This window comes from Rhizobium sp. SG_E_25_P2, assembly GCF_029892285.1.
Classification (GTDB): domain Bacteria; phylum Pseudomonadota; class Alphaproteobacteria; order Rhizobiales; family Rhizobiaceae; genus Rhizobium_E.
This window is the reverse complement of record NZ_JARXVM010000012.1, coordinates 1-114,156: the sequence shown is the minus strand read 5'-3', so window position 1 is coordinate 114,156 and position 114,156 is coordinate 1. Positions and strand designations below refer to the sequence as shown.

Genomic DNA, 114,156 nt, shown 5'->3' with positions numbered 1-114,156 from the left:
TTGCCGCTGATGTCGCTGCCGCGGCTTGCGCGGCTTGAGCCTGGCAATGTGCCGATCGGCGTCAGCCGTTTTCGCGTCGAGGCCGAACGGGCCGAAAAATGGCGCCGTTTTGGCCTGCGCGGCGAATCCAAGACCACCTGGCGCATTGGGCTCTGCTGGCAGGGCAATCCCAAAACGTCGGTCGATATCGGTCGCTCCATCCCGCTTTCGGCTATGGCGCCGCTCGCAGTTCTATCGGATCGCGCCAATTTCATCTCCCTACAGCGGCATTTCGGCCTCGACCAGCCGGCGCCTGCGGGCCTGCAGGTTTTGTCTCCGGGCGGTGACTTTGATGCCGGTGACGAGGCTTTCGTCGACACCGCAGCGATGATTATGTCTCTCGACCTCGTGATCACCTCGGACACGGTGGTGGCCCATCTCGCCGGATTGCTGGGCCGGCCGGTCTGGCTGTTCCTCAAGAAAGCGCCGGATTGGCGCTGGGGCGGCGAGGGGAGCCTGACGCCCTGGTATCCCAGCATGCGCTTGTTCCGCCAGAAGCAGGCGGGCGATTGGCGCTCCACATTCGAGGAAGCCAGCGCCGACCTCGTCGATCTGTTCGGCGCGCTCGGCCAGGATTACGGCGAGCAGCCGGTCAAGGATGGCGTCAAATTGCACGGCATCGGCCAGTTCCAAAACGCGATCGCGCTGTATGGCAAGGCTATCGCGTATCGTCGCGATGACGCACATCTGATGAATCTCCAAGCTATGGCGCTGTTGGAAGGTGGTCGACGCAGCCCGGAAGCGGCGCGCAAGGGACTGGCCTTCGCCATGCAATCGGTGGCGATGGCGCCCGGAACCGCCGACTACTGGAGCAATCTCGCGGTGCTCTTCGATAGCCTGGGCCAGCGCGCCGACGCTCGCCGCGCGCTGAATTTCGCCCTGGCGGTCAATCCGTCTCATTCTCCCTCGCTGGTGTCGCTCGCCAAGCGCGAATCGGCCGAAGGCAAGCATGCCGAGGCGCTGGCGCGGCTGGAAAGCGTCGCCAAGCGCGATCCGAAAACCACGACCGTGCTCACCGCGCTGTCTTCGGTCTATTCCGACATGGGCAACCATATTGAAGCGGAACGCGCCATGCGCAGGGCCGTTGACCTGGAGCCGGAAAACGCCAAGCTCTGGGTGCAACTGGGAGCCACGCTGAATACGGCGGAAAAATTCCGGGAGGCGGCGGAAGCCTGGGAGCAGGCCTCTTTCCTCGATCCCAAGAACACCGACGCGCTGTCCAATCTCGGCGTCTACGAGCGCAATCACGGCGATCTCGGCCTGTCGCTGTTTTACCAGCGCCGCGCCGTCGCCATCGATCCCAAACATGCGGAAGGCTGGAACAATCTCGGCATCGCCGAAATGGAGGGCGATGACGACGAGGCGGCCAAGCGCGCTTTTTCGACGGCCATTTCCGTCCGTCCGGGTTACGCCGACGCCCATCTGGCGCTCGGCATGGCCCTGCTCAACGAAGGCGAATACGAACGCGGCCTGCAGCACTACGAATGGCGGCTGAAATCTGACAAGCTTGGCCTGATGGCCAATCGCCCGCGCGTACCGCTCTGGGCCGGCGAAGATCCCAAAGGCCTGAAGATTCTGCTGATGGCCGAACAAGGTTTCGGCGACGCTTTCCAGTTCTGCCGTTACGCGACCTGGTTCAAGGAACGCGGCGCCGACAAAGTCTATATCGCCTGCCGGACGGTGATCGGTCACCTGCTGAAAACGGTGCCGGGCGTCGACGGCGTGTTTGGCGATGGCGACAAGCTGCCCAAGACCGACGCCATGGCCTATATGATGAGCATGCCCGGGCTCACCGGCATGCGGCTTGAAACGATCCCATCGCGGGTGAGTTACTTCACCGCCAATGCCGAACGAGTGACGAAATGGGCGGAGTGGCTGGCTGAAAAGCCGGGCTTCCGTGTCGGCGTCGTCTGGCAGGGCAATCCCGATCCCAAGGTCGACAAGGGCCGTTCCTATCCGCTGACAGCGCTTGAGCCGCTGTCAAAAATCCCAGGCGTCCGGCTGATCGCCCTGCAGAAGGGCAAGGGAGAGGAACAGATCGACGCGCTCGGCGGGCTGTTCGAGGTCGAGCGCCCTGGCGCAGATTACGATGCCGGCAAGGAAGCTTTTGCCGACACCGCCGCGATGATGATGAATCTCGACCTGATCGTCACCTCCGACACGGCGGTGGCGCATCTCGCAGGCGCGCTCGGTCGTCCCTGCTGGGTGATCTTGAAGGCCCATCCGGAATGGCGTTGGCTGCGCGATCGGTCCGACAGCCCCTGGTATCCAGAAACGCGGCTGTTCCGCCGATATGCGGGCGAAGTGGAGCCAAAGCCTTTCGCCGCGGTCATGGGACGCGTGGCCGCCGCGCTGGAGAAGCTCGCCAACGGTGATCTCTCGCAACGTCGTGTTTCGGCGCCGGCCGCGCCCGGCGAGATCAAGCCCTTCGATCCCCTGGCGACCTACAACGCCGCCCATGAGGCGCAGCGCAAGAATGACTTCGCCGGCGCCCAGAAGGGTTTCGCCAGCGTGCTCGGCTATAAGAAGCTGCGCCCGAGCGCGCTGCATATGCTCGGCGTCAGCGCGCTGCATCAGGATCGCAACGCGCAAGCCGCCGTGCTTTTCCGCGAGGCGGAGCGGGAAGGCGAGAATTCGCCGGAATTCCTGACCAATTACTCGATCAGCCTGAGACGTTTGAACCGGCAGAAACAGGCGATGTCCCTGTTGTCGCGCGCCATCGCCATCAAGCCGACGGCGGAAGCGCATTTGTCCTACGGCAATATTCTCCGCGACGAGACCCGCTTTGAAGAGGCGGTGGAGCAGTATCGCGCCGCCATCCGTCTGAAGCCGAAATTGTCCAAGGCCCATCGCGGCATTGGCAACGCCATGCGCGACCTGCATCGCCCGGAAGAATCGCTGGCGGCTTTCGAGATCGCTCGCTCGCTGGAAGGCGAGGATCTCGACATGATTCTCGACCACGCGCACGCCAAACTGTTCGCGGGTGATTTCATCGGCGGCTTCCGCGACTACGAGGCGCGCTGGGGCAGCAAGGAAATGCGCAAGCGCGATTTCAGCGTGCCGCGCTGGGACGGCGCGCCGGCGCCCGACAAGGTGTTGCTGGTGCATGGCGAACAGGGTTTTGGCGACAATATCCAGTTCATCCGCTTCGTGGCGGAGGCGGCGCGGCGCGTCGGCAAGCTGGTGCTGGAAATGCGCGGCCCGCTGCTCAACCTGTTCCGCACCATCGATTTCGGTCCCAATGTGGTCCTGATAGAACAGGGGCGCAATCGTCCGCAGATGGATCTCGAAGTGCCGATTCTCAGCCTGCCGCTGGTCTTCGGCGTGACGGTTGACACGGTGCCGCCGCCGTCGGTTTTCAACATTGATCCAGCCCGCGTCGCGGCCTGGAAAAACCGCTTTGCCGGCGAGGACCTGAATGTCGGTCTGATCTGGCAAGGCAATCCCAAGGCTCGCGCCGACGCCGGCCGTTCGCCGCCGCTTTCGGCGCTTGAGCCCTTGTTTGCGGTTGCCGGCGTACGTTTCGTCAGCCTGCAGAAGACCGATGGGATCGAGCAGATCGCCTCCTGCGCCTTTGCCCGCTCGATGCTGGTCCCGGGGCAGGATCTTGGCGATTTCGCTGAAACGGCCGCGGCTATTCTGGGGCTGGATCTCGTCGTGTCGTCCTGCACCGCGACGCTGCATCTGGCGGCGAGCCTGGGCGTGCCGACATTTGGTCTGTTGAAGTATCACGCCGACTGGCGCTGGCTGAACGAGCGTTCGGACAGCCCCTGGTATCCGTCGCTGACACTGTTCCGTCAGACGTCAGTGGGTGACTGGGCAAGCGCCGTCGCGCCGGCCGCCGAACGGCTGGCGGCCCTGGCGGCGGCGCGCTGAGGAGAATTGCAATGACGGCGCAGCCCCGACAGACCATGAGCGATGAGGATGTGCAGGCCCGGCTCACGCGCGCGGTGGATCTCCACAAGCAGCGGGATTATGCCGGCGCCATCGCTGTTTATCGCGAGGTTCTCGCCTGGAATCGCGGCCATTTCGACGCGCAATCGCTGATGGCCTCCGCGTTGCGGCAATCCGGTCGTCTCGATCAGGCGCTGCAGATCTTCGATGATCTCGCGGACATGCAACCGATTCGCGCGGATTTCTGGTTCAACCGCGGCAATGCGCTCACCGACGCGGCGCGATTTGACGACGCGGTCTTCTCCTATCGCAAGGCGATTGAACTGGGACCGCAATCGGCGCAAACGATGTGCAATCTCGCGATCGCGCTGGCGAAAAGCGGCAATCTCGACGAGGCGGAACAGGCCTATCGTCAGACGCTCGTTCTGGAGCCGGCTCACAAGATCGCAATGCATAATCTCGGCAATCTGCTTGTCGACACCAGCAGGTCGCATGAAGGGATTGCGCTGCTTCGCCAGGCGACCGCGCTATGGCCCGACGCCGCCGAAGGCCACTACAATCTCGGTCTGGCGCTCATGCGGCTTGGCGATTTCGCCAATGGCTTCCGCGAATATGAGTGGCGCTGGCAGACCCCCGATTTCAAGGAGCGGCCGAGCTACCGCAATATTCCGGAATGGCAGGGCGAACCGCTTGCTGGCAAGCGCATCATCGTGCATGGCGAACAGGGGCTTGGCGATACGATCCAGTTCGCGCGCCTCCTCGGCTTGCTTGCGTCACTGGGTGGTGACGTGGTGTTCCATGTGCCGGAAAAGCTCGCCGCGCTGATGCAGTCGCTGCCATTTCCCATCAAGGTTACGGGAACGCATGGTGCTTCCGATGGCGATTTTCACACGGCCTTGTTGAGCCTGCCGCATCGGCTGAAGCTGACGCTTGGCGCGGTTCCGGTCATGGCCGCGCATCTGACCGCGCCGGCCGAGGCGGCAGCCGTCTGGAAAGCGCGTCTCCGGGACGATGGTCGTCGCAAGATCGGTCTGGTCTGGAAGGGCAATCCCAATTCCCCGGCGGAAAGGGGCAGGAGCCTGTCGTCGCCCGAAGATCTGGCGCCCTTCGCCGCCATGGCCGACGCCAGGCTGATCGCGTTGCAGAAGCTCGATCGCGAAGACCTCGAGCCCACCGATTTCGGAACCGGTTGGCGCGTGAAAGGCGTGAGCTATCTGCTCGAACACCCAGGGCCCGATGCGGACTCCGGCCCCGACGCCTTCATCGACACCGCCGCGATCATGGCCAATCTCGATCTGGTGGTTTCGGTCTGCACCGCGCCTTTGCATCTCGCCGGCGCGCTCGGCCGTCGCACGATCGCCATGTTGCGCGCGGTGCCGGATTGGCGCTGGCAGACGGCGGGCGACACGACGCCCTGGTATCCGTCCATGCGGCTGGAGCGACAAAACGCTGGAGAAAGCTATGCGCCGGTGATCGACCGCGCCGCTGCTCGCGCGGCCGTCATGCTCACGCCCAGTTGAGGGCGATGGCCGCTACGGCGAGATAGCGGCCGAGCTTGGCGATCGACACCAGGATCAGGAAGGGCAGGAGAGGTTCGCGCAGCACGCCGGCGATCAGCGTGATGGGATCGCCAATGATCGGGACCCAGCTCAGCAGCAGGCTGTAGCGGCCATATTTGTTGTACCAGAGCGCGGCGCGGTCAAGCTGCGCCTGGCTCGCCGGAAACCAGCGACGGCCGCCGAAGCGCTCGATACCCCGGCCCAGCGCCCAATTGACGACAGATCCGAGAATATTGCCGAGGCTCGCCGCCGCGATCAGCAGCATGGTCTGATGACCGCCGGAAATCAGCAGCCCCGCGAGCAGGGCCTCCGATTGCATGGGCAGAAGGGTCGCAGCCCCGAAGGCGGCGAGAAACAGGCCGCCATAGACCGCGATGTCCATCCGCGATGTCCGCCTCAGGCCCGGTTTGCGAGCACGATCTTGCGCATCTGCTCGGCCGTGCGCGACCAGGAATAACCGCCAAGTTTGGCCGCGCCGCGCTCGCCGCGACGGCGGGCGTCGTTGCGGTCGCGCCAGGCGCGCTCCAGCGCATCCTCGATTTCGTCGACGCTGCTTTCGCCCCAGCCGGAGACCGAGCCGACGCCGGCGCCTTCGCCGCTAACGCTGGCCTGCGTTTCCAGCGCATAGCAGTTCTTGCCGTCGATCAGGTCGAGATGACCTGTGTTGGCCGACAGGATGGTCGGCACGCCGCAGGCCATAGCTTCCATGGCCACCAGATTGGTGCCGCCTTCGGAGCGGTTCGGAAACAGCGCCACGTCCATTTCACGCAGGATCGGCGGCATCAGCGCATTCGGCACGGCGCCCAGATCGAGAAACTGCGTGTCGGCCAGACCATTGGCGCGGGCCCAGGCGGCGAGATCCGGCTTGTTGTCGGCGCCGAAGGGCAGGGGCGCGGCTTTGCCGGAACGGTCGAGCGTGCGGGCGAATTGCGGCCAGGGGCTATGCCAGGCCGACACGAGCAGCGCCTCTGGATGGCGTTTCGCGAAACGGGCGAAGCCGGCCATCACCAGGTCTTGGCCCTTGCGCAGCTCCAGTTTGCCGCCTGAGAACACCATGAAGCGATCAGACAACACGCCCTGCCGCTGAGCGGGATGGAAGAGGGTGGGGTCGATGCCCTGGATGACCGTGGTGACATTGCTCAGACCATAGGCGCGCAGGATCTCTTCGTTCCAGGTCGAGCCGCAGACGATCAGCGGAAAGCGTTTGGCGCGGGCCAGCGTCTCGGCGGAGAGCTGCGGGATTTCAAAAAACACCACGCCGATGGTCGGTTTGCCATGGATCTCAGTGTTGTGCGGTCCCTTGCTCATCGAGAAATCATTGCCGAGCGCCGATAGCAACGTCGCCTCGACATTGGCAGCCTTGCCCTCGAACGGCTTGAGCTGGGACACGAACTGGCGGGAATTGTATTCGAAGCCGCGCAGCGCCAGCCGCCTCAGCGGATCCACCACCACCTGGTCGGGATTATAGGCGAAGGACGTGCGGGCCTCGATGCCGGAATCCCCCGCCCAGTTGAGCGCGAGGTTGAGGCCATAGACGCCCCAGCCGAAAAAGCTCGAAATTCCCCAATGAATGATGACCTGTTGATTCATGCCCGTCCGCCCCAGCGATTCTGTCTGGCGACTGTAGTGGAGGAGCAAGCTGGATAGAACCTTGACCGGTGGTTTTATCCGGCGTCTTTTTCCGTCGTGGCAGGGTTGCGGAAATCGATCGCGCGGTCGTCAGGCAGGAAAGATGTGCCGATGACGCGGATCTTCGGGTCGGGCGTATAGGGGCGCTCCTTGCGCGTCAGGTCTTGCGAGGGCTCCTGAGCTAATCCCCCACGCAATGTCGGCTTGACCCAGACGATCGAGCCTGCCGGCTTCTTTGGCTGCTCCTTGCCGGAGACAACAGCCTCGCGCCGCAGCATTTCCTTGTAATAGAGCGAAAAATTACAGCCGCATTGGGCGCTTTTGGGCTGGGTGCGGAAGCGCCAGGCATAGGACTGCGCCGCATAGTCTTCGCCCGACATCGCCGAGCGCATCTCGGTGCTTTCGCTGGCGATGCTGCGGTAGAAGAGCTCGGTCTCGTTGCCTGGGCACATCATCGAGCAGACCTGGGCGTCGCGACGGAAATTGAAGCTCGAAGCGCGGGACGAAATCGGGAAATAGCCGCCGTCGCAGGTGCGCACGCACAGCGTCACCAGTCCGCCGCTGGCGCCGGCGCCGCCGAGATCGACGAAACCGTGGCTGGCGGGACCAACCTCGCTATCGGGGGCGCGAATGATCTCCATGCCGCCGGGCGCGTCCTGCACCAACGGCGTTAACGCCTCCTCTGGCGCGCTGACGAGAGGGCGCGCGCGGTTGCAGTCATTGGCGTTGAGTTCCTGTTGTAGACGGCGTCGATTCCGCGCCTGATCGTCCGCCGTGGACAACAGCGAAATGCGCTTGCTTTCCAACATGGATAGATTGCGCCGCATCCGCGCCTGCTTGTCCTCAAGATCCGAGCATGCGGCGTCCGAGGCGGCGCCGACGGTCAGGATGCTGCCGGATGAGCAGCCTTTTTCGCGCAATGAGACCGCCAGCTCGCGCAGCGACTTTTTCTGGTCATTTATGGCGCGGGCATATTTGCGGCTTTGCGCGGTCGGGTTTTCTCGGCTGGACAGCGTGGCGAGATCAAAACTCAGCCTTTCGCAGATGTCCGAGCCAAGCGCCGCGCCTGGAAACACAAGGCCGGCCAGCACGACAGGCAGGATCAGGCGATTTATCATGACCGCGCGGCGCACCTTGTTTGTGGATTTCATGTCCCGGAACCGAGATCATTCTCCGAAAAACATGAATGCGCGCTTAACGATCCTGTTTCAAAACCACCCTGTCATAATGGTGAAACAGGAGTCTGCTTTTCCAAGGGCGAAAATAATCGTGAGGCGATGTCATGTCAGAAGATGCAGACTCTCAATCCACCCGCCGCGTGCGCACCCTGTTTCTCTCCGACATTCATCTGGGATCAAAGGCCGCCAAAGCGGACTTTCTTCTCGATTTCCTGCGCGTCCACGAGGCCGAAACCATCGTTTTGGTCGGCGACATCGTCGATGGCTGGCGGCTGAAACGCAACTGGCACTGGCCGCAAAACTGCAACGACGTTGTCCAGAAACTGTTGCGCAAGGCTCGCAAGGGCGCCCGCATCGTCTATATCCCCGGCAATCACGACGCCTTCATGCGCGATTATCCCGGCATCCATTTCGGCGGCATCGAAGTCGAGAAGAACATCATCCACGAGGCCGCCGACGGCAAGCGCTATCTCGTGCTGCATGGCGATGAATTCGACGTGGTCGTGCGCAACGCCAAGTTTATCGCCCATCTCGGCGATTGGGCTTATGACATGGCGATCGCGCTGAACGTGATCATCGCCAAGGTCCGCCGCCGTCTCGGCCTGCCTTACTGGTCGTTTTCGGCCTGGGCCAAGCTGCAGGTCAAGCGCGCTGTCAATTTCATCGGCGAATTCCAGAATGTCGTCGCCGAAGAGGCTCGCCGTCATCAGGTCGATGGCGTCATCTGCGGCCATATCCATCACGCGGTGATCGAGGATATCGGCGGCGTCAAATATATCAACACTGGCGACTGGGTCGAAAGCTGCACCGCCATCATCGAGAATTTCGACGGCTCGATGGAGCTGGTGCGCTGGAATAAGGTGGAGAAGGCCAAGTCCGAGCCGAGCCCGCTCGTGCCGATCAAGCTTCTGACCGCGCCCAAACCCGAAATGGAAGTCGCCGCCCGCGCGGCGGTGTGATCACGAAAGCCGGATATGAATAAGGCCGCGACGGGTAACCGCTGCGGCCTTTCGCATGCGATAGCATGGCTGTCAGGGAAACAGGCCGCGCGTCTCTTTGGCCTGGGCCACCTTGTCGACGCCGATCGCCATGGCCGCGACGCGATGGGAGATATTGTCCTTTTCCACACGCGCGATGACCCGCTGGAAAGCGTCGTCGAGCAGGCCGCGCAGGCGGTCGAGCACTTCATGCCGCTTCCAGAACAGTTGCTGCAGGTCCTGCACCCATTCGAAATAGCTGACGATGACGCCGCCGGAATTGCACAGAATATCCGGGATCACGAAAATCTCGTCACGGCGCTGGTCGAGCACGGCGTCGGCTTCCGGCGTGGTCGGGCCGTTGGCGGCTTCGGCGAGAATGCGGCAATTCAACTTGGCCGCGACGTCTGCGTCGATCACCCGTTCGATGGCCGCCGGCACGAGGATGTCGCAGGACTGTACGAGCAACTGGTTCGGGTCGAACAGGGCTTCGGTCGAAAAGCCCTTCAGCGATCCGTGCCGCGCGGTATGCGCGATCAGCGCGTCGACGTCGAGGCCCTTGCGGTCGAGATAGCAGGCGGTGTGGTCGGAGACGCCGATGATCTTCACGCCCTGGCGCGAAAGTTCGATCGCGGCGTAGGAGCCGACATTGCCAAACCCCTGGATGATCGCGGTGGTTTCCGACGGCGTCATCTTGAGCCTCTCCATCGACCGGCCGATCAGATGCGCGACGCCGAGGCCTGTCGCTTCGCGCCGGCCTTCGGTGCCGCCTGAGGAGACCGGCTTGCCGGTGACGATTTCGTTGACGGTCCGGCCCTGATACATGGAATAGGTGTCCATGAACCAGGCCATGACCTGTTCATTGGTGCCCATATCCGGCGCCATGACGTCGATATGCGGGCCGACAAAGGGGATCATTTCCTGCATGTAGCGGCGCGACAGGCTTTCGAGTTCGCGCTTGGACAGCGAATAGGCGTCGACGGTGACGCCGCCCTTGGCGCCGCCATAGGGCAGGCCGGCCAGCGCGCATTTCCAGCTCATCCAGATCGCCAGCGCCGAGACTTCGCCGATATCGACGCTGGGCGCGAAACGGGTGCCGCCTTTGGTGGGGCCGAGCGTCAGGTGATGCTGGACGCGATAGCCTTGAAACACCGCGACCTCGCCATTGTCCATATGGATCGGGCAGGAAATGGTGATCGCGCGCTTGGGATAAAGCAGCCGGTCGCGGCGGCCTTCCGGAATTTCGAGATAGTCGGCGACGCTGCGAAACTGGTTGCGGGCCATTTCGAACACTGGCCCGGTGTAAATGCTGGACATGTCACTCCCCTTGCCGCCTCTGAATCGGCTAATTCATGGTCGGCGGCTACCATGAGTAGAAAATAGGGTCATTTCCATTCCTTTCGGATCGATCCGAAATCAGCCTGAATCGTGACGAAGTTAAGCCGAAAGTCCAGAAAAATCCGAAAACCGAGATAATATTTGATCAATATCGGCGACAATTCCTGTGAAATCCTACAAATCGCAGGAAAAACACCTTTGATCCTGGAAATAAGGTAGCAACTTTCGGTAAGGCGGTCATCGTAAAATATACGGATAAACCCGCAAAGATTACGGAGTGTTGCGGCTTTGCAATCAGTATGACGAATTGACGCCGCGTCGGATTTTTGCATGGCGAAGCGACGGCGCGAGTGATAGCCGATGGTTGTCTCGGCCATTCATTGCTTCGTCGGGGCGCCGGAGGAGGCCGTCATCCCCGACGGCCGGCGACAGGAATACCACAATGCATCAGCCGCTTTCCGTCAGCCAACGCGCCGGCGCGCCGCATTTGTTCGGCTTGCGCGTTGCACTGTTGTTCTGCGCGCCGCTGATGGTCAACGGTATTGGTCTACCCTACTTTCCGGTCTTTCTCGATTATCTCGGCATGAGCGACGCCGAAATTGGCATCATCCTGGCGATGCCGCATCTGCTCCGGATGATCGGAACGCCGCTCGGGTCCTGGGCTGCGGATCGCGCCTCGGATCGCGTGCATGTGCTTGTCTGGTCTTCGGTCGTATCGCTGATCACGGCGCTGGCCCTCTGCTTCAGCCAGTCCTTCTGGGCGGTGCTGATCATCTATGGCCTGCAGGGCATCGCTTACGCGCCTTATGTGCCGGTCGCCGAGGCAATCCTGGTCACCGGCGTGCGACGCTGGGGCTTTGATTACGGCGTCATCAGGCTCTGGGGCTCTGCCGCCTTCATCCTCACAAATCTGATCGGCGGCTGGCTGTTCGCCATTGCCGGCGGCGGCATGGTCGCGCCGGCCATGGCCGCCTTCTTCGTGTTGACCATCGTCACGGCCCTGACCGCGCCGAGACTCGGCCGCGCCGGTTTTCGCGCGAGCGCTGCGGGCGATGTCGCGCCGGCCGCGGGTCCGTCGCCTTTCCTGAAGCCGTTTTTCATCCTGGCGATCGGCGGCGCCGCGCTCTCGCAGGGCAGTCATGCGATGCTGTTCACCTTCGCCTCGATCTACTGGGCCAAGCAGGGCTACAGCGGCGAGGCGATCAGCCTGTTCTGGGCGGCGGGCGTCGTGGCGGAAATCCTGATGTTCTGGCTGTCGGCCCGTTTCCTGTCGCGCATTTCGCTCTGGGGGCTCATCCTGTTCGGCTGCGGCGTCGCCGTGCTGCGCTGGATCATCTTTCCGATGGAACTCGGCTTCTGGGGCCATCTCGGCCTGCAATGCGCCCACGCCTTCACCTTCGCCACCGCCCATATCGGCATTCAGCGTTTTCTGATCGCCCATGTCGATGAGAGCCGGGAAGCGTCCGGGCAGGGCTATTACACCACCATGATCGCGCTGTTCATGGCCTTGGGCACCTGGGTCTCGGGCTATCTCTACAATGCTTTCGGCGTGCACGGCTTCTACGCCATGTCCATTGCCGCCGGCCTCGGTTTCGTGATGGTGCTCTGGGCGCGGCTCATTCAGCCCCAGAGCGCCGGCGCGGGCGGCGCCACCGTCGATCCCTCATAGACCAGCCCCGGCTCGCAATCGCGCGCAAGTAGCAAGGGACCGTCGAGATCGACGAAATCGGCGCCTTGCGCCAGCAGCGTCGCCGGCGCCATGGCGAGCGACGAGCCCACCATACAGCCGACCATGATCTTGAAGCCGAGCCGTTCGGCCTCGCGCTTCATCGCCAGCGCTTCCGTCAGCCCACCGGTCTTGTCGAGCTTGATATTGACCGCGTCATAGCGGTCGCGGAGACCGGCGAGATCTGCCGTCGCATGCACGCTCTCATCGGCGCAAACGGGCACCGGCCGATCAATGGTCGCAAGCAACTGGTCGCGGCCGGCGGGCAGGGGCTGCTCGATCAGGCTCACTTTGCATTCCGCCGCCACCGCCAGAAGCGAAACAAGCGTCTCCTCGCTCCAGCCTTCATTGGCGTCGAGGATCAGGGCGCTTTCGGGCGCGCCGGCGCGGATGGCGCGAATACGCGCCTCGTCGCCTTCGGCGCCGAGCTTGATCTTCAGGAGCGTGCGATGGGCGTACTCAGCCGCCTGCCGCCCCATGGCCTCAGCGTCGCCGAGCGACAGGGTGTAGGCGGTGATCAGCGGCGCAGGCGCTATGACCCCGATACGGTCCGCCACCCGTCCCAGGCCGAGCTTGGCCTCGAGATCCCACAGCGCGCAATCGACTGCATTGCGCGCTGCGCCAGGCCGCATCCGCGCGAGCAGGTCGTCGCGACCCACGCCCTTTGCTATTGCATCGCCGATTGCCGCGATTTCGGCTTCGACGCTTTCCATCGTCTCGCCATAACGGCGATAGGGTACGCATTCGCCGCGTCCGACCGCCCCGCCATCGGTGATTGCGCAGACGATCACCTCGGCCTCCGTCTTGGCGCCGCGCGAAATGCGGAACTCGCCGGCGATCGGGTAGCGATGAAATGTGATTTCCAGGGCACGCGTCATGATAGAATCCTCAATCGCGTCATGCTGATCAAAACAGCGCCTTGCTCCACTGGTTAAACTATTGTCAATAGTGCCCTTACGTGACTCGCCCTATGGCGACGACTTTTCAGTGCGAGGCGGCCATGAGGGCCGTCCTATCGAAGGATGACCCTATGCAGGATTCGGCGGACGCGGCCGTCCTGAATGCTGACGAAAGCGGCGGCGCGCTCACTTTGCGCCTGCAGGGCGCGTGGCTGAACAGCACCATCGCCGCCGTCGAGGCCGAACTTCGCAGCGCCGCCGAAAGAACCGTCAGCCGCGTGTCGCTCGATCTCACTGGCGTCAGACAGATGGATACCGGCGGCGCCTGGATCGTCAGGCGGGCGATGTCCTCTTTCGAAGCCAGGAATATCACCGTCGATCTCGATGGTGCAGGTCAGGACGTGGCCGAGCTGATCGCCGCCCTTCCGGCGCAGCTGCCGGAACCGAATTTCGAGGCATCCCCGAGGAAACCGCTGTTTGATCGGCTGTTTGAGCCGCTCGGCAGGCTGGTGATGAGCTTTGTCGCCGATTTTCTGCAGGCCATGTCGATCATCGGCGCGGCGGTGCGCGGCGCGCAACTCAAGCTGGGCCGCGGCAGCGGTCTGTCGCCGGCGGCCGTCTTCAACCAGCTCCAACAGATGGGCGTCAACGCCACGCCGATCATCGCGCTGATGTCCTTTCTGATCGGCGCGATTATCGCTCAGCAGGGCGCGTTCCAGCTGCGCTATTTCGGCGCCGAGGTTTTCGTGGTCGATCTCGTTGGCATTCTGCAATTGCGCGAGATCGGCGTGCTCTTGACCGCGATCATGGTCGCGGGCCGTTCCGGCAGCGCCATCACGGCGGAAATCGGCTCGATGAAGATGCGCGAGGAAATCGACGCGCTTCAGGTCATGGGTCTCAATCCGGTCGGCGTTCTCGTGTTTCCACGCCTTCTGGCGCTGACGGTCGCGCTGCCGCTCCTGACGGTGATTTCCAATTTCGCGGCGCTGATCGGCGCGGCGCTGGTCGCCAATGTCTATTCGGGCGTCACCTATGAAGTCTTCCTCGCCCGGCTTCAGGGCGCGATCGATCTGTCGACCATCATTTCCGGCATGCTGAAGGCGCCGTTCATGGCGATCATTATCGGCGTTGTGGCCTCGATCGAAGGACTGAAAGTGGGGGGCAGCGCGGAGTCGCTCGGCAAGCATGTGACCGCCTCGGTGGTCAAGGCCATCTTTGTGGTGATCCTGGTCGATGGCCTTTTCGCGATGTTCTATGCAGCGATCGATTTCTGAGGCGGGCATGGATAGTGTGACGAACCACCAGACTGAGGCCAAGACAGACGACAGGGACGCCATTCTGTCGGCGCGTGGCGTCACCGTGGGCTTTGGCGATCATCTCGTGCTCGATAATCTGGATCTCGACGTCTATCGCGGCGAAATCCTCGGCTTCGTCGGCGCCTCCGGTACGGGAAAATCGGTGCTGATGCGCACCATTCTCAGGCTGATCCCGCGCCGGGCCGGAGAGATCCGCCTGCTGGGCGCCGATTACAGCAAGATGCCGGACAAGGAGCGGTTTCAGCTCGATATGCGCCTGGGCGTGCTGTTCCAGCACGGGGCGCTGTTTTCAGCTCTGACCGTCAAGGAGAACATCCAGTTTCCGATGCGGGAATATCTAGACCTGCCAAAGCAACTGATGGACGAGCTCGCGCGTTTGAAGATCGAACTGGTGGGGCTGGCGCCGGAAGCTGGAGACAAATATCCATCCGAACTGTCTGGCGGCATGATCAAGCGCGCAGCACTCGCCCGGGCGCTCGCGCTCGATCCGGCGCTGGTGTTTCTCGACGAGCCGACATCCGGCCTCGATCCGATCGGGGCGGCGGAATTCGACCAGCTGATCGCCAAATTGCGCGATACGCTGGGGCTGACGGTCTATATGGTGACCCATGACCTGGACAGCCTGTTTTCCGTCTGCGATCGGATTGCCGTGCTCGGCAATAAACGTGTAATGGTGGAGGGGACGATAAAGGACATGCTCGATTGCGATGATCCTTGGGTTCAGTCTTATTTCCGCGGCAAACGCGCGCGTACAATTCCAGGACTGGTCACCTAACGTCAATCCATAGGGATTTCAGTGAACCCTTTTACGAGTGAAATGGCTTGAGGCATGGAAACGAAAGCAAATTACGCAATCGTCGGCTTGTTTACCCTTGTGGTGCTGCTGCTTGCCTTCGGCTTTGTCTACTGGATGTCCGCCTATGGGCGCGAGGGCAAGATGGAGCGTCTGGTGGTGCGTATCCCCGGCTCGGCCAACGGCCTGAGCGTCGGCTCGGCGGTCCGCTTCAACGGCATTCCCGTCGGCACGGTGCGCGCGCTCGACTTCGATCGCAAGGACCCGCGTTTTTCGCTGGCCGTCACAGAAGTGCGCGCGGATGCGCCGATCTATCCTACCACCCGCGCCGTGCTTGAAATTCAGGGCCTGACCGGCGCCGCCTATATCGAATTGTCCGGCGGCAATCCGCAGCAGGAGCGGCTGATCGACAAGGCGCTGAAAGCCGGCGAGGTGCCGACCTTGCTCGCGGAGCAATCCGGCGTCACCAATATCGTCGCCACCGCCTCCGAGATCATGAACCGAACCGAGACGACGCTGATCCAGCTGCAGGGTTTCGTGAACGACAATCGCAAGCCGCTGACCAGCACCATTTCCAATGTCGAGGTGTTCTCTCAGGCATTGAAGAACAATTCCCAGGGCATCGACGAATTCCTGCAGGCGGTGACCTCGCTGTCGGGCACCATCAAGGGGTTGTCGGGCCGGCTTGATTCCACGCTGGCCTCGGTCGACAGCCTGGTGAAAGCGGTGGACCCCAAGAAGATCGACGCCATTCTCGCCAATGCCGAAAAGGTCAGCAAGGATCTCGCCAACGCCTCTGGCGGCGTAGGCCAGGCTGTCGACACCTTCAACAAGACTGCGGAAGCCTATCGCGTTGTCGGCGAAAAGGCGGCCAAGACGCTGGATAAGGTCGATCAGCTGATGGCGGCCGTCAATCCCGCCGACGTCAAGAGCTCGGTCGCCGATATCCGCGCGGCGGTGGCGGATGCGCGTCAGGCGATCCAGACCTTCCGCGGCGTCGCTTCCGATATCGAAAACCGCCGTCCTGACATCGACCAGACGATCAAGAACATTTCCGAAATGTCGGAAAAGCTCAACAAGGCGTCCACCCGCGTCGACGGCATTCTCGCCAAAGCCGACAGTTTCCTCGGTACCGGGGATTCCTCTTCGCTGTTTGCCGATGCGCGCGAGACGTTGAAATCCTTCAAGCAGGTGGCTGACACTCTGAACTCGCGGATCGGCCCGATCGCCGACAATCTCGCCCGCTTCTCAGGCTCCGGCCTCAAGAATATCGACGCGCTGATCTCCGACACCCGCCGCACCGTGCAGACGCTGGATTCGGCGATCACCAGACTTGATCAGGACCCGCAGCGGCTGCTGTTCGGCGGCGACGAAGTGAAGACGTATAACGGCAGGGTGCGGCATTGATGCTGGACGGGGCGAGTATGATTAGGGAGCGTAGCGTGATCCGATTGGCGCGGGCATTTTTCATGGGCGCATGCCTGCTGGCTCTGGGCGGTTGCCTGGGCGGTTCGCCGGATGACACCTTTTCGCTGACGGCGGTGCGGGGCGTCGAAGGACCGAAGCTCACCCAGCGCCAGATCCTCATTCCCGAACCGACTGCGGTCAAGGCGCTCGATTCCGAACAGGTGGTGATCCGCGTCAGCCAGGCCGAAATCCAGTATCTCGCCAAATCGCGCTGGAGCGACCGTCTGCCGCGTCTCGTGCAGGCGCGTCTCGTGCAGGCGTTTGAGAATACCGGTCGCCTGGGCGGCGTCGGCATGCCGGGGCAGGGCCTCGCCATCGACTATCAGGTGATCACCGAGATCCGCGCCTTCGAAATCCAGGCCTATGGCGGCAGCCGCGCCCAGGTGGAAATGTCGGCCAAGTTGCTCAACGACCGCAATGGCGAAGTGCGCGCCAGCCGCGTCTTCACCGCCAGCGCGCCGGTGTCCGGTTCCGGCAATGACGCCTTCATCACCGCGCTGGATGCGGCGTTCGGCAAGGTGACCACAGATCTCGTGGGTTGGACGCTGAAGGCGATGTGACCGTGGGCCTTGACGGTCTAAGGCGCTGCGTTTGAGACGACATGAGAGGTTGCAGCATGTCTCCCCTAATTTTGCGCGTCGCCCTGGCGCAAGTGATGAATGGCGTGGATCCCGACGGAGTCTCCGCTGCAGCTGCGGCAAATGACGCCGAGATCATCGTTTTTCCAGAAATGTTCTCCAACGGCTATAGTCGGTTCGATCCCGACAGCGAGACGTCTCGCAATGCGTGGCTCGACGCTGCTCAGCCTGTGAATGGCCTATACATCGAGCAGCTTCGCAAGGCTGCGCGCGACCATAATATCGCCGTCGTTGCCACGTTCCTTGAGCAGGGTGAGCCGAAACCATTTAACACCGCCTTGCTGATCGATGCCGCCGGCGAGGTGGCGCTGCATCAACGCAAACGCCACATTTGCTTCTTCGACAATCCCGAAGAGGCCTGCGCGCCGGGCGATCGTTCGACCGTGGCGCGGATCAAGACACGGGCGGGCGATATTACTGTCGGGCTGATGATCTGTATGGACCGCGAATTCCCCGACGTCGTCTCGGACCTTGTCATCCAAGGCGCTGAACTGATCCTCATTCCCAACAGCAGTCCGCTCATGGATGACAATGTTGTCGGAGATGTCCGCGTCGCCGGCGTTCGGGCCATGGCCTTTCAATCGGTCGCCGGCATAGCCGTGGCGAACTATCCCACGCCGAAGGATGACGGCCATTCTTTCGCAGTCGACGCGTTGGGCCGGATCATCGCCATGGGCGGCAGCGAGCCCGCCGTGGTGATGGCGGATTTCGATCTTGAGGCGCTGAGGGCGGTCCAGAAACAGGAATGGTTCAGGCGGACGCCTTGACGGGTCTATAGCACCGCTGAGACAGCGGCGTGTTGCGCGTCAAGACAGCGCTGAGAAGCGGACTGCGGGATGCGCTTGAGGATTGTGTATCCGGGCGCGGGCTCGCGGATTTTGCCTCATTTTGTCCAAAATGTGACCTAAAACTATTCACCGACAAACAGGCGCGGAGAGAGGGTGATTGATGTCGAAACGTCCCCCGCCGCGCAGGCAGAGGCGATCGCCGCCTCCGCTCTGGCCGTTGCCGTGATCCCTGCGTCCCGCCGACTGAACGTCAGCCTTGCTGCCTCCTCATGCGTCCATGTCGTCATCGCCGTGCTGCTTTGGCGCGTTGCGGTTCCTCTGCCTCCGGCGCTTCAATCGCCCATCGCTGTCGCGTTGATCGTGGAGACCCGGCGTCCCGCATCGTCCTCGTCCTGGGCCGATCGGATGGGGCAGCCCGCGACCGCCGCGCCGCATGCGACCCCGCAACAACGGGACGTCCTGAAAGCTATCCCCAAACCCGAAGCGACGCCCGCCAGACCGGCGCCCGCCGCCGCATTGCATCCGGCGACACGGTTGTTCACGGCCAGTGTGTTGGCGGATCCGAAAAACTTGCCTGCCCGACAGGCGCTACAGACGCTCGCGACGGACGACCGCCGGATACAATTGTGCAACATCGAGGCGATGGAGCAGGTGCGCCGCGCAAACCAATTCGCGGCGGACACCGTCGCGCCCTACGCCATGCGCGACATCGCGATGCAGGGGACCGTCATCGTCGCCGAGGGCGCGGCCATCAGGGGCGGCGGTCACTGGCGGCGGCTTCGCTATCGCTGCTCGATAGACCAAGACGCCGAAACGCCGTCCGACTTCTCTTTCTCGCTGGGTGAGGAAATTCCTCAGCAGCAATGGGCGGAACACTTTCTCGCCGCCGCTGCCGCGCCATCAGACGAATGACCGCCGCCGGAATGAAAAAAGGCCGTCTGGTCGCCCAGACGGCCTGATTTTCCTGGCCCGATCCGTGTCCCTTACGAGAACCGGCCCGCCGCATGCGCCAGCATGGTGTAGACCTTGCCGGTGTCGGAGGTGAGGTAGCTCTGGGTCAGCGTCTTGTCGCGGTCGTTGCGGGCCACGTCGTTCAAGAGCTTTTCGAAATCGCCGATATAGCGGTCGACGGCGGCGCGGAATTCCGGCTCGCGGTCATATTTGCGTTGGATTTCATCAAAGGTCTGCTGGCCCTTGAGCGTATAGAGGCGACGGGTAAAGACGTCGCGCTCGCCGCGATGGTAGCGCCGCCAGAGATCCACCGACGCCTCGTGATCGATGGCGCGGGCGATGTCGACCGACAGCGAATTCAGCGATTCCACCACCTGGCGCGGATTGCGGTTTTCCACTCGCGAGGCTGCCGGAGCCGCCGCACGGGTGTCTGCTTCCGCTTCTTCGCGAGAGGCGTTGCGCAGCAGATCGCTGATCCAGCCCTGGCCTTCCTCGCGGCGCGCGGTGGGCTGCGCGGGGGCGGGGCGCTCTTCGCGCGGCGTGGAAGGACGGTTCAACGGATCGACGCCGAGGCTGCCGCGCAGTCCGAGCGGCTCCCGGGCGGGATTGCGTGCTTCCTGTCGCGGCGCGGACGCCAGCGGGATGGTCGGACGCTCGACGGGCTTTGCTTCGGCGCGGCGAGGCTCGACCGGCGGCTGGACACGCGCCGCCGGCGCGGCGATGGTCTGACGCGGCTCAGGCGCCCGCTGCTGCGGCTGCGGCTGCGGCGGGGCGACGCGCTGCGGCTCCGTGCGAACGGGCTCGATCGCCACGGGGGCGGGGGCCTGGGCGCGCGGCGCTTCATAGACCGGCTGCGGCGCGGCGCGCGGGGCAGGCTCCGGGCGGGCCGCCTGACGCGGCGCTTCGAAATGCGAGGCGGACACGCCGATAATGCCTGTGAGTTCCTGCAGCGCGCGGACCTGCTCGGCCACGGCGCGGCGCATCTGGGCGGCGTTTTCCTTGGCTTCCTCCGGCAGGTCGAAGGCGCCGCGCTTGATCTCCGCGCGGGTGTCGGTCAGCTCGCGGCGGATTTCGCCTGCGGTCCGGCGGATCTCGTCGGTCGCGCCGGCGAAGCGGTTGATCGAATCCTCGATCGCGTCCTTGAGCGCCTGGCGCATGTCGGCGGCGGTTGCGGTGGAGCGCGCTCCGGTTTCGTCCAGCATCCGGTCGACATCGGCGAGCGAACCGGACACGGCGCCGCGCAGCTTTCCGGCCACCTGATCAGCCTGTTCGCTGGCCTTGCCGAGCGCCGATTCCACGGCGCGGGCTGCGTCCTGCGCCGCAGCGCCCACATTGCCGCGCAGCGCATTGGCCATCTGGTCGGCGCGCTGTTCGGCTTCGCTCAGCACCCGGCCGATATCGGCGAACGAGGTCTGAATGCCCGAGCGCACGCTGGAGGTCACTTGGCCGGCGCGGCTTTCGGCGCGGTCGAAAGCGGCTTCCACCAACCCGCTGACCGAACGCATGGTGTTCTCGATATCTTCGGAACGGCGGACAAGGCCGACGGCCAGCGCTTGCAGCGCATCCTCGCGTTCGGAAAGCGTCGACGCCAGGTTGGACTGGGCCGCGCCGAGCAGCGTCGAGGCCTGGCCGAGCACCTTGGAGTGATCGTCGATGCGGCCGACCAGCGCGCCGATCTGGCCGAGCGTATCGGTGGAGACCGAGGACAGGCGTTCGACTTTGCCTTCGAGCAGGCGGGCGGCGGCGTTGACCGAATCCGAAGCCCGCGTAGCGCTGTCGGAGAAGCGGCCTGCGGTGCTGTTGAGCGTTTCATCGATCGCGCCGAGATTGGCGGCGGCTTCCGCCACCAGCTGACGGAGCCCGGCATTGCTCTGGCCGAGCGCGTCGATGAGGCCAAGCGCGGTTGCGCGTAGCGACTGTTCGCTGTCGCCGAGCGCGCGGGTCGCCTCCTGTGTGCGGCTGGAGATGGCGTCCACCAGCGCGGCGTTCTCGCCGCGCAGCAGCGCTGCGCCCTGTTCTGCGGCGTTGCGGATATCTTCCGCCGCCGTCTGGCCGAGGCTTTGCAGGCTCTCGGCCGCCGGCCGCGCCTTTTCCTCGATCAAACGGTTAAGTTCGGCCGAGCGCGCCGCCAGCATCGAATTGAGTTCGCGCGTGCGATCGTCGAGCGTTGTCCGGATCGCATCGTTGCGCGCCGCCAGCGCCTTTTCGGCCGCCGTAAGGCTCTGGCTGATCGCCGCCCCGTCGCTCATCACCTTCTGCTGCGCCGCGCCGACCTGTTCGGCGAAATGGCTGGCGTTGCGGGCGAAGTTGTTGGTCAGCGAATCCGTCTGGTCGGCGAGCTTGCCCGTGAAGGTCTCGGCCTCGCCGGCAATGCGGCCGGTAAAGGCCTCCGCGTTCTGCGCCAGCTTGCTGGCGAAGCTTTCCGTCTCGGTTGCCAGCTTGCCGGTAAAGGCGTCGGCGCCGGAGGCCAGCTTGCCCGCATAGGCGTCCGCTTCCGACGACATGCGGTCGGAGAAGCGGTCCGCCTCGGTCGACAGCCGCGCGCTGATGATCTGCGCGTCGCCGGTCAGGCGTGTGGCGAACTGGTCGGCATTCGCCTGGACCGTGTTGGTGAAGCTCTCGGCTTCCTCGGTGAGGCGGCTGGAGAAGCCGGCGCTGCGCGCCGCCATCTCGTCGGCATATTCGAAGGTCTTGCCGGAGATATGGTCGATCGCGCGCTGCGCTTCCTCGTCCATCGATTGCGCGGCGTCGATCACGGCGGAGCGCAGGGTGGTGGCGAGGCTTGACGCCTTGCCGTCGATGGTGCGCGAAACGTTTTCAAGGCCGATCGTCAAGGCGCGGTCCATCGTCTCCAGACGTTCGTCGAGATGGGCGGTGTGGCTTTCGAGCGTGCCTGAAATGCGGCTGGCGCCGGTTTCCGTTGCGCGATCGAAGGACTGGATCTGCGTTTCGATCAGCGCGCCGAGTTTGACGCCCGCCTCGTCGATGGTCTCGGCAAAGCGGCCCGCATCATCGCGAATGCCGGTTTCCAGACGGTCGAAGCTGGTGAGGATGCGGCCGCCCGTCTCGTCGAAGCGGTTCGACACCGTCTCCAGGGCGCCGTCGATTCTCTGACTGAAAACTTCGGCCACCGAGGCGATTTCAGCAGCTTTTTCGCCGAAGCGCTCGCTCAGCGTCTGGCTGGAGCGGCTCATCGACTGGTCGAGTTCACTGGAGGCCGCGGTGATCGCTCGCTTCAGCGCCTCTTCACGCTCTTCGAGTTTCATGTCCAGCATCATAATGTTGGACAGCATCGAGGCGGCGCCGCTTTCGAGACGTTCGTCGATAGATACCGTCGAGGCTTCGATCGTTTCCTGCAGCGCCTGCCGATGGGCGGAGATCTGAGCCGACAGGCGCTCCGCCATCTGATTCAGCGACAGCGTGCTGTCATTGAGCGTATCGCGGATCGCCCCATGGCTGAGTTCGACGCCGGCGTTGAGGTTCGACAGCGCCGACAGCAACTGGTCGTCGAGCGACTGCGCCACGCCTTCGACGGCGCGCAGCATGGTTTCCTGGCGCTGGGCGAGCCCGGTTTCCAGTCGTTCCGTCGCCCCCGCGAGCGCCTGGGAAATCGACGCTTCGCCCTGGCTGAGGGTGGAGTCCAGTCTTTCAATATTGCCGAGCACGGCGTTGGAGCCGCGCTGGAACCGCGCGTCCAGCGTCTGGCCCGACGATTCCAGAGCCTGAATCAGGATCTCCTGACGCAGCGACAATTGGCCGTCAATCCGGCTCGCAGACGCTTCGATCGCCTCGCGTATGGCCTGTTCGCGGGCCTCCAGCGTCATGTCGAGCGACATGATGTTGGAGAGCAGATCGGTGGCGCCGTTGTCGAGTTTCTCGCCGATGGTCCGCGATGTCGCCTCAAGCGCTTGCACCAGGCTTTCCTGCCGCTGTGCAAGGTCGCCGTCGAGGCGTTCCACGGAGCCGGAGATCGTCCGGCTGAGCGCGGTCTCCCGCTCGCCGAGCCTGACGTCGAAATGTTCAACGGCTGAGGCAATGGCGGCGGAGCCTGCGTCCAGCCTGTCGCCGATTGCTCGCGTTGTGGCGTCCAAGGTCTGGGCGAGGCCGTCCTGCCGGCGGGCGAGATCGCCATCGAGCCGGGCAGCGGAGGCCTCGATCGTGTCGCGCAGCGAGGCTTCGCGGGCCTCGAGCGTCATGTCCACCGACATGATGTTGGACAGGAGATCGGCGGCGCCGGCGTCCAGCCTTTCGCCGATGGTCCGCGACGTTGCGTCGAGCGACTGCACCAGACTGTCCTGGCGCTGTCCGAGTTCTGTCTCGAAGCGGTTGCTGGCGGCGGCGACGGCGTCACGCAACGCCGCTTCCCGCTCTTCAAGTTTTGTGTCCAGCGACGTGATGTTCGACAGGAAGTTGGCGGCGCCTGCGTCCAGCCTATCGCTGATGGTCCGCGACGTCGCGTCGAGCGACTGCACCAGACTGTCCTGGCGCTGTCCGAGTTCTGTCTCGAAGCGGTTGCTGGCGGCGGCGACGGCGTCACGCAGCGCTGCTTCCCGCTCTTCGAGCTTCATGTCCAGCATCATGATGTTGGACAACATGTTGGCGGCGCCTGTTTCGAGCCGCTCATCGAGCGATTGGGTTGAGGCCTCGACGGTGTCGCGCAGCGCGTCGCGATGGGCGGAGATCTGCGCGATCAACCGTTGCGCAGTTTCCTCCAGAGTCATGCCGCTGTCGCCGAGCGTCTGGCGCAAGGCGTCATGGCTGCGCTCGACATCTGCGTTCAGCCCGCCCACGGTGGCGATCAGGCGTTCGTCGAGCGATTGCGCGAGGTTTTCGATGGCGGTGGCCAGGCTCGCTTCGCGAAGGGCCAGCGTTTCCTCGACCTTGCGGGCATTGGCGTTCAGCGCCATGGCGCTCGCCTGCATGCGGCTGTCGAGCGAATCCGCCGTCGCGTCGAGCACCTGCCGCAGGCTGCGTTCGCGCTCGGCGATCTTTTCGGAGAAACTGCCGGCGCTGGCCTCGAAATCCACAGTGCTGCGGGAGAGGGCGTCCTTCAACTGTCCAGTGGTTTGCTCGACAGACGAGGTCAGCGAATCCGTCGCGCCGTCCACTGCGGACGTCAGCCTCTGGGTCGATTGCTCCACGAGATTGCGCAGACGGCTCTCGCCGTCTTCGAACGACATTTCGACCATGCTCGCCCCCATGGCGATGCTGGCGCCGATGCCGGTCGCCTGTTCGTTGATCGTGTCGTCGAGCTGCTTGCGGCCTTCTTCGAGCGCGATGGTGATGGCGTTGGAGCGATCCTCCAGCGTCTGGCGGATCAGATCATGGGTGGTGGCGAGTTGGATGCCGAGATCGGCGCCGCCATTCTCCAGCGCTTCGGAAATGTCGCGGACGCCCTGTTCGATCGCGCCCGTTACATAGCGGGCAGTGTCCTGCGAGGCTTCGGCGATGCGGCTTGCGCCGTCGCCGAGCGTCTTCTCGATCTCGCCTGCGCGCTCGCGCAGCGTCTCGTCGATCCGCTTTTGATGTTCGCCATAGACGGCGGCGATGGTGATGGCGTTTTCGCCGAGTGTCTTGGCCAGCCGCGAACGGGCGTCTTCGGAGGCGCCGGTGATCAGTTCGGAGCCGCGCGCCATGGCGGTGTCGAGGCGCTGCTGGTTGTCGGTGAGCGTTTTCTCGATCGACTGGCTCTTTTCGTCGAGCATGCGGGCGAGATTTTCAGGCGTCGAGCCGATGGCGTTCTCGATGCGCGCGCCGCCCTCGGCGAGCGATTTCTCAAGGCGCTCTCCACCCGAGGCGACAGCATTTTCGATCCTCCCGGCGCTGTCGGCCAGCGAACGTTCCAGGCCCGCGCCGCGTCCGTCGATGAGATCGGACAGCCGGCGCTCGCCATCGCCGATCGTTTCGGACAGCGTCCGTTCGGTCTTGTCGAAGGCCGAGATCAGCGCGCCGGACCGCTCCGACAACAGGGCGCCCAGGCGCTGTTCGCCGCCAGAGAGAGTCTGGTCGAGTTTGCGGTTGGTTTCGTCGAAAGCTGCGGCGATGCCCGAGGAGCGATCGTCGAGCAGGCTCGACATGCGCTCGTGGCCAGTGGTGACGGCGGTCTCGATCGCCTGGGTGCGTTCGGCGATTTTCTGCGCCAGCGCATCGGCGCGCATGCCGAAGCCGCTGTCCAGTTCCTGGTTGGCGCGTCCGATCACCTTGGTGATGTCGCCGACCTTGGCGTCGAGCGCGGCTTCGATGACTTCCTGGCCGGCGCCGAGCGCGCTTTCGATGGCCACGGCCTGACCCCTGAAGGATTGCGCGATCCGTTCGAGCGAGGATTCGAGCGTGCTGCCCAGGGCGTCCTGACCCTGGCCGAGCGCCTTGTTGATGCGGGTGAGGCTATCGTTGAGCTTGGCGTCGAGCGAGCCGGCGCGCTTGTCGAAGGCGTCGGCGAATTCGCCCAGTCGGCCGTCAAAGGCCGAGGACACCTGATCAACCGAGGATTTCAGCCGCTCGTCGAGGAAGGCGGTGCGGACATCGAGGTCCATGATCGCATCGTCGGCGGTGGCCTTCAACGCCTGGCGGAAGCCCTGATTCTTCTGGTCGAGCGTCGCGTTCAGCGATTTCAGCATCGATTCCAGCGAATTGCTGATGACGCCGCCGCTGTTGGTCAGCGTCTCGTTGATCTGCCGCGTGCGGGCGATCAGGGTCTCGTTGAGCTGGCGGGTGCGGTCGGCAAGCGCCGCGTTCAGCTTTTCCGTCGTGGCGTCCACCATCGAGGCGCGTGTCTCGAATTCGGACAGCAGCTTGTTGCCGCGCTCGCTGATCGTCACGCCGAGCGTCTCGATGCGGGTGTCGAATTCCTCGGTCAGCGCCATTCCCGAGCTTTCGAGCGCCCCGACCAGCTCTTCGGTCTTCTTGGACAGCACCGAGCCGATGGTGTTGGCGACATTGCCGCTCTTCTGCATGATGATCGCGGCCTGCGTATCGATCATCTGGGCGACGGCTTCGCCTGAGGTGGCTATGTTCTTGGCGATGGTCAGGCTGGCGCTGGCGAGTTCGTCGCGCAACAGATCCTGGGCCCCGGTGATCGAGGACCGCACGCGTTCGGCGTGACCGACGATCGCTTCGCGTTCGCTGCCCAGTTCCTGCACAAGGCTGCGCACGCGCAACTCATTGTCGCTATAGCTGCGTTCCAGCGCGTTGACCTCGGAATGAACGAGCGTTTCCAGCTCGGAGGCCCGGGCGATGGTGCGCTCGATGCCTTCGTTCATGGCGGAAACTTCGCGGCGAACCGCCTGGCCCACGGTCATGATGCGTTCGGCGGCGATGCTTTCGGGTTCGGCAAGGCGAAGAGCGACTTCCGCCATCGATCGGGCGGCGTTCTTGAGTTCCTGCGCTCGGGCGATCATCGAGGCGAAAGCGAAGAAGATCATGATCGGGAAGAGAATGCCGATCAGGGTGGGCAACGCGCCTGGAATGGCGCCGAGATCGCGCAGCGAGGAAATTTGCCAGATTTCCGGCGCGTAAAGAAAATGCGCCGCCACAAGGCCGAGAAGCACCCAGAGCGCGGCCATGGCGGCGGCGATCCGCATGGGAGATTTCGAGCGTGGCGTGTCGAAGCCGCGGGTCAGCGCGGCGGCCGCAGTGGGCAAGGGGTCATTGGCGGGACGATGCGACGGCGCGCGCGGACCTGGTTCGGGACCAAGTGAACGGGCGTTGTCCGCTATGCGCTGCTGCGCGTTCTTGCCGGGCTGGTTTGCGACGTCGGACACACGGGTCTCCCGCTTTTGCGGCTGCGTTCCGGAATGGTCGTCCTGAAAGTCGATCGCCAAGGCCTCTTCCAACGCCCGGTAGGCGTTTTCCGACACGGCGTCGTTTTCGCTCTTTATCGTCATTCCGAACTGCCTCGTTTTCCTACCTCGTCGTCGCTGTCCCGATTGGAAACGAAACGTCGAGGCCCTGCATTCGCTCCGGCGATTGTCGCACGCCCCGCCACAAGCGGCGATGGATGCGTTTCGCGGAACCGTCACTTTCGCGGCCGCTGGTTAAACACGGCCTTATTTCCCACGTTACGTAGTGGCACAGAAGCCGTTTTGGTACAATCACTTGTGGGTAAGCTCTGCGCAAGGTTGAGAGGATATTAACGACAATTTGTCCGCCCCGGCTGGAAAAACCTTGCGATTAAGCCTGTTTAGGCATCGTTAACCATCTTTGCAAAATGCCTTCCCTGAAAACGCCTCAATTAAGCGTTCTTGCGTCCATCGCTGCGACACTGTGGTCATAAGAAAACTCGCATGTGTCACAACTAAACAAGAACAGGGAAATGAACATGGCAGCCGCATCCGTCGCATTCGAAGCTCCCGACAATTACGCCGCCGCGCCCTCGCGAGCTCGCCCCATCGACCTCGTCCATCTTGCGCGACAGACATCAGGCGACAAGAACCTCGAACTGGAAGTTCTCAACATTTTCGCGCGCCAGGCGCGCAATTGCATGGCGGAATTGTCCACCGCGGCCAACGACAATCGCGCCGCCATCGCGCATCGTCTCAGGGGCGCGGCTCTGGCCATCGGCGCTTTCAGCGTCTCTTCGGTCGCCGAGAAGGTGGAAAACGACGCCAATGACGCCGCCGCACTCGCGATGCTGGGGGCCGCCGTCATCGAAGCCGAGAATTTCATTCTCAAGCTTTCGCGTTGATCGCGAGCGGCTGTCGCCGCTGTTGTTGACGCATTTCTGATTATGTTGGAAAAGGCTGGCCAGTCTTTTCCAACTCGTCAGGACAATCATGCCGAAACTCACCTTCGTCGCCTTCGACGGCGCCCGCTTCGAAGTGGACGCCGCCTCGGGATCCACGGTCATGGAAGCCGCGATCCGAAATTCCGTTCCGGGCATTCTCGCCGAATGCGGCGGCGCCTGCGCCTGCGCAACCTGTCATGTCTATGTGGATGACGCCTTCGCGGAGACGGCGGGTCGTCCCGATCCGATGGAAGAGGACATGCTGGACTTCGCCTATGACACGCGCCCCACGTCGCGTCTCTCCTGTCAGATCAAGATGGCCGACGCTTTGGATGGCCTGGTCGTTCATATTCCCGAAAAGCAAAGCTGACGATTGCCGTTGGTCCGGACAAAAAAAGCCTCGCTCGGCATCTAGTGACGAGCGAGGCAAGGAAGACGCATCGTCAAACAGGCGAGGGAGGAGACACCTGTTGCCACTCCAATGCGTCAGGGAAACCACAAGGCAGACCGAAAGAAAGCTGCTTTACGCCGCGACCGCTTCAACTCGTCCGGTAATTGAGACCCTATTTTAGATGGTCTTCAAGTTCAACTAAGACAAATAGCGAGCTAATTAACAGGAAAGACGCAAGCCCCGCGCAAGCTCGATGCTGCATTCGAGCAGATTCTGGCGAAAATCCGGGAAATGAGGGCGAAATGCGCTACTCTGCGCGTCCCGTCGCCCGGTAGCGCAGCAGGCGCGTCATCCGAGCGCCGAAATTTGCGGCTTCGATTCGGTCGAATCGCTTCTGGTCCGCGTCATGCGCTTCCAACGCCTCCGCCGTGGCGACCGCAACCTTGGCTTTCAGCGCGTCGCAGCTTTTCTCCGCTCTCAGCGACCGCAAAGTGCGTTCCAGCGTGCGCGCATGGTTGCGGGCGATCTCCGCATGCCGCTCCTCGTGTCGTTTGATGTCGGCCGACAACGTGTCCCAGAGCAACGCCATCCGGGCGTCGGCTTTGGAGCGATTTTTCCACCGCGGCAGCATCATCTTGGTGGTGAGCATGATGCGCGCTTCGCCGATTCGGCATCGGCCGCCTTCGGCGATATAGGACGCCTTTCCGGAAAACGTCACCCGGGTCGCGCCGGGATGCCGGCGCCCGGTCGCCAGCAACGGTCCGCGTTCGGACATTTCGCGATCGAGATCGGCTGCGGTCTTTCCGCCGATACTGAAATAGGTGACCGTCTTGCGCGCGATCATGTCAGCCTGGGCGGACGAGCATGCGGCGAGAAATCCAACGAGGAGAGCGAAACAGGTCATTCTCTTCATCGGCTCACTCCTCGCATCCTCTGCGGGTCCTCTATGCTGGCGTCCATTTTCAGTCATTGTCTGCTGGCGCGCAATATGCAATCAGCAGCCGACGACATCCCGAGCGGAGATCTCTGATGACCTCGCCCTTCGCGCCCTTCGACTGGACCCTCGCGCATGGACGCAGCCTGAGGCTGGGTCCGGAGGCCGTGATCATGGCCGTCATCAACGTCACCCCTGATTCCTTCTCCGATGGCGGGCGGAATCTGGCGGTCGAAAGTGCGGTCGCAAACGCCCGGCAGGCCGTGGAAGATGGAGCCGGCATCATCGATATCGGCGGCGAATCCACCCGTCCTGGCGCAGCGCCCGTGTCAGCGCTGGAAGAACAGGCCCGGATACTGCCGGTGATCGCCGAACTTGCCCGCTCTACCGACGCCATTCTCTCTGTCGACACCTATCGCGCCGACACCGCGCGGCTGGCGATCATGGCCGGCGCGCATATCATCAACGATATCGAGGGTTTACAGAAAGATCCGGACATGGCTGCGGCGGCTGTGGACACTGGAGCGGGCGTCGTGGCCATGCATACGGGCAGGGGCCGCGAAAAACTGGCCGATCCCATTGAGGATCAACGGCTGTTCTTCGACGCGACGCTTGAGATCGCCCAGGCGGCGGGTCTTGATCGGGAACGGCTCGTGCTCGATCCAGGTTTCGGTTTCAACAAGGAAACGCCGGCTGACAATCTCGCGCTGATGAGCCGGTTTGACGAGTTGATCGCACTCGGCTATCCGCTTCTGGCGGGAACGTCGCGCAAACGGTTTCTCGGCGCGCTGACGGATCGCGCGCCGGCCGAGCGCGACGTGGCGACGGCGGCGACGAGCGCGCTTCTCAGAATCTCGGGGGCGGCCATTTTCCGCGTCCACAATGTCGCATTCAACCGCGACGCCTTGCGCGTCGCTGATGCTATGCTCAAGGCCCGCGAAACGGATGGGCGAGGAACACTTGCATGACTGGCACTTACACGATCACACTCGCCAACTGCGCTTTCTTCGCGCGCCACGGCGTCATGGACGAAGAAGAAGTGCTGGGACAGCGCTTCTTCGTCGACGCGGAACTGGAGGTCATGCCGGCCGGTCCGCTCGAACATGACGCACTGGAAACGACCGTCGACTACGGCGTCGCCTTCAAACTGATCGAGGGAATCGTCACCGGTCGCCGCTATTATCTGATCGAGGCGCTGGCCACCGAGATCGCCCGCGCACTGGCCCAGCAGTTTCCGCAGATCGTGCGCGCCAAAATCACCCTGCGCAAGCCGAATGCGCCGATCACCGGCGTTCTCGATTATGTCCAGGTGTCCGTCGAGCATCATGCCCAACGTTGAAGCCGGCGCCGTCGCCTATCTCGGGCTCGGCGGAAATATCGGCGATCCCGTCGCCCATATGGCCGAGGCATTGAACCGGGTCGACGATCGCGCGGACTGTCGCGTGATCGCCGTGTCACGGCTCTATCGGACGCCGCCCTGGGGCAAGACCGATCAGGACTGGTTCTTTAACAGCGCGGCGGAAATCCGCACCACGCTCGATCCGCTGTCGCTTCTCAGGCTCTGTCTGGAGATCGAGCGGTCGATGAAACGCGTCCGCATTGAGCGCTGGGGACCACGCACCATCGATCTCGATCTGCTAGCCTATGGCGATCTGCGTATGGCGAGCGACGAGCTGACCGTACCGCATCCGCGCATGACCGAGCGCGCCTTCGTGCTTCTGCCGCTCGCGGATCTCACTCCCGATCTCGTCATCGCCGAACGGTCCATTTCCGCCTGGCTCGCCGATGTCGACGCCGCCGGCATCGAGGTGGCGGACGCAGATCGGGGTTGGTGGCGTCGGGTGTGACTTCTTGGCGGCATTTAAGTCATGCCGTCAGCCATACATTGACAAAATACGGAATTTCCGTAAATCTGCCCGAAACAGGAGCAGATCATGGGATATCCAACCCAGGTGTCAGCCACCACCTTCGCCAAGGAATTCGGCAAGTATCGCGATGAAGCAATGGTGTCCGGCGGCGTGGAGGTCACGTCGCATGGCCGCCCGATCGGCGCGTATATCAGCTTGAAAGAACTTGAAAACTACGAGCGGCTCAAGAAGCGGGAGCGTCGGGTTATTCACGCGCGGGACATGGATGACGAGACGCTGTCCGCCATTATGAACGCCGAATATGGCAAGGCTTCCGAGTGAACTATCCGGATCCAGTTCCCGGTCTGGTGATCCGTTTCGATTATCTGTGGGACAGCGACCATCAAAGAGGCTTCGCCACCAGCGGCAAGGATAGACCATGCGCCATCGTTCTCTATGTCAAGGCGTCTGGGCGAACTCTGGTCGTGCCGATCACGCACGCATATCCCGAGCCGGGTGAAGAGAAGAACTCGCTCGAAATTCCGGCCGAGATTTGCGCAGCCATCGGTCTTGATCGGGAAAGAAACTGGGTGCGCGTATCGGAAGTCAACGAATTCGAATGGCCCGGTCCGAATGTCCGACCCCGCCCCGATGACCCGGATCGAATCGATTACGGAATGATCCCAGAGGCCTTCTTCAACGAGATCCGCAAGCAGCTTGCCAAGGCGGTTGCCGAGCATCGCCTGGCGCGCCCAAAACGTTGAGCCAAATAAAAAAGGGAAGCGCGGCGGCCTCCCATTCTTCACTCTTATGTTGGCCAATCAGCCCCACGGATCGCAACGTCTCACTCAACCGAGCCGACCGCGATCTCATCCGTCTGACGGTTCAGCGACATGCCGATCACCGGGATCATCGTTTCGTCGACCTTCACCGAAATGGTCACGGTCATGGAATTCTTGCCCTGCAGGCGGGCGATCATCGCGCCGTTGAGGCGGGCGCGGGTGATGCCGACCACCATCTTCTGGCCGGTGACATTGCCCGAGACGATGTCGAGGCCCTTGCCGGCTGCGCCGTCGAGGAACTTGCCCTTGTAGCTGCGGCCTTCCGACATGATCGTCGCCTTCATCGGCTGCTTGAAGAAGCCGACGCGGCAATAACCGTCAAGCGTCATGCCGGTGGACTTGCCCTCGGTGACGCCGGTGAGCGTGCAGTTGAACTTGGTGCCCTTGTATTTGCCGGCGACGATTTCGCCCGGGCCGCTCCACTCGCCGGCGACGCCTTCGAAAAACACCTTGTCGCGATTGCCGGCTTCCGCCGGCGCAACCATCGCCGGCCCGAAGGCGACGAGGCTCGCAAAGCCAAGGACGAATGGGGTTACGCGCGAAAACATTGAGCTTCCTTCCGGGGCAGCCGCTACTGGAACAATCTTCGCAGTTTTGGCCGAGAATGGTTAATTGAAAGTTTCGTTATCGCCATTTAGCCGTCCGCTGCGGCGATTGAAAAGCGTTTCGCGCCGCAGCCGACTCTCCGTTGGCTCCGGGCGAAGCCAGCTGTTGCCGAGCTGCAACGGCGGGGCTGCAGATGTCGGTTATCCACCGGAATATCCGGTCAGGTCCCCGACGAAATCGCTGACGCCGGGTCGCCGCTGGGCGCGAAACGGCAGCGGGCGCAGAAGATCCATGGCGGCAATGCCGATTCGCGCCGTCATCAGTCCATTGATGACGCCTTCGCCGAGACGGGCCGATATCTTCGAGGCGACGCCATGGCCGAGCACCTGCTGGGCGATTCCGTCTCCCACCGCGATGGATCCGGTGACCGCGAGATGGGCGATGACATCGCCGAACAGCCTGAGCATGCCGAGACGTCCCGGGCGCGTGCCATAGGTCTCCGCCACCGTCCGCACCAGTCGGGCCGATTCGAACAGGACGTAGCCGAGATCGACGATGGCGCGCGGACTGACGGCGGTGACGATCGACACGCGCTTGCTGGCGTCGAGGATCAATCGACGCGCGCGGCGGTCGGCAGGGGCCAGAAGTTCGAGTTCCGCCAGCCGGATCAGGCCTTCGGGATCGATGACATCCTGTTCCGTCGCCGCCAGCGCCTTACGACCAGCTTCCGTCTCCGGGATCTTGGCAGAAAGCGCCACCAGCCGGGCGACCACCGCGCGGGCATGGGCGGGCTTGCGATCGGAGAGCGCGATCTCCGCCTCGCGCTTGAGATCCTGCACCGATGACAGCCGGCGCAGAGCCCAGATTTCGCGGCCGACCATGCCGAGCGCCGCAGCGACCGCGACGCCGGTCAGCGTCAGCGCTGTATAACCCAGCCAGTCGGCCCGCGCGGAGAGATCGCGGATCAATCCATCGAGCCACAACGCAAAGGCGGCGGAGAACAACAGGCCGAGCGCGCCCGAGAGGATCGAGAACAGCGGGAAACCCTTGCGGCGCGGCTGCGCGACCGCTGGATCGGCCATCTGTTCGGCCAGAAACGGATCGTCTTCCACTGCCGTCAGCGTCACGTCGGCGTCGAAGGCGGCCGGCGGCCGCTCTGCTTTCAAGGGCGGCGGCGGCGGCTCGCCAAGCGAAAAGGCCTGGGGAGCGCGCGGTCGCGTGTCATCATTCATGTCAGCCGGTCTCCGATGAGAAACTGCAGGGCGCGATCGAGACGAATATGCGGAAGCGACAGCGTGATGCCGCCGCCCGTATCTTCCATGTCGGGCGGCCTGAACCTGATGATGTTGACCTGCGGCGGCGTCTTGCAGGAAGCGCCGTCCCGGTCGAAATAGACGTCGGGATTGGAGGGCAGGTCGCCGGGAAACACCGCCGTTTTCTTCTCTCCATCGAAATGCTCTCCGGCGATCTTTTCGCCCGCGATTGGCGTGCCGACGATCACCGGCAGCCTGTCGCCGTCGCGGGATACGGTCGCCTCGCGGGTGGCGCGCACCGAGGCTAGCGCGATGACGTCGATACCGGCTCCTGAGCGGCCGATGCGCTTGACTGCGCGATCGACCATGCGGCGGGTGATGGCTTCCAGCCGGTCATGGCTTTCGTGATGCAGGTGATCGGCCTTGGTGGCGGCGATCAGCACCTTGTCGATTCGCCGCGTGAGCAGCGAGCCGAGAAAGGAGTTCGCGCCGGGCCGGAAGGAGGCCAGCACGTCGCCGAGCGCGGTTTCGAGATCCTCAATCGCCTCAGGTCCGCCATTGATCGCCTGCAGCGCGTCCACCAGCACGATCTGTCGGTCAAGCCGGGTGAAATGGTCGCGGAAGAACGGCTTCACCACATGCGCCTTATAGGCTTCGAAACGCCGCTCCATCATCGCCTGCAGGCTGCCTTTCGCAGGCCTGCCGGCAACAAGCTTGACGAGCGGCGAGAAGGTGAGGGCGGGCGAGCCGTCGAGATCGCCGGGCATCAGGAAGCGACCTGGGGCGAGCGAGGAGAAGGCCTGCTCATCATCCTTGCAGGCGCGGAGATAGGCGGTGAAATCCTGCGCCAGGTCACGGGCGGTCATTTCGTCGGCAGGCGCATCCGGCGCGGTCTGTTCGGCGCGGGCCAGCCAGTCGCGGGCGAAGCCGGCGCGGCGCGGCTGTCGGGCGAGCTTTTGCGCCTGTTCGGAAAAAGCGGCGAAATCCTGCGTCAGCAGCGGCAGGTCCATCAGCCATTCGCCGGGATAGTCGACGATGTCGATCGACAGCTTTCCCGGCGACAGCAGGCGGCCCCAGCCGGACGCGCTCTGATAATGAAGGGTGATGCGCAGTTCCGAGATCGCCCGGGTGGAATCGGGCCAGATCCGTTTGCCCACCAGCGCCTTGACGTGATCCTCATATTGAAAGCGCGGCACGGCGTCGTCGGGCTGTTCCTCCAGCGCCACCGACCGGATGCGGCCCGAACGTTGCGCCTCAAACAACGGCAGCCGTCCGCCATTGAGAAGGTTGTGGATCAGCGCGGTGATGAACACGGTCTTGCCTGCGCGAGACAGGCCTGTCACCCCCAGGCGAATGGACGGGTTGAACAGTCCCGAGGCTTTGTCGCCGAGATTTTCGAGCGCGATCCAGGCTTCATCGGTGAACGAGGTGGGGGAAGGAGACAAGGCGACATCCGCATGCGTTGTTGTGTCGCCAATATAGGGCGCGCAATGGCAAGATCAAAGCGGCGCGATCATGTCGACGGCGGTGGCCGCGCCGCGTTCGAGACGCACGGGACGTTGGAAATCGACAATCAGCAATCCCGCCGTCGGGTAGCCGAAAGCCAGTTCGCCCGGTTGCTCGGCTACAAACTGCGCGGCCAAGGCTTCGATCATCGGGTTATGGCCGACGATCAACACATTCGAGTCCGCGGAATGGCGGTCGATCAAACGGCAATAGGCTTCCGGCCCCTGGTCATACAGCGTGTCGTCAAATTCCGCCGCCATGGGGCCGAATACGTCGAGTATCGCCTGCGCGGTCTCCTTGCAGCGGCGCGCGGGCGAGGCGACGATTCGTTCCGGCTGGTAGCCAGCGGCATAGGCGCGGATGGCGACGTCGCGGATATCGGCCTGTCCCTTGCGGTCCAGCGCCCTGTCGAAATCACGGCCGCCCGGCTCCGGCCAGGCCGCATTGGCGTGCCTGAGCAGAAAAAGACGAAAAAATTGGCTTTGGGGTGGCGTCATCTCGTCCCATCGTGCTCCCAACGGCATGATGGCTGGTTAGACCAGCCGTGCCGCGAAAGGTCAATCCTGTCCCGGATGGAGACAATGTGTCACGCTGTGGTGATTTACGCTGCTTTTGGCGATCCTGACAGGGGCGCGCATTTGAAGCTCTGATCAGTAAGAAGGCAATTCATGCACGAAAAATAACCACTTAGCACGAGAATATGACAGATTTAAAATACGTTAAATCCACGCTTTCCGCTTGAATCGAAAAGGCTGCGGAGCTATAGAGCCGCCTTGTACGGGTTGTTCTTCAGGAGAATCGCGTTGAGTGAGAGTATCGATCTTACGAACTATGTTCCCTCGGAAAACGAAGAATTCATGAACCCGAGACAGCGAGCATATTTCCGTACCAAACTGATAGCCTGGAAAACCGAGATCCTGCGTGAAGCGCGCGAAACTCTCGGCCATCTCGCCGAGGAAAGCGCCAATCACCCCGATCTCGCCGATCGCGCGTCATCTGAAACCGACCGCGCCATCGAACTTCGGGCCCGCGACCGGCAGCGTAAACTGATCTCCAAGATCGACGCCGCCGTGCAGCGCATTGACGACGGCACATATGGCTACTGCGAAGAAACCGGCGAGCCGATCAGCCTGAAACGCCTCGACGCCCGGCCGATCGCCACGTTGTCGATCGAAGCGCAGGAGCGCCACGAGCGGCGCGAAAAAGTCTACCGCGACGAGTAATGATCAAAGGCCGCCCGAAAGCGGCCTTTTTGTTGTTCAGCGGCATGATCCGGATTTTGCGACGAGCGGCTGTCCCTCGCGTGATTACGCTGACAGGCGCTCGCCATGTCTGGTGGTGGCGGGATTGTTCGGAAACAATTTTTCAGGATGGCGCTTATTCATGCGCAAATTTTGCGCGCGCTTCTCTCTCCAGTCGCTATAGTCGCCAACGCAATTCAACATGGCGTTTCGGGACGATCCGTCCGGGCGATGCGCCGATAATGGGAGGACTTCATGAGCAAAGACAATCCGGGCTTTTCCACGCTCGCCGTGCACGCCGGCGCGCAGCCTGATCCGACGACCAAGGCGCGCATCACGCCGATCTACCAGACGACCAGCTTCGTGTTCGACAATGCCGATCACGCCGCCGCTCTTTTTGGCCTGCAGCAGTTCGGCAATATCTATACGCGCATCATGAATCCGACCCAGGCGGTGCTCGAAGAGCGCGTCGCAGCGCTCGAAGGCGGCACTGCGGCCTTGGCGACCTCGTCCGGCCACGCCGCTCAGTTGCTGATCTTCCACACCATCATGAGCCCGGGCGACAATTTCATCGCCGCCAAGCGCCTATATGGCGGTTCGATCAACCAGTTCGGCCATGCCTTCAAGAGTTTCGACTGGAACGTGCGCTGGTCCGACATGTCCGATCCTTCGGCCATGGAAGCGCTGATTGACGAGAACACCAAGGCCGTGTTCATCGAGAGCCTCGCCAATCCAGGCGGCACTTTTGTGGATATCTCGGCCATCGCCGAGATCGCCCACAAGCATGGCCTGCCGCTGATCGTCGACAACACCATGGCCTCGCCTTATCTGGTGCGCCCGTTCGAGCATGGCGCAGATATCGTCGTCCACTCGCTGACCAAGTTCATGGGCGGCCACGGCAATTCCATGGGCGGCATCATCGTCGACGGCGGCACGTTCGATTGGTCGGTTTCGGGCAAATATCCGATGCTGTCTGAGCCGCGTCCGGAATATGGCGGCGTGATCCTGCACCAGACTTTTGGCAATATCGCCTTCGCCATCGCCGCCCGCGTGCTCGGCCTGCGCGATTTCGGCCCGACGATTGCCCCGATGAACGCCTTCCTGCTGATCACCGGCATCGAAACGCTGCCGCTGCGCATGCAGCGCCATTGCGAAAACGCGCTCGCGGTCGCCAAATGGCTGAAGACCCATCCGAAGGTCGCCTGGGTCAGCTATGCCGGCCTGGAGGATGATCCGAACAACGCGCTGCAGAAGAAATATTCGCCCAAGGGCGCCGGCGCCGTCTTCACCTTTGGCCTCAAGGGCGGCTACGAATCGGGCAAGACCTTTGTCGAAAGCCTGAAGCTGTTCTCGCATCTCGCCAATATCGGCGACACGCGGTCGCTGGTCATCCATCCGGCTTCGACCACGCATCGCCAGTTGACGCCCGAGCAGCAGATCGCCGCCGGCGCCGGCCCCGACGTCGTCCGCCTGTCGGTCGGCATCGAAGACGCTTCCGACATCATCGCCGATCTCGAACAGGCTCTGGAACAGGCATGACAAACCACGCCCTCGGTTTCGATCTCTCCTCCGTGACACCCGAAACCGGCGCGCCTGCGCCGGACCGGCTGATCGCCGGAGAGCCTGTCTTCACGACTTGGAACCTGGAAGAGGCCGAGGGCGGCCTCTATGCCGGCGTGTGGCGCGCCACACCCGGCAAATGGAAGATCACCTATGAGGAATGGGAATATTTCCACATCCTCGAAGGCTATTCGATCGTCACGGAGGAGGGCGGCGAGCCGATCCAACTCCGCGCCGGCGACCGGCTGATCCTGCGGCCCGGCTTTGTCGGCACATGGGAAGTGGTCGAGACGACGACCAAGGATTACGTGATCCGGGTGTGATTACGGTCCCGAATTAAGTCCCAAGCTACTTGCTGCCGCGCCAGACGCGGCGGCCCGACGAAAATGGGCCGCGCCAATAGGATTGGCTTCGTCCGGCAGCAGCCACAATGCGACAACGGACGCACCCGTCACCAGCGCGCTCAATAGCGATGCCCTTCTTGCGCCGCCGAAAGGATATCGTCGATGCTCAGTCCTGAAAACGTGCGGTGGAGCTTTTCCAGCGCGAGTGGGTCAACCTCCAGGCGTTGGACAGTCTGCAACGATTTCATTTCCATGAAATCGCGCGCCTCATCCGTCACAACCACCGTTTCGCCCGTTTTCACCAGCGTGATCAAATCATCGAAGTTGGCTTTCGCTTCCGCTGTCGACACTCTTTTCATGAGGGCATCTCCGATCGGTGACATCGTAGTCCGTAAAGATGAATTCCGAAATCTATAGCATGTCCCGCCAGTGGACTTCGCAGATCAATACAGCGGGGCACGAGTCTTGGCCGGACACTGGATATTGATCCGTCACCACACCAGATCCAGCCGCTCCAACCCGTGGAAGTGATAGACGTCCTTCACCACCGGCTCCTCGGCGATGCGCATCTTCGGCAGCCGCTCAAACAGGATCGGCAGGGCGATGTTCATTTCCAGCCGCGCCAGCGGCGCGCCGATGCAGAAATGGATGCCGGCGCCGAAGGAGAGGCTGAGGCCTTCGTTGCGATCGGGCTTGAAGGCGAGGGGGTCGGTGAATTTCCTTGGATCGAGATTGGCGGCGGCGAGGATCAGGCCGATCTCGTCGCCCTTTCGCAACTGCACGCCGTCGACCTCGACATCCTCGAGCGCCCAGCGCTTGAAAATATGCACGGGGGCGGAAATGCGGAAGCTTTCCTCGACCGTCAGTTCTGTGGCCTTGGCGTCGGCGAACAGCGCCTTGGGATCGTGTTCCGAAGCGAGGATGATGTTGACCGCATTGCCGATCTGATGAACCGTGGCTTCATGGCCGGCATTGAGCAGCACGATGGCGGTGGAGACGAGTTCATCCTCGGTCAGGAACTGGCCGTCGCGGGCCGGCGACAGCATCAGCGTCAGCAGATCGTCCTGCGGATTGGCGCGCTTCTCCTTGGCGAGCGTCTTCACATAGTCGGCGAAGTCTCGGGCGGCCTTGTTGGCGAGCGCCTCGTCCTCGGCGGTGCGGCCGAACATGTACATCCGCACATAGTCATGGCTCCAGTCGAGCAATTGCCGCCGCATGTCCATCGGCACGCCCATCATGGCGGCGATGATGGTGACGGGGATGACCTCGGCGAAGGAGGACAGAAGTTCCGTGCCGCGATCGGGCGCGAAACCGTCGATCAACTCGTGACAGAGCGATGTGATCTCCGGCCTGAGCTTTTCGATCTGCCGCGAGACGAAGGCCCGGTTTACCAGCGTACGCAACCGCGTGTGCTCTGGCGCTTCGAGCGACAGCAGCGACTTGGACTCGGCCCGGTCGAAATCGGCGAGCTCGGCGCGCGGCTCAGCCCAGCCAAGCTCTTCGCGGCTCATCACATGGGTGATCTGGCGGCCGAAGCGGCGGTCGCGCAAAAAGGCGTTCACGGTGTCGTAGCCGGTGAAATACCATTGCTTTTCCTCTTCCCACCAGAAGGTGGGCGAGGCGGCGTGCATGGCCGCATAGGCGATGTTCGGATTGCGGTAAAAATTCGGATTGCGGGCGTCGAGCGATATGCGGCGGCTGGCGGCGTCGAATTTGAAATAGGCGGGGAACTGGGACATGCGGGCTACTCGTGTGATTTTGCCGGGACTTTATGGCGAGGCCCATGAAAATTGCAATGGCGCCGCTCCTGTCCTATATTCAGTACTGTTGAGCGGGAGAACGGCCATGCGTCATGTGAGCCTGCAGGAAGCGGAAGACAATTTCAGCGACTTGATGTCGGCCGCCGAGGGCGGAGAGACGATTATTGTCGAACGAGGCGGCAAGCCGGTCGTGGAGATCACGCCTTCAAACGCGCTGGCTACGAAATCCGATAGCCCCCGCGAAGTGGGGTTTTTCGCAGGGCGCTTGAGAGTGCCCGATGATTTCGACACGATGTGTAGTGAAGAAATCATCGCGCTGTTCGAAGGACGCGCTGATTGAGATATTTGGCTGACACCAATATCCTGTTGTGGATGATGAGCAGCCATCCTCGGCTGTCTCAAAACCATCTGAATGTTCTCCGTTCTCCTGCGAACGAAATCTATTTTAGCGCCACGTCCATATTTGAAATCGCTGTGAAACAACAGATCGGCAAATTCGACTTTAATGTTGATGCAGCAGAGATACGTGCAGCTCTCATCGAGCGCGGCTACCGAGAACTCCCCGTCACAGGCGCCCACGCTGTGCGCGTCCTGGATCTGCCGCTGATCCACCGCGATCCCTTCGACCGGCTGCTGATTGCCCAGGCGCTGTCTGAAGATCTCGTGCTGATGACGGCGGATCATGTCGTGGCCGACTATCCGGTCCAGCATCTCCGCGTCTGATTTTGGCGCGCCGCTTCACACATTGTTCACCCTGACGGCCAATTCCGGTGCAGCCATGCTCCGCCGTAATCCGCCTTTAAGTGCGAATCGTACAGGGATAGCGCAATTTCCGCGCATGGCTTGAAGTCCGGGGGACGGACACTCTATGTATGGGAAAAGAGAAAAGGTTGATTCCCGAGAAAATAACCGATCTCCGGGGAGTTTATGTGAAGGATGGACATGAGAGATCCGATTGAAACCACCATGGCGATTATTCCCCAGGTGATCGAGCAGACCAATCGCGGCGAACGCGGCTGGGATATCTTCTCGCGGCTGCTTCGGGAGCGGATCATCTTTTTGATCGGCCCTGTGGACGACACCATGGCGGCGCTTGCCTGCGCTCAGCTTCTTTTCCTGGAATCGGAAAATCCGAAAAAGGAAATCTCGCTCTACATCAATTCCCCCGGCGGCTACGTCACCGCCGGCATGGCGATCTATGACACCATGCAGTTCATCCGTCCGCCGGTGTCGACGCTTTGCGTCGGACAGGCTGCTTCGATGGGGTCGCTGCTGCTGACCGCCGGCACCAAGGGCCTGCGTTTCGCCACCCCCAACGCCCGCATCATGGTCCACCAGCCGTCGGGCGGCTTCCAGGGCCAGGCCGTCGACATCGAACGTCACGCCCGCGACATCCTCAAGATGAAGCGTCGCCTGAACGAGATCTATGAGAAGCATACCGGCCGCACCTATGAAGAAGTCGAACGCGCGCTCGACCGCGACAACTTCATGACCGCCGAAGAGGCCAAGACCTGGGGTCTGGTCGACGATGTGATCACCACCCGCGCCGAGCGCGAGGGCGGAGACGAGGCCTGAGGCTTTAAGACGCGTCGAACGCAAGGAATGGAAGAGCGGCGCGCTCGCTCTTCGCTTGACAAGCCCTGTTCTTGACAAGATTGTGTCCGATAGCGTTTTGCGTGGAAGCCTCTGGCGTTTAGGATTAGCATTAAGCCTATGTTGAAGAATTATGACATAGGCTTCCCATTGAGCAATGGGGACATGTTGCCGGCATCTGGCGAATGTGCTGCGTTCCGCCGAACCATGTGTCCCCCAGGCCTCGTGTAAAAGCGGAAACGCCGCTTCATGCCGGGGTGTCATGATCGACCCCGCGTTCCTTTCTGGTCGCGGCGTGCTGGAAGGAAGTGAAAATGAGCAAAGTCAGCGGAAGCAATAGCGGCGACTCGAAGAACACGCTTTATTGTTCTTTCTGCGGCAAGAGCCAGCATGAAGTGCGCAAGCTGATCGCGGGTCCGACCGTGTTCATCTGCGACGAATGCGTCGAACTCTGCATGGACATCATCCGCGAGGAAAACAAATCCTCCATGGTGAAATCCCGCGAGGGCGTGCCGACCCCGCAGGACATCATGAAGGTTCTCGATGAGTATGTGATCGGTCAGAAGACGGCCAAGCGCATTCTCGCCGTCGCCGTACACAATCACTACAAGCGGCTGGCGCACGCCTCCAAGAGCCAGGACATCGAACTGGCGAAGTCGAACATCCTTCTGGTCGGCCCGACCGGCTGCGGCAAGACCTATCTCGCCCAGACGCTCGCCCGCATCATCGACGTTCCCTTCACCATGGCGGACGCAACGACGCTCACCGAAGCCGGTTATGTCGGCGAGGACGTCGAGAACATCATCCTCAAGCTCCTGCAGTCTGCCGATTACAATGTCGAGCGCGCCCAGCGCGGCATCGTCTATATCGACGAAGTCGACAAGATCAGCCGCAAGTCGGACAATCCCTCGATCACCCGCGACGTGTCGGGCGAGGGCGTCCAGCAGGCGCTGCTGAAGATCATGGAAGGCACGGTGGCTTCCGTTCCGCCGCAAGGCGGTCGCAAGCATCCGCAGCAGGAATTCCTGCAGGTGGACACGACCAACATCCTGTTCATTTGCGGCGGCGCGTTTGCCGGTCTCGAAAAAGTCATCTCGGCCCGTTCGGAAAAGACTTCGATCGGTTTCGCGGCCAAGGTTGCGGCTCCGGATGAGCGTCGCGTCGGCCATGTGCTGCGCGATCTCGAGCCGGAAGACTTGGTCAGATTCGGCCTCATCCCGGAATTCATCGGTCGTCTGCCCGTCGTGGCGACGCTGGAGGACCTTGATGAAGACGCGCTGATCCAGATCCTCAGCGAGCCGAAAAACGCGCTGGTGAAGCAGTATCAACGTCTGTTCGAGATGGAAGACGTCGAACTGACCTTCCACGAGGACGCGCTTCGCGAGATCGCCCGCAAGGCGATCATCCGCAAGACCGGCGCTCGCGGTCTGCGTTCGATCATGGAAAAGATCCTCCTCGACACCATGTTCGAGCTGCCGGCCTTGGATGGCGTGCAGGAAGTTGTGATCTCCGAGGAAGTGGCCAAGGGCAGCGCCCGTCCGCTCTACATCTACGCCGAACGCCGCGACGAGAAGGCTCCGGCCTCGGCCTGAGCCGCGCGGTCACCCCAAATTTTGAAAGCCCGGCTCCGGCCGGGCTTTTGCGTCAATAGCGGGTTATGGGCCGATCGAGCGAAAAACGCGTTGCCTTGGCGGCCATATCGGCGCAAAACAAGCTTGAGATTCCGGCGATGCTAATACGTGACGATCGCGTAAGCTTCGGACCATCCGGATAGGATTGAATGTTCGCGGGATATGACGGATTTTTGACAGCCTGTATTTTCGGCGCTCGTTCCAGCCTTGAATTGCATGCTTAGGATCTCCACCTCTATCCCGAACAGGCCGGCGGCGTGGACCACTCTCCGCAAGCCGTAAGGGTCTGGACTGAAAGGGAAACAAATGACCAAAAAAACATTCCCGACGGAAGAAAGCCAGCAGAACTATCCTGTCCTGCCGTTGCGCGACATCGTGGTGTTCCCGCATATGATCGTGCCGCTGTTCGTCGGTCGCGAAAAGTCGATCCGCGCGCTGGAGGAGGTTATTGGCACCGATCGCCAGATCCTCCTGGTCACGCAGAAAAACGCCACCGACGACGATCCGTCGCCGGCCGCGATTTTCGAGGTCGGCACCGCCGCAAATGTGCTGCAATTGCTGAAATTGCCCGACGGCACCGTCAAGGTGCTGGTCGAAGGCCGTGGCCGCGCCAAGATCGACAGCTATACCGATCGCGAAGAATTCTATGAGGCGATGGCCAGCGTTCTGGTCGAGCCCGAGGAAGACGCCGTCGAGATCGAGGCTTTGTCTCGCTCCGTCGTGTCCGAGTTCGAGAACTATGTGAAGCTCAACAAGAAGATCTCGCCAGAGGTGGTCAATGCCGCCGGCCAGATCGAGGATTATTCCAAGCTCGCCGACACGGTCGGCTCGCATCTGTCGATCAAGCTGACCGACAAGCAGGGCATGCTTGAAACTGTCAGCGTCAAGGAACGTCTGGAAAAAGCGCTCGGCTTCATGGAAGGCGAGATCTCCGTCCTGCAGGTCGAAAAGCGCATCCGCTCGCGCGTCAAGCGCCAGATGGAAAAGACACAGCGCGAATATTACCTCAACGAGCAGATGAAGGCGATCCAGAAGGAACTGGGCGACGAGGACGGCCGAGACGAAATGGCCGAAATCGAAAGCCGGATCGCCAAGACCAAGCTTTCCAAGGAAGCGCGCGAAAAGGCCGACGCCGAATTCCGCAAGCTCAAGCAGATGAGCCCGATGTCGGCGGAAGCCACCGTCGTGCGCAACTATCTCGACTGGTTGCTGGGCCTGCCCTGGGGCAAGTTCTCGCGCGTCAAGACCGACCTTGCCAATGCCGAGAAGATCCTCGACACCGATCACTTCGGCCTCGACAAGGTCAAGGAGCGCATTGTCGAATATCTCGCCGTGCAGGCGCGTTCGACCAAGATCCGCGGACCTATCCTGTGCCTCGTCGGCCCTCCGGGCGTCGGCAAGACTTCGCTGGCGCGCTCGATCGCCAAGGCCACCGGGCGCGAATATGTCCGCATGGCGCTGGGCGGCGTGCGTGACGAAGCCGAAATTCGCGGTCACCGCCGCACCTATATCGGCTCCATGCCCGGCAAGGTCGTGCAGTCGATGAAAAAGGCCAAGAAAGCCAATCCGCTCTTCCTGCTCGACGAAATCGACAAGATGGGCATGGACTTCCGCGGCGATCCGTCTTCCGCTCTGCTCGAGGTGCTGGATCCGGAACAGAACTCCACCTTCATGGATCACTACCTGGAAGTGGAATACGATCTGTCCAACGTGATGTTCATCACCACGGCGAACACGCTGAATATTCCGGCGCCGCTGATGGACCGTATGGAGATCATCCGCATCGCCGGCTATACCGAGGACGAAAAGCTCGAAATCGCCAAGCGGCATCTGATTTCCAAGGCCATGCGCGACCATGCCGTGCAGCCCAAGGAACTGTCGATCACCGATGCGGCGCTGCTCGAAGTCATCCGCTCCTATACGCGGGAAGCTGGCGTTCGTAATCTGGAGCGCGAGCTCAACAAGCTCTCGCGTAAGGCGGTCACCGAGATCCTGCGCAGCAAGGTTCTGTCTGTCGCCGTTACCGTCGACAACCTGTCGGACTATCTCGGCGTGCCGCGCTTCCGTCATGACGAAGCCGACAAGGAAGATCAGGTCGGTGTCGTCAACGGTCTCGCCTGGACGGAAGTCGGCGGCGAGTTGCTGATGATTGAAGGCCTGATGATGCCCGGCAAGGGCCGCATGACGGTCACCGGCAATCTGAAGGACGTGATGAAGGAATCGATTTCGGCGGCGGCGTCTTACGTCCGCTCGCGCGCCATCGATTTTGGCATCAAGCCGCCGCTGTTTGAGCGCCGTGACATCCACGTGCACGTGCCGGATGGCGCGACGCCCAAGGACGGTCCGTCCGCGGGTATCGGCATGGTCACCGCCATCGTCTCTGTGATGACCGGCATTCCGGTGCGCCACGACGTCGCCATGACGGGTGAAATCACCCTGCGCGGCCGCGTCTCGCCGATTGGCGGGCTCAAGGAAAAGCTGCTCGCGGCTCTGCGCGGCGGCATCAAGAAGGTGCTCATTCCGGCCGACAACGCTAAGGATCTGGCGGAAATTCCTGACAATGTGAAGAACAATATGGAGATTATTCCGGTCTCCAGAATGGGCGAAGTGCTGGAGCATGCTCTGGTGCGTCAGCCGGTTCCGATCGAATGGGAAGAATCCTTCGAAAGCACGCCCGGCAAGCCCGACGCTGAGGGCGACGCATCGGTGTCGATCGCCCACTAAAGGGCTTTCGCGCCAAAATGGTCCGAAAAATACGATGGCCGGTCGAAAGACCGGCCATTTCGTTATGGAAAAAGCGTTGAACAGGCTGGATTTGCCGGGTTTTTCGTATAACAGAGTTGCCGTCGGGCAGCCGATGTCTATTCTGCCCATCACATTACGAATCGTTTCAAACCAACTATGAAAGGGGTGGAAACATGAACAAGAGTGAACTCGTGGCGGCTGTCGCCGAACGCTCTGGCCTCAGCAAGGCCGATGCAGCGACCGCTGTGGATGCGGTGTTCGACACCGTGCAGGACGAGCTCAAGAAGGGCGGCGAGATTCGCCTCGTGGGTTTCGGCAACTTCTCAGTTAGCCGCCGCGAAGCTTCCGTCGGCCGCAATGTTTCGACCGGCGAAAAAGTGGACATTCCGGCGCGCAACGTGCCGAAGTTCACGGCAGGCAAGGGCCTGAAGGACGCGGTCAACAGCTGATCGCTTCCGCCTAGATTTGGCGCAAGGCCCGGCCCTTCACATGGCCGGGTTTTGTTTTTTCTAGGCGAGGCAGTCCTATCGCAGTTGCGAGATTGGTGTTGCTGTCATCGGCCGCATCGACTAGATTTTACCGGCCGGGCGACCGGCGACGTTCTCAGGGCGGGGCGAAATTCCCCACCGGCGGTAAAGGAGAAATCCAAGCCCGCGAGCGGCCTCCTGTAAAAGCAGGAGGCGTCAGCAGATCTGGCGCAATTCCAGAGCCGACGGTCACAGTCCGGATGAAAGAGAGCGGGTTTGACAATGGCTGCCCGGAGCCGTGCGTGAGCGCGTCCGTGGTGAAATTGCGCATCCTCGTGCGCCCTGATTTGTGTTGACCCCGATGGGATACGAACATGAATCAGTCTGGTTTGAATGGAATTTCTTCGCCCGCCTTCCGGGGCGCGGCGTTCATGGTGCTGGCGGGCCTCGGCTTTACGCTGGTGAATGTGGTGACGCAGCATGTCACCATGAATCTCGGACTTTCCCCCACCGCAGACGCTTTCTGGCAATATGGCTTCGCGCTGTTATTTTCACTGCCTGTCGTGGTGAAAGCCGGCTTTCGCGCGCTGGCGACGCGGCGGCCGCTGACACATCTGGCGCGCGTGGCGCTGTCGGTCTTCGGCGTGCAGGCCTGGGTGATGGGGCTGGCCAATGGCGTGCCGATCTGGCAAGCCATCGCGCTGGTGATGACTTCGCCCTTTTTCGTCACATCAGGCGCGGCGCTGTTCTTAGGTGAAAAGGTGACGGTGGAGCGCTGGGGAGCGATCTCGCTCGGCTTTGCCGGCGCCATGGTCATCCTCAGCCCCTGGTCGGACGCCTTCTCGCTCTACTCGCTGCTGCCGGTGCTGGCGGCCGCACTCTGGGGCGGCGCCTCTCTCCTGACCAAGAGCCTGCTGCCCAAGGAAAGTTCGGCGACGGTGACCGTCTGGCTGCTGCTGTTGCTCACCCCGGTCAACGCCGCCTTCTCGGTTGCCGCGGGCTTTCAATGGCCTGACGGAGAGGTTCTCGGCTGGGTGGCGTTGTCGGGTCTGGTCATGGCGCTTGCGCAATATTGGCTCGCCAAGGCCTATGAAAGCGCCGACGCCGCTTATGTTCAGCCCTTCGACGATCTCAAGCTGCCGCTCAATGTCGCCGCCGGCTGGATCGTGTTCGGCTATGCGCCTGAAGGCTATCTCTGGCTCGGCGCGGCGATGATTCTCATCGCCTCCATGGCCAATATAGCCGTCGAACAACGGCGGCTTCGCGCAGCGTAAGCCGGCGCGTTCACCATGGCGCGTCGCGCACCTTGATTGCGACACAAGCCCATTCTATATCGCCTGGGCGGCCCCGTCAGGGGCTGCCTTTTCTTGGCGAAAACGGGTGATTTCTTGGCCAACAGCGCGGCTTCCTCCTCCGACATTCACGTTCTCGAACAGCTTGCCGGCGTCCTGCGTCGCCGCTGGAAGGGATTGGCTGTGTTCACGCTTCTCGGTCTGGCCGCCGGCGGCCTCTACGCCGCCAGCCAGCCGCCGCGCTACAGCGCCGCCGCCACCGTCATGGTCCGCTCCGGCTTCGCCGTCGATCCCTTGCGTCAGGGCGCCGTGACCACAACGCCGGAAGAAGAAGGCCAGTTCCTCAGCCAGATGGAGCTTGCGAAGTCCATGCTGGTGATCCGCAAGGTCGCCGCCGCGTTGAAAGAGGACGATCGCGTCGCCCTGAAGAGTGGCGGTGAACCGTCCTTGCTCGACACGCTCATGTTTAGTGTCGACGGCAAGAAGCTCACGCCTGTTGCTCCGACCGCTGAGGCTATCGACGGAATTCTCAAATCCGGCGTCAGCGTCACCCGCCAGGGCCGCACCTATGTCGCCGCCATCGGCTTTTCACATGGTAATCCCACGGTTGCCCGCACGATGGCGCAATCCTTCGCCGAAGCCTTCCGCGAAACGCTGACGGAAACCTCCGACGCCGCCAATGCCCGCATCCGCTCGACGATCGAGGCCGAACTCGCCAAGGCCGCCGGCCCGGCCCGTGACGCGCTTGCCGCCAGATTGCAGGACGTGACGATCACCCGCGCTTTGCCCGGCGTCGACGCCGTGATCATTTCTGACGCCCGGACGCCTGGCGCGCCGATTGCGCCGCGCAAGGGCTTCCTGCTCGCGGTCGGGGCCATTCTCGGCGCCGCGCTCGGTTGCCTGTTTGCCGCCTGGCGGGAAATGCGTGATCGCGGCCTGCGCGACGGCGATGCGCTCGCGCGCAGCCTGGGCGCCCGCTTCTTCGGCTATATGCCGGTAGTTCCAAAGGAACGCCGCCGCGCCGGCTCGACCACCGTCTCGGAATTCAGCCTGCCCGCCGGCGCCCGCCGTTCGGTCGATCAGCCCTATAACCGCTTTGCCGAAACGCTGCGCGCCGCAAGCGTCGCCGCACTGCCTGCGCCTGAGGACAAGGCCCGGATCATCGGCGTCACCTCAGTGCTTCCCGGCGAGGGCAAGACCGTCGTCGCCGCCAATCTCGCCGCGCAATTGGCCAATCAGGGCCGCCGCGTGCTCCTGGTCGACGGACATCTCCGCGATCCCGACCTCACCAACTGGCTGGCCGGCCGCCCCGCAGGCGGCATCGTCGACGCTGTGATGGTGGATGCGCCGCTCGATCAGGCCGCCCTTTATGACCGCAAGAGCAATCTGACCCTGCTGCCGGTGGGCGAGGGGCGCAAGGCCGATCCCGCAGCGCTGTGGACCGGCGAAAAATTTCGCGAATTCCTCGCCAAGCAGGCAATCGAGCATGACGTCGTCATCATCGACCTGCCGGCCATCGCCGCCGCTGCCGACGCTTCGGCCATCGCGCCTGTCGTGGATGGTTTCGTGCTGGTCGCCGAATGGGGCGGCGCGCCGGCCGAAATGATCGCCTCGGTACTGGCGAGCGAGCCTGAAATCAGCGCCAAGCTGCTCGGCGTGGCCGTCTCGAAGACCCGCCTCGGCAAATTGTCGCGCTATGTGTCGAGCTCAGCGCGCGGCGCCTATCAGCATCGGATTGGATAAGCAGCGAGGGGCGTACTTCGCCGGCTGCCGCCACCTTCTCCCCGAAAAAACGGGGAGAAGGATGATGTGGCAACGTCAGCGCTCCATCGCCCTTCGCCCCGCAAGCGCGGGGAGAAGGTCCCGGCAGGGGGATGAGGGGCTATGCACGCCGGTCAGATTACCAAGTGACGCCCAGGCCTAAAACCTCTTCCGCTCCCGGATCTTCTTCGCCGGATTGCCGGCATAGATCCCCCAGGGTTCCAGATTCCTCGCCGCCACGCCGCGCGCGCCGAGAATCGCGCCTTCGCCGACGGTGACGCCCGGTCCCACGAAAGCTTCCGCCGCCACCCAGGCCTTCGGCTCGATGGTCACGGGCTTGGGCTGGATCTGGAAATGCGGATCATCCGGATCATGCGTGCCGCCGCAGAGATGGGCGCGCTGGGAGATGATCGCGTAAGAGCCGATTGTCATCACTCCCATATTGTAGAGAATCACGCCCGGGCCAACCAAGGCATGGTCATCCATGGTCAGATTGGGGGGATACCAGATCACCGTCTTGGGATAGATCCGCGCCTTGGGCGACAGTTTCGCGCCGAAAGCGTTGAGCAGAAAACGCCGCCAGCCATAAAGCGGCACCGGCGTCCAGCTGCCGGCGACAGCCCATGTGAGGTTCCAGGCGGCGCGAAACAGCCGGTGTTTCAGCGAAAAGCTCGGTCCGCCCTCGCGCGGATTGGCGGCTTTGGCGTCGAGAACGCTCATCGTGTCTTCCTCTTCCAATCGACGGCGGCCTGATAGAGATCGAGCAGCCCGTTGCGGACACTTTCTTCGGAGAACTCCTCCGCCGCGAGCGCTTTGGAACGCTGGGACGCGTCATTCCACTCCGCATCCGACAGCGCATGCGCAGCCTTGAGAGCGGGATAGATCGTCTCCGGCGTAAAGCCGGTGAGGAAGGCCGCGCCGCGTTCGAAGCTGATGGCGAGATTGCATTCCGGCGTGAGAATGCCCGGCACGCCGGCCGCCCAGGCCTCGAGCACCGCCATCGGCAGACCCTCGCTCTTCGACGGCAGCAGGAAATAGCGGGCCGACGCCATGGAGCGCGCCTTGTCCGGGCCATATTGCGGGCCGGCGAACAGCACATTGCCGAAGCGGCGGTTGAGTTCCTCGGCGCGCCGCTCGAAACCCTCGATGCCGTCGTTCCAGCCGCAGAACACCAGCAGCGACGCCCGGGCGAAATCGGCATCGTCCTGCGACAGTTTCTCCCAGGCCTGCATCAGCTCCATGCAGCCTTTCTTCTCGTGAATGCGACCGAGAAACAAATAGACCTTGCGTCCCTCATACTCGGGCTTCATCCACGAGGGAGGTTGTCCGTCGCTTGCGAAGGCCTGGGCGAAATTGCGGATGATGCGGCTCGGCTGTCCGGTCACGAATTCGGCGACATCGCCGCCTTCCTTGTCGGTCAGCAGATGAAAGCCCGCCGCCTTGCGCAGGAACCGGTTCTGGTAGAGCTTGGACACCGCGCCCTTGAGTTGCGGGGAGCGCGCCCGGATCCACGGCTCCAGCATGCCATGCGGGCTCACCACATAGGGTTTTCCCGTCAGCATCGACCAGGCATAGGCGGCGGCGCATTGAAACTGCCAGACGCCATGCACATGAACGAGGTCGGGATTGGCCTTGAGCAGCGAGATGAGCGCGCCGGGCGCGAAACTGTAGCTCTTCGGCCCGAAGAAGCGATGCAGATGCAGTTCCGCCGCCCGCCATTGCGCGGGATCGACCTTCTCGGTCGAAGCGTCCACGGCATGCACGCTGATTCTCTCGAAACTCGCCGGCGCGAGCGCTGACAGATGCAGCCGCACCGCTTCCGACACGCCGCCGCCGAGCGGCGATATGGTGGGCAGCGTCAGCGCCAGCCGCTTGATCATTTGCTGCTCCCGATCTTGGCGAGAATGTCCTGTAGCCGGGTGAAATTGGTCTGATAGACCTTCACGGCATTCTGGATTTCTGCTTCGGAGGCGGCGAGATCAGCGTAATCCGTCGACACCCGCTCGGTCAGATAGGCGTAGTCGATCTTGTCGATCGGCGTATGCCGATGGCTGAGCTTGAGATCGTTCATGATATATTCTGTCTTCGGCAGATAGGCGATGGCGAAGGTCGGCCGGCCCGCCATCATCGCGAAGATGCAGGAATGAAAGCGCGTGCCCAGGAACACGCTGGAGCGGCGGATCAGCGCGCGGAGAATATCCGGCTCGCGGCTCACCGCGTCAATCACCACAGGATGTTTCGCCTTCTTCTGCACGTCATAGGCCGTCGGCAGATCTTCGGACACCTGGTTGAAGATCACCGGCGTCAGACCATGCGTCTCGCTCATATGGTCGGCGGCCCGCGCCACGGCGTCGGTGTAGCGCTCGTAATCGGCGCGCGGTTCCTTCGATTTCGGGAAGGACCAGTTCACCACCGTCATGCCGAAGATCGGCTTGGCGGGATCGACGCCGATCTGGCGATAGATGCCGTCGACGAGTTCCGCGTCATCCTCGACGCGGTCGTTCCAGAAGGCGCTGTCGCCGGTGCGGAAGATCTGCTTTTCCGGCAGTTTCAGTTCATGGGCGAGGAAGTCGTAGGAATAGCTTTCCCGCGCGCAGAGGAAGGGAACCTTGCCGAGCACATGGCGGGCGACGGCGCGCGACAGCGGCCGCTCGATCGGCCCCACGCTTTGCGGCGCGAGAATGACCGTCTTCTTGTAGAGCGTGCCCAGATGCACATGCAGAAGCGCGATGAAATAGGCGAAATTGGTGTCGTGGATATAGCCGCCCGGCGCCGAGATCACCACATCGGCGTCGCGGATGGCGGCGAGCGTCTCGCGCTGCGCCGGCGGCAGCAACTTCTCGAGACCGAGAAAGGGCAGATAGGGCGACAGCCAGGCCGCCAGCAGATAGATGATCGACTTCAGCCGGTTGACCACGCCGCCGCCGCCGGTATTGCCGATGCGTTCGGACCAGGCCACTTTCGGATGCACGGCCGCAGCGTCGGCGATGCCTTCGAACACTGCGCCGGCGATCTTCGCGTCCGGATAGCGCGCCCGGATTTCGTGAATGCATTCATCGAGCAGGACGGAGTCGCCGCGGTTCGAACGCCCGAACGCATTGACGATCATGAACTTCATCGGTTTAGGTTCTCCGAAATGAGGGCAGGGCGGCGTCAAACGATCATAATGCGGTGAGATTAAGTCGGTTCCGGCTGTTTTTCCCGCCAGACCGTTTCAGGCCTGGCAAAACCGCTGGCGGCCAGGCTCTTTCGCCGCCGCGACAGCGTCAACAGGCCGAAAAACGCCGGCCAGAGCGGATTGGCGATCAGAAAATTCGAGGCCGGAAAGGCAAACACGATCGTGTAGATGAGATAGAAATAGAAGAACAGCGCGATATCGTCGAGCCGGCCGCGGAACAGATCGGCAAAGAACATGCCGAACACCGCCAGGATCAACCCGCCCACCAGCACAAGTCCCGCAAAGCCGAATTTGTGGAAGATGGCGTAATGCAGGAAGTGGATGTTGTGCACTTCCGTCGCGCCGAGCAGCGCATGCTGGCCGGGCGTCTTGTCGGCGGCGCCGGTCATGTCCACGGTGCGGCCCAGCCCCATGCCGAACAGCCATTCGGCGTCTGTGGCGTCGCGATAATCCTCCATCACCATCTGGCCCTCATAGACCCGCTGATAGGAAGAGACGTGGTTATAGACGTTGTCTCCCTTCATCAGCATGATGGCTTCCTTGATGTTGCGCGGCAGCGTCTCCACCGTCTCGTCGTCGAGCGACAGCGCATAGAAGATCGTGCCAAGCGCGGCGAAAATCAGGAAGAACAACACCACCAGATGCCGGCGCGACAGCAGATAGAGCACGCCGATCGCACCGACCGCCAGGATCGAGGCGCGGTTGATCTCTACCTGCACGAAACCGTCATTCGAACCGAGATGGATGAGCAGATAGATGATCGCGCCGAAGGCCTTGTCGACGATCCTCGGCCGGACCAGCATGCCGTAAAGGGCGATCACCTCAAACAGCATATACTGGTAGTGATTGTCCTTGTTGAACACTGAGAGGAAGGCGAAGACCAGCGCAATGGCCAGGAAGGGCGGTGAATAAAGCAGCTTCACCACGGTGTCTGCCCCGCTCTCCGTCCGCGGATTGCGGAAGAACTGGAACACCAGAACAGCGGTGACGAAATAGAGGCTCCAGGCGACGATATATTGCTGGGCGTTGCCATTCAGCATGCCTGTGACGGCGGCGATGAAGCCGGTGAGCAGAAACAGGATCGCAGTGGGATGCGGCAGGAAAAAGCGGATCGTCACTTTGTTGAGCGCGAGTCCTGCGGCCACATAGCCCAGAGCGTAGAGATAGGAGGCGGCATTGAGATAGGGCGCCTTGGCAAAGCCGATAATGCCCGCCCCATGTTCGAGCAGCAGCGATACCGCGCCATAGAGCAGAATGAAGCCGGATAGGAACAGCGTGAACGGCTCCATCCGCGCAAGCCGCGCCATCAGGCCCGTGCGCTCCGCTGTTTTGGGGATCGAAGCCGCCGCCATCAGGTCCTGTCACCCCTCTTCAGCCAGTAGAATGTCAGCGATATCACCAGCATATGCGACAGAAGATCGGACAGGATGAACACCTGCGGTCCGAGGCTGCGCGCCAGAGCATAACCGAAGATCGTGGCGGCGACCACCGCCGTCAGCCGCGCCAGGCCCGCGCCATGGATGCGGCCGCGCGCGAACAGGCATTGCACCAGCCCTTGTCCGATGGATTCGCTGAGGATCGTCACCGAAAACAGCGCCAGGAAGGTCCAGGCTTCCACACTGAAGCCCGAGGCGAAAGCCTTGACGACAAAGCTCGCCGCGACAACGCCTGCAAACAGCACGCCGGCGATGGCGAAGGAGCCTTTCTGCATCCGCATCAGCGGCCCGACGCCGAGCGACGGGTTGCGCTCCAGCGCCTGCACCATGCGAGGGAATTCGATGCGGCGGGCAAACGCCGCCACCTGGCTCGCCGCGCCGATGATCTGCTTTGCGTAGACCAGCATGGCCGTAGGGGTCGCGCCGAGAAAAAGCGAGGAAATCGCGAGCTGAGCGCGGAAATAGAGCTGGCCGGGCAACAGCCCCATCAGCATCGAGCTTTCCTCGATGAAAGCCTTGCGGATACTGACTGCGCTCGGTCGCGCCCAGGTCGGACGCCAGCCGAAGGCCGAGAGCGCAATAAACTGGGAGAGAACGGTGACAATGTAACCCAGGCTCAGCGCGCCGCCGGTCACATAGCCGGCGGTCTCGGAATCGAGATCGAGAGAAAGCACAAGCGCGATGGCTGAGGCGACATAGGCGATTGCGCCGGTGAGGCCGCTGACGCCGCTTTTCTGCAAGCCGTCGAGAAATCCGGCGCCATTGAAGGCCCAGACCGCGAAGGCTGGCAGGATCGACATCACATAGGCGCGGGAAAAAACGGGCAGGGGCAGGAAGGCGACCGTGAGCAGCGATCCGACGATGAGCAAAGTCGCCATGGTGACGCGAAAGGCCGTGGTTTCCCAGTAGAGCCGCCACACGTCGAGCTTTTCTCCGCCGGAATGCAACTGCCTTGTGATCTGCGCCGCCAGAATCGTCAGCGATCCCGCCTCCACCGCGATGATGCCGAGCATCGCGAAAGAGAAATGCGTGCCGAACAGCGCCAGCAATTCCGTGCGGCCGGTGGCGACGAGATAGGACTGGCCGAGGAAAATGGAGCCCTGACCGGCGCCGAAGCCGCCGATCAACAGGCCCAAATTGACAAGGCGCCGAAAGGCGCCTTGCTCGGTCGAACCGGATTGCGGCATCGGGCTCAGCCCGTGACGGCGTTGATGAACAGGATGCAGCCGTCCTGCTTGGACAGTTTGCGCGACAGGTCGGCGCGACGGTCCTTGTAATCCTCGCGGTCGCCCTTCGACGCGTTCTGGATGGCGCGGGTCAGAGCCTCGACATCGCCGGGCGGAGTGATCAGCGCGCTGTCGCCGAGGAAATTGGCGAGTTCGGTGCCCATATCGGCCGTCACCACCACCGGCGCGCCGGAGGCGAGCATGCCGCCGAGCTTGGACGGCAGCACGAGGTCGGCGGCGCCGCGCTCCTGCGGCAACGCATGCAGGCTGGCCAGATTCATGAATTCGTTGAAGCGCTCATAGGGCTGGAAAGGCAGGAACTGCACATTGCTCATGCCCGAATATTTCGCCATCAACGACTTTTTCGCCGGGCCTTCGCCGGCCACCACGAATTTGATCTTGCGATGGCTGTCTTCCAGCTTGCGGGCGGCGTCGAGCAGCGTATCCAAGCCCTGCTTGGCGCCGATATTGCCGGAATAGAGCACTATGAAATCGTCATCGGCATAGCCGAGTTCCTGGCGATAGGCGGAGGTGCGACCCAGCGGATAGATATGTTCGAGATCGACCCAGTTGCGGACGATCACCACCTGTTCGGGGTTGCCGGTCTTCTCGGCCAGCTTGCCGGCCATGCGCTCGGAAATGGTGATGATGCGGTCGAACGCTTTCAGCGTGGTCTTCTCAAACAGGAAGGCGGCCTTTTGCAGCCACTTGTTCGCCTTGAGATGGCCCACCGCGAAGGCGGCGTCGACTTCGAGATCTTGCGAATGCAGCACGGTGCGCGCGCCCACCGCCTTGGCGGCGAGGATGGCGAGCGGGGCGGCAAACAGCGTCGGCTCGATGCAGATCACGATATCGGGCCGATGGCGAAGGATACGCCACAAGGCGACCGGCGCAGACGTCAGCGCGAAGGACAGGGGCGCAATGAGCCGCCAGACGCCGCCCATGTTTTCCTTGAGGAACAACGGCACCCGGAAGACCTTCATGCCTTTGCGGCTTTCCACCGAATAAGCGTTCTTATAGCCCTCGCGAACCGCCCAGCCGGGATAATGCGGCGGCGTCGTCACCACGGTGACATCGGCTTTCTGTCGGCTCAGATATTCCGCGATTTCGCCGGTATATTTGCCAACGCCCGCGATCTCGGGAGAGAAGTTCATCCCGTAGATCAGGACTTTCTTTCCTTCGATATCGGTCGTCTCCGCCGTTGCGGCGCGAGAGGAGTTGGTCGGCGAGGCATTCATCGTCATGTTCTGGAACCCGTAAGACGCAAGCTGCTAGGGACGAATCTGTTGTTGTCGATTGATAAAGAAACTTTCAGGCGCGAGTCTGTCGAATTTGCGTTCTAAACGCGCCATTATCGGCACAGGTTCCAGAACTCTCCATCAAAGCCCCCTTCCATGCGGGAGGCTCATACCGGGTCCGGCCAGCAAATTGAATGATGCGCCCTTTGCATTCCCTATCGTTTCATTGCCGTCATCGCGCTTCAGGCGAAACAGACGCAGTTATCCGACGGCCCAAGTCTGTCACCGGTCGGCGCCCTGTCGAACGCGACAGGCGACAACCGCCGGTGTGGCGGCAGTGGATATGCGCGAGCTTAGCGTGAGGCGCATGAGGCGACCTTTCCAAGTCGGCCTCTTTCAACTCCAAGCGGTTGAAATACGGTCGATTTATGACATGGGAAAGTCGTGGCTCACAATTACGTGAAATCCGTTTTTTCCGCAACGCGGCGCCGAAAAAAAACTGTTCGAAAACGCAGAGAATTCGGACTTTTGAGCCGCCTTCGGCCCAATTGATCTCAGTCATTGAAATGTCCGTTTCTTCACCCATATCTCCTCCCGCCTGCAGCGACCCGGTCGCTGCGGTTCGCCACCCAGATCAGGGAGACAAGGGAATGGAAATACGCAATCGTTCCGCTTCTTCTTGGGGCCGCTCCATGACGGCCGACTGTTCCGGAAGCAGTCGCGCGCGCGGTCTCGCCGCGCTCTAGCGATGTCAATCCTCAGCAGAACATCAGAGCGACCTGCAACACAGGCGCAATGGAAAGGAATGCCATGGAAAAACAAGTGATCGAACATGCGGGCCAGCCGGTTGGCGTCGCCCTCCATCAGAACGGCAAGGTCAAGTTCATGGCCGTCAAATATCATGTCATGGATCTCGACGACGCCGTCTTCAATTCCGTCGCCGAACTTCGCGGTGCGCTCGCACGGCTCCAGTCGATGCAGCCGCGCGCCGCCGCTTGAGGCATGGCGCAAATCCGGCGGGCCGCCACCCAGGCGACCCGCATAAATCCGCCCTTCAGGCGACTTTCCGGCACCGTCGCTTCGCTGATTCGATGGTATTGGCCGAACAGATTCCGGCTTTCCTGTTGCGGAATTAGTGTTAAAAGCGCAACAGTCTCAGGTGAAAATTAAGCTTGACCTTTCCGGCGACCGTGATCGCGGATCAGGATCGACTTCGATTAAATTTCTAAGCATGAATAGTAAACGCCGTGGTTTTCCAGCATGGCTGATGACGCCGTTCGCAGCGCAGTTTCTCGAATGCGTGCGAATCACCCGTTCGGTCCCGAAATGACGCAAGGAACGGCGTGTGGACAAATCTTAAATTTTTGTTGAATTCCTGTCATCCGCGCTGAATAAAAGAGTATGGTTCCGGAACTCGGCGCGGGGGGAAGTCGCGCTGTTCGTATTGCGTCATGTGACGGGCGCGGCGTTTGCGCCGGCTGGCTCGCCAGCATCTAGTTAGGTTCGCGTTTTTCCGCAGGAGCGGAAGAAGCGCATTTCACAATGCCTCGGGGAATGATTCCTGGGGATCAGGAGTTCGTCTGATCCATGTCGAAAAATCTTGTCGTGCTGGCCGCTTTCGCAGCCCTGATGTCGTCCTGCAGCACCAGTTTTCTGCCGGGACCCGACATTGCCCTGACGCCGCAATTCAAGGAGAAGGTGGCGAAGAAGGGTGAAACCATCCAACCGACCACGACCTGGTGGGCGAATTTCAGCGATTCCAACCTCAATCGTCTGGTCGACGAAGCGCTTGCGCAGAACATCGACATCGAGACGGCGCGCGAGCGAGTGCGGCAGGCCCGCATCACATCGCGGGTGAACATCGGCAGTTATCTGCCGACGGGTGGCCTCGATGGCGAAGTGACGCGAAACCACGCCAATCCGCATGGGTCTCCGTCCCAGACCTACACCACCAATTCCGCGCAATTGTCCGGCTCCTGGACGCTCAATCCTTTCGGATGGGCCAAGACATCCGAGCGTGAAAAGGCCAATATCGAATCCTCCAAGGAGAGCCTCAACGACGCTCGCCTGACCGTGATCGCCAATATCGCCACGGCCTATATGAACGCTCAGGGCACGGCGCGTCAGATCGAAATCGCCAAGAAGTCTCTGGCGGTGCAGAACAACACGACGCAGATTACCAAGGCCAAGTTGGAGGCCGGTTCCGCCAGCGCTCTCGATGAAGCGCAGGCATCCGCCCAGGCGGCCCTGACCGCCGCCGACATTCCGCAGTTGGAGCAGGCGCGTCTGCAATATATCAATCAGATCGCCATTCTGCTCGGCAAGGAGCCGGCGGCTTTCGACAATCTGTTCGCCAAATACACGCCGATCAAGCGTCCGAAGATCAAGTTCAACGAAGGCGTTCCCGCCGATCTGCTGCGCAACCGTCCGGATGTTCGTCAGGCCGAGCAGGAACTGAACTACGCGCTGGCCGATATCGGGGTTGCGGAGGCGGACCGTCTGCCGACCATCGGGCTTTCGGGAAATATCGGGCCGAGCAAGACGCAAACCGCTACCCTGACTGGCTGGAGCTTCGGCCCGTCGATCAGTATTCCGATCTTCAACCAGGGCACGCTCAAGGCCATGGTCGACCTCAACAAGTCCACCGCCAAGGTTCAGTATCTGGCTTACAAGAGCACGGTGCTGACGGCGGTGAAGGAAGTCGAGGACGCGCTGGTTGCGCTGCGCAAGGAGCGTGAGCACTATTCGCGCCTTTCCGTCGCGGTCAACGAGTATCGCCGCGCGCTGGAACTCGCCCAGCAGCTTTACGACGCCGGCAACACGGAATTCTCCGATGTGCTGACGGCGCAGGGTTCGCTCTATTCGGCGGACCTGCAGCTGGCCCAGAGCTCGCAGCAGCTCGCGCTCAATTACATCGCGCTATGCCAGGCGCTCGGCGGCGGCTGGGCCGGCGAAGAACAGGTGATGGCGTCCAACTAAACCGGAACGTTGAACGGCGTCACGACATCCAGCTTCGACAGAATCGGCCCCTTTGCGGGGCCGATTTTTTTATGCCAGTCGAGAAAGGCGCGAAACACCGAGCCAGCGTCGCGGCGCAGATCGTGCCAGAGCACGAAGTTCAGCCTCTCCGCAGCCAGGAGGTGGCGATTGTCCTCGTCGAGGTCATGCGCCACGAAACAGGCGATGTGTCGCCCCAGCGCGTCGAACGTGTCGAGAATCGAGCGGTTGCCGCCGCCGATCGAATAGACGGCGTTGATCCCGGGATGGTCGAGAAGCGCCGCGCGCACCAGCGCGCCGGTCATGGCGTCCTTGCCGTAACCCTCGCTCGCCTCGACGATGTGGAGATGCGGCCAGCGCTGTCCCAGAAGCCGGCGGAAGCCTTCGATCCGCTCTTCCTCGCCGCGAAAGCGGCTGGAGGACAGCGTCACCAGCACCGCGCCCTCGGCGAGCGTCGCCCCAATCAGATAGGCGGCGGTTTCCCCGGCCGCGAGATTGTCGGCCCCCGCATAGGCGATCCGCACTGATCCCGGCAGGTCGGTGGCGATTGTGACGACAGGAATGCCCGCCTGCGCGAGATCCGCCACCGCCTGGTTGACCACCGGCGTATCCGCCGCCTTCAGCACGACGCCATGGCTGCCGCGGTTGCGCACCCGGGCGATGAGTTTGACCAGCGCCGCGTCCTCGATCCGCTCGGAAAAATGAAAGCGCGCGCGCAGCACCGCCGGCGGCGAGATCGCCGCCTCCTGTTCGAAGGCATGCCGCACGGCGGTGGAAAACCTGTCCGGCGTCTCCATGATCACGTCGAACACATAAGTCCGCCCCGCATGCGCCTGGGCCTGCTCCTGCTGTTTCAATTCCTCGATCGCCGCCTGCACCCGGCTCATTGTCTGCCGCCGCACGCCGCCGCGCCCATTGATCACCCGGTCGACGGTGGCGGTGGAGAGCCCGGCCTGAAAGGCAATGTCCTTGATCAGATGGTCATGCGCCATGTCGCGCCTTCCGTTTTGATGGATTTTTGATGGATATTGCCCCTGTGCCTAGCACAGCCCGCGCCTATACTGAACTTACATTCGTCAAGCTCAGGGAGGAGCCCATGAAGACCGACAATCCGAAAGCCATGCGGGCGAACCGCGTCTGGTATCGCGAGGCCGATTGCGATCTCGACGATTTCATCTCGCTGATCAGCCAGACCACCGATCTCACTGACTATCCGCATGCCAGCGCCGTCGAGCAGAATGTGCTGATCTACGACGCCGGGCGGGTGGTTGACGCCTGCGCGACGGATGAGGGCCGGCGCGACCTTCTCGCCGAAATCTGCGAGGTCTTTGCCCATGGCCCCGGCGTCGCCGTCTTCAAGCGCGCTTTCACCGATCTCGGGACCATCGATCGCGCCACCCAGATCTTCACCGAGATCATCGAGGAGCAGCATCGCAGCCAAACTGGCGGCGGCGACCATTTCGCCAAGCCCGGCGCCAATGACCGGATCTGGAATTCGCTGGAAAAGCATTGCCTCGCCGATCCCGAGAATTTCGCCCAGTATTATGGCAACGCCATCATCGCGCTGGCCTCTGAAGCCTGGCTGGGGCCGCATTACCAGATGACGGCGCAGGTCAACCGGGTCAATCCGGGCGGGACGGCGCAGAAGTTCCACCGCGATTATCATCTCGGCTTCCAGTCGGCCCGCGAGATCGAGCGCTATCCCGCTCATGTCCATCACCTCTCGCCGGTGCTGACGCTGCAGGGCGCCGTCGCCCATTGCGATATGCCGCTCGAAAGCGGCCCGACGCTGTTCCTGCCCTATAGCCAGATCTACCCGCTCGGCTATCTCGTCTCGGCGCGGCAGGAGTTTCAGGATTACTTCACCGCCCATCATGTCCAACTGCCGCTGGAGAAGGGCGATGTGGCGTTCTTCAATCCCGCGCTCATCCATGCGGCGGGGACCAACCGTTCGGAGAATATTCTCCGCACCGCCAATCTCCTGCAGGTGTCCTCGGCTTTCGGCCGTGCAATGGAATCGGTTGGCCGCGAAAAGATGTCGGCGGCGCTTTTCCCGGCGCTGAAGGCCATGCTGGCGGGCGGCCAGATCAGCCAGGCTGCTGCCGATAACGCCATCGCCTCTTGTGCGGAAGGTTATTCGTTCCCGACCAATCTCGACCGAGATCCGCCGCTCGGCGGCCTGGCTCCGAAAACGCAAGCGCAGTTGTTCCGTGACGCTCTCGCCTCCGACATGGCGCCGGATGATTTCGCCAGGGCGTTGGCCGTGCAGTCCGAGAAGAGACTGACCTGATTTCTGCGCTTCGCCCACGCCGCCGACCGATCGGCGCGGGCGCTAGACCGGGGCTCCTCACGGCGCTCGAATGCGGGGAAGAGGAGCCACGCATTCAAACAAGCGCTTGACGGACCGCCTCCGGACCTCAGTCCGACGTCCTCTCCAGCCGTGGTTTCTCCCCCGCGGCCTGATGTCGGCGAGAAAGACCCTCCCCGGCGCCGGGGAGGGTTCTTCGTTTTTGCATAGAGTCACCGGAGGGTGACGAAGGAGGATCCATGACTGAGAACGCCGCCCGTCTCACGGGCAAGATCGCTGTCGTCACCGGCGGAACGCAGGGGTTGGGGGCGACGGTGGCCCGGCTGTTCGCTGAACGCGGCGCCGAGGGACTGGTGATCTGCGGCCGCAACCAGGCCAAGGGCGAGGCCAAGGCCCGCGAAATCGAAGACGAGACCGGCGTGCGCACAGTCTATCAGCCCGCCGATCTCGAACGGGTCGAGGATGCCCGGGCGGTGATCGGCCGCGCCGACACTGAGTTCGGCCGCGTCGATTGCCTGGTCAACGCCGCCGCCATCACCGATCGCGGCACAATCCTTGAGACCAGCCCAGACCTGTTTGACCGCATGTTCGCCATCAATGTGCGGGCGCCGTTCTTTCTGATGCAGGAGGCGATCGGCTTGATGCGCAGGGAAGGGACCGAAGGCGCGATCGTCAATATCGGCTCGATGTCCGCCATGGCCGGCCAGCCCTTTCTCGCGGCCTACTGCGCTTCTAAAGGCGCGCTGGAGACGCTGACCAAGAACACCGCTTACGCAGTTTTACGCAACAGGATCCGGATCAACGGCCTCAACATCGGCTGGATGGCGTCGGAAGGCGAAGACCGCATCCAGCGCGAATTCCATGGCGCGCCCGCCGATTGGCTTGAAAAGGCGGCCGCTGGCCAGCCCTTCGGCCGTCTCGTCGATCCGCAAGAGGTGGCGCGCGCCTGCGTCTATCTCTGCTCATCGGAATCCGGGCTGATGACAGGGTCGGTGATCTGTTTCGATCAGTCGATCTGGGGCGCTTATGACGGCTCGCCGCATCCGGTCGCGCCGCTCTGATCAGGGCAGGGCGCGTCAGAGGGCCATCTGCCGCGCTTCCTCCACCAACCACTCGCGAAATGCGGCGATGCGGGAATCGCCGCTGTTCTGCTGCGGATAGACGAAGAAGTAAGCGTATTCCGACGGGGCGCGGATGGTGAGTTCGAAGGGCCGGATCAGCTTTCCCTCCGATAGGTCGCTGGCCACCATGGCGAAATCGGCGAGCGCCACCGCCTCGCCGGCGATGGCCGCCTCCACCGCGTCGGTCGAGGTGCCGAACACGATAGTGCGGCTGTCGTCGAAATCGGCGACGCCCGCCGCCGCCATCCACATCCGCCAGTTTGGCCAGGTCACGCCCGGCCGCGACCATTCGATATGGGCAAGCGTGTGCATTTGCAGATCGCTGGGTTTTTGCAGCGGCTTGCCGGAGGCGAGCAGGCGCGGGCTGCAGACCGGCACGATGACATTGTCGAACAATCTGTTGGCGGCCAGCCCTGGATATCGCCCAGATCCATAGCGGATCGCCACATCGACGTCGTCGAGGTCGAAATCGCGCACTTCATAGGACACATCGAAACGCAATTCGATCTCGGGATGCCGCTTGCGGAACTGGTCTACCCGCCGCATCAGCCACTTCGTCGCAAATTGCGGATCGACCGTCACCCGTAGATAATCCGCCCCCCGCGCTTTCTTGCGCGCCCGCGATACGGCTTTTTCGAGAATGTCGATCGCTTCCTTGGCGGCGTCGCACATGATGGCGCCGGCCTCGGTCAGGCGGATGGAGCGGCTGGTGCGCAGAAACAGCTGCGCGCCGACCTGATCCTCGATTTCCTTGATCTGGTAGCTGACCGCCGCAGGCGTCAATCCGAGTTCATCGGCGGCGCGGGTGAAATTGAGGTGATGAGCCGCCGCCACCAGCGTTCTCAAGGCTCGGGCGCCGGGTGCGGCTCGCATGGGCTACCTTCAAAAAAAGCTTGAAATTAGATTGAGAATTACTCGTTTCCCTTATTTCGGTCAATGCGTCATAACAAAAGCATCAAACAACCTTTAAGAAAAACTTGATGGAGCCGGTTATGTCGACCTCTTTCGCCCCGCATCACGCCGCCCATGTTTCGTTGGACTGGAGCAAGATCCTCAACCGGATCGCCGCGTTCTTTTCCGTCCATGAAAGCGCCTCGGTCCCTCCTGCGCTGCCGGATGCATTGCGTCGCCTGTCGCCGCATCTGCTCGCCGATATCGGCGTCGAGCCGCGTTTCGCGGTGGAGGACGATTTTTCCCAGCGCGGCACGTCGCCCGGTCTCTGATCAGCGCCTGTCATCGATCGCGCACCGCCCGCGCCGTCTCGGCGATCCGCAGGAATTCGCGGGCGGCGGTCGGTAGCGACGATCCCCGGCGCCAGACGAGCCCGACCTGGACCACCGGCAGAGCGCCCGAAACATCGCGGCTTTCGATTCTGTCGCCTTCCAGTGACCAGGGCCTGTAGACGAGATCGGGCAGCAGCGCGACGCCGGCGCCGGTCGCCACCAGGCTGCGCACCGCTTCCACCGACCGGGTGCGGAAGGCGACATGCGGCTTGGCGCCCAGCGCCGTCAGCAGTTTGCCGGTATTCTCCTCGATTTCATCCACCGTCAGCATGATCAGCGGCTCCTGGGCGATGTCTTTCACTGAAATGATGTCGGCGCCGCCGAGCTTGTGGCCCATCGGCAACCACAACCGATAGGGCGAGGTCTCGATGATCTCAGCCTGCAGCGCCATGCGGTCGCGCAGGTTGGAGATGGTCATCACCGCGATGTCCAACTCGCCGCCGACCAGCAGATGTTCGAGATAGGAGCCGTTGTCCTCCATGGCGGTGACGTCGACACCCGGATAAGCGCGCCTGTAGCGCCTGAGCAGATCCGACAGCACATAGCCCGCGACCAGCGAGGTGACGCCGAGATTGAGCGCGCCGGAGACATCCTGCTTCTGTTCGGAAAAAGCCCGGCGGGCGTCGGACACCTGCGACAGGATGTTCGTCGCATGGCGCAGAAATTGATGGCCGTTATGGGTGATGGTCAGCCCGCGCGAATGCCGGTCGAACAGCGCCACGCCGAGATCGCTTTCGAGTTCTTTGATCGCCTCGGTGATCGAGGATTGCGAGATCGACAGCATCTGCGCCGCCCCCGATACAGTTCCCTGTTCGGCGACGGCGATGAAATATTGCAATTGTCTGAGCGTGAAGGCCATGGGGCGAGGTTAAATCACATCGCCCTTGTCGGCGCAATTTTCCGGCCGTTTCATGCCCGGCCGGTCTGGCGCTTATTGAAGTTCGCGTATTTTCTGAAGAAAGCGCTGGGCTTCGTCCTGATCCGGCTCCCAGAAGCGGATATCGGCGCTGTCTTCGGCGCCAAGGCAGATGTGAAAAGCCTCGCGGTCCATGCCGAGTTCGACCAGTCGCTCCTCGATCTGGCTCGCATCGGCGGGAACGCCGTTAAATTTCAGGGTTGCGTTGTATTGAGCCGTATGGCTGGACATCGGTTTCCTCCCGTATTCCTTGCATAGCGGTATGGAATATAGTGAAGAAATTCTCAATGTGAAGATTCAATTAACCTTAATGTGCGGGTCAACTATAAGTAATACTATTCAAATCTGGCTTTTGCCAATCACGAGACAGGCTTTGCTGGCTTGCGACACTGCAGCGGTGAGTTGTGTCAGTTGATCGGCCGCCAGACGGTTGATCTGCCAGAATAGGGCAATGTCGAGATGCGCGCCGGGAACGAGTTCGACGAGGCGTCCGGCGGCGAGATGATCGCGCACCAGCAGATCCGGGTTCATGCCCCAACCCAGCCCCAGCAGGCAGGCGTCGACGAAGGCCTGTGTCGAGGGGAGCCAGTGGCCGGTCAGCGCCGCTCTGCTGCCCAAGGCGGCCATGGCCCATTGTTCCTGCAGCCGATCCTTTTGATTGAAGGTCAGCGACGGCGCCGCAGCCAGCGCCTCGACGGTCACGCCTGCCGGAAAATGCCGGGCCATGAAGGCGGGGCTTGCGGTGGCGCGATAGCGGAGAGCGCCGAGCGCCAGGGCGCGGCAACCTGCCACCGGCTTGTCGAGGCTGGTGACGGCGGCCAGCACGTGCCCGCGCTTGAGCCATTCGGCGGTGTGGTCCTGATCGTCGACGGTGATGTTGAAGAGATGCCCTGAGCGGGCCGAATATTGCGCCGCGGCGGGCAAAAACCACGAGCCGAGACTGTCGGCGTTGACGGCGACGGCGATGGTGGCGCGGTTCGCGCCAGGCTCTTCGCCGCCCAGTCCCGGAAGTTCCCGAAACAACTCCTGCTCCAGCAGGCCGACATGCTGCATGTGGCGGCAGAGCCAGGCGCCCTTGTCGGTCGCCGTGCAGGGATTGCCGCGGGCGATCAGCGCCGCCCCGATCCGATCTTCGAGTTGCTTGACCCGTTGCGACACCGCGGACGGCGTCACGTTCAGAATGCGCGCCGCCTTCTCGAAACTGCCGGTTTCGGCCACTGCGGCCACCGCCCTGAGGGAGGCATAGTCGATCATTGTGATTAGTCCAGCTTAATTTGCATTAGGGAGTTTAACTATCCTAATTCAGAGCTGTTCGCTAGTTGTGTCGGCGCCAGCAAGGAGGGCGCATGACATTCTCCATTTTCTTCACCGGCGTCGGGGCCGGTCTCGGCCTCATCGTCGCCATCGGCGCGCAAAACGCCTTCGTCTTGCGGCAAGGGCTGCTGAAGCAGCATGTGCTGGCCGTCTGCCTCGCCTGCGCGCTTTCCGACGCGGTGCTGATCGCGCTCGGCGTCAGCGGCTTCCGTCTGGTGTCGGCGGCGCTGCCCTGGCTCGATCCCGCCATGCGGGCCGGCGGGGCGCTGTTTCTCGCCTGGTATGGCGCGCGAAGCTTCCTCTCGGCCTGGCGCGGCGGCGGCGCCTTGCTGGCGGAGGGGGGAACGCAACGTCCGTTCTGGCCGACGCTTCTGACCTGCCTGGCGCTGACCTGGCTTAATCCGCATGTCTATCTCGACACGGTCGTCCTGTTGGGGGCGATTTCGACGCGCTACGACGGCGCAGAACATATCTTTGGCCTCGGCGCCGTGACGGCCTCCTTCACCTTCTTCTTTTCGCTCGGTTATGGCGCGCGGTTGCTGCGGCCGCTGTTTGCTCGCCCCAATGCCTGGCGCATTCTCGATGCGGCGATTGGCCTGGTGATGTGGATGATCGCCCTCAGCCTTGTCACTGGCGGGTGATGTCGATCTTGCGTTAACGGGGCTCGGCCTCGACATCGAGGTGATCAGGGTCAAGACCCTGCCGCGCGCGCGCGGCCATCATCTCGAAGGCCTTTTCAAGATGCCGCGCCATGCGCTGGGGATCAAACAGCGGCGAGACGGCCCGCGCCGCTTTGAGACGCGCCCGGTAGCCTGCGCGACGGTCGGCGTCGCCGATCAGGTCGAGCGCCAGCCGGACATAATCGCGCTCCGTCGCCGCCGCCAGATCCGCGCATCCCACGGCCTGAAGCAGCGCCCAGCTGACGCGGGAGTGATAGGATTGTCCCCGCATGGTGACGAGCGGCGTCGCCGCCCTGAGAATATCGGCGCTGGTCGAATGGCCGTTATAGGGCATTGTGTCGAGCGCCAGATCGGCGAGCGCGATCTGGCCGAGATAAACAGGATGCGGGGCGGGATCGCCGATAAAAAAGATCCTGTCGGCGTCAACGCCCTGCCGCGCGGCCTCGCTCAGCATCGATTGCCGGGCGGAAGGGTTGCGGCACAGCGTCCACAGCACCGCCTCCGGCGCGGCGCGTAAAATCTCCATCCACAGATCGAACAGCCGGGGCGTCATCTTGCGCGGCGCATTGAAGGCGCCGAGAATGACTTTTCCCTCCGGCAAGCCGACCTCGGCGCGGCTGACGGGCTGGATGTCGTCAGGCTCAAAGGCGCGGTTCGGCATCTGCGTTTCCGGCAGGCGGCAGAGCTTTTCGCGATACTGCGCCCTGGCGCTATCCGGCGTCACAAACATGTCGGTGATCGCATAGTCGAAATCCGCGCCGGGCACTGTCGCCGGATAGCCGAGATAGACGGCCTTGACGGGAGCGGCGCAGAGCCGCGCGATGTTGAGCCGGCTGCTGCGGGTAAAGCCCTTGAGGTCGACGAGTATGTCGATCCCCTCCGCGTCGATCCGCGCCGCCGCCGCCCGGTCGTCGAGCCCGGCGAGATCGACATAATCGGCCTGAAGCGGACCCAGCCGCTTGTCGGCGATTTTTCGCGGTCCGTAGCCGAACAGCCTGATCGAGAACCGTTCGCGGTCATGGGCGAGAAGGACCGGCTCCAGCACGTCGAACACGATGAAATTGCCGAATTCGTCGCTGAGATAGCCGATGCTGATCTTGCCGTCGGAAGAAATCCGCCGGCGCAGCGGCGCGCCTGCCACCTTGGCGATCTGGTCGAGGCGGCGTTGATCCGCCGAAAGCTGGTCCTGCCGCGTCTCATCATCCAGCCAGTAGAGCCGGTCGAGCGCCGCCTGATGGGTGAAAACCGCTTTGGCGAAAGGCGTCATCGGCTCCGCCATCATCTGCTCGAAACGGCGCAGGCTGTCGAAATCCATCATGCTGCGGGCCGAGGCGATCAGTTCCACGCTCAGGGCGACATCGCCCGGATGAAGGAGGCAGGCCGATTGGAGACAGCGATGCGCCTCGGCGTGCCGGCCGATGCGCTTGAGGCTGGAGGCCTTGAAGAAGGCCTGCTCGGCCCTGGTCATATCGAGGCGGTCGAGTAGACCTGTCAGCGGCGCGAACCGGGCATGGGCGAGAAGCGCCCGGCAGAGGTCAAGCGCGAGGTCGGCGTCGATGGCTTCTGACGCGGCGATCGCGATGCGTTCCATGTCCTCGGCGGCGCGCGCCTGGATGAACAACCGGCAGGCCAGTTGCCGAAACGCGTTTGCCTTGTCCTCCACCCGGTCCGAAAGCCGCTCATAGATCCGCCCGGCCTCGACGTGCCGGCCGATCTTGACAAGGCTGGCCGCCAGCGCCGCCATCACAGCGGGCTCCTCGGCAGCCTCCGGCAGCGCGGACAGCATCGCCACGACATCGGCATGGGCGCCGGCCTGTTGCAGAGGGCGGATATCGTTGAGGACGGCGAGAAGGTCGGGGCGCATGCGGTGCTCGATTCGGTGGCGGTGATCCTACACCGCAAGCCGTCGAGCGGACAAAAAAATGACCGGACGGGCAGGGGATGGCCGTCCGGTCAAGAGAAGCGCGGGTGATGCGGGGAGGGGAACGCACCCGCGCTTGGGGGGGAGGAGGTCAGTTCACTATTTAGAAAGCGGCGCGGCGGAGCGCGGCGCGGCGAGCGGCGTCGTTCTCGCGGATGGAGGTTACGATGGACGACACGGCCGTCGCCACGAACATGACCGTGATCAGGCCTGCCATTACTGTGAGCGTCATGTACATCATTTCGTTTGTCCTTCCGTCAGACCGTGTGTCCGCTTGGCCACCTTTATGACCGATAAAGCGGCGCTTGCCTGTTTCCTGGGGAACATCGGCTGAGTGCCGGATTTTCCCTCTCATCTGCGCTGATTAAAGCCGATGAGCCGTGAAGCGTCGCTGAATGCTTCGTTCAGATAACGTTCAGCCTTTGGAAAAGTTTCGAGGCTGCGAAAAATTTGGTTGACAAGAAGAAGCCCGCCTTTGTCGGGGACCGCCTGTCGCGCTCGGAGGCAGGTGGAAAGGGCGCGGGAATCGGCTAGTTTCCATTTGAACAGGAGATGCTGATGCCCCGCTACATGACACGCAACGGATGGGTCGAGGTCGACAATTGGGGCTATCAGCTTCAGGGCCGCAATGGACAGATGTTGTCGGTGGAAGCGCTGTCCCGCCAGCCGCATGACATGCTGGTGATCGACGCCACCGGCGACGGAACCAACGCCACCCGCTTCTCCCGCAAGGATGTTTCCGAAATCCAGGACGGCCCCGACGGGCGTCGCCTCGTCGCCTCCTATATCGCCATCGGCGAAGCCAGCGATTTCCGCGATTACTGGGACAAGGACTGGACGACCACCGGCAAGGCCACCGGCAAACTCACCTCTGAGGCGCCCGACTGGCTGGGCCCCGTCAATCCCAACTGGCCGGAAAATCGCAAGGTCCGTTATTGGGACGAGGACTGGCAGAACACCCTCTTCAACGACAAGCGCACCGGCGATTTCGACAAAATCGTCAAAGCCGGCTTCGACGCCGCCTATCTCGACATTGTCGACGCCTATTATTTCTGGGGCACGGAAGTCAAAAAATCAGACCGCCAACAGGGCGACCCGAAAAACGACACCCAGGCCGCCGACCGCATGGTCGATTTCATCGTCAGCATGACCGAACACGCCCGCGAAAAGAACGATGATTTCTTCGTCATTCCCCAGAACGGCGCCTGGATCATCGACGCGCTGAAAGACGGCGGCAAAGCCTATCGCGACGAAATCGCCGACTACTATTCCGTCATCGGCGGCATCGGCATCGAAGACCTCTATTTTCGCGGCGGCGACAAGGACGAAAACAACGCCTTTCGCCCCGACGAAGACACGATCCGCATCCTCAAACGCGACTTCCTCGCCCACGACATCCCCGTCTATGTCACCGACTACATCACCGGCGACAAGCGCATCGCCAAATTCGAGGCGGCGGCGGCAGAGGATGGCTTCATCCCCTATGCGGCGCCGGACCGGGATCTGGACCGGATGGGGGACGCGTGGGCGGTGTGAGGCCTGACCGGATTTAGGCGCTTGGTTGAACTGCGCGGCGATCCAGCGACCAGACCCCAAATCGCCGCCTTCAACCGCTTGCCTGTCACTGCGGGGTGGACGTCACCCCGATTTTCTCTCGCTCCAGGATCTCGCGCGTCTCGCAAGCCAAACGCGCAAGGGCGGATCCAGGACGGTGGTGACGACAGCGGCCAGAAGCATCGTGACGGCGACGAAGGCCAGACCCAGCCACAGCGACGGCTGCATGCTCCACTTTTCCATGCCGAGCCGCGCAATGTCCCGGAGCGGGGCGTGAATGACGTAAACGGCATAGGACATTGCGCCCGCCCAGGCCGCGAGCGACCGAAGGGGACCATCCGCTCTCGCATGGATCGCCAGCATCACCAGCACGGGCGCGGCGATCAGGACGACGAAGAGTTCATACGCCGCCGTCAGCGGGGCGGCGGGCGCATAGGCAAGCATTGCGATCACCAGCGCCAGGATCAACCAGGCTGGCGCTGCGATGCGCGGAAGGCGATCGCGCAGCCGATAGAGGGCGACGCCCGCGAAAAATCCGAACGCCACGCGCGGGGCGCCCATCCAGAAATTGGTTCCGAGCGTTCCGCCATCCATCGTTCCGATGATCGACGCCATGGCGATCAGGCAGACGGCGGAGACGCCGATGATGGCGGCCAGCCAGCCGGCGGACAATCTCGGCCACAGCACCGCCAAGACCAGATTGGCGGCCAGTTCGAAAAACAGCGACCAAGCCGGAAAATTCAGCGTGTAGACATCGCCATCGGCTCCATTGGCGGGAAACGGCAGAAACAGAAGCCCGGTCACGACGGCCAGCGAAAGGCGCAGGATTGACGGGGGCGCATCGGTCGCCAGCCATTGCGCGGCGACGGCCAACAGGCCGAGGCCCAGTCCGATCGCATAGATGGGATACAGCCTGACCAGTCTTGCGACGAGGAAATCCTTCGGCGTCAGGCCGCCGCTCAGGCGCGGCCCATAGGCGTGGGCGATGACGACGCCGCTGAGAAGAAAAAACAGGTCGACGGCCAGATAGGCCGTGCCCGGCTTGACCTGTTGTCCCGCGATCATCGGAATATGCAGGAGAACGACCATCATCGCCGCCGCCCCGCGCATGCCGTCCAGACTCTCAAATCTCTCAGCCGCCAAGATGTGTCCGATCCGCCGTCATCCCGTGTTGAACCATGGGCGTGAGAGCCGCGCTCGCGCCGCCGCCCACAGCCGCTATCTCATCTTTCGCCCGGCCGCGGTGGACGCCCCGCCAGCGCAGAAGATGACATCATCCTGCAAGGATCACAGCGCCCCGCCCAGTTTTGCCCTCGGTTGATTGAGATTACGTCAATGGGGGGGGAAGGACGTAAACATCCTCTTTCGCCCCGACGAGGACACGATCCGCATCCTCAAACGCGACTTCCTCGCCCACGACATCCCCGTCGAAGTCACCGGCTATATCACCGGCGACAGACGCGTGGCGAAGTTCGAGGCGGCGGCGGTGGATGGGTGGGAGGTGTGAAGGGGGGATTTCGAATTGTTGAATTTTGTTTGGACCACACCCTTTTGTCGATTGTGCGGGCCTGAGCGCGCAAATTGCTTCACATCCTGGGTAGGGTGCCGACCACACTTCAATAATCTGCAGACTCGACTCCCTGTTGTGCTGGTGATTTATTCACCTAATTACAGATGGGGAAGAGATATGGGCGACAAAGCGAATGAAGAACTCGCGAAGCTCGGACAGAAGTCACTGGAGACGGCGGAAAAGGCAGGCGGGTGGATTGATGACGTTTTCGGGAATGGTATTCGGCATGTTGCCGGCGCCTTCGAAGATAGTATGGCTGGATTTCGGATGCGCAATAGAGCGCAAGTGATGGAAAAAACCAGAAAGGCCATCGAAAAAAGCGGCATGGTGGGCAACGTACGTGCACTTGATCCTAGAATTTCGATCCCGCTGTTTGATGCTATTTCTAACGAGAGCGACGATGTGCTTCAACGTGTTTGGGCCGATTACATCCGCAACGCTGTCGATCCGAAGCTGCCAAATCCTGAAAGAGTGGTGATAGACGTTGTCAGACGGCTGGAACCAGCGGATTGGCCTGTCTTAAGAGTGGCATTTGCCCATAAAACTGGAGAACTGACAGCCGCAAATTTCGACATGGAAGAGTCCGCTCTGCAGGCGTCCCTGGACCGATTACATGTGCTTGGACTATTCGAGCATAACGACGGCGGGCTGATCTTTTTGCTGGGAGGTGAAAGTGATCTATCTCGGAAACCCCTTTCGATAACGGTCGACAGGTCTGAATACTCTGCAACCCGGCTTCTTAGAAAGCTGGCTGTCGCAACGTCGCAATGGAGTGATGAGCATGTTTCATGACTTTCGCAGCGGGCTAGCGTTAAAAAATCTTGGGTGGGCTTTAGCAATTGCACCCAGTGACGAGCGGCCCAAGCTAGCCTTCGCCATCGCCGGTTTCGCAGCGTCGCTGCGGTAACAGGGTATGGATGGGTTTCGCCATTTCTTAGCAAGACAACCAATTTCGATCATCTTCAAAGAAGATGACGCGGAAGCCTTGCGTTGTGCCCGTGTCGCTATTGAGGAGGGTAAAGAATATCAGCTCGGCAAAGGATGGCTTGCCAGGGTTGATAAGCCGCATGTGCAAGGCCAGAAACAACATGTGCACTTCTACCAGCGGGGAAAAGAAGTCCACGTATTAAATCTGGACGGAACACCCAGCCATGGGGGCGGCGGAGCAATCCCGTCGTCGGTAAAAACGAAACTGCGAGCAAAAGGTGTAAATCTGAGTGAGAACGCACTTTTGCTTGAAAGCGCCGCCGGTGGGGAGTTTTCCACACCCAAATCGGTAATGCAGTCCCTTCGTTTCCGTTTGAGGCTCGCACAGCTCAGATAGCCCACACCCCTGCATCAACTGAGTTTGTCCAATCAAGAATTTGGCGGCTGCTCAACTTTTGTTGTGCACTGAAATATTGTGGGAGGATCCGTCTCTCATGAATCGAGATTAAGCACGTTTCTGGGCATATGGTCCAATCCCCTCACTTACAAATCGCATTCCCCTGCCGGTTCTTGTAGCACTCTGGCCGCTGCGCCTGATTTTGCTTTTAGTAATACTGTTTGCTCTGACTGTTGGTCCCGGAAAGATCGCCATCGAGATCCCCATTGATGTCGCTTCGGCTCGGCTGGTTTCGAACAGTGCGCGTTTCGCCGAAGGCGCTTACGGGCGAGAGAGTGATTATGGCCAGCATGAGTAAGGCGGCGCGCATGGGGGATCTCCTGATGAAGATCACGGCTCAACTCTACAGCGTCGGCTCCTGTTCCTGCAATCGCCGCCGCAGGTCTTTCGGCGCGGTTGCGGAGAAGGGGCTGGCTTTGATCTCAGGGAGCATGCCGGAAAATGAGACTATATTTTGCGTGCTGCCCGGCCCCTCATCCGGCTGCCGCCACCTTCTCCCCGCGCCTGCGGGGAGAAGGAGGATGTGGCAATGCCGCGGCTCCATCGCCCTTCTCCCCGTTTTACGGGGAGAAGGTGGCGGCAGCCGGATGAGGGGCCGCGCACGCCGTCAACCGCAAACGGAACAAAACCCTCGCGATCGTCATGCTCGGGCTTGTCCCGAGCATCTACAACGCCTTGATTTTGCTTGATGGCTTAGATTCTCGGGACAAGCCCGAGGATGACGACGTTGGAAGAGTTCGACGCCGCAGTCCATGGACTTTAGGGGCTTCTTCAAGAAATCAGACTCTTGGAAATAAATTCATCCCCCACCATCCCACGCCCCTTATCCTATCCCTCGTCCCATCATCGGCTACACCGCGAGGCGTCGCGGCGAGATGGGGCCGGCGCTGGGGGAAGGGGGACGACGTGAACTCTCTTTCTCCGGGGCTTCGAGAAACGACGACCCCCGAACACTGGGGACTTGGCGTGAAAGCGTCCCCCCAGGGTGGCGTCTCGAAAGGGACGTTACAGTAAGGCCCGCTTTAGAGGCGGATTACCCGCAGGCTCGACCTGCGGCGACGAGCGTCAAGTTCGAGGCACAAACCGCCGAATGCGGGGCGCGATGAGCGTCATATTAAAACTAAACAAACGAGGCGTTCTTCGCGCCCCGGCCGAGCCCTTTTGGGCGAAGCGAGACAATGAGGAAAACTCCGGGCGTGATGACGCGGCGGAGGGTTTTGGCGCGCCCGATCCGGATCGCTCGCGGCGATGGGCGCCGCCCACCCTTCCAAAACGGCCCAAATCGCTCTATACCGCGCGCGTCAAACACCGGTTCGTCCGGTTTCTACAAGCACCACCCGCATTCGTTGGCGGGACTGGATAAAGGAAAAGCATATGTCCGTTTCCCTCACTTTCCCCGATGGCTCCGTTCGCGCTTATGACGCCTCCGCAACCGGACGCGACGTCGCCGAGAGCATTTCGAAATCCTTGGCCAAGAAGGCCGTCGCCATCAAGATCGATGGCGCGCTGCGCGATCTCTCCGACGTCGTTGTCGACGGGCGGATCGAGATCGTCACCCGCACCGATCCCGCCGCTCTCGAACTCATCCGCCATGATGCGGCGCATGTGATGGCCGAAGCCGTGCAGGAACTCTGGCCGGGCACGCAGGTCACCATCGGCCCGGTGATCGAAAACGGCTTCTATTACGATTTCTATCGCGACACGCCGTTTACGCCCGACGATCTGCCAGTCATCGAAAAAAAGATGAAGGAAATCATCGGCCGCAACAAGCCGTTCACCCGCGAGGTCTGGTCGCGCGACAAGGCCAAGCAGGTGTTTGCCGACAAGGCGGAAAAGTTCAAGGGCGAGTTGATCGACGCCATTCCCGAGGGCCAGGATCTAAAAATCTATTACCAGGGCGACTGGTTCGATCTCTGCCGTGGGCCGCATATGGCCTCCACCGGCCAGATCGGCACGGCCTTCAAGCTGATGAAGGTGGCCGGCGCCTATTGGCGCGGCGACAGCAACAATCCGATGCTGACGCGCATTTATGGCACCGCCTGGGCTGATCAAGCGGAACTCGACGCTTACCTTCACAAGCTCGCCGAGGCCGAAAAGCGCGACCACCGCAAGCTCGGCCGCGAAATGGATCTCTACCATTTCCAGGAAGAAGGCCCGGGCGTGGTGTTCTGGCATGGCAAGGGCTGGCGCATGTTCCAGACGCTGACCGCCTATATGCGCCGCCGTCTGGCCGGGACCTATGAAGAAGTCAACGCGCCGCAGGTGCTCGACAAGTCGCTCTGGGAAACCTCTGGTCACTGGGGCTGGTATCAGGAAAACATGTTCGCGGTGAAATCCGCGCATGCCTTCACCCATCCCGATGACGAGGAAGCCGATCAGAAGGTTTTCGCGCTCAAGCCGATGAACTGCCCCGGCCATATCCAGATCTTCAAGCATGGCCTGAAGTCCTATCGCGACATGCCGGTGCGTCTGGCCGAATTCGGCCTGGTGCATCGCTATGAAGCCTCGGGCGCGCTGCATGGGCTGATGCGCGTGCGCGGCTTCACCCAGGACGACGCCCACGTCTTCTGCACCGATGAGCAGATGGCGGCGGAATGCCTGCGCATCAACGACCTCATCCTGTCGGTCTATCAGGATTTCGGCTTCGACGAGATCGTGGTCAAGCTGTCGACCCGTCCGGACAAACGCGTCGGCGAGGATGCGCTGTGGGATCGCGCCGAAAGCGTGATGATGGATGTGCTCAAGCAGATCGAACAACAGTCCGAAGGCCGCATCAAGACCGGCATCCTGCCGGGCGAGGGCGCCTTCTATGGTCCGAAATTCGAATATACGCTGAGGGACGCCATCGGCCGCGAATGGCAATGCGGCACGACCCAGGTCGATTTCAACCTGCCCGAACGTTTTGGCGCCTTCTATATCGACAGCAATTCGGAAAAGACCCAGCCGGTAATGATCCATCGCGCCATCTGCGGCTCGATGGAGCGCTTCCTTGGCATTCTCATCGAAAACTATGCCGGCCATATGCCGTTGTGGTTTGCGCCGCAGCAGGTGGTGGTCGCCACCATCACCTCTGAAGCCGATGATTACGCCATGAAGGTGGTGGAGCGTCTGCGTCACGCCGGCCTGTCGGTCGAGGCGGATCTGCGCAACGAGAAGATCAACTACAAGGTCCGCGAACATTCGGTGACCAAGGTTCCGGTGATCCTCGTCTGCGGCAAGCGCGAGGCCGAGGAGCAGACGGTGAACATGCGCCGTCTCGGTTCGCAGAATCAGACGCCCATGGCGCTGGAAGAAGCCATCGCCGCGCTGGTGGATGAGGCGACCCCGCCGGATCTCAAGCGCCGCGCGGCGCGTTGAACGAACGAACCAGACAAAAGTTCCGGCAGGCGTGGACAAAATCCACGCCTGTCGTCATTATGTCACCCTAGGTTCTTATCAGTGTAAGAACTGTAGACGATGATTGTGGAAACGCCCCCGTGAAATTCAAAGAACTGTCCTACGCCAATGAGAGCGACCCGCTTCTCAAGCGCATGGTGATCCGCACCGTCGAGAACCTGTCCGGCCGCGACAAATATGTCGAGATGTACAAGATCTGGCGCTCGGATGTGGTGGGCAAGTCGGACCGGGTGTTTTCCAAAATGCTCGAACTCATCAAGATCGATCTCTCGGTCAAGGGCAACTGGCCGCCCAAGGATCTTCCGGATGGTCCGGTGGTGATGGTCGCCAACCATCCCTATGGCATCGCCGACGGCATCGCCGTGCTGGCGCTTGCCGAACAGCTGGGCCGTCCCTTCAAGGTGCTGATCAACGACCAGCTCTTGAAAATCCCGGAAATGAAGCCCTATTCGCTGCCAATCTGTTTCGACGAGACCAAGGAAGCGCTGGCCATCAATATGGCGACGCGCAACGAGGCGCTCAGGCTGCTCAAGGAAGGCGTCACCATCGTCATCTTCCCGGCCGGCGGCGTCGCCACCGCGCCTAAGGGCTTTGGCCAGGCCGAAGATCTGCCGTGGAAGATGTTCCCGGCCAAGCTGATCCAGTCGGCCAAGGCCAGCGTGCTGCCGATCTATTTCGAAGGCCAGAATGGCTGGCTGTTCCATCTCGTCAGCCGCTTCTCGCTGACGCTGCGCCTGTCGCTGCTGATCCGCGAATTCTGCCAGCTCTCGGGGGAAACGATCTATTCCAATATCGGCCAGATCGTGCCCTGGGACGAGCTGTCGCGCATCCCCGACCGCAAGGCGATCCTGCAATATATTTACGAATCGGTGTTTTCGCTGGGCGAGCGCACAGCGAAGACTGTGTAGTGGCGGACTGACGGATTAGCCGTTGTCCAGCAGCACTTCCACGTCCTGGTTCTTGCCGGGCGCGACGGTGAAATCGCGCTGGTAGATCTTGTCCTTGTGGCGCGCCACGGCGGTGTAGGTCCCCTCGGCGAGGATCACCACCGGAAAGGCGCCGACGCTTTCGCTGACTGAGTCGCCGGAACCTGTCAGGATCGACCAGGCGGTGTCGGCGATGGCTTCGCCGCCTTCCTGCGACACCAGTTTCAGCGCGATCTTGGCGGCCTTGTGCTGCAGCGTCGCCTTGGTCAATTGCCCGGCGCGGATCTGGATGTCGGCGCGGATCGTGGCGTTGATGTCGCCGTAATTGGAAACGATGTGATAGGTGCCCGAATTCAGCCTGACGATCTCGCCCGGCTTGACGTCGCCCATGATCAGGCCGCGCTCGCCATCCTCGCGCACTTCGGTCGAATAGATGTTGAATTTCAATTCGCTGACCGGAATACGGTTGTCGGATCCCGACACCGCGTTCAGCACCACGCCGCCGGCGTCGAGCACCAGTGTCTGCGCCGCGACATCGCCGCTCGCCGGCACGACCAGCTTCTTGGTGGCGCCGGCGCGGCCGAAGGCCACATGCACGAAATATTCGCCCGGCTCGAGTTCGAGGTCGGCGGAGCCGCCCTCGGCGCTGGCGAGCAATGGCAGCTTGCCGTCGGGGCCGGCGATGGGGCGAAACACCCGCCAGGAGAGACCATACTTCATCGGCGCGCCGCCATCGGCCAGGCGAGCCTCGAAATGCACGGGCCGGCCAGTCGACAACAGCGCGTCGCCGCTCGGAGACAGGGGCGAGAAGGCGTTGACGGGGGGCGTCTCTTCCGGCCGCGTGGCCTTGCCCGCCCCGGGCTTGGCTTCATCGGGCCGGCGGCTGGGTTCGATGACGGTGAAAGGATCGGTGTCCTGCGCATGAGCAGGCGCGGCGGGGCCGGCAATCATGACGGCGAGGGCCGCTGGCGCGAATGAGGCGATGATGACGGTCTTCATTTCCGAGCTTGACTCTCCGTTCGCGGCGGATCACTTCTCCCGCAAGCTGGACAGGATTTCAAGTCCGACCTTGTCGTCGCAATAGAGGCAATATGAAGACCGATATCACGCTGATCGATTATCTCCGCACCCGCCGCTCCATTCCAGCCTTCCAGATGCGCGAACCCGGGCCGTCGAAGGACGAGGTCGAGGCCATGCTGACGCTGGCGAGCCGCGTGCCCGACCATGGCAAGCTCGCCCCCTGGCGCTTCATCGTTTATGCCGGGCCCGTCCGCGAGCGGATCTCGCTTGAACTGTGCGCCATCCGCAAGGCTGGTCAGCCGGATCTGTCGGAAGAGATGGTCAAGGTCGAGGAAACCCGCTTCACCCGCGCTCCGGTGGTGGTGGCGGTCATTTCCCGCGCCGCCCCGCATGCGAAAGTCCCGGAATGGGAACAGGTGATGTCGGCGGGCGCCGTCTGCCTCAACCTGCTGATGGCGGCCAATGCGCATGGCTATGTGTCGAACTGGCTTTCGGAATGGATGGCCTTCGATGAACGCGCTTTTCCGACCCTCGGCGTTCAGCCGGGCGAGAAGGTGGCGGGTTTCATTCATATCGGCTCGACCGATTTCCCCGTCGTCGACCGGCCGCGTCCCGAGCTTTCCGACATTGTGAGCTGGGCGGAGTAGGTCCATGTTCTACAGGGCCGACAGCCGCGATCACGGTCTGCCGCATGACCCGTTCAAAGCGATCGTCGCGCCCCGCCCGATCGGCTGGATCGGCACGCGCGGCGCCGATGGAAGCCGCAATCTCGGCCCTTACTCCTTTTTCAATATCGTCAGCGATACGCCGAAGATCGTGATGTTCTCGTCGTCGGGTTACAAGCATTCGGCCCGCAATGCCGAGGAAACCGGCGTCTTCACCGTCAATTACGTCAGCGCTGATCTCGTGGAGGCGATGAACGCCTCGTCCGCCGCTGTGCCCTATGGCGTCGATGAATTCGGTCTCGCCGGCCTGACAGCCGTCCTGGGCGAGATGGTCGACGCGCCCTATGTGGCCGAGGCCAAAGCCGTGCTTGAATGCCGGGTCACGCAGATCCTCCGCCCCCGAGATCTCGGCGGCAAGGAGACGGATGCGCATATGGTGTTCGGCCAGGTGGTCGGCATTCGCATCGATGACGCGGTTATCCGAAACGGCCGCTTCGACGTGGCGCTCGCCCGTCCCGTGACGCGGCTGGGCTATATGGACTATGCCGAAGCCGGCCCGCTGTTCGAGCTTGCGCGACCGAAGGTCGGCTGACGCTTACCCAATACAGGCGCCCGCGAAGCCGAGCGAGCGGGCTTTTTCCTCCAGTTCCGGATTTGTATCAGCCTGCCAGTCGAACGCGGCGCAGCCTGCGGCGGCGGCGGCGTAGAGCAGTTGCAGGCCCGCCTGATCGAGAAGCGGCGAGGGGTCGCTGCAGCCCAGGCTCTTTCGGAGCGCCGGACGATCCCAGGTCAGGCCGATGAGTCGTGGCGAGGCGATCATCGGTTTGCGCAGGGCGAGGACGGCGCGGGCGGTATCGGCCATGCTGGCGACAACTGGCGTTTCACCTTCAACGACGCCCAGTCGCGCCTCGGCGACCCGCAAGGCGGTTTCCACTCGTTCGATTCCCGCAAGTCCGTCGCAGCGGCGGATGAGCAGACCGTCGTTTGGCGCGGCCAAGACCGTCTGAAGATCGACTGCAAGATGCTCCGACTCGCCGTTGACGACCGCCAGCACAAGGTCCTGTCGGTCCGTCTGAAACCAGTGGAGCCTCGACAGCGCCGTTGCCGGATCGGAGTCTGCGCTCATGATGCCGCTCTTCCCATAGAGTTAACCGCCCCTCTCCAAACATGGTGAACCAATCTTAAACTTTTGCCGGATAGGCTCAATTCAGTACAGGGCGCGAGTCTGGGAGTCGGGCGTGATCATAGAGACGTTTATGCGTTGGGCGGAAAAGGCGAAAGCGTCTGAACGCGCAAAGGCGGCCAATGCGCTCGGCCGCGCCTATCTTCATTCCACGATGGATGTTCATGAGCGACACGCAGCGTTGCTCGCCATGACCTGGCTGCTCGACGATGCCTCGCCAAAAGTGCGGCTTGCGCTCGCCCAGGCGTTGGGCGGCGCAGACCAGGCGCCACGACCGGTCATTCTTTCCCTTTGTCTCGATCAGCCGGAAATCGCCGCCGAAGTGATCGGCCGGTCGCCGATCCTGTCGGACATCGATCTGGTCGATCTCGCCGCCCGCGGCGATGGCGTCACCCGAGCCCTGATCGCCTCGCGCTACGTGCTGACCCAGCCGGTCTGCGCGGCGATCGCCGAGATCGGCGATGAGGCGGAAATCGAGATCATGCTCGCCAATCCCGGCGCCATCGTCACCCGCCATAGTCTGCGGCGCATCGCCGAGCGGCATGCCGCATCGGCGATTCTGCGCGACATGCTGCTCGATCGCGAGGAACTGCCGCTCGACGCCCGCCATCGGCTGGCGCTCAGCCTGTCGGAGGCGTTGGGCGAAAGCGACCTGATGCGCAATATTCTTGGCCCCCGCCGCTCCGAGCGCCTGTTGCGGGAAGCCTGCGAAGAGGCGACCGTGGCGCTGGCCGGCGTCGCGGACGCGAGCGACATGCACAGCCTGATCGACCATCTCGCCGAACAGGAATTCCTCACCCCGGCTTTCCTGATGCAGGCGCTCTGCCTCGGCAAGATCGATTTCTTCGCGACCGCCATCTCGCACCTCTCAAGCCTGCAGGAAAAGCGGGTCCGCTCAATCCTCGCCGACGGCCGCTGGCACGCGATTCGCGTGCTTTACGAGGCGGCGGGACTTGCGCGGGAAATGTCGGAAGTGTTCGTGGAGGCGACGCTGGAATGGCGCCGTCAATCGATCGAGCCGCACGCCACCGGTTTCAGTGCAGTCGCGACACGGCTGGTTGAGCGATTCCGCAGCCGCAAGGCGGTCGGCGAATTGTCGAGCCAGTTGATCGACATGGTCGAACGACTGCACTTCGTCGAACAACGTCAGTCGGCGCGCGCCTATGCCTCTTTCCTCGCGGTCGAGGCGGCATAAGCGGTACAAAGTCTGCCCTATCTGACTTTAGAGAGCGAAATCTGTTGGACCGAACGCAAAGGGGCGCTGTGACGCGCCCCTTTCCCTGTCGTGTATCAGCGTTCAAACCAATCCGAACAAAGCTGGATCTCAGGAATTGCCCTGCTTCCGTGATCCCGATTGTTTTCGAGCCGAGCCGGTCCGGCGTCGGCTCGAAAGCTGGGATCAAAGGATGAAGTCGTCGGAGGTCAGACGTCGGGTTCCGTCGATATGCAGTACGAAATCCGCCTTGGCGTCGCCATTCATGTCTGCTTCAACATAGGTTTCCTTGTTTTCGGAGTAGACCCGCAACTGACCCGAACGTCCCGAAAAGTCCTTGTCGCCGATGACGGAGAACGACTGGTTGCCGTTCTTCGCAACGTTGGCGTCCAGGGCTTGAAGATCGATCAAATCGCCCCCGCTCACGGAGAAATCGGTGATCGTGTCGGCCTTTCCGGCGCGCTTGCCCGAGTCACCCTCTGCAAAGACGAATGTGTCCGCGCCAGATCCGCCCTGCAGGGTGTCGATGCCCGCGCCGCCGACCAGGACGTCGTCGCCCAGGCCGCCGGTCAAGCTGTCCGCGCCACGCCCGCCTTCGAGCCTGTCGCCGCCCAAACCGCCGAACAGCGAGTCTGCTCCGCCTCCGCCCGTAAGCGTATCGTTCCCCTGATAGCCGTAAAGCATGTTGCTGTTGGCCGTGCCGGAGATCGCGTTGGCGAGAGCGTTGCCGTGACCTTCATGAGCGGAACCGCGAAGCGCGAGATTCTCGACATTGCCGCTCAGGCGGAAGCTATCCGCCCAGCTGCGAACCTGATCAGATCCGGCGGCGGTGCTTTCACTGACCGCATCGCCGGCGTCGTCGACGACATAAATGTCGTCGCCCGCCCCGCCAGACATGTCATCGGCGCCGGCGCGACCGTTGAGGATATTGGCCCCGTCATTGCCGATGAGGGTGTTCGAGAGGCTGTTGCCCGTGGCGTCGATCGCCTCGGAGCCTTCGAGCTCCAGGGATTCGAGATTGTCCCCGAGCGTGTAGGAGATCTGGGCGCGAACGAGATCACGGCCCTCATTGGCGGCTTCGACAACCGAATCTCCGACGCTTTCGACGACATAGACGTCGTCGCCTTTGCCGCCGGCCAGCGTGTCCGAACCTGCAAGCCCGTCGAGCGTGTTGGCGCCGTCATTGCCGGTGAGGGTGTTGTCGAGTTCCGAGCCCGTGGCGTCGATATCCAGGTCACCGATCAGGGACAAGTTTTCGAGCGCTGCTCCGAGCGTGTAGCTGATGCTGGACCGAACTTGGTCGCTGCCGGCATCCGCCTCTTCAGTGACGACGTCGCCTTCGTCATCGATCACATAGGTGTCGTCGCCCAATCCTCCGGCCAGCCTATCTGCGCCTGCCGCGCCATCAAGCACATTGGCGCCGTCATTGCCCTTGAGGCTGTTGGCGAGGTCGTTGCCGGTCGCGTCAATATCGCCGACGCCGCCCAATTCGAGCGTTTCGATGTTGGACGAGAGGACGTAGCTTGCCGTCGAGACAACCGTGTCGCTGCCGGCGTCGGCGTTTTCGGTGATGACATCGTTTTCCGCATCGACGACATAGGCGTCGTCGCCCTTGCCGCCGCGCATCTCGTCTTCGCCCGCGCCGCCGTCGAGCGTATCGGAGCCGGATGCGCCGATCAGCACGTCGTCGCCGGCGCCGCCGGCGAGCGCATCGTCGAGAACGCCGCCATCGAGATAGTCGGTTCCGTCGCCGCCGATGATCGTATCTGCGCCGCCGAAGCCGTAGATCGCGTAGCCCTGGACATCGTCGGAAAGCTCGCCTGCCAACAGCGTCTCGCCGGAATCGCTCGACCCGATGATGACTTCGCGCCCGTCATCCTCGAGCGGAATGAGGATCGGCCCGGTGGCCCAGGTGCCTTCCGCCTGTTCGGTGGCGAGGCGGCCGTGATTCATGTTTCCCCAGCCATAGACATTGCCGTCCTCATCGACCGCGAAGGCGTGATTGGCGCCGCCGGAGATCGAGACGATATTGACCCCGTCGAGCGCTTCGATCTGCGTCGGCGCGACCAGAATGTCGTCGTCGCCGGTCGTCCGCTCCAGCCCGAGCCAACCTTCGTCATTGCGTCCCCAGGACCAGACTTGACCGTCTGCCGTGAGCGCCACGACCCAGCGCGAGCCGATATGGATGTCGACGACATTGTCCGGCAGGCCCTCGATGACGGTAGGGGTGGCGGAATTTTCCGTGTCGGCATTGGTGATCAGGCCATCGACGATATCGCCCTTGACCAATTGACCATAGTCCGACTGGCCCCAGCCATAGACCGTTCCATCCTCGGTAATGGCGAAAGACGTGTTGGTGCCGGCGATCACCTTGGTCACCGTGCCGGGGATATCGACAAGCAGCGGTGTTTCGGAACGACGGACAAAGCTCCCGTCATCCTGCACGCCCTCTGGCCCCAGTTGGCCCTGAACATTGGAGCCCATCGCATAGACTTCGCCGCTTTCCGTGAGCACGAGCGCATAGGACGTGCCCCAATCGATCGAAGCGACTTTTTCGCCGCCGAAGGAGGAGGCGGCAACGGCGACCGGCGTCCCCTGATTGGTGAGATTGCCGATGCCGAGCTGGCCGTTGGTGTTCTGGCCCCAGGCATAGAGAACGCCTTCGTCGGAAATCGCGTAGCTCGCGCCATTGGCCATGTAGATCTGTTCGATCTTGACGCCATCGAGGCCGGTCACCTTGACCGGGGTCAGCACTTCGTAATTGCTGGTGTCGCCTTGTCCGAGTTTGCCGAGATTGTTGTCCCCCCAGACATAAACTTCGCCCTCTGCAGTGAGGAAGGCGCCGTGCAGCATGCCCGCCGAAATCGCCACGATTTCGTCAGTGAAACCCTCGGGCAGGTTGATCGCGCCGATATCGCCCCAGGCGACGCCAGTGTCGGTGACTTCACCGCGGCCGAGCTGACTCTCATTGTTTTCGCCGGCGGTGTAGACGACGCCGTCCTTGAAGAAAATCGAATAGTGATTGCCGCCTTGAGCCAGTACGGTCATGGGTCTCTCCTGTTTTTGTTGTTTGGGTTTTTTCGGCGCGCAGGCCGAGTGTTCAGCCGCCTGTCGGGCTTATTCCGCCATTGTCGACAAGCAGGGTTGATCTGGTGGCTGCCGAAAGCGTCGACAGCGCGATAAGAAAGGCCGCGGCCGTCGCCGCGCCATAGGCGAAGAGAATCACCCACATCGGCACGACGAAGTTCAACTGTGGCGCGGCGCCGAGTATGATCGGGGTGACCCAGGATATCGCGGATATGGCGGCGCAAAGCGCGAATAACCGCCTGGTCCGCGTCGGCGCCGCCGTAAAGGCAGGCTTGCCGGTCAAGCCGCGCAACGCAGGCAGAACCCGCCAGTGGATCAACGCGCCGTTGGCGGTCAAGATCGACACGATAACGATCTTGGCGAAAATCTTGGGATTGGCGAGTTTGGCCGGATCCGATGCGGCGTAGAATGCAAGAAAGCCCAGGCCGGACATCCACAGAACCAGAAGTCCGAAGCTCACGAAGCGCGAGGCCCAGACGATCAGATCCAGGTCATCGTCATTCAATCCGGCATAGGCCTTCCTGTTGACGAAGAAATCGATGAACAGCGCGAAGCCCAGGCCGAACACCAGTCCGGCGAAATGCAGCAGACGCAAGGATGTGCGGATCAAGGACAGGATGAACGGGTCCGAAAGCCATAGCGGCGCCGTTCCGGAAAATGCAAGTTGCATCACGGCAAAACGTTCTTTGGTTGTGCATGAATGGCTATCAGCCGGAAAATAACCGGGTACTTGCTGTTTTCATGTCCGTTTTCGACAGAGCTGCGGCCTACAAAACATGAGTAAAATAATCAAGGAATAATTTACTGATCTTTACATATTTTAACGCGCCTGCGTCGGATCACGCCAGAGCGCATGTATCCGCCCGCGTTCTGGCGCCCGCTTTAAGGCGTCATGCTTTAGGGAACAACCTTCTTCGCCACCCAGGAATAGGTGTCGGTGACGACATGCACCGGAGTCTCGATTGATTTTTGCAGCGCCGCGCGACTTGGGACGGCGCGCCCGAACAGCGCCTTGGCGCGCGCCATAAGACCTTTGTGATCATCCTTGTGCGCGGGCGGCGGCACCGGCGCTACCGAGGCCTCGGCGACATCCGACAGCGGCTCGATATCTTCGCCAACATCCGCAGTTTGGCAGATCGCAGCCACGACGGGTTTGTTGACATTTTGGTAGCGCTTGAGAACGTCTTCGGACGCCGCGTCGCAGGCGGCGATGGTGCGCCACTCTTCGGCAACCGACGCCACCGGCGTGCAATGCACACCGGAATCATCGCAACCGAGAATGCTCATGACGATGAATGCGGCCTTCATGGCAGTTCCTTTCCGCCCCCGTCATCCGGCTCGCATGCAATCATGGTGTTTTCATGAAACGAATTTCAGCGCTTCGCGGATCATCTCGGCGTTGTGGGCGAGCTTGCCGCCGTCCTCCATCTTGCCGCCATGCGGCTTCAGCGGCACGCCGTCCTTGATCGGGATGACATGGACATGCAGGTGGAACACCGTCTGGCCGGCGGCGGTCTCGTTATACTGCACGATCTTGACGCCATCGGCGTGGAACGCCTTCTTGGCGGCGCGGGCGATCTTCTGCACGGTCGGCATCAGCCACATGAAAGTGGTGGGATCGGCATCCAGCAGGTTGCGCGACGGCGTCTTGGGAATCACCAGCGCATGCCCCTCGGCCTGAGGCATGATGTCCATGAAGGCCAGCGTGTGCTCGTCCTCATAGATGGCGTGGCACGGAATCTGACCCTTCAGGATCTTCGAGAAAATGTTTTCGGGATCGTAGGGAATGGTTCCGGGCATGCGCGTTCTCCTCAGCCTGATCTGGGAAATTTGCGCCCGAAACGATTTGTTTTCAAGCCGCTAAGGCGGCAATTCACTCTTCTTCGGCCCCGCTTTTGCGGAACGGGCTGTGTTCTGTCAAATAGGAGCCGATCGCCTCGACTTCGGCGCGCTCCTGCCTGAGATAATCGTGCACCGCCCGCCTGAGGCCGGGATGGGAAATGTAATGCGCCGAATGGGTGGTGACCGGCAGATAGCCGCGCGCCAGCTTGTGCTCGCCCTGCGCGCCGGCCTCGACCGTCTTCAGGCCGCGGGCAAGCGCGAAATCGATGGCCTGGTGGTAGCAGACCTCGAAATGCAGGAACGGGTGATCCTCAATGCAGCCCCAATGGCGGCCATAAAGCGCATCGGCCCCGATGAAATTGATCGCGCCCGCCACATAACGCCCGTCGCGCTTGGCCATGACCAGAAGGATGTCGTCGGCCATACGCTCGCCGATCAGCGAATAGAAACTGCGGGTGAGATAGGGCCGGCCCCATTTGCGGCTGCCGGTGTCCATGTAGAAGGCGTAGAACTGATCCCAGACGTCTTCGGTCAGGTCCTTGCCGGTGAGCCAGTCGATGGAAATGCCGTTTTCCAGCGCCGAACGCCGCTCTTTCCGGAGCGCCTTGCGTTTGCGCGAGGCGAGCGTTTCGAGAAATTCGTCGTGATTGGCGTAGCCGGCATTGTGGAAATGGAATTGCTGGTCGGTGCGATGCAGGAAGCCCTGCGCCTCCAGCAGCCGCCATTCTTCATCGGGCAGGAAAGTCGCATGCGCCGAGGACAGGCCGAGTTCGTCGGTCTCGGCGCGCAGCGCGGCGGCAAGGCGGCGCATGAGGTTAGGTCGATCCTCGCCTTCTGCCGTGAGCAGGCGAGGGCCCGTCGCGGGCGTGAACGGCGCGGCGACCTGAAGCTTGGGATAATAGCGGCCGCCGGCGCGCTCAAAGGCCTGCGCCCAGCCATGGTCGAAGACATATTCGCCCTGGCTGTGGCTCTTGAGGTAACCCGCCACAGCCCCGACCAGCCGGCCATCCTGTTCGAGAATGAGATGACGGCCCATCCAGCCGGTCGCCGCCACCGCCGAGCCCGATTCCTCAAGCGAAGAGAGATAGGCGTAGGAGGCGAAAGGATTGTAGCCGGGCCCGTCGCGGCGGGCGCCGGTCAACTGGCCCCAGGCTTCGGGGTCGATATCCCGGAAACTCTGGACCATCAGCGTCTTCATGCGGCCTGCGCCTCCGGGCTGAATCCTTCGAAGGTGATCTGGTCGACATGGGCGTCGGAATGCGCCTTGATTTCTGGCGTCCGCACAGTCCAGGAGATCACCGGAATGCCGCGTGCTTTCTGCTCGCTGATAAAGGCGTTGGGCAGATGCATGACATTGTAGGAGATGAAGTCGAGCCCATGCGCCATCGCCTTGCGGTGAATGTCGAACTCACTGTCTTTCACGCCTTCGGCCGTGAGGCCGACTGGGTAGGGGCTTTCGAGCGCCTTCAACTCTTCAAGCAGCCAGGTGTCGAAGCTCATCAGCGCGACGTCGCCTTCATAACCTTCGAGCGTATCGAGCACCGATGACGCGAAGCCTTCGTCGTCGCCTTCTCGGCCCTTGAGTTCCAGCACCAGCGGCACGCGGCCCTTGACCAGCCGGAGCAGCGCTTTGAGCGACGGCACCTTGTCCTTCGTGCCGCCGATCGAGATCAGGCCGAGTTCGCCGGATGTCTTGTCGCGCACGTCACCCTTGAAGTTGCACAGCCGCTGCATGTCGTCGTCGTGGAAGACCACGGGCGTGGCGTCGGCGGCGTATTGCAGATCGCATTCGATGGCGTAGCCGCCAGCGATCGCCGCCTCAAACGCCGACAGCGTGTTTTCCCAGACCGCCTTGTTGCCGTCATGCAGGCCGCGATGGGCAATGGGGCGGCGTATGACGAAAGATGCGTCGGTCATGACTTCACTTCCAGGATGGCGTCGATTTCCACCGCGGCGTTGAGCGGCAGGGCGGAAACGCCATAGGCGGCGCGGGCATGCTTGCCGGCCTCGCCCAGCACGTCGGCGAGGAAATTTGACGCGCCGTTAGCGACCAGATGATGCTCATAAAAATCGGGTGCAGAGGAAACCATGCAGCTTATACGCACGACGCGGGTGATCCGGCTCAGATCGCCGCCGAGCGCGGCCTTGGCCTGGGCGAGAATGTTGATCGCGCAGTTCTTGGCCGCCTCCTGGGCTTCTGACACAATGACGCCGGCCCCGAGTTGGCCGGTATGGGAGAGTTTGCCGTCGACGAGCGGCAATTGTCCCGAAATAAACAACTGATTGCCGCTTTGCATGAAGGGCACGTAATTGGCCGCCGGCGCAGCCGCCTGCGGCAGGGTCACGCCGAGTTGTTCGAGTTTCGCGTCGATCGCGTTCGCCATGGTCGTCCTCGCCTTCCGATGATTTTAGTTTGCCGATCCTGGCGGATCGTTTACTTCCAGTGAAGCTGATGCTCTTACTTAATCGCAATAAGATGCGGCGCAACAGGAGAATTGCATGATTTCGCGGCGTGGATTTTCAGCGGCGATCCTCTCGGTTTTGGCTGCCTCCAGCCTGACGCCGGCCTTTGCGCAGACGCCCGCGGGCCTTGTGCCGCATCGCGCCGTCTACAATCTCGAACTCGCCGAGGCGTCGGAAAGATCCGGCATTTCCAATATGTTCGGGCGAATGGTCTATGAATTCACCGGCTCGGCCTGCGCGGGCTGGCGGGTGAATTTTCGTTTCGTGACCCAACTCGATTCGGGCGGCGAGAAGAAGACCACCGACCAGCAGAGTTCGACCTTCGAAGATCCAAAGTCCGGCCGTTTCGAATTCGAATCGCGCACCTACAACGAGGATCGGCTGGAGAAGGAAGTGAACGGTTTCGCCGAGCGAAATCCCGAGGGTATCGCGGTCGACATCACCTCGCCCGAAGAAAAGCAGGTGGATCTGGCCAACGCCCGCTTTCCGACCCAGCATACGCTCGACGTGCTGAATATCGCCGCCAAGGGCCAGCATTTCTACGAGGCCCGGATCTTCGACGGCTCCGATGATGGCGACAAGACGCTGGCGACCTCCACTGTGGTCGGTTCGCCGGTTGCGACAGAGGCGGACGCCAAGGATCTCAAGGCGATCGGGGCGTTGAAGGATGAAAAGGCATGGCCCGTGACCATCGCCTATTTCGACGATGGCAAGATGTCGGACGCGTTGCCGAACTACCGCATGTCCTTCAAGCTCTATCCGAACGGCGTCTCTCGCGACCTGACCATGGATTACGGCGATTTTGTCCTCAAGGGCAGCCTGGTCAAGCTCGACATGCTGCCAGGAGAAACCTGCAAGAGCAAATGAGCGGCATTTGGGGCGCCGAATCCTAAAAACTCGGCGCCATCGCTTGCAATCCCGGGCGTTTCGGTTTAAGGCGCGCCCATTCCACACGTGAAGTCGGGCCTTGCCGGGAGAAATCCGGTCTGGTCCACCCGGTGGCGGGGCAACCTGCTTCAAGCTTCACGGAGGTTCAACCGGAAAAGGAGTCAGAGGCATGGCATTGCCCGATTTTTCTATGCGCCAGTTGCTTGAAGCAGGCGTTCATTTTGGTCACCAGACCCATCGCTGGAACCCGAAGATGAAGAAGTACATCTTCGGCGATCGCGGCGGCATCCACATCATCGATCTGGCGCAGTCCGTGCCGATGCTCAGCCAGGCGCTGAAGCTGATCAGCGACACCGCTGCAAATGGCGGTCGCGTCCTGTTCGTCGGCACCAAGCGTCAGGCGTCTGACCTGATCGCCGACGCCGCCAAGCGTTCGGCCCAGTATTACGTCAACTCCCGCTGGCTCGGCGGCATGATGACCAACTGGAAGACCATTTCCAACTCGATCCAGCGTCTGCGCAAGGTTGACGAAATCCTCGCCTCCAACGGCACGGGCTATTCCAAGAAGGAACGCCTGAACCTCGAGCGCGAACGCGAAAAGCTTGAAAAGGCTCTCGGCGGCATTCGCAACATGGGCGGCACGCCGGACCTGATGGTTGTCATCGACACCAACAAGGAAAAGATCGCCATCGACGAAGCCAAGCGTCTGGGCATCCCGGTCGTCGCCATCATCGACTCCAATTGCGATCCGGACCTGATCGACTATCCGATCCCCGGCAATGACGACGCCTCGCGCGCCATCGCTCTTTACTGCGACCTGTTCGCCCGCGCGGCTCTCGACGGCCTGTCCCGTCAGCACGCCGCCTCCGGTCAGGACCTCGGCGCCGTTTCCGAGCCGATCGCAGAGCCGGCTCTGGCCGACGCCTAATATCGACATGGGCAGGCTACGGCCTGCCCAGAGACTTCAGGGCAAAGGTCCCGGCGGTAACCGTCCGAGGCCTTTGCCTTTCTGATATCCAGGACTGCGTTCGACGATTGCGGCGCCGGGCTCCATGAGGGTCTGTCACATGCCTGTCACGCGTCTGGTTAAACTCCGTCCGCAAAGCGCGGCCCGCTGAATTCATCTGGAAGCACGGCGCGGTTCGCCGACATGAAAGAGGTTTGAAATGACTGTTATCTCGGCTGAAATGGTCAAGGTCCTGCGCGAAAAGAGCGGCGCGGGCATGATGGATTGCAAGAGGGCGCTCGCCGAAACCAATGGCGACATGGAAGCCGCCATCGACTGGCTGCGCGCCAAGGGCATCGCCAAGGCCGACAAGAAGTCCGGCCGCACCGCCGCTGAAGGCCTGATCGGCATCGTTTCGGGCGGCACGAAGGCTGTCGCCGTCGAGCTGAACTCCGAAACCGACTTCGTTGCCCGCAACGAAGCGTTCCAGGAACTCGTTCGCGGCGTCGCCGCTGTCGCGCTTTCCACCGACGGCACTGTCGAAGCTGTGTCCAAGGCGACCTATCCCGCCACCGGCAAGTCGGTTGAAGACACGATCAAGGACGCTATCGCTACGATCGGCGAAAACATGACGCTCCGTCGCTCGGCGCTGCTGCATGTCGAGCATGGCGTGGTCGCCACCTATATCCACAACGCCGCCGGCGACGGCATCGGCAAGCTCGGCGTGCTCGTTGCGCTGAAGTCCGTTGGCGACAAGGAAGTTCTGACCTCCATCGGTCGTCAGATCGCCATGCACATCGCCGCCACCAACCCGCTGGCCATCCGCTCCGAAGAAGTCGATCCGGCTGTCGCCGAGCGCGAACGCAATGTGTTCATCGAGCAGGCCCGCGAATCCGGCAAGCCGGACGCGATCATCGAAAAGATGGTCGATGGCCGCATGCGCAAGTTCTTCGAAGAAGTCGCGCTGCTGTCGCAGGCTTTCGTGATCAACCCGGACATCACGGTCGGCCAGGCCGTCAAGGACGCTGAAAAGCTCGCCGGCGCCGAAATCGAAGTGACCGGCATGGTCCGTCTCCTGCTCGGCGAAGGCGTCGAGAAGGAAGAGACCGATTTCGCAGCAGAAGTCGCTGCTGTCGCCAAGAAGTAAGACTTAGCGAACCTTTATTCAAAAGGTCGAAACGAAACCGAAGGGCATTGCGTGACAACGCGATGCCCTTCGTGTATCCGGCAAGACCACAGGATGATTCCGACCGGAGTCGTCGACGCTTGGTCGCGCCTAGGTCCGGCCTGACGCGGTCTCCGCTTCTGGGAAGCGATGTCGGACCGTTGCGTGACAAACCAGATGTTCGGGAGATGACATGACTTCCACCCCACTTTACAAACGGGTGCTTTTGAAAGCCTCCGGCGAAGCGCTCATGGGCAGCCAGGGCTTCGGCATCGATGTGGCGGTCGCTGACCGCATCGCCAATGACATCGCCGAAGCGCGCAAGCTCGGCGTCGAGGTCGGCGTCGTCGTGGGCGGCGGCAATATTTTCCGCGGCGTCGCCGTAGCCTCCAAGGGCGGCGATCGCGTCACCGGCGACCATATGGGCATGCTGGCCACCGTGATCAACGCGCTGGCGCTCGCCACCTCGCTGCGCAAACTCGACATCGACACCGTCGTGCTCTCGGCCATCGCCATGCCGGAAATCTGCGAGAGCTTCTCCCAGCGCGCGACGCTCTATCACCTGTCGCTTGGTCGCGTGGTGATTTTCGCCGGCGGCACCGGCAATCCGTTTTTCACCACTGATTCGGCCGCCGCGCTGCGCGCCGCCGAAATAGGCGCCGAGGCCATTTTCAAAGGCACGCAGGTCGACGGCATCTATTCCGCCGATCCCAAGAAGGTGCCCGACGCCACCCGCTTCGATGAATTGACCCATTCCGAAGTGCTGGAAAAGGGCCTGGCGGTGATGGACGTCGCCGCTGTTGCGCTGGCGCGCGAAAACCACATTCCGATCATCGTCTTCTCGATCCACGAAGACGGGGAATTCTCGCGGATCTTGACGGGCGGCGGACGCCGCACCATCGTCAAGGACGCCTAAAATCAACTGGATGGCTGCCTGTCGCGGGGGCGACGGGCCGGATTTTGAAAACGGGAGCTGGTTATGAGCTTGAAATTCGATCTCAAGGAGTTGAAGCGTCGCATGGAGGGCGCCGTGACGGCGTTCAAGAGCGATATCGCTTCACTGCGCACCGGCCGCGCCTCGGCCAATATTCTCGATCCCGTGCAGGTGGAAGCCTATGGTTCGCGCATGCCGTTGAACCAGGTGGCCAATATCACCGTGCCCGAGCCCCGCATGCTCGGCGTGTCGATCTGGGACAAATCGATGGTCAAGGCGGTCGAAGTCGCGATCCGCGAATCGAATCTCGGCCTCAATCCGATCATCGAAGGCCAGAACATGCGCATTCCGCTGCCGGAGCTCAACGAAGAGCGGCGCAAGTCGCTCGTCAAGGTCGCGCATGACTATGCGGAAAAAGCCAAGGTCGCGGCCCGCCACGTCCGTCGCGACGGCATGGACGCCCTTAAAAAGGCCGAAAAGGACGGCGACATGAGCCAGGACGACAGCCGGTCCAATTCCGAAAAGGTCCAGAAGATGACCGACGACACCATTTCGGAGATCGACCGCTTGCTTCAGGATAAGGAAAAGGAAATCATGCAGGTCTAACGACGGGCATGATGGGCGGGATCGAACGGCGGGCTTATTCTCATGAATAAAATAGAGACGGTGAAGATCCCCAGGCACGTCGCCATCATCATGGATGGCAACGGGCGCTGGGCCCAGAGTCGCGGCCTGCCGCGCGCCATGGGCCACCGCAAGGGGGTCGAGGCCGTCCGCGAAGCCGTTCGGGTGGCCGGCGACACCGGCGTGGGCTTTCTGACCCTGTTCGCTTTTTCCTCCGAGAACTGGACGCGTCCGGAAACCGAGGTCAACGACCTTATGGGTCTGCTGAAGGCCTTTATCCGTCGCGATCTCGCCGAACTGCACGGCGAAAATGTCCGGATCCGGATCATCGGCGCGCGCGACAATCTGCGCGGCGATATCCTGCCGCTGCTGATCGAGGCGGAAGAGACCACAAAGGCCAATACCGGCCTGACGCTGGTGATCGCCTTCAATTACGGCGCGCGCGACGAGATCGCCCGGGCGGCCCGAAAACTGGCCGAGCAGGTGGCGGCGGGCGTGTTGCGCCCCGATCAGATCGACGCCGTGGCGCTCGACGCACAGCTCGACACCCAGGGCATCCCAGACCCGGATCTGGTGATCCGCACCTCGGGCGAGGAGCGGCTGTCGAACTTTTTGCTTTGGCAGGCCGCTTATGCGGAGCTGCTGTTCGTGCCCGAATACTGGCCCGATTTCACCCGCGACGTGTTCTACCGCGCGCTCGCTGTCTATGCCGGTCGTGAACGGCGCTATGGCGGCATCGCCGCGGCTGCGGTGACCGGATGACCCGGGAACTGAAACTCCGCATCGTATCCGCCATTGTTCTCGCGCCGCTCGTTCTCCTGGCCACCTGGCAGGGCGGCATCTATTTCCGATTGTTGTCGGCGCTGATCGGATTGCTGATCTTCTACGAATGGTCGACCATGACCGGGCTGGCGGCGTCGCGATTCGGTTTTGTGTTCGGCTGGGCGGCGACTGCCCTGATCATGTTCGAGACGGCGTTTCGCTCCATAGAGACGGCGCTCGTGCTGCTGTTGGGATTCAGCCTGACGGCGCTGATTCTGGCGCTGCTGCGCCGGTCCAGCTGGTGGCTGCCTGGCGGCGTCTTCTATGCCGGCCTGTCGGGCGTCTCGCTCGCGGCGTTGCGCGGCGGCGATCGCGACGGGTTGATCACCATGCTGTTTCTGTTCGCCGTGGTCTGGGCGACCGACATCTTCGCGTATTTCATCGGACGCGCCATCGGCGGGCCGAAGCTCGCGCCGGCGATATCGCCGGGCAAGACCTGGTCGGGGGCGATCGGCGGGGCGATCTTGGCCATTGTGGCGGGCTATGGCGTCATCGCCGCCGCCGGCGAAACCGTCAGCCTTTGGCTGGCGCCGATCATTCTGGCGCTGTCGGCGGCGTCGCAATGCGGCGATCTGTTCGAATCCTGGGTGAAGCGCCGCTCGGGCGTCAAGGATTCGAGCCGTCTGATTCCCGGTCATGGCGGAGTGATGGACCGGGCCGACGGACTGGTGGCGGCTTGCTTCCTTGCCTTCATCGGCGGCCTTGCGCTGTCGGTGGTCAATGGCGGCTGGATGGCCGACGCCGGAAAGCTTGTGACCGGCCCCTGAACATCCTAAGTAAGCGCAACCCGCTTTAAGGAGGCGCAAGCCCAATGATCGTGATTGCCGATTTTTTCTCGACGCTGTTTGGATATGTGCTGCCTTTTCTCGTCGTGATCTCGCTGATCGTCTTCGTGCACGAGATGGGGCATTATCTGGTCGGACGCTGGAGCGGCATCAAGATTCTCGCCTTCTCCTTCGGCTTCGGCCCTGAACTGGCGGGGTTCACCGACAAACACGGAACCCGCTGGAAGATTTCCGCCATTCCCCTCGGCGGCTATGTCCGATTCTATGGCGACGCCGACGCCGCGAGTTCGCCGGATTTCGAAGGCGTGAACGCGCTGCCCGAATCGGAGCGCAATAAAACCTTCCTCGGCGCGGCCCTGTGGAAGCGCGCCGCCACCGTTGCGGCCGGTCCGATCGCCAATTTTATCCTGGCGATCGCCATCCTCGCCGGAATTTTCATGGCCTATGGCAAATATGTCGCCGACCCCGTCGTCAGCGAGGTCAAGCCGCAAAGCGCCGCCGCTGAAGCCGGCGTCAAGACAGGCGACATCCTGCTGAAAATGGACGGCGAGACGGTGGAGACATTCGACGATGTCCGTCGCTATGTCAGCGTCCGGCCGGGTCTGCCGATCTCGCTCGTCGTCAAGCGCAATGATCAGGAACTGCCGCTGTCGATCACCCCGAAACTGACCGAGATCACCGACACTTTCGGCAATAAGATGGAAATCGGCGTCATCGGCGTGCTGACGACTCGCGACAGCGGCAATATGCGCACCGTCACCTATTCACCCGTCGGCGCGGTCAGGGAAGGCGTCCGCGAAACCTGGAATATCGTTACCGGCACCTATGATTATCTATTGAATCTGGTCACCGGACGCATGTCCGCCGACCAGCTCGGCGGACCGATCCGGGTGGCGCAAACCTCGGGCCAGGTTGCGACTCTTGGCGTCGTGGCCTTGCTGCATCTCGCGGCGGTGCTGTCAGTTTCGATTGGATTGCTGAATTTGATGCCGGTTCCGGTACTTGATGGCGGCCACTTATTGTTCTATGCGATTGAGGCCTTGCGCGGAAAGCCCCTCGGGGATGTGGCGCAAGGCGTAGCCTTCCGTATCGGTATGGCGCTGGTTCTGTCCTTGATGGTTTTCGCCACCTGGAACGACATCACGTCTCTGATTGGTTGAGTACAGAATTTGGCAGTAATTTGTTTACCATGTCTTCGAGTGTCCGTGGCGAAACAGCCACGCATCGAAATGAAGTAAACAGAATTTAACTCTCTCCCTTGCTTGTAGGGGAAAAGCGGTTAAAACGGCAGACGGGGACCAAGGTCGTCGTTGCTGCTGCTGTGAAGCGGGAAAAGGTAAGACGTTAAAATGAATGGTAGTTCGAGATTTCGGAACGCGGTTTCTGTCCTGGCTGTAACGGCCAGTGTTTTGACTTCTACCGGAACTATGGTGTTCGTCGCGCCTGCTTCCGCTGAAGCCGCAGTCATACGCAACATCGTGGTGCGCGGCGCTGACCGCACGGGACCTGAAGCGGTTCGCGCGGCGCTGACAATCGCCCCCGGCAAGAATTTCAGCAACGCCGACATCGATGCGTCGATCAAGAAGCTCTATGCGACAGGCTTCTTCTCGGATGTGCGCATCAGCGTCTCTGGCGGCTCGCTGGTGGTGACCGTGAATGAAAATCAGCTGATCAATCAGGTGGTCTTCAACGGCAACCGCAAGATCAAGGATGACAAGCTTGCCGGCATGGTGCGCTCGCGCGCGCTCGGCCCGTTCAGCCAGGCCTCGATCGAAGCCGACCTTCAGGTGATCAAGAAGGCTTACGCCGATATCGGTCGCTCGGATGTTGAGGTGACAACGCAGACTGCGCCGGTTGGTCAGGGTCGCGTCAACCTCGCTTTCGTGATCAACGAAGGCGACCGGACCAAGATCGCCGACATCAGTTTCACGGGCAATACGCATTACGGCGCCGGTCGCCTGCGCTCGGTGATCCTGACCAAGGAATCGGGCATCCTGTCCTTCCTGACCCGCAAGGACATCTATAACGACGACAAGCTGCGCGCCGATGAAGAGGCGCTGCGCCAGTTCTACTACAATCACGGTTTCGCCGATTTCCGCGTGATCTCGTCGAACGCGGTCCTGGATCCGGCGACCAACAAATACACCATCACCTTTGATGTGGATGAGGGCGAGCGTTACACCTTCGGTCCGATCAATGTCGAAAGCACCGTCGATGGCGTCAATGGCGAGGATCTGCGCGGTCTGACCGAAAGCAGCGAAGGCAAGACCTATCGCGCCAAGGATGTGCAGGAATCGATCAGCAAGATTTCCGAGCGCGTCGCGGCGGCGGGTTACCCCTTCGCCCGCGTGACGCCGCGCGGCAATCGCGACACGGTGAGCAAGACCATTTCGGTCGACTATCTCGTCGATCAGGGCGAGCGCGCTTATGTCGAGCGCATCGAGATCCGCGGCAACACGAATACGCGCGACTACGTTGTTCGCCGCGAATTCGACCTGTCGGAAGGCGACGCCTTCAACCAGCAGGAAATCGCCGAAGCCAAGCGTCGTCTTGAGCGTCTGGGTTATTTCCAGTCGGTGAATATTTCGACGCAGCAGGGCTCTGCGCCCGACCGTGTTGTCATCATCGTTGATGTCGTCGATCAGTCCACCGGTTCGTTCGGTATCGGCGGCGGTTACGCGACGGGTTATGACGGCGGCTTCATTGTTGAAGCTTCGGTCGAAGAAAAGAACTTCCTGGGTCGCGGTCAGTATATCCGCGTGGCCGCAGGCGGCGGCGCGTCGACCCGCAATTATTCGCTGTCGTTCACCGAGCCTTACTTCCTCGGCTATCGCCTGGCGGCTGGTTTCGATCTGTTCAAGACCGAAAACTCCTATTACGACAATTACAGCTACGGCGAACAGGGTTTCTCCCTGCGCGTGGCGGCTCCGATCACCAACGACATCAGCAGCCAGTTCAAATATACCTATCGCGAGATGCGGTATGAGGCGGATGATGACGATATCGATGATCTGTCCAAGCCCTATCAGCGCATCGTGAATGGCAGCCCTTGGGTTACCTCGTCGATCTCCAACACGATCACTTTCAACACGCTGGACTCGACAGTCCTGCCGCGTGAAGGCATTTACGCCGCGCTCACCAACGAAGTCGCCGGTCTGGGTGGAGACTCTTATTTCCACAAGATCAGCGCCAAGGCGCGTAACTACTACACGCTGTCTGACGAAATGGATCTGATCGGATCGGTGGCCGGCACGGCGGGTCATGTCACGTCGCTCAATGGCGGCAATCTGCATGTCTTCGACCAGTTCATGCTGGGTTCGAACGATATTCGCGGCTTTGCGAGCCAGGGTATCGGTCCGCGCACCTTCAAGAATGACGATCCGCTTGGCGGCACGACCTATTTCACGGCCTCGGCCGAGGTCACGTTCCCGTTGCCCGGCATTCCGCAGGACTCCGGTTTCCGCGGCGGCTTCTTCATGGATGCCGGCTCGCTCTGGGGCAACGAAGTGAAGGTGAAGAACAACGAAGCTGAAGGCAGCGCCTTTGCACTTCGTGCGTCTGCCGGCGCAAGCCTGATTTGGGCGTCGCCCTTCGGTCCGTTGCGCGTCGACTACGCGATCCCCTTCATGAAGGAAGATTACGACGAGCAGCAGCGCCTGAAGTTCGGCATCTCCAGTTCGTTCTAATGTCTTGACGGTCGGCCGCGCCCGTTCTTCGGATCGGGCGGGGCCGCATGGTGTATGATGACCCATTCGGAATTTTTTCCGCCACATGGGGGCGTGCGGCTGGATGAACTGGCCGCTGCCCTCAATTTGCGCATTGAAAATAGTGAACTGGGCGCGTTGACTGTCACCGGCGTAGCTCCGGTGCATCGCGCCAAGCAGGGCGATCTCTGCTATATCCTCTCCCGCAAGAACAAGGCAGAGCTCGAAACCTGCCAGGCGACCGCGATCATTTGCGACGAGGCGCTGGCCTCAATCATTCCGGCTCATATCGCCGTGTTGACGACCGGGCATCCGCATACGGCCTTCGCCAAAGCGGGCAACTTGCTGCACCCTGCGGCCAGCCGGCCGCTGCCTGTGACGGCAGGCGAGGGCGTGCATCCGGCCGCCTTTGTCGATCCCTCCGCCGTGCTCGAAGACGGCGTGATCGTAGAACCCATGGCGGTCGTCGGCGCGGGCGCTCATATCGGGTCCGGAACGCGGGTGGGTGCGGGCGCGGTGATCGGAGCGCAGGTCAAGATCGGCCGGGACTGCACCATCGCCTCCAATGCAACCGTTCTCTGCGCCTATCTCGGCAATCGCGTCATCATCCATAATGGCGCCCGCATCGGCCAGGACGGTTTCGGCTATGCGCCGGGCCCGGCGGGCATGATCAAGATTGTGCAGATTGGCCGCGTCATCATTCAGGACGATGTCGAGATCGGCGCGAACACTTGCATCGATCGCGGCGCGATGGACGACACTGTCATCGGCGAAGGCACCAAGATCGACAATCTCGTGCAGATCGGCCACAATGTCCGCATCGGGCGGCATACCGCGATTGTCTCGCAGGTCGGGGTCGCCGGCAGCGCCCGGATCGGCGACGGCGTCCAGATCGGCGGTCATACCGGCGTCAACGGCCATATCGAGATCGGCTCCGGCGCCAAGATCGCGGCCATGAGCGGCGTCGCTGCCGATGTTCCCGCCGGCCAGGTCTATGGCGGCGTGCCGGCGCGGCCCTATAAGGATTTCATGCGCGACATGGGCGAGATCCTGTTGCGCTCTAGGTCAGGCAAGAAGGGGGATTCCAGCCAATGAGCGAGGAGACCAAAAAGGTTCTCACGGCGATCGACGTCTTGGAGATCATGAAGCTTCTGCCGCATCGCTATCCGTTTCTGCTGGTCGACAAGATTATCGACATCGATGGCGACGATACTGCGATCGGCGTGAAGAACGTGACATTCAACGAGCCGCAGTTCCAGGGGCATTTCCCCGAACAGCCGATCATGCCGGGCGTGTTGTTGATTGAAGCCATGGCGCAGACGGCCGGCGCAATCTGCGCTTTGAAGGCGGGCGGCAAGGCCAATCTCGTCTATTTCATGACCATCGACAATGCCCGCTTCCGCAAGCCCGTCGTTCCCGGCGATCGCGTTGAGTTCCATGTCGTCAAGCAGAAGCAGCGCGGCAATATCTGGAAATATCACTGCGACGCCAAGGTCGACGGAGTTCTCGTCGCCGAGGCCGATGTCGGCGCCATGATGGTCGCCAAGGATAAAGCATGACCAGCATTTCTGCTTCTGCCCGCATTCATCCCATGGCGGTCGTCGAGGACGGCGCTGTCGTGGGCGACAATTGCGTGATCGGTCCCTTTTGCAGGGTTGGTCCGCATGTCGTGCTGGGCGAGGGCGTCGAACTCCTTTCCAATGCCGTGGTGACGGGCAAGACCACAATCGGCAAGGGATGCGCAATTCATCCGATGGCGGTGATTGGCGGCGTGTCGCAGAGCCTGCACGAAGCAGGCGAAGATTCTGTGCTGATCGTGGGCGACAACTGCACGATCCGCGAGGGCGTGACGATGAACGCCGGCACCGTCGGCGGCGGCGGAATCACCTCTGTCGGCGCCAATTGCCTGTTTCTCGCCAATAGCCATGTCGCGCATGATTGCCGGCTGGGCGACAACATTATCCTGTCGAACAATGTCATGCTGGCGGGGCATGTTCGCGTCGAAGACCGGGTTATCCTGTCCGGCGGCTGCGCCGTGCATCAGTTCACCCGCATCGGTCGCCAGGCCTTTGTCGGCGGCCTGACGGGCGTCGCCTATGATGTCATTCCCTTCGGCATGATCAACGGCAATCCCGGCGTGCTCAGCGGTCTCAACATTGTCGGCATGTCGCGCGCCGGCATTCCGCGCGAGACAATCCACCGCGTGCGCCGCGCCTACAAAGATGTTTTCGAGGGCGAGGAAGCCGTGCGCGTCGCTGCGGCGCGCATTCGCGACGACTATCTCGACTGCCCCGAGGTTTTGGAGATCCTCGATTTCATCGCCGCCGATTCGGATCGCGCCTTGTCGTCGCCGAACCGCATCAAAGGTTGATAGGGCGAGATGGTCGGGGCAGGGGCCAAAGGCCGGCTGGCGATCATCGCAGGCAGCGGAAAGCTGCCCAGATATGTAGCTGACGCCGCGTCCTTAGCCGGCGAAAAACCCTTCATTTTCGCGCTTGAAGGCGAAGTCGACAGCGATTGGTCGGCTTACGATCATGTGTCGATCGGTCTCGGCGACATTGCCCGTTTCAAGCGAATGGCCGATGACCTCGGCGTCGACCGCATCATCATGTCCGGCGGCGTGTCGCGCCGTCCGCCGATCCGTGAGGTGAAACTCGGTTGGTCTGGCCTTCTCAAAATTCCAGGCGTGATCCGCAAACTGACCGGCGGCGGCGACAACACCGTACTGACCGCCGTCATCGAATTTTTAGAAACGCCGGGTCGCCGCGTCATCGGCGCCCATGAGGTCGCCCCAGATCTGCTGGCGCAGACCGGCCCGCTAGGCGCGGTCGCGCCGGATGACGCCGCCCGCAAGGATATTGACGCCGCCCTGCGCGCCGCGCGCCTGATAGGCGCGCTCGATATCGGCCAGGGCGCGATCGCTGTCGGCGGACGCGTGGTGGCGCTCGAAGGTCCCGAAGGCACCGATGCGATGATCGCGCGGGTGCGCGACCTCAAGGCCGCAGGCCGCGTTTCGGCCAAGCGCAAGGGTGTGCTGGTGAAATTGTGCAAGCCCGGTCAGGACATGCGCGTCGATCTCCCGTCCGCTGGTCTCCGAACGGTGACAGCCGCCGCCGAGGCTGGGCTGGCGGGCATTGCGCTCGAAGCCGGGCGCTCGCTGTTGCTTGATGCGAGCGATGTCAAAGAGCTTGCCGACCAGAATGGATTGTTCGTCTTCGGCCTGGAGCCCGATATCGGGGAGGGCGGCGTATGAGGCCTCTCCGCATCGGCATCGTCGCCGGCGAATCCTCCGGCGATCTCCTCGGGGCGGATTTGATCGCCGCCATAAGGGCGCAAAGCGGGCGGGTTGTTGAACTCGTCGGCGTCGGCGGGCCGGCGCTCACCGGCCAAGGGCTGCAATCGGTCTTCGAATTTTCCGAGATTTCGATCATGGGCTTTGTCGCCGTGATCAAGAAGCTACCGCGGCTGCTGTCGCTCATCCGCAAGACCGCCGACGCGATCATCACGGCCAAGCCCGATGTGCTGGTGATCGTCGACAGCCCGGATTTCACCCATCGCGTCGCCCGGCGCGTGCGCAAGGCGCTGCCGTCTCTGCCCGTTGTCGACTATGTCTGCCCGAGCGTCTGGGCCTGGAAAGAATATCGCGCCCCCGCCATGCGCGCCTATGTCGATCATGTCCTGGCGGTCTTGCCGTTTGAGCCGGACGTGATGCGTCGTCTCGGCGGTCCCGAGACAACCTATATCGGTCACAGGCTGCGTTATCTGCCGGCAGTGCTGGAGGCTCGCGCAGCCAATGAGGCTCGCTGGGCGGCAGGCGAACCGCATCAGAAGACGGTGCTGTTGTTGCCGGGGTCGCGCAGCCATGAAGTGAAGCGGCTTTTGCCGATTTTCGGCGAGACCGCGCGACTGATGCGCGCCGCCCATCCCACCACCCGTTTCGTCATCGCCACGGTGCCGCACAAACAGGACATGGTGCGCGGCATCATCGCCGACTGGGAGATCAAGCCGGAGATTTTTGTCGGCGAAGAAGAGAAATGGGCCGCCTTTTCGAGCGCCGACGCGGCGCTCGCCGCTTCCGGCACCGTGCTGCTGGAATTGGCTCTCTGCGGCATCCCGACGATTTCGACCTACAAGACCGATTTTCTGATCCGGATGGTGCTTGATCGCATCAAGGTCTGGAGCGCCGCATTGCCGAACCTGATCGCCGACCGCCCGGTCGTGCCGGAATATTTCGACGAATTCATCCGGCCGGCGATGCTGATGCGCTCGTTGGCGCAATTGTCGCGCGACAGCCTCGATCGGGCCGCGATGCTGGCGGGGTGTGGCGACGTGTTTACGCGCATGAGCGCGGCGGCGCTTCCCGCTGAGGTTGCCGCCGAAATCGTACTCTCGGTTGCGAAGCGCGGAAATAATTAACCCTTGTCGAACAGGCACATGGCCGGCGACGCATTGTTGCGTTGCGGTATCAAACTTGACTTTTTTGTGCGCTGCAACTATCTATTAGCAGCAACGGAAATGGGAAGGAGACCATTCATGTTCAAATTCGACGATACCACCATGTTCGGCAAAGACGCCATGGACAAGATGCTGAAGAGCTATTCGGCCACGACCAAGGGCTTCCAGGCGATCGCCTCGGAGACGACTGAATATTCGAAGAAGTCCTTTGAATCCGCCGTCGCCCATATGCAGGCGCTGATGGGCGTGAAGAGCTTTGAAGCGGCCATGGAAATCCAGGCGAACTACACGAAGTCCGCGCTGGAAGGTTATGTCGCTGAAATGACCAAGCTCGGCGACATGTATTCCGATCTCGCCAAGGAAGCGTACAAGCCGGTCGAAGCCGTGGTTCCCGCCGCTGCCGAGGTGGTGAAGTCCAAGGCTGACAAGATGTCGAGCGCTGTTGCGTCCGCAGCGGCCTGATACGACCCGACACATGGATTGATTGCTGGCCGCTCCCTACGGGGGCGGCCGGTTTCGTTTGTACAAGCCTCTGTTGCCCGGCGAGTCGCGGCGTTCACGACGTCATTTCCGCTAAAGCCTGGTTAATTATTATTGCGGCCTGATGAAAGGGCCTTAAAATGGCGCTTTGGGTCACCACATAGTGCGTTGCATTCCAAATGGGATGCAGTCGCAGTCACGGCAGGTTTTACGGCACACATGAACATCCACGCATACCGCATGCAGGGCGAAGGCGAACGGGACGGTTTCTCTGGCAACAGGGGCACCTCCGTGATCACACGCGTCCAGCCCAAGGTCAAGAAACCCAGCCTCTACCGCGTCTTGCTTTTGAACGACGACTACACGCCGATGGACTTTGTCATCCATGTCCTTGAGCGGTTTTTTCAAAAAGACAAGGAGGCCGCCACCCGTATCATGCTACAGGTTCATAACCACGGCGTGGGCGAATGCGGCATCTATACCTATGAAGTCGCGGAAACGAAGGTGATGCAGGTCATGGATTTCGCCCGCGAGCATCAGCATCCCCTGCAATGCGTCATGGAAAAGAAATGAGGTTCTGATCGTGCCCACATTTTCATCAAGCCTTGAAAAGGCCCTTCACCGGGCGCTTACCCTCGCCAATGAACGCCGCCACGAATATGCAACCCTCGAACATCTGCTGTTGTCACTGATCGACGACGGCGACGCTGCGGCCGTGATGCGCGCCTGCAGCGTCGATCTCGATAAATTGCGCAAGACCGTGATCGACTATGTCGACAATGATCTCGCCAACCTCGCCACCGGCTATGACGAGGATTCCAAGCCGACCTCCGGTTTCCAGCGCGTCATCCAGCGCGCCGTCATCCATGTGCAATCCTCCGGACGCGAAGAAGTGACCGGCGCCAATGTGCTGGTGGCGATTTTCGCCGAGCGCGAGAGCCACGCCGCCTATTTCCTGCAGGAGCAGGACATGACGCGTTACGACGCGGTCAATTACATTTCGCACGGCATCGCCAAGCGACCGGGCGCTGGCGATGTGCGTTCGCCCAAGGGTGTGGAGGAAGAGACCCACGAGTCCAAGGCCGCCAAGGAAGGCGACGACGCGCAAAAGAAGCCGCAGGACGCGCTGAAGGCCTATTGCGTGAATCTCAACGACAAGGCCAGGAACGGCCGGATCGATCCGCTGATCGGTCGCCATTCCGAGGTCAACCGCACCATCCAGATTCTGTGCCGCCGCTCCAAGAACAACCCGCTTTACGTCGGCGATCCCGGCGTCGGCAAGACGGCGATCGCCGAGGGTCTCGCCAAGCGCATCGTTGAAAAGCAGGTGCCCGAAGCGTTGCTTGACGCGACGATCTTCTCGCTCGACATGGGCACGCTGCTTGCCGGCACCCGCTATCGCGGCGATTTCGAAGAACGCTTGAAGCAGGTGGTCAAGGAGCTCGAGGATTTCCCGGGCGCCGTGCTGTTCATCGACGAGATCCATACGGTGATCGGCGCAGGCGCCACGTCTGGCGGCGCGATGGACGCGTCCAACCTCTTGAAGCCGGCTTTGTCCTCAGGCGCGATCCGCTGCATCGGCTCGACTACGTATAAGGAATATCGCCAGTTCTTCGAGAAGGACCGGGCGCTGGTGCGCCGCTTCCAGAAGATCGACGTCAACGAGCCGAACATCGACGACGCCATCGAGATCATCAAGGGCCTGAAGCCCTATTTCGAAGAGTTCCACCACCTGCGTTATTCCAACGACGCCATCAAGGCGGCGGTGGAATTGTCGGCCCGCTACATCACCGACCGCAAGCTGCCAGACAAGGCAATCGACGTGATCGACGAGACCGGCGCCTCGCAGATGCTGCTGCCGGTCAACAAGCGCCGCAAGCTGATCACCGAAAAGGAGATCGAAGCGACCATCGCCACAATGGCCCGGATCCCGCCGAAGACCGTGTCGCGCGACGACGAGGAACTGCTCTCCAATCTTGAGCAGGAACTGCGCGCCGTCGTCTATGGTCAGGAAATCGCCATCGAGGCGCTGACCTCGGCGATCAAGCTGGCGCGCGCCGGCCTGCGCGAACCCAATAAGCCGATCGGCTCCTATCTGTTCTCCGGTCCGACGGGCGTGGGCAAGACCGAAGCCGCAAAGCAGTTGGCCTCGTCGCTCGGCGTGGAGCTGATCCGCTTCGACATGTCGGAATATATGGAGCGCCATACGGTCTCCAGGCTGATCGGCGCGCCTCCGGGCTATGTCGGTTTCGACCAGGGCGGGCTTCTGTCCGACCAGGTCGACCAGCATCCCTATTGCGTGCTGCTGCTCGACGAAATCGAAAAGGCGCATCCGGACATCTACAACATCCTGTTGCAGGTGATGGACAACGGCACGCTAACCGACAATAACGGCAAGAAGATCGACTTCCGCAACGTGATCCTCATCATGACCACGAATGCTGGCGCCGCCGACATGGCCCGTTCGGCCATCGGCTTCGGCTCCTCGCGTCGCGAAGGCGACGATATCGAGGCGATCACCAAGCTGTTCACGCCGGAATTCCGCAACCGTCTCGACGCGATCATTCCGTTTGCGCCGCTGCCGATGACCGTCGTCCACAAGGTCGTGCAGAAATTCGTGTTGCAGCTCGAAAGCCAGCTGGCCGAGCGCAATGTGACGTTCGAACTGACCGAGGAAGCCATCACCTGGCTTTCCGAAAAAGGCTACGACGACAAGATGGGCGCCCGTCCTCTCGGTCGCGTCATCCAGGAATCGATCAAGAAGCCGCTCGCCGAAGAGATCCTGTTCGGCAAGCTCAAGAAGGGCGGCATCGTGCGCGTCAGCGTCGGGCCGCTGGAAAACGGCAAGACTGGCATCGTGCTCGAAACGCTGTCCGATGCGCCTGTGAAGCCGAAGGAAGAGGCGGAAGTCGCCTCCACGCCGTCGCGCAAATCGCCGCGCTCCAAGCCGGAGCCGGTGGCGGTCGAGGCCTCCACCGTCACCGAAGACGAGCCGCCGCGCAAGCGCCGGACCAAGAAGGAAGACTGAGGTTTTCCAGCAGAGATGAGCAAAGGGCGGGGCAACCCGCCCTTTGTCGTTTCCGCCATTCGGCCACCAGACGCTCTCCCCAGGACCGATTTTATCTGGCGCATCCGTTTTTCAACATGTATCAAAAACGGGCGGCGGATGACGCATGCGGCTAGCCAAGGGAGAGGCCTGGGTATGAGGATTTTCAGCTACCTGTTCAACTACAAGGCCGCGCCCTATGCTGAAATCCGGGCTTTCTGCGTGCATTTGTTGACAGCGTCGGGGTCGTTTCTCGCTTTTCTCGGCGTGGTGGCGGCGTCCGAAAAGCGATTCGTCGACATGTTCTGGTGGCTCGGCCTCGCGCTGCTGGTCGATGGCATCGACGGCCCGATCGCGCGCAAGGTGCGTGTCAAGGAAGTGCTGCCCAACTGGTCGGGCGACACGCTCGACAATATCATCGACTATGTCACCTATGTGCTGCTGCCGGCTTTTGCGCTCTATCAGAGCCATATGATCGGTGAGCCCTGGTCGTTTGTCGCCGCCGGCCTGATCGTCGTATCCTCGGCGATTTATTATGCCGATACGGGCATGAAGACCGATGAATATTTCTTCTCGGGCTTTCCGGTGGTCTGGAACATGGTGGTGTTCACCCTGTTCGTCATCGACGCCAGCGAGGCCGTGGCCTTCTCGGTGGTGATTATCTCGGTCATCCTCACCTTCTTCCCGATCCATTTCCTGCATCCGGTGCGCGTCAAGCGCCTGCGTCCGCTCAATCTGGCGGTCTTTCTGCTCTGGTCGCTGCTTGGCGGCATCGCGCTCTTGATGCATTTCCGCGCGCCGGACTGGGTGGTCTGGGGCGTGATGGCGACAGGGCTCTATCTCTACGTCATCGGCTTCATCCTGCAGCTTTTCCCCAAACTCGGCCGTTGAAATCAAGCGAGGCGTCATGACCAAGAGCAAGGCCATCCTCATCCGCGCCCATGGCGGCCGCGACGTCCTGGAGCATGTCGAGATCGACGTGACGGCGCCGGCGGCCGGCGAGGTACAGATCCGTCACCAGGCCATCGGCGTCAATTTCATCGACACCTATATTCGCAGCGGCCTCTATCCGGCGCCCGGCGGCTTTCCCTATGTGATGGGCAAGGAAGGCGCAGGCGACGTGATCGCGCTGGGCGAGGGCGTCACGTCTCTTTCCATCGGCGATCGCGTCGCCTATCCGGCTGTCGACGGCGCCTATTGCGAGATCCGCAACATCGCCGCCTCCAAACTGGTCAAGGTGCCCGAGGATATCTCGCTGGAAACCGCCGCCGGCATGATGATGAAGGGCATGACGGCGGAATATCTGCTCAACCGCACCTATCAGGTCGGGCCGGAAACGGTGCTGCTCTTTCATGCCGCAGCGGGCGGCGTCGGCCTGATCGCCGGTCAATGGGCCAAAGCGCTGGGCGCGACCGTGATCGGCACTGCGGGCGGCCCCGACAAGGTCAAGCTCGCGCTGGCGCATGGCTATGACCATGTCATCGACTACCGCAAGGATGATTTCGTGGCGGCAGTGAAGGATCTGACCGGCGGAAAGGGCGTCGACGTGGTCTATGACTCCGTCGGCAAGGACACCTTTCCCGGATCGCTCGATTGCCTGAAGCCGCGCGGGCTATGGGCCTCCTTCGGACAGTCTTCCGGGCCGCTGGAGCCTGTCAATCTCGGTATTCTCGCGCAGAAAGGCTCGCTTTTTGCGACGCGGCCGACATTGTTTAATTATATTGCGACGCCGAAAGAACTGGATGACTGCGCCGCAGCGCTTTTTTCTGTTGTTCGCAGCCGCAAAGTCGGTATCAATATCAACCAAACCTATCCATTGGCGGAGGCCGCACGCGCTCACGCCGATCTGGAAGATAGAAAAACGAGCGGAACGACACTGCTTCTCCCCTGAGGTCAAAAAGGCCCGGGCGGGCGGCGAAGACTGGGGTGGTTCGTGGTCAACACGCAATCGGGGGGCTCGCGTCCTCTGCTGGAAGTGCGCGGGATAACCAAGCTGTTCGGCTCGTTCGCCGCTTGCAGCGCGATCGATCTTTCGATCGAACCAGGTGAGATTCACGCGTTGCTCGGCGAAAACGGCGCCGGAAAATCCACTTTGGTGAAGATGCTGTTCGGCGTGTTGCAGCCGAGCGCCGGCGATATTCTCTGGGAAGGCCGCCAGACAACGATCGGCAGTCCCGGCGAGGCGCGCAAGACCGGCATCGGCATGGTGTTCCAGCATTTTTCGCTGTTCGAGGCGTTGACGGTGGCCGAAAACATCGCGTTGTCGCTGGATGGCGCGGCGCCGCTCTCCAAAATTGCGGAAGAAGCCCGGCGGCTGTCGGAAGCCTATGGCCTGCCGCTCGACCCCTATGCGCATGTCGCCGATCTCTCGGTCGGCGAGCGCCAGCGCATCGAAATCGTTCGCGCGCTGTTGCAGAACCCCAAGCTGATCATTCTCGACGAGCCGACCTCGGTGCTGACGCCGCAGGAGGCTGACCGTCTGTTCGAGACTCTCGACAAGCTCAAGGCCGAGGGACGCTCGGTGCTCTATATCAGCCACCGGCTCGAAGAGGTGCAGCGCATCTGCGATCGCGCCACGGTGCTGCGTCACGGCAAGGTGACAGGCGCATGCGATCCGCGCCAGGAGACGCCGTCCTCGCTGGCCCGGATGATGGTGGGCTCGGATGTCGCCGCCGTGTCGCGGCCGCATCACGCCGCAACCGGCGCGGTGGTGCTCGAGACTCGCGCCCTCAACGCTGCGGCCCGCACGCCTTTCGCCGTTGCGCTCAAATCTGTCTCTCTCAGCGTGCGCGCCGGCGAAGTGCTGGCGATTGCGGGCGTGGCGGGCAATGGCCAGGGCGAATTGTTCGACATTCTCTCGGGCGAATATCTTGCCTCGACCAACGACGCAGTCCACCTGATGGGTAAACCCTGCGGACGCGCCGGAATTTCGGCGCGGCGGCTGATGGGCGCGGCCTTCGTGCCCGAGGAACGACATGGTCACGGAGCGGTGATAGGCATGAGCCTGTCGGACAATCTGATCCTGTCGCGTAACGTTTCCGACAGCGCCTCGCTTCTGGCGGGTGGTCTCATGAAGGTGATCCGGGGCGGGGCGGTGAAGGCGCTGTCGCGCAAGATCTGTCACGACATGGATGTGAGAAAAAGCGGCGAGGACCCGGCGGCCGGTTCTCTGTCGGGCGGCAATCTGCAGAAATTCATCGTCGGCCGCGAACTCGACCGCAAGCCGACACTGCTCATCGTCAACCAGCCGACCTGGGGCGTGGACGCGGGCGCCGCGAGCCGCATCCGCCAGGCGCTGGTGGATCTCGCCCGCTCTGGCTCCGCGGTCGTGGCCATCAGCCAGGATCTGGATGAAATCTTCGAGATCGCCACCCATATCGCCGTGATTTCCGACGGCGCCCTGTCCGAGGCCTATCCGGCCGCCGACCTCAACCGTGAAAAGATCGGCCTGCTGATGGGCGGCATGCATGACAAGGCGAAGGACGCGGCATATGCGCATTGAGCTTGAAAAGCGCGCCGGCGCATCCCGCTTCTATTCGATCGCGTCGCCGCTCATCGCGCTGATGCTGACGCTGATCTGCGGCGCCATCCTGTTCGCCGCGCTCGGCAAGGATCCGCTTCAAGCGCTCTATTTGTTCTTCATCGATCCGTTGCGCGAGGAATGGTCGCTGCATGAACTGGCGATCAAGGCGGGACCGCTGATCATGATCGGGGCCGGCCTGTCGATCTGCTATCGCGCCGGCAACTGGAATATCGGCGCCGAGGGTCAGTTTATTTTCGGCGGCATCGTCGGCTCTTTCCTGCCCGTGGTGTTCTATGGCTGGAATTCGCCCTTGGTGCTGCCGCTGATGCTGGTGATGGGCATGATCGGCGGCGCGGCTTACGCCGCCATCCCTGCCTTCCTAAAGACCCGCTTCAACACCAACGAAATCCTGACCAGCCTGATGCTGGTCTATATCGCTCAACTGTTTCTCGACTGGCTGGTGCGCGGCCCCTGGCGCAATCCGGAAGGGCAGAATTTCCCCGAGACGCGTCTGTTCGACGCCTCAGCCATTCTCGGGCCGATCTGGCCTGAATCCGGTCGCGCCCATTGGGGTTTCGCCTTGGCGATCATCGCCGCCGTGCTCCTGTGGTTCATGATGGAATTCACCATGCGCGGCTATCAGGTCAAGGTGCTCGGCCAATCGGCGCGGGCAGGGCGCTTCGCCGGCTTCTCCTCCTCGGGCATGGTGTGGTTTTCCATGCTGCTGTCTGGCGCGCTTGCGGGGCTTGCCGGCATTGCCGAAGTGTCCGGGGCGATCAACCAGCTTCGTCCGTCCATTTCGCCCGGCTACGGTTTCACCGCCATCATCGTGGCTTTTCTCGGCCGCCTCAATCCGCTGGGCGCAATCATTTCTGGCCTCATTCTCGCGTTGACCTATCTGGGCGGGGAGGCGGCGCAATTGTCGCTCGGCGTGTCGGACAAGGTGACGCGTCTGTTCCAGGGCCTGCTCTTGTTCTTCGTGCTCTCCTGCGACACGCTGATCCTCTACAAGATCCGGCTGGTGGGCGCGCGGGCCGCGCAACTGGTCAAGGGAGAGTGACATGGGCGTGTGGGAATCAATCCTGATCACCATCATCACCGCCTCGACCCCGCTCGTCATCGCGGCTTTGGGCGAACTGGTGACCGAACGGGCCGGCGTGCTCAATCTCGGCGTCGAGGGCATGATGGTGATGGGCGCCGTCTGCGCCTTCGCCGCCAGCCAGATGACCGGCTCGCCCTATCTCGGCATTGTCGTGGGCATTCTGGCGGGCGCCGCGATTTCACTGCTGTTCGCCTTTCTGACTCTGACGCTGGTCGCCAATCAGGTGGCAACGGGCCTCGCGCTCACCATTCTCGGGCTCGGCCTGTCGGGCATGATCGGCGAACCCTATGTCGGCATGCAGGGCGTCAAGCTGCAGCCCATCGCTATCCCGCTTCTGTCCGACATTCCGTTTCTCGGGCCGGTGCTGTTCAAGCAGGATCTGATCTTTTATCTGTCGATCGCGCTGATCATTGGCGCCAACTGGGTGCTGTTCAAAAGCCGCGCCGGTCTTGTGCTGCGCTCCATCGGCGACAATCACGCCTCGGCGCATGCTTTGGGCATCAAGGTCATCCCGATCCGCTATCTGACGGTGGTGTTCGGCGGCGCCTGCGCCGGTCTTGCCGGCGCCTATCTGTCGCTGGTCTACACGCCGCAATGGGTGGAGAATATGACCGCTGGCCGCGGCTGGATCGCGCTGGCGCTGGTGGTGTTCGCCTCCTGGCGGCCCTATCGCCTGCTGGTCGGCGGCTATCTGTTCGGCGCCGTCTCCATCGGCCAGTTGCATGCCCAGGCGTTCGGCATCGACGTGCCCTCGCAATTCCTGTCGGCGCTGCCATACGCCGCCACCGTCATCGTGCTGATCGTCATTTCGCAGAACCGTCGGATGACGCTGATCAACACGCCCGCATCCCTCGGGAAACCCTTCGTTCCCGACAGATAACCTCCAAGAGCAACAACCAAAAGGGAAAACCCATGAAGAAACTCCTTCTCTCCCTCGCCGCCACCGCCGCCGTTCTCGGCTTTTCGGTGCAGGCCCAGGCCGCCGACAAACTGAAGGTCTGCTTCCTCTATGTCGGTTCCAAGACCGATGGCGGCTGGACCCAGGCGCATGACATCGGCCGCCAGCTCCTCGAAAAGGAAATGGGCGACAAGATCGAGACCCAGTATCTCGAAAACGTGCCGGAAGGCCCCGACGCCGAGCGCGCCATCGAGCGCTTCGCCCGTTCGGGCTGCGGCCTGGTGTTCACCACCTCCTTCGGCTTCATGGACGCGACTGTGAAGGTCGCCGCCAAGTTCCCGGATGTGAAATTCGAGCACGCCACCGGCTACAAGACCGCCCCGAACCTGACGGCTTACAATTCGCGCTTCTATGAAGGCCGCTACATTTCGGGCCAGATCGCCGCGAAAATGTCCAAGAAGGGCGAAGCCGCCTATATCGCTTCCTTCCCGATCCCGGAAGTGGTGCAGGGCATCAACTCCTTCGTGATCGGCGCCCGTTCGATCAATCCCGCCTTCAAGCTGAAAGTCATCTGGGTCAACACCTGGTTCGACGCCGGCAAGGAAGCCGACGCAGCCAAGGCGGCCATCGACCAGGGCGTCGACATCATCACCCAGCACACCGACTCCACCGCCCCCATGCAGGTGGCCGAGGAACGCGGCATCAAGGCTTTCGGCCAGGCCTCCGACATGATCAAGGCCGGCCCGAACGCGCAGCTGACCGCCATCGTCGACAATTGGGGCGCCTATTACGTCAAGCGCGTCAATGCCGCTCTCGACGGCAGCTGGAAGTCGGAAATGAGCTGGGACGGCCTGAAGGACGGCATTCTCTACATGGCGCCCTACACCAACATGCCTGACGACGTGAAGAAGATGGCCGAGGAAACCGAAGCCAAGATCAAGTCCGGCGAACTCAAGCCCTTCACCGGCCCGCTGAAGAAGCAGGACGGCTCCGAATGGCTGAAGGCTGGCGAAAGCGCTGGCGACGACGTGCTCGGCGGCTTGAACTTCTACGTCGAAGGCGTCGAAGGCGACCTGCCTAAGTAAGCGTCTCTCGCTCTCATCAGAAAGCCCCGCCATCGCTGCCGATGGCGGGGCTTTTTTTAGAGTATCCGTTTTGATCAAGCCATCTTGGAGACCCATTTCTGTTTTTTTCGCAGCAGTGCGTTTGCGAGCACGATGAGCTTTCGCATGATGG

104 protein-coding genes and 1 riboswitch (1 of these 105 only partly in view) are annotated in these 114,156 nt (G+C 61.9%); of the genes, 66 read left to right on the top strand and 38 right to left on the bottom strand.

The features are described from left to right. Nucleotides 1-3,915, top strand: partial view of a tetratricopeptide repeat protein gene (locus tag M2360_RS17150; protein WP_280776485.1) — the 3' portion only. 1,101 nt of this gene lie to the left of the window's left edge; the window shows 3,915 of its 5,016 coding nt (coding positions 1,102-5,016); the start codon falls outside the window, past its left edge; it ends in the stop codon at nt 3,913-3,915. Nucleotides 3,916-3,926: 11 nt separating this feature from the next. Next, nucleotides 3,927-5,453, top strand: coding sequence for a tetratricopeptide repeat protein (locus M2360_RS17145; protein WP_280776484.1), 1,527 nt, complete (start codon nt 3,927-3,929; stop codon nt 5,451-5,453). Here the strand turns inward: M2360_RS17145 and M2360_RS17140 are convergent. The 3 genes from M2360_RS17140 to M2360_RS17130 form a co-directional block, all read right to left on the bottom strand. Continuing rightward, a complete protein-coding gene (locus M2360_RS17140; RefSeq protein ID WP_280776483.1) occupies nt 5,440-5,874 on the bottom strand; it encodes a YqaA family protein in 435 nt (144 codons plus the stop codon). The genes M2360_RS17145 and M2360_RS17140 overlap by 14 nt on opposite strands. Nucleotides 5,875-5,888: 14 nt before the next feature. Continuing rightward, complete coding sequence (locus M2360_RS17135) at nt 5,889-7,082, bottom strand: glycosyltransferase family 4 protein (RefSeq protein ID WP_280776482.1); 1,194 nt, start codon at nt 7,080-7,082, stop codon at nt 5,889-5,891. A 74-nt stretch (nt 7,083-7,156) separates the two neighbouring features. Next, nucleotides 7,157-8,272 (bottom strand): DUF2865 domain-containing protein, encoded by a 1,116-nt coding sequence (locus M2360_RS17130; protein WP_280776481.1) that lies wholly within the window; start codon nt 8,270-8,272, stop codon nt 7,157-7,159. Between the two features lie 131 nt (nt 8,273-8,403). Here M2360_RS17130 and M2360_RS17125 point away from each other — a divergent pair, with 131 nt between their 5' ends. Beyond that, entirely contained in the window at nt 8,404-9,258 is an 855-nt protein-coding gene (locus M2360_RS17125) for a UDP-2,3-diacylglucosamine diphosphatase (RefSeq protein ID WP_280776480.1), read from the top strand. Between the two features lie 72 nt (nt 9,259-9,330). On the opposite strand, the gene M2360_RS17120 is transcribed toward M2360_RS17125, so the two are convergent. Further along, on the bottom strand, nt 9,331-10,593 hold the full coding sequence (locus M2360_RS17120; RefSeq protein ID WP_280776479.1) for a Glu/Leu/Phe/Val dehydrogenase: 1,263 nt from the start codon (nt 10,591-10,593) through the stop codon (nt 9,331-9,333). A gap of 68 nt (nt 10,594-10,661) precedes the next feature. After that, nucleotides 10,662-10,991: a hypothetical protein gene (locus M2360_RS17115; protein ID WP_280776478.1), complete on the bottom strand. Its 330-nt coding sequence runs from the start codon at nt 10,989-10,991 to the stop codon at nt 10,662-10,664. A 65-nt stretch (nt 10,992-11,056) separates the two neighbouring features. On the opposite strand from M2360_RS17115, the gene M2360_RS17110 reads away from it, so the two are divergent. Continuing rightward, entirely contained in the window at nt 11,057-12,283 is a 1,227-nt protein-coding gene (locus M2360_RS17110) for an MFS transporter (protein ID WP_280776477.1), read from the top strand. Here the strand turns inward: M2360_RS17110 and dgcA are convergent. After that, the gene (gene dgcA, locus M2360_RS17105; protein ID WP_280776476.1) at nt 12,235-13,218 is read right to left on the bottom strand and encodes an N-acetyl-D-Glu racemase DgcA; all 984 of its coding nucleotides are present in this window, start codon (nt 13,216-13,218) and stop codon (nt 12,235-12,237) included. The genes M2360_RS17110 and dgcA overlap by 49 nt on opposite strands. A gap of 152 nt (nt 13,219-13,370) precedes the next feature. Between dgcA and M2360_RS17100 the strand changes: the two genes are divergently transcribed. The 6 genes from M2360_RS17100 (at nt 13,371) to M2360_RS17075 (ending at nt 19,153) form a co-directional block, all read left to right on the top strand. After that, the gene (locus M2360_RS17100) at nt 13,371-14,513 is read left to right on the top strand and encodes an ABC transporter permease (RefSeq protein ID WP_280776475.1); all 1,143 of its coding nucleotides are present in this window, start codon (nt 13,371-13,373) and stop codon (nt 14,511-14,513) included. Nucleotides 14,514-14,520: 7 nt separating this feature from the next. After that, complete coding sequence (locus tag M2360_RS17095; protein ID WP_280776474.1) at nt 14,521-15,330, top strand: ABC transporter ATP-binding protein; 810 nt, start codon at nt 14,521-14,523, stop codon at nt 15,328-15,330. Between the two features lie 54 nt (nt 15,331-15,384). Then, nucleotides 15,385-16,755 (top strand): MlaD family protein, encoded by a 1,371-nt coding sequence (locus M2360_RS17090; protein ID WP_280776473.1) that lies wholly within the window; start codon nt 15,385-15,387, stop codon nt 16,753-16,755. A 62-nt stretch (nt 16,756-16,817) separates the two neighbouring features. Further along, a complete protein-coding gene (locus M2360_RS17085) occupies nt 16,818-17,375 on the top strand; it encodes an ABC-type transport auxiliary lipoprotein family protein (protein WP_280776555.1) in 558 nt (185 codons plus the stop codon). 56 nt (nt 17,376-17,431) lie between these two features. Continuing rightward, on the top strand, nt 17,432-18,220 hold the full coding sequence (locus tag M2360_RS17080) for a carbon-nitrogen hydrolase family protein (RefSeq protein WP_280776472.1): 789 nt from the start codon (nt 17,432-17,434) through the stop codon (nt 18,218-18,220). Nucleotides 18,221-18,394: 174 nt separating this feature from the next. After that, nucleotides 18,395-19,153, top strand: a complete 759-nt coding sequence (locus M2360_RS17075; RefSeq protein WP_280776471.1) for a DUF930 domain-containing protein — start codon at nt 18,395-18,397, stop codon at nt 19,151-19,153. A 71-nt stretch (nt 19,154-19,224) separates the two neighbouring features. Here the strand turns inward: M2360_RS17075 and M2360_RS17070 are convergent, their stop codons facing one another. Then, nucleotides 19,225-27,075 carry a hypothetical protein gene (locus M2360_RS17070; protein WP_280776470.1) on the bottom strand — a complete coding sequence of 2,617 codons (7,851 nt, stop codon included), beginning with the start codon at nt 27,073-27,075 and terminating at the stop codon, nt 19,225-19,227. Between the two features lie 434 nt (nt 27,076-27,509). Here M2360_RS17070 and M2360_RS17065 point away from each other — a divergent pair, with 434 nt between their 5' ends. Together M2360_RS17065 and M2360_RS17060 are read left to right on the top strand one after the other, a co-directional pair. Further along, on the top strand, nt 27,510-27,875 hold the full coding sequence (locus M2360_RS17065) for an Hpt domain-containing protein (protein ID WP_280776469.1): 366 nt from the start codon (nt 27,510-27,512) through the stop codon (nt 27,873-27,875). An 88-nt stretch (nt 27,876-27,963) separates the two neighbouring features. After that, a complete protein-coding gene (locus tag M2360_RS17060; RefSeq protein ID WP_280776468.1) occupies nt 27,964-28,284 on the top strand; it encodes a 2Fe-2S iron-sulfur cluster-binding protein in 321 nt (106 codons plus the stop codon). Between the two features lie 328 nt (nt 28,285-28,612). On the opposite strand, the gene M2360_RS17055 is transcribed toward M2360_RS17060, so the two are convergent. Next, nucleotides 28,613-29,218, bottom strand: a complete 606-nt coding sequence (locus tag M2360_RS17055) for a DUF922 domain-containing protein (protein ID WP_280776467.1) — start codon at nt 29,216-29,218, stop codon at nt 28,613-28,615. A gap of 116 nt (nt 29,219-29,334) precedes the next feature. Between M2360_RS17055 and folP the strand changes: the two genes are divergently transcribed. From folP to M2360_RS17030, 5 genes are all read left to right on the top strand, one after another. After that, nucleotides 29,335-30,207 (top strand): dihydropteroate synthase, encoded by an 873-nt coding sequence (folP, locus tag M2360_RS17050; protein ID WP_280776466.1) that lies wholly within the window; start codon nt 29,335-29,337, stop codon nt 30,205-30,207. Continuing rightward, nucleotides 30,204-30,578: a dihydroneopterin aldolase gene (gene folB, locus M2360_RS17045; RefSeq protein WP_280776465.1), complete on the top strand. Its 375-nt coding sequence runs from the start codon at nt 30,204-30,206 to the stop codon at nt 30,576-30,578. The genes folP and folB overlap by 4 nt, the downstream gene beginning before the upstream one ends. Next, nucleotides 30,565-31,086: a 2-amino-4-hydroxy-6-hydroxymethyldihydropteridine diphosphokinase gene (gene folK, locus M2360_RS17040; protein WP_280776464.1), complete on the top strand. Its 522-nt coding sequence runs from the start codon at nt 30,565-30,567 to the stop codon at nt 31,084-31,086. Before folB ends, folK begins: the two co-directional genes overlap by 14 nt. Before the next feature lie 87 nt (nt 31,087-31,173). Further along, a complete protein-coding gene (locus M2360_RS17035) occupies nt 31,174-31,428 on the top strand; it encodes a type II toxin-antitoxin system prevent-host-death family antitoxin (RefSeq protein WP_280776463.1) in 255 nt (84 codons plus the stop codon). Beyond that, on the top strand, nt 31,425-31,850 hold the full coding sequence (locus M2360_RS17030; RefSeq protein ID WP_280776462.1) for a hypothetical protein: 426 nt from the start codon (nt 31,425-31,427) through the stop codon (nt 31,848-31,850). The genes M2360_RS17035 and M2360_RS17030 overlap by 4 nt, the downstream gene beginning before the upstream one ends. An 80-nt stretch (nt 31,851-31,930) precedes the next feature. Here the strand turns inward: M2360_RS17030 and M2360_RS17025 are convergent, their stop codons facing one another. From M2360_RS17025 to M2360_RS17010, 4 genes are all read right to left on the bottom strand, one after another. Then, a complete protein-coding gene (locus M2360_RS17025) occupies nt 31,931-32,476 on the bottom strand; it encodes a hypothetical protein (protein ID WP_280776461.1) in 546 nt (181 codons plus the stop codon). A 198-nt stretch (nt 32,477-32,674) separates the two neighbouring features. Next, entirely contained in the window at nt 32,675-33,706 is a 1,032-nt protein-coding gene (locus tag M2360_RS17020) for a TIGR01620 family protein (protein WP_280776460.1), read from the bottom strand. After that, nucleotides 33,703-35,172, bottom strand: coding sequence for a YcjX family protein (locus M2360_RS17015; protein WP_280776459.1), 1,470 nt, complete (start codon nt 35,170-35,172; stop codon nt 33,703-33,705). Before M2360_RS17015 ends, M2360_RS17020 begins: the two co-directional genes overlap by 4 nt. Nucleotides 35,173-35,226: 54 nt before the next feature. Continuing rightward, the gene (locus M2360_RS17010; RefSeq protein ID WP_280776458.1) at nt 35,227-35,730 is read right to left on the bottom strand and encodes a histidine phosphatase family protein; all 504 of its coding nucleotides are present in this window, start codon (nt 35,728-35,730) and stop codon (nt 35,227-35,229) included. Between the two features lie 306 nt (nt 35,731-36,036). On the opposite strand from M2360_RS17010, the gene dksA reads away from it, so the two are divergent. From dksA to M2360_RS16995, 3 genes are all read left to right on the top strand, one after another. Continuing rightward, nucleotides 36,037-36,456 carry an RNA polymerase-binding protein DksA gene (gene dksA / locus M2360_RS17005; protein ID WP_280776457.1) on the top strand — a complete coding sequence of 140 codons (420 nt, stop codon included), beginning with the start codon at nt 36,037-36,039 and terminating at the stop codon, nt 36,454-36,456. Nucleotides 36,457-36,729: 273 nt separating this feature from the next. After that, on the top strand, nt 36,730-38,013 hold the full coding sequence (locus M2360_RS17000) for an O-acetylhomoserine aminocarboxypropyltransferase (protein WP_280776456.1): 1,284 nt from the start codon (nt 36,730-36,732) through the stop codon (nt 38,011-38,013). Beyond that, nucleotides 38,010-38,357, top strand: coding sequence for a cupin domain-containing protein (locus tag M2360_RS16995; protein WP_280776455.1), 348 nt, complete (start codon nt 38,010-38,012; stop codon nt 38,355-38,357). The genes M2360_RS17000 and M2360_RS16995 overlap by 4 nt, the downstream gene beginning before the upstream one ends. A 140-nt stretch (nt 38,358-38,497) precedes the next feature. On the opposite strand, the gene M2360_RS16990 is transcribed toward M2360_RS16995, so the two are convergent. Both M2360_RS16990 and M2360_RS16985 read right to left on the bottom strand, forming a co-directional pair. Then, nucleotides 38,498-38,737: a type II toxin-antitoxin system Phd/YefM family antitoxin gene (locus M2360_RS16990; protein ID WP_280776454.1), complete on the bottom strand. Its 240-nt coding sequence runs from the start codon at nt 38,735-38,737 to the stop codon at nt 38,498-38,500. Between the two features lie 132 nt (nt 38,738-38,869). Then, nucleotides 38,870-40,117 carry a cytochrome P450 gene (locus M2360_RS16985; protein WP_280776453.1) on the bottom strand — a complete coding sequence of 416 codons (1,248 nt, stop codon included), beginning with the start codon at nt 40,115-40,117 and terminating at the stop codon, nt 38,870-38,872. Between the two features lie 106 nt (nt 40,118-40,223). Between M2360_RS16985 and M2360_RS16980 the strand changes: the two genes are divergently transcribed. The 8 genes from M2360_RS16980 to M2360_RS16945 all read left to right on the top strand — a co-directional run bounded on the left by M2360_RS16980 (nt 40,224) and on the right by M2360_RS16945 (nt 49,609). Beyond that, a complete protein-coding gene (locus M2360_RS16980; RefSeq protein WP_280776452.1) occupies nt 40,224-40,478 on the top strand; it encodes a type II toxin-antitoxin system Phd/YefM family antitoxin in 255 nt (84 codons plus the stop codon). 5 nt (nt 40,479-40,483) lie between these two features. Then, a complete protein-coding gene (locus tag M2360_RS16975) occupies nt 40,484-40,861 on the top strand; it encodes a type II toxin-antitoxin system VapC family toxin (RefSeq protein ID WP_280776451.1) in 378 nt (125 codons plus the stop codon). 219 nt (nt 40,862-41,080) lie between these two features. Beyond that, nucleotides 41,081-41,713, top strand: coding sequence for an ATP-dependent Clp protease proteolytic subunit (locus M2360_RS16970; RefSeq protein ID WP_280776450.1), 633 nt, complete (start codon nt 41,081-41,083; stop codon nt 41,711-41,713). Nucleotides 41,714-42,045: 332 nt separating this feature from the next. Beyond that, entirely contained in the window at nt 42,046-43,323 is a 1,278-nt protein-coding gene (gene clpX / locus M2360_RS16965) for an ATP-dependent Clp protease ATP-binding subunit ClpX (protein WP_280776449.1), read from the top strand. 345 nt (nt 43,324-43,668) lie between these two features. Further along, a complete protein-coding gene (gene lon / locus M2360_RS16960) occupies nt 43,669-46,086 on the top strand; it encodes an endopeptidase La (protein ID WP_280776448.1) in 2,418 nt (805 codons plus the stop codon). A gap of 116 nt (nt 46,087-46,202) precedes the next feature. Continuing rightward, a complete protein-coding gene (locus tag M2360_RS16955; protein ID WP_280776447.1) occupies nt 46,203-46,556 on the top strand; it encodes an HU family DNA-binding protein in 354 nt (117 codons plus the stop codon). Between the two features lie 146 nt (nt 46,557-46,702). Continuing rightward, nucleotides 46,703-46,850: riboswitch (FMN riboswitch) on the top strand. A 98-nt stretch (nt 46,851-46,948) separates the two neighbouring features. Next, on the top strand, nt 46,949-47,848 hold the full coding sequence (locus M2360_RS16950; protein ID WP_280776446.1) for a DMT family transporter: 900 nt from the start codon (nt 46,949-46,951) through the stop codon (nt 47,846-47,848). 114 nt (nt 47,849-47,962) lie between these two features. Then, nucleotides 47,963-49,609 carry a Wzz/FepE/Etk N-terminal domain-containing protein gene (locus M2360_RS16945; protein WP_280776445.1) on the top strand — a complete coding sequence of 549 codons (1,647 nt, stop codon included), beginning with the start codon at nt 47,963-47,965 and terminating at the stop codon, nt 49,607-49,609. Nucleotides 49,610-49,786: 177 nt separating this feature from the next. Here the strand turns inward: M2360_RS16945 and M2360_RS16940 are convergent, their stop codons facing one another. From M2360_RS16940 to M2360_RS16915, 6 genes are read right to left on the bottom strand one after another with little or no spacing between them, the layout of a single operon-like run. Continuing rightward, nucleotides 49,787-50,347 (bottom strand): putative colanic acid biosynthesis acetyltransferase, encoded by a 561-nt coding sequence (locus M2360_RS16940; RefSeq protein WP_280776444.1) that lies wholly within the window; start codon nt 50,345-50,347, stop codon nt 49,787-49,789. After that, a complete protein-coding gene (locus M2360_RS16935) occupies nt 50,344-51,507 on the bottom strand; it encodes a glycosyltransferase (RefSeq protein WP_280776443.1) in 1,164 nt (387 codons plus the stop codon). Before M2360_RS16935 ends, M2360_RS16940 begins: the two co-directional genes overlap by 4 nt. Then, a complete protein-coding gene (locus M2360_RS16930) occupies nt 51,504-52,745 on the bottom strand; it encodes a polysaccharide pyruvyl transferase family protein (protein WP_280776442.1) in 1,242 nt (413 codons plus the stop codon). Before M2360_RS16930 ends, M2360_RS16935 begins: the two co-directional genes overlap by 4 nt. A 59-nt stretch (nt 52,746-52,804) precedes the next feature. After that, entirely contained in the window at nt 52,805-54,157 is a 1,353-nt protein-coding gene (locus M2360_RS16925) for a hypothetical protein (RefSeq protein ID WP_280776441.1), read from the bottom strand. Continuing rightward, nucleotides 54,157-55,428 carry a hypothetical protein gene (locus M2360_RS16920; protein WP_280776440.1) on the bottom strand — a complete coding sequence of 424 codons (1,272 nt, stop codon included), beginning with the start codon at nt 55,426-55,428 and terminating at the stop codon, nt 54,157-54,159. Before M2360_RS16920 ends, M2360_RS16925 begins: the two co-directional genes overlap by 1 nt. 5 nt (nt 55,429-55,433) lie before the next feature. Continuing rightward, nucleotides 55,434-56,711 carry a WcaI family glycosyltransferase gene (locus M2360_RS16915; RefSeq protein ID WP_280776439.1) on the bottom strand — a complete coding sequence of 426 codons (1,278 nt, stop codon included), beginning with the start codon at nt 56,709-56,711 and terminating at the stop codon, nt 55,434-55,436. Nucleotides 56,712-57,515: 804 nt separating this feature from the next. Here M2360_RS16915 and M2360_RS16910 point away from each other — a divergent pair. After that, on the top strand, nt 57,516-57,704 hold the full coding sequence (locus tag M2360_RS16910; RefSeq protein ID WP_280776438.1) for a hypothetical protein: 189 nt from the start codon (nt 57,516-57,518) through the stop codon (nt 57,702-57,704). A gap of 588 nt (nt 57,705-58,292) precedes the next feature. Further along, complete coding sequence (locus M2360_RS16905; protein ID WP_280776437.1) at nt 58,293-59,684, top strand: efflux transporter outer membrane subunit; 1,392 nt, start codon at nt 58,293-58,295, stop codon at nt 59,682-59,684. Here the strand turns inward: M2360_RS16905 and M2360_RS16900 are convergent. Then, a complete protein-coding gene (locus M2360_RS16900) occupies nt 59,681-60,694 on the bottom strand; it encodes a LacI family DNA-binding transcriptional regulator (protein ID WP_280776436.1) in 1,014 nt (337 codons plus the stop codon). The two genes, M2360_RS16905 and M2360_RS16900, sit on opposite strands and share 4 nt — an antisense overlap. 104 nt (nt 60,695-60,798) lie before the next feature. On the opposite strand from M2360_RS16900, the gene M2360_RS16895 reads away from it, so the two are divergent. Together M2360_RS16895 and M2360_RS16890 are read left to right on the top strand one after the other, a co-directional pair. Further along, on the top strand, nt 60,799-61,992 hold the full coding sequence (locus M2360_RS16895) for a phytanoyl-CoA dioxygenase family protein (protein WP_280776554.1): 1,194 nt from the start codon (nt 60,799-60,801) through the stop codon (nt 61,990-61,992). Nucleotides 61,993-62,249: 257 nt separating this feature from the next. Further along, nucleotides 62,250-63,071: an SDR family oxidoreductase gene (locus M2360_RS16890; protein WP_280776435.1), complete on the top strand. Its 822-nt coding sequence runs from the start codon at nt 62,250-62,252 to the stop codon at nt 63,069-63,071. Nucleotides 63,072-63,086: 15 nt separating this feature from the next. On the opposite strand, the gene gcvA is transcribed toward M2360_RS16890, so the two are convergent. Next, entirely contained in the window at nt 63,087-64,004 is a 918-nt protein-coding gene (gene gcvA, locus M2360_RS16885) for a transcriptional regulator GcvA (RefSeq protein WP_280776434.1), read from the bottom strand. 119 nt (nt 64,005-64,123) lie between these two features. Here gcvA and M2360_RS16880 point away from each other — a divergent pair, with 119 nt between their 5' ends. After that, nucleotides 64,124-64,354, top strand: a complete 231-nt coding sequence (locus M2360_RS16880) for a hypothetical protein (protein ID WP_280776433.1) — start codon at nt 64,124-64,126, stop codon at nt 64,352-64,354. A gap of 10 nt (nt 64,355-64,364) precedes the next feature. Here the strand turns inward: M2360_RS16880 and M2360_RS16875 are convergent, their stop codons facing one another. The 3 genes from M2360_RS16875 to M2360_RS16865 all read right to left on the bottom strand — a co-directional run bounded on the left by M2360_RS16875 (nt 64,365) and on the right by M2360_RS16865 (nt 66,584). After that, nucleotides 64,365-65,273: a LysR substrate-binding domain-containing protein gene (locus M2360_RS16875; protein WP_280776432.1), complete on the bottom strand. Its 909-nt coding sequence runs from the start codon at nt 65,271-65,273 to the stop codon at nt 64,365-64,367. A gap of 72 nt (nt 65,274-65,345) precedes the next feature. After that, on the bottom strand, nt 65,346-65,561 hold the full coding sequence (locus M2360_RS16870; protein ID WP_280776431.1) for a hypothetical protein: 216 nt from the start codon (nt 65,559-65,561) through the stop codon (nt 65,346-65,348). A 108-nt stretch (nt 65,562-65,669) separates the two neighbouring features. Further along, nucleotides 65,670-66,584 (bottom strand): LysR family transcriptional regulator ArgP, encoded by a 915-nt coding sequence (locus tag M2360_RS16865; protein WP_280776430.1) that lies wholly within the window; start codon nt 66,582-66,584, stop codon nt 65,670-65,672. 92 nt (nt 66,585-66,676) lie between these two features. Between M2360_RS16865 and M2360_RS16860 the strand changes: the two genes are divergently transcribed. Further along, on the top strand, nt 66,677-67,285 hold the full coding sequence (locus M2360_RS16860; RefSeq protein ID WP_280776429.1) for a LysE/ArgO family amino acid transporter: 609 nt from the start codon (nt 66,677-66,679) through the stop codon (nt 67,283-67,285). 13 nt (nt 67,286-67,298) lie between these two features. Here M2360_RS16860 and M2360_RS16855 read toward each other — a convergent pair whose 3' ends face one another. Both M2360_RS16855 and M2360_RS16850 read right to left on the bottom strand, forming a co-directional pair. Continuing rightward, entirely contained in the window at nt 67,299-69,188 is a 1,890-nt protein-coding gene (locus M2360_RS16855; RefSeq protein ID WP_280776428.1) for a hypothetical protein, read from the bottom strand. Nucleotides 69,189-69,348: 160 nt separating this feature from the next. Next, nucleotides 69,349-69,477 (bottom strand): hypothetical protein, encoded by a 129-nt coding sequence (locus tag M2360_RS16850; protein WP_280776427.1) that lies wholly within the window; start codon nt 69,475-69,477, stop codon nt 69,349-69,351. Nucleotides 69,478-69,803: 326 nt separating this feature from the next. Here M2360_RS16850 and M2360_RS16845 point away from each other — a divergent pair, with 326 nt between their 5' ends. Beyond that, nucleotides 69,804-70,781, top strand: a complete 978-nt coding sequence (locus M2360_RS16845) for an endo alpha-1,4 polygalactosaminidase (protein WP_280776426.1) — start codon at nt 69,804-69,806, stop codon at nt 70,779-70,781. A gap of 102 nt (nt 70,782-70,883) precedes the next feature. Here M2360_RS16845 and M2360_RS16840 read toward each other — a convergent pair whose 3' ends face one another. After that, nucleotides 70,884-71,942 carry an acyltransferase gene (locus M2360_RS16840; RefSeq protein ID WP_280776425.1) on the bottom strand — a complete coding sequence of 353 codons (1,059 nt, stop codon included), beginning with the start codon at nt 71,940-71,942 and terminating at the stop codon, nt 70,884-70,886. Between the two features lie 178 nt (nt 71,943-72,120). Here M2360_RS16840 and M2360_RS16835 point away from each other — a divergent pair, with 178 nt between their 5' ends. The 3 genes from M2360_RS16835 (at nt 72,121) to M2360_RS16825 (ending at nt 73,693) form a co-directional block, all read left to right on the top strand. Then, a complete protein-coding gene (locus M2360_RS16835; protein WP_280776424.1) occupies nt 72,121-72,306 on the top strand; it encodes a hypothetical protein in 186 nt (61 codons plus the stop codon). A 180-nt stretch (nt 72,307-72,486) separates the two neighbouring features. Then, entirely contained in the window at nt 72,487-73,161 is a 675-nt protein-coding gene (locus tag M2360_RS16830) for a hypothetical protein (RefSeq protein ID WP_280776423.1), read from the top strand. A 121-nt stretch (nt 73,162-73,282) separates the two neighbouring features. Next, nucleotides 73,283-73,693 carry a hypothetical protein gene (locus M2360_RS16825; protein WP_280776422.1) on the top strand — a complete coding sequence of 137 codons (411 nt, stop codon included), beginning with the start codon at nt 73,283-73,285 and terminating at the stop codon, nt 73,691-73,693. Nucleotides 73,694-73,901: 208 nt separating this feature from the next. On the opposite strand, the gene M2360_RS16820 is transcribed toward M2360_RS16825, so the two are convergent. Further along, nucleotides 73,902-74,063, bottom strand: coding sequence for a hypothetical protein (locus M2360_RS16820; RefSeq protein WP_280776421.1), 162 nt, complete (start codon nt 74,061-74,063; stop codon nt 73,902-73,904). A gap of 1,064 nt (nt 74,064-75,127) precedes the next feature. Between M2360_RS16820 and thrS the strand changes: the two genes are divergently transcribed. Together thrS and M2360_RS16810 are read left to right on the top strand one after the other, a co-directional pair. Beyond that, entirely contained in the window at nt 75,128-77,110 is a 1,983-nt protein-coding gene (thrS, locus tag M2360_RS16815; RefSeq protein WP_280776420.1) for a threonine--tRNA ligase, read from the top strand. Nucleotides 77,111-77,229: 119 nt separating this feature from the next. Continuing rightward, a complete protein-coding gene (locus M2360_RS16810) occupies nt 77,230-78,057 on the top strand; it encodes a lysophospholipid acyltransferase family protein (RefSeq protein ID WP_280776419.1) in 828 nt (275 codons plus the stop codon). 15 nt (nt 78,058-78,072) lie between these two features. Here M2360_RS16810 and M2360_RS16805 read toward each other — a convergent pair whose 3' ends face one another. After that, on the bottom strand, nt 78,073-79,074 hold the full coding sequence (locus M2360_RS16805) for a hypothetical protein (RefSeq protein ID WP_280776418.1): 1,002 nt from the start codon (nt 79,072-79,074) through the stop codon (nt 78,073-78,075). Between the two features lie 92 nt (nt 79,075-79,166). Here M2360_RS16805 and M2360_RS16800 point away from each other — a divergent pair, with 92 nt between their 5' ends. Next, entirely contained in the window at nt 79,167-79,742 is a 576-nt protein-coding gene (locus tag M2360_RS16800; RefSeq protein ID WP_280776417.1) for a nitroreductase, read from the top strand. Between the two features lie 4 nt (nt 79,743-79,746). Further along, nucleotides 79,747-80,352 (top strand): flavin reductase family protein, encoded by a 606-nt coding sequence (locus M2360_RS16795; RefSeq protein WP_280776416.1) that lies wholly within the window; start codon nt 79,747-79,749, stop codon nt 80,350-80,352. Nucleotides 80,353-80,355: 3 nt separating this feature from the next. Here the strand turns inward: M2360_RS16795 and M2360_RS16790 are convergent, their stop codons facing one another. Then, entirely contained in the window at nt 80,356-80,886 is a 531-nt protein-coding gene (locus tag M2360_RS16790) for an aldolase/citrate lyase family protein (RefSeq protein ID WP_280776415.1), read from the bottom strand. A 130-nt stretch (nt 80,887-81,016) separates the two neighbouring features. Between M2360_RS16790 and M2360_RS16785 the strand changes: the two genes are divergently transcribed. Continuing rightward, nucleotides 81,017-82,138: a DUF2336 domain-containing protein gene (locus M2360_RS16785; protein ID WP_280776553.1), complete on the top strand. Its 1,122-nt coding sequence runs from the start codon at nt 81,017-81,019 to the stop codon at nt 82,136-82,138. Nucleotides 82,139-82,342: 204 nt separating this feature from the next. On the opposite strand, the gene M2360_RS16780 is transcribed toward M2360_RS16785, so the two are convergent. The 7 genes from M2360_RS16780 to M2360_RS16750 all read right to left on the bottom strand — a co-directional run bounded on the left by M2360_RS16780 (nt 82,343) and on the right by M2360_RS16750 (nt 89,469). Continuing rightward, nucleotides 82,343-85,204: a hypothetical protein gene (locus tag M2360_RS16780; protein WP_280776414.1), complete on the bottom strand. Its 2,862-nt coding sequence runs from the start codon at nt 85,202-85,204 to the stop codon at nt 82,343-82,345. Nucleotides 85,205-85,256: 52 nt separating this feature from the next. Continuing rightward, complete coding sequence (locus tag M2360_RS16775; RefSeq protein WP_280776552.1) at nt 85,257-85,913, bottom strand: hypothetical protein; 657 nt, start codon at nt 85,911-85,913, stop codon at nt 85,257-85,259. 227 nt (nt 85,914-86,140) lie between these two features. Continuing rightward, the gene (locus tag M2360_RS16770) at nt 86,141-86,551 is read right to left on the bottom strand and encodes a hypothetical protein (protein WP_280776413.1); all 411 of its coding nucleotides are present in this window, start codon (nt 86,549-86,551) and stop codon (nt 86,141-86,143) included. Nucleotides 86,552-86,602: 51 nt separating this feature from the next. Beyond that, nucleotides 86,603-87,043 (bottom strand): HIT family protein, encoded by a 441-nt coding sequence (locus tag M2360_RS16765; RefSeq protein ID WP_280776412.1) that lies wholly within the window; start codon nt 87,041-87,043, stop codon nt 86,603-86,605. 73 nt (nt 87,044-87,116) lie between these two features. Further along, complete coding sequence (locus tag M2360_RS16760) at nt 87,117-88,283, bottom strand: GNAT family N-acetyltransferase (RefSeq protein ID WP_280776411.1); 1,167 nt, start codon at nt 88,281-88,283, stop codon at nt 87,117-87,119. Beyond that, nucleotides 88,280-89,002 carry a glycerophosphodiester phosphodiesterase gene (locus M2360_RS16755; protein WP_280776410.1) on the bottom strand — a complete coding sequence of 241 codons (723 nt, stop codon included), beginning with the start codon at nt 89,000-89,002 and terminating at the stop codon, nt 88,280-88,282. The genes M2360_RS16760 and M2360_RS16755 overlap by 4 nt, the downstream gene beginning before the upstream one ends. Continuing rightward, nucleotides 88,999-89,469 (bottom strand): RidA family protein, encoded by a 471-nt coding sequence (locus tag M2360_RS16750; protein ID WP_280776409.1) that lies wholly within the window; start codon nt 89,467-89,469, stop codon nt 88,999-89,001. Before M2360_RS16750 ends, M2360_RS16755 begins: the two co-directional genes overlap by 4 nt. Before the next feature lie 115 nt (nt 89,470-89,584). Here M2360_RS16750 and M2360_RS16745 point away from each other — a divergent pair, with 115 nt between their 5' ends. The 23 genes from M2360_RS16745 to M2360_RS16635 all read left to right on the top strand — a co-directional run bounded on the left by M2360_RS16745 (nt 89,585) and on the right by M2360_RS16635 (nt 114,005). After that, nucleotides 89,585-90,415, top strand: a complete 831-nt coding sequence (locus tag M2360_RS16745) for a cell envelope integrity EipB family protein (RefSeq protein ID WP_280776408.1) — start codon at nt 89,585-89,587, stop codon at nt 90,413-90,415. A gap of 190 nt (nt 90,416-90,605) precedes the next feature. Further along, nucleotides 90,606-91,364: a 30S ribosomal protein S2 gene (gene rpsB, locus M2360_RS16740; protein ID WP_280776407.1), complete on the top strand. Its 759-nt coding sequence runs from the start codon at nt 90,606-90,608 to the stop codon at nt 91,362-91,364. A 238-nt stretch (nt 91,365-91,602) separates the two neighbouring features. Further along, on the top strand, nt 91,603-92,529 hold the full coding sequence (tsf, locus tag M2360_RS16735; protein ID WP_280776406.1) for a translation elongation factor Ts: 927 nt from the start codon (nt 91,603-91,605) through the stop codon (nt 92,527-92,529). 211 nt (nt 92,530-92,740) lie between these two features. Further along, nucleotides 92,741-93,463 carry a UMP kinase gene (pyrH, locus tag M2360_RS16730; protein WP_280776405.1) on the top strand — a complete coding sequence of 241 codons (723 nt, stop codon included), beginning with the start codon at nt 92,741-92,743 and terminating at the stop codon, nt 93,461-93,463. A 63-nt stretch (nt 93,464-93,526) separates the two neighbouring features. Further along, nucleotides 93,527-94,087 (top strand): ribosome recycling factor, encoded by a 561-nt coding sequence (gene frr, locus M2360_RS16725; RefSeq protein ID WP_280776404.1) that lies wholly within the window; start codon nt 93,527-93,529, stop codon nt 94,085-94,087. A 42-nt stretch (nt 94,088-94,129) separates the two neighbouring features. Next, nucleotides 94,130-94,867: an isoprenyl transferase gene (locus M2360_RS16720; protein WP_280776403.1), complete on the top strand. Its 738-nt coding sequence runs from the start codon at nt 94,130-94,132 to the stop codon at nt 94,865-94,867. Continuing rightward, nucleotides 94,864-95,694, top strand: coding sequence for a phosphatidate cytidylyltransferase (locus M2360_RS16715; protein ID WP_280776402.1), 831 nt, complete (start codon nt 94,864-94,866; stop codon nt 95,692-95,694). Before M2360_RS16720 ends, M2360_RS16715 begins: the two co-directional genes overlap by 4 nt. A 44-nt stretch (nt 95,695-95,738) precedes the next feature. Beyond that, on the top strand, nt 95,739-96,872 hold the full coding sequence (gene rseP, locus M2360_RS16710; protein ID WP_280776401.1) for an RIP metalloprotease RseP: 1,134 nt from the start codon (nt 95,739-95,741) through the stop codon (nt 96,870-96,872). 189 nt (nt 96,873-97,061) lie between these two features. Further along, complete coding sequence (gene bamA / locus M2360_RS16705; RefSeq protein WP_280776400.1) at nt 97,062-99,398, top strand: outer membrane protein assembly factor BamA; 2,337 nt, start codon at nt 97,062-97,064, stop codon at nt 99,396-99,398. A gap of 57 nt (nt 99,399-99,455) precedes the next feature. Further along, nucleotides 99,456-100,511, top strand: coding sequence for a UDP-3-O-(3-hydroxymyristoyl)glucosamine N-acyltransferase (gene lpxD, locus M2360_RS16700; RefSeq protein WP_280776551.1), 1,056 nt, complete (start codon nt 99,456-99,458; stop codon nt 100,509-100,511). Then, nucleotides 100,508-100,975, top strand: a complete 468-nt coding sequence (gene fabZ / locus M2360_RS16695) for a 3-hydroxyacyl-ACP dehydratase FabZ (protein WP_280776399.1) — start codon at nt 100,508-100,510, stop codon at nt 100,973-100,975. Before lpxD ends, fabZ begins: the two co-directional genes overlap by 4 nt. Continuing rightward, complete coding sequence (lpxA, locus tag M2360_RS16690; protein ID WP_280776398.1) at nt 100,972-101,787, top strand: acyl-ACP--UDP-N-acetylglucosamine O-acyltransferase; 816 nt, start codon at nt 100,972-100,974, stop codon at nt 101,785-101,787. The genes fabZ and lpxA overlap by 4 nt, the downstream gene beginning before the upstream one ends. Before the next feature lie 9 nt (nt 101,788-101,796). After that, nucleotides 101,797-102,669 carry a UDP-2,3-diacylglucosamine diphosphatase LpxI gene (lpxI, locus tag M2360_RS16685; RefSeq protein ID WP_280776397.1) on the top strand — a complete coding sequence of 291 codons (873 nt, stop codon included), beginning with the start codon at nt 101,797-101,799 and terminating at the stop codon, nt 102,667-102,669. Then, nucleotides 102,666-103,832 (top strand): lipid-A-disaccharide synthase, encoded by a 1,167-nt coding sequence (gene lpxB, locus M2360_RS16680; RefSeq protein WP_280776396.1) that lies wholly within the window; start codon nt 102,666-102,668, stop codon nt 103,830-103,832. The genes lpxI and lpxB overlap by 4 nt, the downstream gene beginning before the upstream one ends. 117 nt (nt 103,833-103,949) lie before the next feature. Then, a complete protein-coding gene (locus M2360_RS16675; protein WP_280776395.1) occupies nt 103,950-104,333 on the top strand; it encodes a phasin family protein in 384 nt (127 codons plus the stop codon). A 237-nt stretch (nt 104,334-104,570) separates the two neighbouring features. Further along, nucleotides 104,571-104,924 (top strand): ATP-dependent Clp protease adapter ClpS, encoded by a 354-nt coding sequence (clpS, locus tag M2360_RS16670; RefSeq protein ID WP_280776394.1) that lies wholly within the window; start codon nt 104,571-104,573, stop codon nt 104,922-104,924. Between the two features lie 10 nt (nt 104,925-104,934). Continuing rightward, nucleotides 104,935-107,379, top strand: a complete 2,445-nt coding sequence (gene clpA / locus M2360_RS16665) for an ATP-dependent Clp protease ATP-binding subunit ClpA (RefSeq protein WP_280776393.1) — start codon at nt 104,935-104,937, stop codon at nt 107,377-107,379. A gap of 174 nt (nt 107,380-107,553) precedes the next feature. Further along, complete coding sequence (gene pcsA, locus M2360_RS16660; protein WP_280776392.1) at nt 107,554-108,288, top strand: phosphatidylcholine synthase; 735 nt, start codon at nt 107,554-107,556, stop codon at nt 108,286-108,288. Between the two features lie 16 nt (nt 108,289-108,304). Then, entirely contained in the window at nt 108,305-109,288 is a 984-nt protein-coding gene (locus M2360_RS16655) for a quinone oxidoreductase (RefSeq protein ID WP_280776391.1), read from the top strand. A 42-nt stretch (nt 109,289-109,330) separates the two neighbouring features. After that, complete coding sequence (locus M2360_RS16650; RefSeq protein ID WP_280776390.1) at nt 109,331-110,899, top strand: ABC transporter ATP-binding protein; 1,569 nt, start codon at nt 109,331-109,333, stop codon at nt 110,897-110,899. Next, nucleotides 110,889-111,980: an ABC transporter permease gene (locus tag M2360_RS16645; protein ID WP_280776389.1), complete on the top strand. Its 1,092-nt coding sequence runs from the start codon at nt 110,889-110,891 to the stop codon at nt 111,978-111,980. The genes M2360_RS16650 and M2360_RS16645 overlap by 11 nt, the downstream gene beginning before the upstream one ends. A 1-nt stretch (nt 111,981) precedes the next feature. Next, a complete protein-coding gene (locus M2360_RS16640; protein WP_280776388.1) occupies nt 111,982-112,902 on the top strand; it encodes an ABC transporter permease in 921 nt (306 codons plus the stop codon). A 32-nt stretch (nt 112,903-112,934) separates the two neighbouring features. Next, the gene (locus M2360_RS16635; protein ID WP_280776387.1) at nt 112,935-114,005 is read left to right on the top strand and encodes a BMP family ABC transporter substrate-binding protein; all 1,071 of its coding nucleotides are present in this window, start codon (nt 112,935-112,937) and stop codon (nt 114,003-114,005) included. The last annotated feature ends 151 nt before the right edge of the window (nt 114,006-114,156 follow it).

What these genes read in the sequence shown, in the direction of transcription:
- M2360_RS16920 (WP_280776440.1), bottom strand. Translation starts at nt 55,428, where the DNA reads ATGCCGCAATCCGGTTCGACCGAGCAAGGCGCCTTTCGGCGCCTTGTC.
- M2360_RS16675 (WP_280776395.1), top strand. Translation starts at nt 103,950, where the DNA reads ATGTTCAAATTCGACGATACCACCATGTTCGGCAAAGACGCCATGGAC.
- M2360_RS17120 (WP_280776479.1), bottom strand. Translation starts at nt 10,593, where the DNA reads ATGTCCAGCATTTACACCGGGCCAGTGTTCGAAATGGCCCGCAACCAG.
- frr (WP_280776404.1), top strand. Translation starts at nt 93,527, where the DNA reads ATGAGCTTGAAATTCGATCTCAAGGAGTTGAAGCGTCGCATGGAGGGC.
- lpxA (WP_280776398.1), top strand. Translation starts at nt 100,972, where the DNA reads ATGACCAGCATTTCTGCTTCTGCCCGCATTCATCCCATGGCGGTCGTC.
- clpX (WP_280776449.1), top strand. Translation starts at nt 42,046, where the DNA reads ATGAGCAAAGTCAGCGGAAGCAATAGCGGCGACTCGAAGAACACGCTT.
- rseP (WP_280776401.1), top strand. Translation starts at nt 95,739, where the DNA reads ATGATCGTGATTGCCGATTTTTTCTCGACGCTGTTTGGATATGTGCTG.
- lpxD (WP_280776551.1), top strand. Translation starts at nt 99,456, where the DNA reads ATGACCCATTCGGAATTTTTTCCGCCACATGGGGGCGTGCGGCTGGAT.
- M2360_RS17140 (WP_280776483.1), bottom strand. Translation starts at nt 5,874, where the DNA reads ATGGACATCGCGGTCTATGGCGGCCTGTTTCTCGCCGCCTTCGGGGCT.
- folK (WP_280776464.1), top strand. Translation starts at nt 30,565, where the DNA reads ATGCCCAACGTTGAAGCCGGCGCCGTCGCCTATCTCGGGCTCGGCGGA.
- M2360_RS17135 (WP_280776482.1), bottom strand. Translation starts at nt 7,082, where the DNA reads ATGAATCAACAGGTCATCATTCATTGGGGAATTTCGAGCTTTTTCGGC.
- lon (WP_280776448.1), top strand. Translation starts at nt 43,669, where the DNA reads ATGACCAAAAAAACATTCCCGACGGAAGAAAGCCAGCAGAACTATCCT.
- M2360_RS17125 (WP_280776480.1), top strand. Translation starts at nt 8,404, where the DNA reads ATGTCAGAAGATGCAGACTCTCAATCCACCCGCCGCGTGCGCACCCTG.
- M2360_RS17110 (WP_280776477.1), top strand. Translation starts at nt 11,057, where the DNA reads ATGCATCAGCCGCTTTCCGTCAGCCAACGCGCCGGCGCGCCGCATTTG.
- pcsA (WP_280776392.1), top strand. Translation starts at nt 107,554, where the DNA reads ATGAGGATTTTCAGCTACCTGTTCAACTACAAGGCCGCGCCCTATGCT.
- M2360_RS16845 (WP_280776426.1), top strand. Translation starts at nt 69,804, where the DNA reads ATGCCCCGCTACATGACACGCAACGGATGGGTCGAGGTCGACAATTGG.
- lpxI (WP_280776397.1), top strand. Translation starts at nt 101,797, where the DNA reads ATGGTCGGGGCAGGGGCCAAAGGCCGGCTGGCGATCATCGCAGGCAGC.
- M2360_RS16770 (WP_280776413.1), bottom strand. Translation starts at nt 86,551, where the DNA reads ATGAAGGCCGCATTCATCGTCATGAGCATTCTCGGTTGCGATGATTCC.
- dgcA (WP_280776476.1), bottom strand. Translation starts at nt 13,218, where the DNA reads ATGACGCGTGCCCTGGAAATCACATTTCATCGCTACCCGATCGCCGGC.
- M2360_RS16825 (WP_280776422.1), top strand. Translation starts at nt 73,283, where the DNA reads ATGGATGGGTTTCGCCATTTCTTAGCAAGACAACCAATTTCGATCATC.
- M2360_RS16805 (WP_280776418.1), bottom strand. Translation starts at nt 79,074, where the DNA reads ATGAAGACCGTCATCATCGCCTCATTCGCGCCAGCGGCCCTCGCCGTC.
- M2360_RS17035 (WP_280776463.1), top strand. Translation starts at nt 31,174, where the DNA reads ATGGGATATCCAACCCAGGTGTCAGCCACCACCTTCGCCAAGGAATTC.
- M2360_RS17145 (WP_280776484.1), top strand. Translation starts at nt 3,927, where the DNA reads ATGACGGCGCAGCCCCGACAGACCATGAGCGATGAGGATGTGCAGGCC.
- M2360_RS17020 (WP_280776460.1), bottom strand. Translation starts at nt 33,706, where the DNA reads ATGAATGATGACACGCGACCGCGCGCTCCCCAGGCCTTTTCGCTTGGC.
- M2360_RS16990 (WP_280776454.1), bottom strand. Translation starts at nt 38,737, where the DNA reads ATGAAAAGAGTGTCGACAGCGGAAGCGAAAGCCAACTTCGATGATTTG.
- M2360_RS17000 (WP_280776456.1), top strand. Translation starts at nt 36,730, where the DNA reads ATGAGCAAAGACAATCCGGGCTTTTCCACGCTCGCCGTGCACGCCGGC.
- M2360_RS16970 (WP_280776450.1), top strand. Translation starts at nt 41,081, where the DNA reads ATGAGAGATCCGATTGAAACCACCATGGCGATTATTCCCCAGGTGATC.
- M2360_RS16865 (WP_280776430.1), bottom strand. Translation starts at nt 66,584, where the DNA reads ATGATCGACTATGCCTCCCTCAGGGCGGTGGCCGCAGTGGCCGAAACC.
- M2360_RS16775 (WP_280776552.1), bottom strand. Translation starts at nt 85,913, where the DNA reads ATGCAACTTGCATTTTCCGGAACGGCGCCGCTATGGCTTTCGGACCCG.
- M2360_RS16715 (WP_280776402.1), top strand. Translation starts at nt 94,864, where the DNA reads ATGACCCGGGAACTGAAACTCCGCATCGTATCCGCCATTGTTCTCGCG.
- M2360_RS16765 (WP_280776412.1), bottom strand. Translation starts at nt 87,043, where the DNA reads ATGCCCGGAACCATTCCCTACGATCCCGAAAACATTTTCTCGAAGATC.
- M2360_RS16935 (WP_280776443.1), bottom strand. Translation starts at nt 51,507, where the DNA reads ATGATCAAGCGGCTGGCGCTGACGCTGCCCACCATATCGCCGCTCGGC.
- M2360_RS17100 (WP_280776475.1), top strand. Translation starts at nt 13,371, where the DNA reads ATGCAGGATTCGGCGGACGCGGCCGTCCTGAATGCTGACGAAAGCGGC.
- clpS (WP_280776394.1), top strand. Translation starts at nt 104,571, where the DNA reads ATGAACATCCACGCATACCGCATGCAGGGCGAAGGCGAACGGGACGGT.
- M2360_RS17060 (WP_280776468.1), top strand. Translation starts at nt 27,964, where the DNA reads ATGCCGAAACTCACCTTCGTCGCCTTCGACGGCGCCCGCTTCGAAGTG.
- M2360_RS16910 (WP_280776438.1), top strand. Translation starts at nt 57,516, where the DNA reads ATGGAAAAACAAGTGATCGAACATGCGGGCCAGCCGGTTGGCGTCGCC.
- M2360_RS16720 (WP_280776403.1), top strand. Translation starts at nt 94,130, where the DNA reads ATGAATAAAATAGAGACGGTGAAGATCCCCAGGCACGTCGCCATCATC.
- M2360_RS16780 (WP_280776414.1), bottom strand. Translation starts at nt 85,204, where the DNA reads ATGACCGTACTGGCTCAAGGCGGCAATCACTATTCGATTTTCTTCAAG.
- M2360_RS17055 (WP_280776467.1), bottom strand. Translation starts at nt 29,218, where the DNA reads ATGAAGAGAATGACCTGTTTCGCTCTCCTCGTTGGATTTCTCGCCGCA.
- M2360_RS16860 (WP_280776429.1), top strand. Translation starts at nt 66,677, where the DNA reads ATGACATTCTCCATTTTCTTCACCGGCGTCGGGGCCGGTCTCGGCCTC.
- M2360_RS16855 (WP_280776428.1), bottom strand. Translation starts at nt 69,188, where the DNA reads ATGCGCCCCGACCTTCTCGCCGTCCTCAACGATATCCGCCCTCTGCAA.
- M2360_RS16755 (WP_280776410.1), bottom strand. Translation starts at nt 89,002, where the DNA reads ATGACCGACGCATCTTTCGTCATACGCCGCCCCATTGCCCATCGCGGC.
- M2360_RS17080 (WP_280776472.1), top strand. Translation starts at nt 17,432, where the DNA reads ATGTCTCCCCTAATTTTGCGCGTCGCCCTGGCGCAAGTGATGAATGGC.
- M2360_RS17115 (WP_280776478.1), bottom strand. Translation starts at nt 10,991, where the DNA reads ATGGCCGAGACAACCATCGGCTATCACTCGCGCCGTCGCTTCGCCATG.
- folP (WP_280776466.1), top strand. Translation starts at nt 29,335, where the DNA reads ATGACCTCGCCCTTCGCGCCCTTCGACTGGACCCTCGCGCATGGACGC.
- M2360_RS16930 (WP_280776442.1), bottom strand. Translation starts at nt 52,745, where the DNA reads ATGAAGTTCATGATCGTCAATGCGTTCGGGCGTTCGAACCGCGGCGAC.
- lpxB (WP_280776396.1), top strand. Translation starts at nt 102,666, where the DNA reads ATGAGGCCTCTCCGCATCGGCATCGTCGCCGGCGAATCCTCCGGCGAT.
- M2360_RS16985 (WP_280776453.1), bottom strand. Translation starts at nt 40,117, where the DNA reads ATGTCCCAGTTCCCCGCCTATTTCAAATTCGACGCCGCCAGCCGCCGC.
- folB (WP_280776465.1), top strand. Translation starts at nt 30,204, where the DNA reads ATGACTGGCACTTACACGATCACACTCGCCAACTGCGCTTTCTTCGCG.
- M2360_RS16645 (WP_280776389.1), top strand. Translation starts at nt 110,889, where the DNA reads ATGCGCATTGAGCTTGAAAAGCGCGCCGGCGCATCCCGCTTCTATTCG.
- M2360_RS16875 (WP_280776432.1), bottom strand. Translation starts at nt 65,273, where the DNA reads ATGGCCTTCACGCTCAGACAATTGCAATATTTCATCGCCGTCGCCGAA.
- M2360_RS17130 (WP_280776481.1), bottom strand. Translation starts at nt 8,272, where the DNA reads ATGAAATCCACAAACAAGGTGCGCCGCGCGGTCATGATAAATCGCCTG.
- M2360_RS16795 (WP_280776416.1), top strand. Translation starts at nt 79,747, where the DNA reads ATGTTCTACAGGGCCGACAGCCGCGATCACGGTCTGCCGCATGACCCG.
- M2360_RS16635 (WP_280776387.1), top strand. Translation starts at nt 112,935, where the DNA reads ATGAAGAAACTCCTTCTCTCCCTCGCCGCCACCGCCGCCGTTCTCGGC.
- M2360_RS16820 (WP_280776421.1), bottom strand. Translation starts at nt 74,063, where the DNA reads ATGCGCGCCGCCTTACTCATGCTGGCCATAATCACTCTCTCGCCCGTA.
- M2360_RS16830 (WP_280776423.1), top strand. Translation starts at nt 72,487, where the DNA reads ATGGGCGACAAAGCGAATGAAGAACTCGCGAAGCTCGGACAGAAGTCA.
- M2360_RS16900 (WP_280776436.1), bottom strand. Translation starts at nt 60,694, where the DNA reads ATGGCGCATGACCATCTGATCAAGGACATTGCCTTTCAGGCCGGGCTC.
- M2360_RS16790 (WP_280776415.1), bottom strand. Translation starts at nt 80,886, where the DNA reads ATGAGCGCAGACTCCGATCCGGCAACGGCGCTGTCGAGGCTCCACTGG.
- M2360_RS17090 (WP_280776473.1), top strand. Translation starts at nt 15,385, where the DNA reads ATGGAAACGAAAGCAAATTACGCAATCGTCGGCTTGTTTACCCTTGTG.
- M2360_RS17085 (WP_280776555.1), top strand. Translation starts at nt 16,818, where the DNA reads ATGGGCGCATGCCTGCTGGCTCTGGGCGGTTGCCTGGGCGGTTCGCCG.
- pyrH (WP_280776405.1), top strand. Translation starts at nt 92,741, where the DNA reads ATGACTTCCACCCCACTTTACAAACGGGTGCTTTTGAAAGCCTCCGGC.
- M2360_RS16750 (WP_280776409.1), bottom strand. Translation starts at nt 89,469, where the DNA reads ATGGCGAACGCGATCGACGCGAAACTCGAACAACTCGGCGTGACCCTG.
- M2360_RS16785 (WP_280776553.1), top strand. Translation starts at nt 81,017, where the DNA reads ATGCGTTGGGCGGAAAAGGCGAAAGCGTCTGAACGCGCAAAGGCGGCC.
- M2360_RS17095 (WP_280776474.1), top strand. Translation starts at nt 14,521, where the DNA reads ATGGATAGTGTGACGAACCACCAGACTGAGGCCAAGACAGACGACAGG.
- M2360_RS16895 (WP_280776554.1), top strand. Translation starts at nt 60,799, where the DNA reads ATGAAGACCGACAATCCGAAAGCCATGCGGGCGAACCGCGTCTGGTAT.
- M2360_RS17065 (WP_280776469.1), top strand. Translation starts at nt 27,510, where the DNA reads ATGGCAGCCGCATCCGTCGCATTCGAAGCTCCCGACAATTACGCCGCC.
- M2360_RS16890 (WP_280776435.1), top strand. Translation starts at nt 62,250, where the DNA reads ATGACTGAGAACGCCGCCCGTCTCACGGGCAAGATCGCTGTCGTCACC.
- M2360_RS16940 (WP_280776444.1), bottom strand. Translation starts at nt 50,347, where the DNA reads ATGAGCGTTCTCGACGCCAAAGCCGCCAATCCGCGCGAGGGCGGACCG.
- M2360_RS16640 (WP_280776388.1), top strand. Translation starts at nt 111,982, where the DNA reads ATGGGCGTGTGGGAATCAATCCTGATCACCATCATCACCGCCTCGACC.
- M2360_RS16925 (WP_280776441.1), bottom strand. Translation starts at nt 54,157, where the DNA reads ATGGCGGCGGCTTCGATCCCCAAAACAGCGGAGCGCACGGGCCTGATG.
- M2360_RS17025 (WP_280776461.1), bottom strand. Translation starts at nt 32,476, where the DNA reads ATGTTTTCGCGCGTAACCCCATTCGTCCTTGGCTTTGCGAGCCTCGTC.
- M2360_RS16995 (WP_280776455.1), top strand. Translation starts at nt 38,010, where the DNA reads ATGACAAACCACGCCCTCGGTTTCGATCTCTCCTCCGTGACACCCGAA.
- M2360_RS16915 (WP_280776439.1), bottom strand. Translation starts at nt 56,711, where the DNA reads ATGACGATGAATGCCTCGCCGACCAACTCCTCTCGCGCCGCAACGGCG.
- M2360_RS16950 (WP_280776446.1), top strand. Translation starts at nt 46,949, where the DNA reads ATGAATCAGTCTGGTTTGAATGGAATTTCTTCGCCCGCCTTCCGGGGC.
- M2360_RS16745 (WP_280776408.1), top strand. Translation starts at nt 89,585, where the DNA reads ATGATTTCGCGGCGTGGATTTTCAGCGGCGATCCTCTCGGTTTTGGCT.
- M2360_RS16880 (WP_280776433.1), top strand. Translation starts at nt 64,124, where the DNA reads ATGTCGACCTCTTTCGCCCCGCATCACGCCGCCCATGTTTCGTTGGAC.
- rpsB (WP_280776407.1), top strand. Translation starts at nt 90,606, where the DNA reads ATGGCATTGCCCGATTTTTCTATGCGCCAGTTGCTTGAAGCAGGCGTT.
- tsf (WP_280776406.1), top strand. Translation starts at nt 91,603, where the DNA reads ATGACTGTTATCTCGGCTGAAATGGTCAAGGTCCTGCGCGAAAAGAGC.
- M2360_RS16800 (WP_280776417.1), top strand. Translation starts at nt 79,167, where the DNA reads ATGAAGACCGATATCACGCTGATCGATTATCTCCGCACCCGCCGCTCC.
- fabZ (WP_280776399.1), top strand. Translation starts at nt 100,508, where the DNA reads ATGAGCGAGGAGACCAAAAAGGTTCTCACGGCGATCGACGTCTTGGAG.
- M2360_RS17070 (WP_280776470.1), bottom strand. Translation starts at nt 27,075, where the DNA reads ATGACGATAAAGAGCGAAAACGACGCCGTGTCGGAAAACGCCTACCGG.
- M2360_RS16980 (WP_280776452.1), top strand. Translation starts at nt 40,224, where the DNA reads ATGCGTCATGTGAGCCTGCAGGAAGCGGAAGACAATTTCAGCGACTTG.
- M2360_RS16760 (WP_280776411.1), bottom strand. Translation starts at nt 88,283, where the DNA reads ATGAAGACGCTGATGGTCCAGAGTTTCCGGGATATCGACCCCGAAGCC.
- M2360_RS16870 (WP_280776431.1), bottom strand. Translation starts at nt 65,561, where the DNA reads ATGTCCAGCCATACGGCTCAATACAACGCAACCCTGAAATTTAACGGC.
- M2360_RS16850 (WP_280776427.1), bottom strand. Translation starts at nt 69,477, where the DNA reads ATGACGCTCACAGTAATGGCAGGCCTGATCACGGTCATGTTCGTGGCG.
- gcvA (WP_280776434.1), bottom strand. Translation starts at nt 64,004, where the DNA reads ATGCGAGCCGCACCCGGCGCCCGAGCCTTGAGAACGCTGGTGGCGGCG.
- thrS (WP_280776420.1), top strand. Translation starts at nt 75,128, where the DNA reads ATGTCCGTTTCCCTCACTTTCCCCGATGGCTCCGTTCGCGCTTATGAC.
- M2360_RS17010 (WP_280776458.1), bottom strand. Translation starts at nt 35,730, where the DNA reads ATGACGCCACCCCAAAGCCAATTTTTTCGTCTTTTTCTGCTCAGGCAC.
- bamA (WP_280776400.1), top strand. Translation starts at nt 97,062, where the DNA reads ATGAATGGTAGTTCGAGATTTCGGAACGCGGTTTCTGTCCTGGCTGTA.
- M2360_RS16905 (WP_280776437.1), top strand. Translation starts at nt 58,293, where the DNA reads ATGTCGAAAAATCTTGTCGTGCTGGCCGCTTTCGCAGCCCTGATGTCG.
- M2360_RS16655 (WP_280776391.1), top strand. Translation starts at nt 108,305, where the DNA reads ATGACCAAGAGCAAGGCCATCCTCATCCGCGCCCATGGCGGCCGCGAC.